This is a genomic window from Streptomyces mobaraensis NBRC 13819 = DSM 40847 (assembly GCF_017916255.1).
GTDB lineage: Bacteria > Actinomycetota > Actinomycetes > Streptomycetales > Streptomycetaceae > Streptomyces > Streptomyces mobaraensis.
On record NZ_CP072827.1, the window covers coordinates 3,254,008 to 3,364,276 of the forward strand.

Consider the following 110,269-nt stretch of genomic DNA (forward strand, 5'->3'; position numbering starts at 1 on the left):
GGCGATGTCGGACTTGGAGTCGATCGGGCGGGAGGTCGCGAGCAGCTCGTCGGAGACGGCCTTGACCGCGGCGTCGATGCCCTTCTTCAGGGCGGCCGGGGAGGCGCCGGCGGCGACGTTGCGCAGACCCTCGCGGACCAGCGCCTGGGCCAGCACGGTCGCGGTGGTGGTGCCGTCACCCGCGATGTCGTTGGTCTTGGTCGCCACCTCCTTGACGAGCTGGGCGCCCAGGTTCTCGTACGCGTCCTCCAGCTCGACCTCGCGCGCGATGGTGACGCCGTCGTTGGTGATGGTGGGGGCGCCGAACTTCTTGTCGATGACGACGTTGCGGCCCTTGGGGCCGATCGTCACCTTGACCGTGTCGGCAAGCTTGTTGACGCCGCGCTCGAGGGCGCGACGGGCGTCCTCGTCGAACTTCAGGGTCTTCGCCATGGGTTACGTATCCTTCGCCGTGTCTCTCAAACGAACTGCGCCCCCGGCGCCCGGTTGTTGGACGCGGGTACCAGGGGCACAGAACAAAAGCCTCGAGAATTCGAAAGCTTCGGGGTGAACTACTTCTCGATGATCGCGAGGACGTCGCGGGCCGAGAGGACGAGGTACTCGTCGCCGTTGTACTTCACCTCGGTGCCGCCGTACTTGCTGTAGAGCACGACGTCGCCGACCTTGACGTCGAGCGGCAGGCGCTCGCCGTTCTCGAATCGGCCCGGGCCCACGGCGAGGACGGCGCCCTCCTGGGGCTTCTCCTTCGCGGTGTCCGGGATGACCAGGCCAGAGGCCGTGGTCTGCTCGGCGTCCAGCGGCTGGACCACGATGCGGTCCTCGAGCGGCTTGATGGCAACCTTGGAGCTGGCGGTCGTCACGATCCGACCTCCCCCTTCGGAGATCTCACGGGGTCAATTGTCTGAGGTGGCGACCAGGTGGATCCGTCGTCGCGGGTGCCGGACCTGCCCGTCGCTGTGTTTGGCACTCACCGGTGGAGAGTGCCAACGGAGCCGAGACTATGACGCGCTTAGCACTCGGTCAAGCGGAGTGCCAATTTGCGGTCGCGCGCCGGGGGCGTCCGGGCGCGTCGCACGCCCCTTCGCCCGGTGCCGCGCCGGCCGCCGGAGCACCGTGCCGCACCGGCCGTCAGGGCCCGTGCCGCCCCCGGCCGTCAGACGTAGTCCTCCAGCCGCGCCACGGTGAACCCCTGCCGCTGCACGCTGCGCACCATGTTGGCGACCATCTGCGTCATCGTCGTGCCCTTGAGCTCCGCGGGACCGCGGAAGTGCGCGAGCACGATGTCGCCGGGACGAAGCTTCCCCGCTTCGGCGTACCTCATGTCATTGATCTGCATGGTGGCCTCCCACAGCACGACGGCCTTCACTCCGCAGGAGCCGGCCGCCGCCAGGGTGGCGTCGTTGTAATTGCCGTACGGCGGACGGAACAGCTCCGGCCGCTTCCCGAACCGCTTCTTCAGCGTCTCCTGCTGCCCGCAGATCTCCCGCTTCTGCGCCTCGGCGGAGAGGGTGCGCAGGTTGGGGTGGGTGAGCGTGTGGTTGTGCACGCCGTTGCCGAGGGCGCGCAGCTCGTCGAAGTAGCCGTAGCCGCGCCCGGCGCGCGCGGCGCTGTCCGTCAGGAACATGCTGAACGGCAGCTTGAGGTCCTTGGCCATGCGCAGGAACGCCGGGTCCTTCTCGGCGCCGTCGTCGAAGGTCAGGAAGACGACCTTGTCCTTGGTCGGCACCCGCCGGACGATCTGCGGCGTTCCGCCCTTGTGGTGCTCGGTGAGCCGGGTGGCGGGCGGGGCCGGGGGCGGGGCAAGCGGCTTGTCGAGCCCCCAGCGGCGGTAGGCGGCGGGGTCGGGGGTGGCGGCGCTCCGCTTCTCCTTGGGCTGCTCGGCGGCCTTCGCGGTGCCGGTGGCCGTCCCGCCGCTCCCGTCCTTCTTGCCGTCCGACCCTGAGGAGCACCCGGAGAGCAGCAGGGCGGCGGCGCAGAGCGGGACGAGGGCGAGAGGGGCGGAGCCGCGTATTCGGCTGCGGGCTCGGGTTCGGCTTCGGCCGGTTCCAGACGGAGTCACAAGAACGATTCTTGTTCATTCATTCGAGTGATCGCACAGCGGATGAGGCGCGCGGGCGCGGTGCACGAGAATGGTGCCGTGCCCGCCCCGAACGCCGATACCGGCGCCCCCACCGCCGTCGACACCTTCGCCGCCCTCCTCACCGACGAGGGCCGCCGGCTCCTGGAGGAGCTGCGCGACCACGACCCGGCCCGGGAGCTGGCCGTCGCGACCCGGCTGCGCCGCGACCACCCCGCCGAGCTGGTCTCCGCCGCCCTCGGGCAGGCGCGGCTGCGGCAGCGGGCGGTGGCGAAGTTCGGTACCGAGGACGCGTACCGCATGTACTTCACACCCAACGGCGTCGAGCAGGCCACCCGCGCCTCCGTCGCCGCCTACCGGGCCCGCCGCTTCGCGGGCCTCGGCGTCCGCCGCCTGGCCGACCTGTGCTGCGGCATCGGCGGCGACGCCATCGCCCTGGCCCGGGCCGGGGTGTCCGTCCTCGCCGTGGACCGCGACCCGCTCACCTGCGCGGTGGCCCGGGCCAACGCGGCGGCACTGGACCTGTCGGACCTGATCGAGGTGCGCTGCGCGGACGTGACGGAGGTCGGGGTCTCCGGGTACGACGCGGTCTTCGTCGACCCGGCGCGGCGCGGTGGCCGCGGCCGGATCTTCGACCCGGAGGCGTACTCCCCGCCCCTCTCCTGGGCGGTCGAGGCGGCCAGGACGGCCCCGCACGCCGCCCTGAAGATCGCTCCGGGCGTTCCGCACGAGGCGATCCCCGAGGACGCCGAGGCGGAGTGGATCTCGGACGGCGGCGATGTGAAGGAAGCCGTCCTGTGGTTCGGCACCACCCCGGGCACCCGCCGCGCGACCCTTCTCCCGGCCGGCACCACCCTGACCGGCACCGGCCTCCCCGACCCCGCCGTCCGCCCGGTCGGCCGCTACCTGTACGAGCCCGACGGCGCGGTGATCCGCGCCCACCTCGTCGCGGACGTCGCGGCCGAGGTCTCGGGCGGCCTGATCGACGAGACGATCGCGTACGTCACCTCCGACGAACTCCACCCCACCCCGTACGCCTCGGCGTACGAGATCACCGACGTCCTCCCCTTCAACCTCAAGAAGCTCAAGGCCCTCGTCCGCGAGCGCGGCATCGGCGTGGCCGTCATCAAGAAGCGGGGCTCGGCGGTGGAGCCGGAGGAACTCCGCAAGAAGCTGAAGCTCGAAGGGGTGAACTCCTGTGTGATCGTCCTTACCCGGGTGGCGGGCGCCCCGACGATGCTGCTGGGGCAGCCGGTCCAGGCGTAGCCTGGCATGAGCGACAAGGGAGGACAGCGATGACCGCCGATCCCGTCACCGAGCCGGTGAACACGCCGCGCGAGCAGGACCCCATCGATCTGCTGATCGCGTTCGAGGAGGCGTCGGAGGCGCCGATCCGGGCCGAATACTTCGAGGGGATGCCGGTCGTGGCGCCGCAGCCTGACTTCGACCACGGTCATATGACCGGGGACCTCTACCACCAGTTGCGCTCCGCGGGCGTCGGGCTGGCCGGCTTCGGGATGGGCTTCCGCACGGGTCTGAGAAAGGGCGGCAGGGACGAGACCATCGCCTTGGCCATCCCCGACTTCTACGTCCTGCGGCGAAAGCCGACCGAACTGGACGAGGCGTACCGCAAGGCGCACAAGGGCTGGTACCCGATCGACCTGCTCGCCCTGGCCGGTGAGGTCACCTCCAGCAACCACGAGACGGACACCGGCCCCAAGTACCGCAGTTACGCCGCCGCGAAGGTTCCGGTCTACGTGCTCGTCAACCGGGAGGACGGCCGCGTGTACGTCCACTCCGAGCCCGCCGAGGACTCCCGGCACCCGGGCCGGAGCCACTACCGGACCACCACGAGCACCGAGCTCGGCGAAAAGGTCGCGCTTCCCGCCCCTTACCCGATGCTGGACACCTCCGTCCTGCTTCCCTGACGCCGCCGGGGCCAATCGTGCGCACGACCGACCACGAGCTCGTCGAGGCCGCCGCCCGCGTCGTCCGGGAGCACGCGTCCGGTGAGGAGCACACCGTGGCGGCCGCGGCGCGCACGGACGACGGCCGCGTCGTCACCGCCCTGAACGTCTACCACTTCACCGGCGGCCCCTGCGCCGAACTCGTCGTCATCGGCGCCGCGGCGGCCCAGGGCGCCCGTTCCCTGACGGCGATCGTCGCCGTGGGCGGCGACCGCCGGGGCATCCTTCCGCCGTGCGGCCGGTGCCGGCAGGTGCTGCTCGACTACTACCCGGCCATCGAGGTGATCGTCGACGGCGGGGAACCGCGGTCCGTCCCGGTCGCCGACCTCCTCCCCGGGGCGTACGTCACCGCCGAACGTCAGTAGCCGCTGGTCAGGCGTTCCGCGACCGCCATTCCGCCGCCTTCGCCCGGGCGTCCCGGAGCGAGAGGCCGGCGACCTGCGCCAGCGGGACGTCCTTCAGCGGGCAGTCGGCGTAGTGGGCGTCCCTTTCGCTCGGGGCGGCGTCGCAGGCGGGACACTGGCGCGGGGGCATGGCGCTCCTTGTCGCTGTGTCGGTCGGGTCGTGCTGTCGTGCGATCAGCCGGTCCGTCGGTTCCGCAGTGCGTCGCGCAGCGAGCGCACCGTCCAGGTGAGGAGAACGGCCACGACCGGAGCGGCCGTGGTCGCCGCGGCGCACCAGCGCCACGCGGGCGCCGCCGCGTGGGCCGGCGGGGCCAGGGCCAGGCTGCTGCCCACCGCCAGGCACAGGAGCCCGGACGAGTAGCAGAAGTCCGCTCGTCCGGCCAGCCTGGCCCAGGTGGAGTAGTGCTCCCGCTGGTCCTGGATCAGCTCCGCGTGGCGGTTGTCGGGCATCTCGGAGAGCGGGCCCCACCACGCTTCGACGTCGCCGCGCGAGTAGAGGTACTGGCGGGAGCGGACGCCCCAGACCACCGCCATGACCATGAAGAGCGCGGTCAGGGCGAGGGCCAGCAGCGTGGGGTCCGGCCAGCGGAACGTGTCGCGGTCCGTGATGACGAGGCCGAGCAGCGTGATGCCCGCGCCGCCCAGGAGGGGCGCCGCGGTCGTGTACTGCCCCTCGCGCGCGGCCGACCAGCCCAGTGGCGCGGGCTTGCGCCAGGAAGGATTCACGCTGCCCCCTCGACACCCGGAAAAGGTACAGCGCGGCGGCTTCGGGCGGAATGCCGCGAACAGGCCACCGGGGGCGGGCCGTTGGGGCGGCGGGCGCGCGAGTCCGGGGCGCGCCCGCCGCGGGCGGGCTAGGCGTCGTACAGGTTCTGCTTGCTCAACTCGTGTACGTGGTCGTGGGAGTGGCCGTGCCCGTGGGAATGCCCGTGGGAGTGCGCGTGGTCGTGCGCGCCCGGGACGTGCGGCTCCGTCACCGGCAGGGACGAGTCCGCCGGGAGGTCCCAGGACGAGGCGGCGCGGCCGCGGGCCACCATCTCGGCGCCGAGGGCCGCGACCATGGCGCCGTTGTCGGTGCAGAGCTTGGGGCGGGGGACGCGCAGGGTGATGCCGGCGTCCTCGCAGCGGCGTTCGGCCATGGCGCGGAGGCGGGTGTTGGCGGCGACGCCGCCGCCGATCATGAGGTGGTCGACGCCGTGGTCCTTGCAGGCGCGGACGGCCTTGCGGGTGAGGACGTCCACCACGGCCTCCTGGAAGGAGGCGGCGACGTCCGCCACCGGCACCGTCTCGCCCGCCGCGCGCTTCGCCTCGATCCAGCGGGCGACGGCGGTCTTGAGACCGGAGAAGGAGAAGTCGTAGAGGGGGTCCCGGGGGCCGGTGAGGCCCCGGGGGAAGCGGATGGCCTCCGGGTCGCCCTCGCGGGCGTAGCGGTCGATGACCGGGCCGCCCGGGAAGCCCAGGTTGAGCACGCGGGCCACCTTGTCGAACGCCTCGCCCGCCGCGTCGTCGATGGTCGAGCCGAGGGGCCGGACGTCGGAGGTGATGTCCGGGGCGAGGAGGAGGGACGAGTGCCCGCCGCTGACCAGGAGGGCCATCGTCGGCTCGGGCAGGGCTCCGTGCTCCAGCTGGTCGACGCAGATGTGCGACGCGAGGTGGTTGACGCCGTAGAGCGGCTTGCCGAGGGCGTAGGCGTACGCCTTCGCCGCCGAGACGCCGACGAGGAGGGCGCCCGCGAGGCCGGGGCCCGCCGTGACGGCGATGCCGTCGAGGTCCTTGGCGGAGACGCCGGCCTCCTTCAGTGCCCGCTGGATGGTGGGGACCATCGCCTCCAGGTGGGCCCGGGAGGCGACCTCGGGGACGACACCGCCGAAGCGCGCGTGCTCGTCCACGCTGGAGGCGACCGCGTCGGCGAGCAGGGTGTGACCGCGGACGATGCCGACGCCCGTCTCGTCGCACGAGGTCTCGATGCCGAGGACGAGCGGTTCGTCAGTCAGTGGAGCCATGGGTCATTCCCTCTTGCACAGCGTTGACGTCCGCGGCGGGGCCGCCGTCGGATTCCGTGGGCAGGCGCATCACCAGCGCGTCGACGTTGCCCGGCTGGTAGTAGCCGCGCCGGATGCCGACGGGCTCGAAGCCGAAGCGCTCGTAGAGGCGCTGGGCGCGGGTGTTGTCCACCCGGACCTCCAGCAGCACCTCGCGGCACTCGAAGGCGGTGGCGGCGGTGAGCAGTTCGCGGAGCAGCCGGGAGCCGAGGCCGGTGCTCCAGTGGTCGGTGGCGACGGCGATGGTCTGCACGTCGCCCGTGCCGTCGACGGCCGCGAGGCCCGCGTAGCCGACGACGCGCCCGGCCGTGTCCTGGGCGACGAGGTAGCGCCGGTTGGCGTTCGCGCCGCGCGCGTGCGCCAGCTCGGACCAGAACAGCCCCTTGGACCAGGCGTCCTGGGGGAACAGCGCGCGTTCCAGCTCCAGCACGGCCGGGATGTCCCACCAGCGCATCTCACGGACGCGCACGGTCTCGGCCCCGGGGTCCGAGGGGCCCGCCGACGGGCTCGCTGAAGGGCTCACTTCGGTGTGACCACCTTGTAGTTGGCCGGCACCTGGGCGTCCGGGCGGCGCAGGTACAGCGGCTGGACGGACAGGAACCCGGCGTCCGGACCCTCCGTGCGCAGCTTCTCCGCGGCGAGCGCGGCCAGCGCCGCCGCCGACTGGTGCTGCGGCAGGTCGGCCCGGACGTCCGTGAAGGCGTCGGCGTACAGGACGGCGCCGGCGCCGACGGCCGTCAGCCCGGCCAGCGGCTCGGTGAGCTCGGCGGGCCGGTCGACGGCGGGCTCGGTGACGCGGGTCCGGGCGTCGGCGTAGCGCGCCCAGTAGACCTCCTTGCGGCGGGCGTCCGTGGCCACCACGAACTCGCCGGTCAGCCCGGCGGCGCCGGCCGCGTAGGCGATGCCGTCCAGCGTGCACAGCCCGTGCACCGGCACGTCGAGCGCCGCGCCGAAGGTCAGGGCCGTGACGATGCCGACGCGCAGGCCGGTGTACGGGCCGGGGCCGACGCCGACGACGACGCCGGTGAGCTCGTCCAGCGTGCGGCCGGCCTCGGCGAGCACCCGGTCCACGGCCGGCAGCAGGAGCTCCCCGTGGCGGCGGGCGTCCACCTGGTGGGACTCGGCGACGGCGGAGTCCCCGTCGTGGAGGGCTACGGTGACGGCGGGCGTGGCGGTATCAAGAGCGAGCAGCAGCACAGTGACAAGCCTACGGCGCGCTGTGGGGCCGCCGGTGCCCGCGTGGGCAGGGTTCAGGGGTATCCCAGGGGCGCCCCGGAAGCGTCTCGGGGGCGCGGCGGTGGTGCGCCCGGGTGCTACGGTCGGGGCGGATGACCGTACGCCGCATGGCCGTATGGGGGACGAAAGGGTGCGCAGGGTGGCACGCAGCAGCTCCGGGGTGTTCGTGACCGGGCTCACCGCGGCGGCACTGGCCGTGGTGGGATACCTCGCCTACGAGGCGTCGGCCGCGCCCCACCGCGTCCACCGTTCGTCCGCCGCCGCCTCCGCGACGCCCGGCGATGCCAAGGGGTCGGGCAAGGACGACAAGGGCAAGGGCGGCGACGCGCGGAAGGACGCCCCGCCGGCCGTGCCGAGCGGCTCGGGCACGGGCAAGCGGGTGGTCTACTCGGTGGGCCAGAAGCGGGTGTGGCTGGTGAGCGGCGACACCAAGGGCGACGCCAAGGGCGTCCGGTCCTTCGAGGTCACGCCCAGCACGGTGAACCCGCAGCCGGGCACGTACGCGGTCACGTCCCGCGACCTCAACGGCCCCGGGTCGGACGGCGTGCGCCTGGAGCACATCGTGCGCTTCCTGCGCGACGCGAACGGGGTCGTCTTCGGCTTCAGCGCCGCCGTGGACGGCTCTCCGCCGCAGCCGGACCCGTCGAAGAAGACGGGCGGCGTCCGCGAGAAGCCGGCCGACGGGCTGGCCATGTGGGAGTTCGCGCCCAAGGGCACGAAGGTGGTCGTCGTCCCGTAGCGGCGCGTGCGATCGCGCCCGTAGCCGACGCGCGCGATCACGTCCCGTAGCGGCACGTGCGATCAGGGCCCCAGCGGCGCGCCCGGTCGCGTCCGTACGGCGCCCGCGGCGCGTGCGGCCGTCGCCCGGTAGCCGGCAGGTGCCGCTACGCGTCAGGGCGTCAGGCCGCGGCCCGGCGGTGCGGGCCGTCCGGCTCCCCCTCGTCGTCCGCGTCCGGCGCGGGACCGGGCGCCGGAGCGCGCGGCGGCGTGGAGACCGCGTCGGCGGCGGCGCAGGCGGCCAGGAGGTCGCGCACCGAGGGCGTCCGCTCGTCGGAACCGCTGTCCTCACGGCACGCACCGGCCGTCCGCGCGCGATCGTCCATGGCTGCTGGGGGCCGGGGCTCGTGGGCCGACATGAACGCCTCCTCGGGCAGCCGGTCAAGGTCAGGCATGCCTAACCATGTCTCTGCCTCCATGTCACCACGCGCGGCGGCAACATCGCAACATCTTCCCGACACCTTGTCGGTTACTTCTCGCGCGACGGCTTTGACGCGTGCGCGCGCCGCGGGACCGGCGACGAGATCTGCGACGGGAGGACCGGCGGCGGTCCCGACTCGGCCCGGTGGGCGCTCGGGCTGATACCCCTGACCCGCTTGAAGGCCGCGCTGAAGCCGAACGGATCGGCGTAGCCGACGCGCCGGGCGACGGCGGCCACCGTCATCCCGGGCTCGGTGAGCAGGTCGGCGGCCAGGGCCATGCGCCATTCCGTCAGGTACGTCAGCGGCGGCTCGCCCAGCAGCGCCTGGAAGCGCTTGGCGAACGTGGAGCGCGACACCCCGGCGACCGCGGCCAGCGACGGCAGCGTCCAGGCCCGCTCCGGCGCGTCGTGCATGGCCCGCAGGGCGGGCCCCGCCACGTCGTCCCCCAACGCCAGGTACCAGGCGGGCGGTTCGGCCCCGGGCCGGTCGAACCACTGGCGCAGCGTGCACACCAGCAGCCAGTCGAGCAGCCGGTCCACCACGATCTGCCGGCCGGGCAGACCGGTGGTGAGCTGGGCCTCCAGATAGCCGCGCATGGCGGCGCAGTCGTGCTCGTCGGGGACGACGGCGACCGGCGGGAGGGCGCACAGCAGCCTGCGGGGCACTTCGCCGGGCACGCGGTAGGCACCGGCCAGGAGCAGGGCGGGACCGTCACCGCCCCCCGCGCCCGGACCCGTCCCGGGATCGTCCGTGAACGCGAACGGCTCCGGCCCGCGCACGATCGCGGCCTCGCCCGTGCGCAGCGGCCGCGGCTCCCCGCCGCCGTCCCGGACGATCCAGCCCGCGCCGAGCAGGGGGACGCACAGGGTGAGGTAGGCGTCCTCGGTGAAGCGCAGCGTCCACGGCGGGGTCAGCACCGAACCGGCGAAGGCGGCGCCGTTGGCGCGCACGCCGCGCAGCAGGTCGTCGAAGGGGTCCATGATCCGCACGATATGCGGAGCCGCGCGGTCGGCGCGGACGACCGGACATGGAGCGCGGATGGCCGCCTATGTCCCGGGCGGCGGGCGCGGGATTGACTCGTCGGCATGACCGACAGCCTTACGCCTTCCCCTGATTCCCCTGACCCGCGTCCCGTCCTCGTCCTCGGAGCGACCGGCAAGACCGGCCGCCGCGTGGTGCGCGAGCTGCGCGCCGCGGGCGTGCCCGTCCGGGCCGCGTCCCGCTCCGGCGAGGTCCGCTTCGACTGGACCGATCCCGCCGGCTGGTCCGGCGCCCTGGACGGCGCCTCGGCCGTCTACCTGGTCGCCCCCGACGAGGGCTACGAGGCGGTGCCGGAGTTCACCGCGCGGGCCGTACGGGCGGGTGTCGGCCGGTTCGTGGCCCTGTCGGGCCGGGGCATCGAGCACGTCGGCCCGGACTTCGGGCAGGGCATGGCCACGGCCGAGGAGGCGGTGCGCGCCTCCGGCGTCGAGTGGGCCGTCCTGCGGGCGAACAACTTCAACCAGAACTTCGACGAGGACCTGTGGCGGGGCCCGCTGCTCGACGGCCGCCTGGCCCTGCCGATCGGGGACGTCCCGGAGCCGTTCGTCGACGCGGACGACGTCGCCGCGGTGGCCGCGGCACTGCTCACGCGCACCGCGCACACGGACGGCGTGACCGAGGTCTCCGGACCGCGCCCCCTGACCTTCGACGAGGCCGTGAAGGTGATGGGCCGGGCGGCCGGCCGGGAGATGGCGTACGTGGAGCTGACCCCGGCGGAGTACCGCGCCGAACTGTCGGCCGCCGGCCTCCCGGAGCCGGCGGTCAGGGCCCTGGACGCCCTGTTCGCCCTCCACCGGGAAGGGCACACGGCCACCGTGACCGACGGCGTGCGCCAGGTGCTGGGCCGTGAGCCGCTGGACTTCGAGACGTACGCGAAGCGGGCCGCGGCGGCGGGGGCGTGGAGGTAGGGGGACGGCCCCTAAAGGAGAGCCAGGGGGGACAGGTCGGCCCCGGCCCACCGCTCGCCCACGCCGCTCACCGTGACCGTGCGGACGTCGTCGGCCTCGGCGTCGTCGCCGTCCGGCGTGGGCGCCTCGGTGCCCACCGCGCGTTCGATGACGACGCGGAGGCGGTCCTCGGACAGGTCCTCGACCTTGCCGTCGCCCCACTCCACGACCGTCACCGACTCCGGCAGCGAGACGTCGAGGTCCAGGTCCTCCATCTCGTCGAGACCGCCGGACAGCCGGTAGGCGTCGACGTGGACGAGGGCGGGGCCGCCGGTCAGCGAGGGGTGGACGCGGGCGATCACGAACGTCGGGGACGTGACGGCCCCCCGGACCCCCAGCCCCTCGCCGAGGCCGCGCGTCAGCGTCGTCTTGCCCGCCCCCAGCTCGCCCGAGAGCAGCACCAAGTCACCGGCGCGCAGCAGCCCGGCGAGTCTGCGGCCCAGTTCCCGCATGTCCTCGGACGTCCGGACGGTGAGCTGCGCGACGGCCGTGCTGGTCGCGCCGGAGGAGTCGAGCGGGGCGTTCATACCGCCCGATGGTACGGGGTGCGGGGGCGCGCTTCGGGCGGGACCGCCTCACCCCTCGCCGCGCGCCCCCGCCTCGTCCCGGCGCCCCGCGCCGCCCGGTTCCGCCGCCGTGAGCAGGTCCGCGAGGCGGGCGTCGACCGTGGCGGGCTGTTCGAGCATCACCAGGTGGCCGGCCCCCGGTACGAGGACGAGCTCGGCCTCGGGGAGGGCGGCGGCCATGGCCTCGCTGTGGGACGCGGGGGTGATCAGGTCCTTCTCCCCGGCGAGCACGAGCACCGGCACCCCCCGGAAGACGTCGAGGGCCGCCGTCTTGTCGTGCTCCGCGAACGCCGGGTAGAACTCCGCGACGACGTCGACCGGCGTGCTCTCCAGCAGCCGCTCGGCGAACCGGGCGACCCCGGGATCGACGTCCCGGGAGCCGAACGAGTAGCGCCGGTAGACCCCGGCGAGCAGGTCGGCGCTGAGCCGGCGCCCCTTCTCGACCAGCTCCGTCTGGGCGGTCATCAGCCGGAAGGCACCCGGCAGTACGCGCCGCACCACGTTGATGCCCAGGGCGGGCAGCCCGAAGGTGACCTCGGCGAGCCGGCCGGAGGACGTACCGACGAACGCCGCGGCGGCCACCCGCTCCTCGATCAGCCCGGGGTACTGCGAGGCCAGGGCCATCTGCGTCATCCCGCCCATCGAGTGCCCCACCAGCACCAGCGGCCCCTCGGGCGCCGCCGCCTCGATGACGGCCTTGAGGTCCCGGCCCAGCAGGTCGATGGAGACCGTCCCGGTGCCGTCGCGCTGCCCGCGCCCCCGCTCGGAGCGGCCGTGACTGCGCTGGTCCCAGTAGACGGCGCGGACGGCACCGCGCAGGGCGGCGCGCTGGAAGTGCCAGGAGTCCTGGTTGAGGCAGTAGCCGTGGCTGAAGACGACGGTCAGGGGCGGACGGCCGGTCTCCCGGGCGTCCGGAGCCGCCTCCTCGACCTCGTAGTACAGCTCGGTCCCGTCGTCGGCGACCGCCGTCCCCGGCGTGCCGCGCAGCGTCCCGTAGGGGCCCGTCGAGTCCAGGGCCAGCCGCGCCTTGCGGCGCATGCCGCGGCCCACGGTCAGCCGTTCCACGGCGACGCCCGCCGCCGCGCCGGCCGCGAGCACCCCCACGGCCGCGCCGGCGACCCCCGCGCCGCGCAGCCAGCCGGAGGCGCCGGTCCGGCCGGGACGGGCGGCCGCGGCGGCGACGGCGCCGAGGGCGGCCGGGTCCGGAACGCCGCCCGCCTCGCTCATCCGGCGGCTCCCGGCTCGGCGGGCGCGGCGTTCTCGTCGTTCTCGTCCTCCACCCCCACGTACACCCGCGGCACCCGCCGCGTGATCCGCGTGATGACCTCGTACCCGATGGTCCCGGTCGCCCGCCCCCAGTCCTCCGCGGTGGGCTCGCCCCGGTCGCCGGGGCCGAAGAGGACGGCCTCGTCGCCGGGCTCGGCGGTGTCGTCGCCGAGGTCGACCACGAACTGGTCCATCGCCACGCGCCCCGCGATCCGCCGCCGCCTGCCGCCGATCAGCACCTCGCCGGTGCCGGAGGCGGCGCGCGGGATGCCGTCCGCGTAGCCGAGGGGGACGAGGGCGAGCGTCGTCTCCCCGGGGGTCGTGTACTGGTGGCCGTACGACACGCCCAGCCCGCCGGGCACCCGCTTCACGGACGCCAGGGAGGCGGTCAGGGTCATCACGGGGCGCAGCCCGAAGTCGGCCGGGGTGCCGATCTCGGGGCTCGGGGATATGCCGTAGACGGCCACCCCGGTGCGGACCAGGTCGAAGTGGGTCTCGGGGAGGGTCAGGGTCGCCGGCGAGTTGGCGATGTGCCGCACCTCGGGGTCGAGGCCCTGGGCCTCCGCGTACGCGACCGCGTCCCGGAAGACGTCGAGCTGGGCCCGGATGGACGGGTGCCCGGGCTCGTCCGCGCAGGCGAAGTGCGACCAGACGCCGGTGACGCGGAGCGCGCCGCCGAGCTCCGCCTCGCGGGCGGCGGCGACCAGCTTCTCCCAGTCGCCGGGCGTGCAGCCGTTGCGGCCGAGACCCGTGTCGATCTTCAGCTGGACCCTGGCCGGGCGGCCGGCGGCGCGGACCGCCGCCAGCACCTCCTCCAGGGCCCACAGCCCGCTCACCGAGATGTCGACGTCCGCCTCGACGGCCTCCCGGAACGGCCCGCCCGGCGTCCACAGCCAGCACAGCAGCCGGCCTCTGTCGCCCGCCGCGCGCAGGGCCAGCGCCTCCGTCGGCAGCGCCGTGCCGATCCAGGCCGCCCCCGCCCGGCGGGCCGCCCGCGCACAGGGCACCATGCCGTGCCCGTACGCGTTCGCCTTGACCACTGCCATCAGCTGCGCCTTGGGGGCAAGGGCCCGCAGAACGCGCACATTGGCCCGCAACGCGGCCAGATCGACCACGGCACGGGCGCGCATCGGTGTCTCGTTCATCCCCGCCAGTGTCTCAGGCCACGGCCCCGGCGGGCGCGGTCCGGGGGCCGGGGGTACGGGACCCGGGTGGCGGACACCGCTGCGGCCCGGGCCGCGGCGGCGCCCGGACGGCCGCCGTAAGGGACACCGATCGCCCCCACCCGCGTGCCGCCCCACCGCGCCGCCGGGGACACTGGACGGCATGAGAACCGGCTACCGCGTGGACACCGTACGGGCCGCCGAGCGAGCGCTCATGGCCGAACTCCCCGAGGGCGCCCTCATGCAGCGCGCCGCCGCCGGCCTCGCCGCCGCGTGCGCGGGGCTGCTGGAACGGGTGTCAGGGGCACGGATCGCACTGCTGGTGGGGAGCGGGGACAACGGGGGCGACGCCCTCTACGCCGGCGCCCGGCTCGCACGGCGCGGCGCCGGGGTGACCGCCGTGCTCCTCACGCCGGAGCGGGCGCACCCGGGCGGCGTACGGGCACTGCTGGCCGCCGGGGGGCGTACGCGGGACGCCGGGCCGGCGGGCCTCCGGGCGATAGAACGGGCCGACCTCGTCCTGGACGGCATCGTCGGCATCGGCGGCAAGGGCGGCCTCCGCCCGGACGCGCTGCCGGTGGTCCGCGCGGCGGAGGGCGCCCTCGTCGTCGCCGTCGACCTGCCCAGCGGGGTGGACGCGGACACCGGCGAGGTGCGCGGCGACGCGGTCCGGGCCGACGCGACGGTCACCTTCGGCACGTACAAGCCCGGCCTCCTCGTCGATCCGGCCCGCGAGCACGCGGGGGCGCTGCGCCTGGTGGACATCGGTCTCGGGCCGCACCTGCCCGCCGTCCCGGACGTCGAGGCGCTCCAGCACGCGGACGTCGCCGGGCTGCTGCCGCGTCCCGCCGCGGAGAGCGACAAGTACCGGCGGGGCGTCGTCGGCGTGGTCGCCGGTTCGGCCCGCTACCCGGGCGCGGCGGTCATGTGCGTCGCGGGCGCGCTGCACGGCGGCGCGGGGGCGGTCCGCTACGCCGGTCCCGCCGCCGACGCGGTGATCGCCCGCTTCCCCGAGACGCTGGTCTCCTCCGGCCGTCCGGCCGACGCCGGGCGGGTGCAGGCGTGGGTCGTCGGCCCGGGCCTGGGCGACGGTACGGAGGCCCGCCGGGCCCTCGACGACGTGCTCGCCTCCGACGTCCCGGTGCTGGTGGACGCGGACGGGCTGCGGCTGCTCTCCCCCGACGCGGTCCGCGCCCGCCGCGCCCCGACCGTCCTCACCCCGCACGCGGGGGAGGCGGCGGCGCTGCTGGGCACGGCCCGCGAGGAGGTCGAGGGCGCCCGCCTCGCCGCCGTCCGCGCCCTGGCCGAGCGGTTCGGGGCGACGGCGCTCCTCAAGGGCTCGACCACCGTCGTGGCCGCCCCGGACGGCGGCCCGGTCAGGGTCAACCCCACCGGCACCCCCTGGCTGGCCACCGCCGGCAGCGGCGACGTCCTCAGCGGCCTCACCGGCTCCCTCCTCGCCGCCGGCCTCCCCGGCCGCGACGCGGCGGCGGTGGGCGCGTACCTCCACGGCCTCGCGGCGCGCGCCCTGGGCGAGGCGCCGATCACCGCGATGGGGGTGGCGGAGGAGCTGCGGGGGGTGTGGGAGGACGTGGCGGCGGGGTGAGGCGGGGATGCGGTCCGGTGCGCGCACGGCCGTGGACGGGCACTCGAACCCCCGTTCCGCACCGGCGCCTTGGCCTCATGGGCCTGGAGCGGCGCGGATACACTGAGACCGTGAGCCTTGATGAGATCTACCGGCACCTGCGCGAGTACCGGGACGAGCTCGTGCCGCCCCCGGGGTTCGCCCCGCCGGAAATCAGCGGCGGACAGATCATCATGATGATGAGCCCGTCCCGGGCCCACGACCTCAACGCCCTGCGCATCCGGCGCCAACTCGACTCGCAGCTCACCGGCGATCTCGTCGCCGTGAACCTGGGGGACGTCGAGGACGTGTCCCTGGGCAAGCTCCGGCGCCCGGACGTGCTCGTCGTCCCGGAGTCCGCCTTCGAGGCGGACAGCAGCGCGGAGGACGCGCGCGGCATCGACCCCCATGCCGCACGGCTCGTCGTGGAGATCGTCTCCCCCGCCAACCCTGAGAACGACTACGAGGGCAAGCTGCGCGACTACCCCGCCATGGGCGTGCCGCACTACCTGATCGTCGACCCCCGCCGGGGCGTGTGCGTCCATCACTGGCACATCGGTTCCCGTGACGGCAGGCCCGTCTACGAGGGCACGGCCCCTTACGCCTTCGGCGACAAGATCACCATCGGCGAGTGGACTCTCGACACGAGCGAACTGCGCCGGTACCGGCCGGAGACCGCCTAGCGACCGGCTCGACTTCCAGGGGAAACTCATGCCCGACGTCCATGTTCCGATCCCCGCCGAAACGCGCGACCGCCTCACGGCGGCCGCTGCTGCGGAGGGCCTGTCGCTACGGGCCCACCTCATGCGACTGGCCGGCGATTCGGCCCGCCCAGCGCGGGACGGCACCCGGGCCGACCGGGTCCGGCAGGCGCTGCACGCCTGGAACGGCTACGACCCGGACCCGGAAGAGGAGGCACGGCTGGACGCGGAGCTGGACCGCCGTATCGCCGAGGCAGCCGCCACCGGATGACGCGCCGACGGCACCCCCTCACTCCCCCCGATACGTGAGGAACCGCCCCCGCATCGTCTCCTGATAACCCGTCAGCAACTCCGCGTTGGCCACCGGCCCCGAGTGCTTGATGTACACCTCCACCCCCCGCAGCTCCCGCAGGAACGACAGGTCCATCACCTCGCCCGTGCCCTCGGGGGTGTGCAGGGTGAGCACCTTGAGGCAGGGGTAGGCGGACGGCAGGTGGGAGAGGCCGGTGAGGGAGTCCAGGCCGAGGGAGAGGTGGCGGACGCGGGGCAGGGGTTCGGCGTGTTCCAGGAAGCGCGGGTCCTCGCCCATGATGCTCAGGGTGTGCAGGCCGCGCAGCGTGGCGAGGGCGGCGCGGGCGTCCGCCGGGAAGAGGGAGTACTCGAAGGAGAGCCGGCGCAGGCAGGGGTGGCCCTCCAGACGGACGGCCTCCGGCTCCCAGGCGGAGGCCCAGCGCCCGAGGACCAGCTCCTCCAGGCCGGGCGGCAGCCGCAGGGCCGGCGGTTCGCCCTCCGGCTGGAGCCAGTCGAGGTGAAGGGAGCGCAGCCGGGCCATGCCGGGCAGCCGCTCCAGCCCGTCCGGGCGTTCCCGCAGGGACAGCCGGAGGCGTTCGAGGGCGCCGCTGGGGACGGCCCCGAGATGGGTGACGCGCCGGGTGTCGGCGATCCGCAGGGACCGCAGCGGCGGGGCGTCCCGGAGGAAGCGGAGGTCGGTGTCCTCCGGGCCCTCCCGCAGGGACAGGTCCCGCAGGACGGGCGTCACCGCCTCCCGCAGCTCCTCCGGCCGCCACACCCCCCGGCACCACACCTCGGGCCGCCCGCCCAGCCGGGCCAGCTCCCGCAGGTGGGCGACGCTCTTGGCGACGAAGGCGAGTCCGTCGTCGTGGGAGAGTTCGCCGATGACGGCGTCGGCGTAGTGCCGGGTGTCGAAGTTGTCCCAGGACCAGGCGAGTTGGGCACGCACCTGGCGGAACGGGTGCCGGGCGTAGCGGGCCAGCAGCGGGATCGCCCGGTCGTCGGCGACCGCCGTCGCGGTGACGACGACGGCGTGCGCGACCTCGTCGCCCAGCCCCTCGCCGTACGGCCCGCCCAGACCCTCCGGCCCCGGCAGCAGGTCGAGGACGACCTGGCCCGCCTCCGCCAGCGCCTTCGCCGACTCCGTGTCGCGCGGCGGCACCAGCTCGGCCGCGGCCCGCTCGACGCGGTCCCGTACGTCCGGGGCGATCTCCGTCGCGTGCTCCAGGCAGGCGGCGGCGAGCAGCCGCAGCCGGTGCCGGTGGTGCGCCTCGCGCTCGCCGCGGTCCAGCAGCATCCGCAGCAGCTCGCCCCGGGCCCGGGGCGGCGCGTGGCCGACGGCCATCCGCAGGACGTCCTCCCACTGGTCGTCGTGGGCGTTGTTGACGAGCAGGTCGAAGTCCCAGTCGTCGACGGCGGCCTGGGCGCCCAGGAAGTCCTGGAAGGTGCGGTGGATGAAGTCCAGCGTCTCGGTCGTCGGCTGCCGCAGCAGACCGCTGCGCAGCACCAGGTGGCGCAGGATCTCCTCGGCGCTGCCGCGCGCGGCGACGGCGGGCATGGCGGGCAGCGCCCGGTCCAGGATCTCCACGGCCTTGTGCCACTCGATCTGCGAACGCCCGTTGCGGATGAGCCAGTACGCGATCTTCTGGAGCAGCGCCGGCTGCGCCTGCTCCAGCTCGGGGCCCTCCAGCCCCACCGCGATGTCCCGCTCGCGGTCGCGCCGGATCAGCAGCAGGTCCAGGGCCGCGCGGTACAACTCCATCCGCCCGTGCGGGAGGTAGCCGCGCCGGGACCGGTTGAGGGCGCAGATCAGGGCGCACATCAGCGGGTTGGTGGCCAGCCGGCCGAGGTCGCGCTTGGTGACGACGGCGGCGGCCAGCGCGTCCCGGAAGCCGCGCAGCCGCTCGTCCCGTGACTGCCCGGCGGCGGTGTGCCAGCGGTCGATGAAGGCGAGGACGTCGGCGCGGCCCATCGGGAGCAGTTCCAGCTCGACGAACCCGGCGTCGGCCAGCCAGCCCTCGCGGACCGCCGACGGCCGGGTGGTGATCATGTAGCGGGCCTCGGGGTACGCGGCGAGCAGGTCCTTCACCCAGGCCAGAGTGCGTCTGCGGTCCGCCTCGGGGACCTCGTCCACCCCGTCGATCAGCAGCAGCACCGTGCCCTCGGTGAGCCGGCGGGTCACCCAGCCCTGCGCGGCCGGCAGCCCGGCCAGCGGGCGGGCCGCGGCGGCCAGGAACTCCTCCGGCTGCGGCGGCTCCCCGCCGCGCACGAGGTTCCGCAACGGCAGCAGCAGCGGTAAACAGCCGCTCAAGTGCCCCAGCCCCGGCGGCAGATCACCGCGCGCGGTGACGGTCGCGAGCCACTGGAGCAGCGTCGTCTTGCCCGAACCGGCCGCGCCGCGCAGCAGCACCCGCCGGTGCCCGGCCAGCGCCTCCTCCGCCCGGCGGGGCGTCGGCTCGGCGCGGTCGGGCGGTTCGACGGCCGTCCGCAGCCCGAACCCGTCGCGGCGCGCGTCCCGCTGCCGGCCGACGAGCTCCAGGCTGAGGTACGCGGTGTCGAGCGGCCACGTCTCGGCCTCGCCGTCGGAGAGGGTCAGCCCGATGATCGTCAGCTCGCCGGACTTCTCGATCACGTAGTCGCGGAACCGCCGCTCGAACTCCTCGGTCTCCAGCTGCCGGGGCGAGGCCAGCGACCGCGACTCCGGCTTGTGCCCGGCCAGCAGGCACGCGCTCAGGAACCGGAAGTCCGCCCACAGCGTGGCCGACGGCGTCACCGTCAGCCGCCCGTGCCGCCAGCCCGCCGGATCCGCGCACACCACGCCCGCGAGCAGCCCCTCCACGAACACGCCCGCCCCGGACATGCCGGCCCACGGCGAACCGCCGCCACCGGGCGCCTCCGGCGCGCCGTGCGCGCAGTCGAGGACGTGCCGGCCACTGAGCAGGTTGCTGCCCGGCTTGAGCGTGCCGAGCAGCTGCTCGGTGTCCAGCTCCCCGTGCCCGTCCCGCTGCGCCTGCGGGAACCCGATCGCCTGCGCGCCGGCCCAGGTCCGCAGGTCGTACGCCCGCCCCCAGACCAGCGGCTCGAAGCCGGCCGCCACGTCCTCCGGCACGACGTCCCGCTCGGCGACGAGCAGCGCGGCGTCGCACCGCCGGCTGTCGTCCCGCGCCCACACCACCCGGCAGCCCACCTGCCCGACGCCACCGGGCACGATCACCCGCGGCGCGGCGCAGCCGCCGACGACGTGGGCGGCGGTGAGGACGACCCGGGGGGTGAGCAGGTAGCCACTGCCCTGGGTGTCCCCGAACACCGCGGCGATGCGTTCTTTTGCGGGGTGCACTTCCGTCCCTTTCCGCGCTGTCCGCTCATGGGCGTCAACGCCGACCATACGCGCGGGAGATGGGCGCGGAGCCACGAACGCGCGGATCGGTGGGGGTGCCCCGGACCCGCCCTTTCACCGTTTCTCGCGGGGGCAAGCCCCCGCACCCCCGGAGCGCCCTTCGGGCGCTGTCCTCAAACTCCCCCAGAGGGGGCACCTCCCAGCGGTAGCCGGGGGAGAAAGGGCGGGACCGGGGCATCACCCCCCGACCACGGCCAACGCCTCCACCTCCACCAGCAACTCCGGCCGGAACAAGGCCACAACCTGCACAGCCGAACTCGCCGGCAAGCACCCCGCGTCCACGAACTCGTCCCGCACCTCCCGGATCACCGGCAGATCCGCCACATCCGTCAGGAAGTACGTCAACTTCACGACGTCGCCGAACGAGGCCCCCGCCCCCGCCAGACACCGCCGCAGGTTCTCGAACACCTGCCGCGCCTGGGCGCGGATGTCGCCTTCCCCGACGACCCGTCCGTCCTCGTCGAAGGCGACCTGCCCGGATACGGCGACCAGCCGCCCGGTCCCGATGACGACGTGGCTGTAGCCGCGGGCGGGAGCGACCCCGTCGGGGGCCGGGATGTGCGTGAGGTGCGTGGCATCCGTCATGATCCGCATCCTGCACCGCACCCCACCGGCCCCGCCAGCCCCGAGATCACACCACGAGGGCTCACGCCTCCGCGATCACCACCGCCGAAGCCACCCCCGCGTCATGGCTGAGGGACACGTGCCACGACCGCACCCCCAGCGCCTCCGCCCGCGCCGCGACCGTCCCGGCCACGGTGAGCCCGGGCCGCCCGTGCTCGCCTGTGGTCACCTCCGCGTCCGTCCAGAGCAGCCCGGGCGGTGCGCCCAACGCCTTGGCCAGGGCTTCCTTGGCGGCGAACCGGGCGGCCAGGGACGCGATCCCGCGCCGCTCGCCGCTCGGCAGGTACAGCTCGCGCTCGACGAACAGCCGCTCGGCCATCCCGGGCGTCCGCCGCAGCGCCGCGTCGAAGCGTTCGATCTCGGCGACGTCGATGCCCACGCCCACGATCATTCGACGGTCACCGACTTCGCCAGGTTGCGCGGCTGGTCGACCTCGTTGCCGCGCGCGGTGGCCAGTTCGCAGGCGAAGACCTGCAACGGGACGGTGGCGACGAGCGGCTGGAGGAGCACCGGCGTGGCCGGGATCTCGACGAGGTGGTCGGCGTACGGGCGGACCGCCTCGTCGCCGCGCTCGGCGATGACGATCGTCCGGGCGCCCCGGGCCCGGATCTCCTGGATATTGGAGACGATCTTGTCGTGCAGCACGGACCGGCCGCGCGGCGACGGGACGACGACGACCACCGGCAGATCGTCCTCGATCAGCGCGATCGGCCCGTGTTTGAGCTCACCGGCCGCGAAGCCCTCGGCGTGCATGTAGGCCAGCTCCTTGAGCTTGAGCGCGCCCTCCAGGGCCACCGGGTAGCCGACGTGCCGGCCGAGGAAGAGGACGGTGTTCTTGCCGGCCAGCGAGCGCGCCAGCTCGCGCACCGGCTCCATGGTCTCCAGGACCTCCTCGACCTGCGTCCCGATGCCGTCCAGCTCCCGGATCACGGACTGGATCTCGTCGCCCCACTTCGTCCCGCGCACCTGCCCCAGGTACAGCGCGACCAGGTAGCAGGCCACCAGCTGCGTCAGGAACGCCTTCGTCGACGCGACGGCGACCTCGGGACCGGCGTGCGTGTACAGCACGGCGTCCGACTCCCGCGGGATCGTCGAGCCGTTGGTGTTGCAGATGGCGAGCACCTTCGCGCCCTGCTCGCGCGCGTGCCGCAGCGCCATCAGGGTGTCCATCGTCTCGCCGGACTGCGAGATGGCGATCACCAGCGTGCGCTGGTCGAGGATCGGGTCGCGGTAGCGGAACTCGCTGGCCAGCTCGGTCTCGCAGGGGATGCGGGTCCAGTGCTCGATCGCGTACTTGGCGATCATCCCGGCGTGGAACGCCGTCCCGCACGCGACGATGACGACCTTGTCGACCTCGCGCAGCACCGACGCCGGGATGCGCACTTCGTCCAGCGTCAGCGACCCCGACGCGTCGATGCGCCCCAGCAGCGTGTCGGCGACGGCCTTCGGCTGCTCGGCGATCTCCTTGAGCATGAAGTAGTCGTAGCCGCCCTTCTCGGCGGCGGACGCGTCCCAGTCCACGTGGTACGCCCGGACGTCCGCCGGCGCGCCCTCGAAGTCCGTCACGGTGACGGCGTCCCGGCGCAGCTCGACGACCTGGTCCTGGCCGAGCTCGACGGCCTCCCGGGTGTGCGCGATGAACGCGGCGACGTCGGAGGCGAGGAACGCCTCGCCGTCGCCGACGCCCACCACCAGCGGCGAGTTGCGGCGGGCGCCCACGACCACGTCGGGGTCGTCGGCGTGCACCGCGACGAGTGTGAACGCGCCCTCCAGGCGGCGGCAGACCTGCCGCATGGCCTCGGCGAGGTCGCCGCATGAGGAGAACGACTCGGACAGCAGGTGCGAGACGACCTCGGTGTCCGTCTCGGAGGCCAGCGCGTGCCCGCGCTCGGCGAGCTCGGCGCGGAGGGCGGCGAAGTTCTCGATGATGCCGTTGTGGACGACGGCGACCCGCCCGGGGTTGTCGAGGTGCGGGTGGGCGTTGGCGTCGGTGGGGCCGCCGTGGGTGGCCCAGCGGGTGTGGCCGATGCCGGTGGTGCCGGAGGGCAGCGGCCGGTCGGCGAGTTCCTTCTCCAGGTTGGCGAGCTTGCCCGCCTTCTTGGCCGCGGCGAGCCCGCCGTCGGCGAGCACGGCGACCCCGGCCGAGTCGTAGCCGCGGTACTCCAGCCGGCGCAGCCCGGCCAAGACGACGTCGAGGGCGGACCGCCCTCCCACATAACCCACGATTCCGCACATGGAGTGCAGCGTACGGCCCCGGCCTCACCGCCCGCCGGTCAACGTCCGCGCTCGATGCGGTCGATGGCCTCCTGGACGAGCTCCAGGTACTCGACCTCCTCGCAGCGCGGCTTGCTGCCGAAGTGGTACTGGTCGAGGCAGTCCCCGAGATCCTGGCCGAGGTCCTCGTCGGGCAGGTCGTCGCAGAGCTCGGCCCGCACCCGGTCGGCGAAGGCGTCGCCCGCGTCATGCGTCCCGGCGTGCGCCCCGGCGCGATCACCGGGAGCGTCGGCGCGGAGGCGCGTGACACGGTGGAGGGTCTTGCGGATGAGCCGGAGAACGAGCCGGAGAACGAACACGGGGGGTTCCTCGCAGGATGCCGGGGCGGCCGGAGGGTGGGACCGTATTCCTGACCCACGAGTAGGTACAGGGCCCGCGCCGGATCTTCACTCCCCCGCGCCGCCGGGTCCCCTACGGGTACCCCGCGAGTCCCAGAAGATCCCAAAGATTCCGCTCGGTACCCCGAACCCCACACCCCGCAGTGATCGCCCCGCGCCTCCCACGCACAATGGGCCCCGTGCCGACCACCCCAGAGCAGCCGCAGCAACGACGCCGCACGGCTCACTCGCCCACGCACCAGTCGTCGCTCTTCGTCGACCTGACGCGGGCCGAGTGGAGCGCGCTGCGCGAGAACACGCCCCTCCCGCTCACCGCGGAGGAGGTCGAGCGCCTGCGCGGGCTGGGCGACGTCGTCGACCTGGACGAGGTCCGCGACGTCTACCTGCCGCTCTCCCGGCTGCTCAACCTCTACGTGGGCGCCAGCGGCAGCCTGCGCGGCGCCCTGAACACCTTCCTCGGCGAGAAGGGCGCCCAGCGCGGTACGCCGTTCGTCATCGGCGTCGCCGGCAGCGTCGCGGTCGGCAAGTCGACCACGGCCCGGCTGCTGCGCGCCCTGCTGGCCCGCTGGCCCGAGCACCCGCGCGTCGAGCTGGTGACCACGGACGGCTTCCTGCTGCCCAACGCGGAACTCCAGCGACGCGGCCTGATGTCGAGGAAGGGCTTCCCCGAGTCGTACGACCGCCGGGCCCTGACCCGCTTCGTGGCGGATGTGAAGGCCGGGAAGGACGAGGTCTCCGCGCCCGTCTACTCCCACCTGATCTACGACATCGTCCCCGGCGAGCGCCTCACCGTGCACCGCCCGGACATCCTGATCATCGAGGGCCTCAACGTCCTCCAGCCCGCCCTGCCCGGCCGCGACGGCCGGACCCGGGTCGGGCTGGCGGACTTCTTCGACTTCAGCATCTACGTGGACGCGCGGGCCGAGGACATCGAGCGCTGGTACTACTCACGGTTCAAGAAGCTCCGCGAGACGGCGTTCCAGGACCCCGACTCGTTCTTCCGCCGCTACACGCAGGTCTCGGAGGAGGAGGCCCTGGACTTCGCCCGCCGCAACTGGCGCACCATCAACAAGCCCAACCTCCTGGAAAACGTGGCCCCCACCCGAGGCCGCTCGAGCCTCATCCTCCGCAAGGGCCCGGACCACAAGGTGCAGAGGCTGTCGCTCCGGAAGCTGTGATCAGCCCGTCCGGCGTTTGAGGACGCGCAGCGCAGGTGCGCTCGGGGGCGCGGGGGCGGAGCCCCCGCAGGAAACGGAGAAAGGGCGGGACAGGGGCAACCCCCATCCCGCCCACCCACCGGCACCCGGCGAACTACCCGAGCGCCGACTTCACCACATCGGCGAGCCGCTGAGCGACAGCCCGAGCCTGCTCGATGTCAGCGGCCTCCACCATCACCCGCACCAGCGGCTCGGTCCCGGAAGACCGCAGCAGCACCCGCCCGGTGGCCCCGAGCTCCCGCTCGGCATCCGCGACAGCCTCGGCGAGCTCCTGCGACGACCCGACCCGCGTCTTGTCGACGTCCCGGACGTTGATGAGCACCTGCGGCAGCCGCTCCATGACCCCGGCCAGCTCCCGCAGCGGACGTCCCGTCGCCGCGACGCGAGCGGCCAGCATCAGCCCGGTCAGCGTGCCGTCACCCGTCGTCGCGTGGTCGAGCACGATGACGTGCCCGGACTGCTCGCCGCCGAGGGCGAAGCCGTTGGCCTTCATCTCCTCCAGGACGTAGCGGTCGCCGACCGCGGTCTGGACGAGCTGGACGCCCTCCCGCTCCATGGCGAGCTTGAAGCCCAGGTTGGACATGACGGTGGCGACGACGGTGTTCTTCCGCAGCGAGCCCGCCTCGCGCATCGCGAGCGCGAGGACGGCGAGGATCTGGTCGCCGTCGACCTCGGCCCCGGTGGCGTCCACGGCGAGGCACCGGTCGGCGTCACCGTCGTGGGCGACGCCGAGGTCCGCGCCGTGCTCGACGACCGCGGCCCGCAGCTTGTCCAGGTGCGTGGAGCCGCACTCGTGGTTGATGTTGAGCCCGTCGGGGTCGGTGCCGATGGTGACGACCTCGGCGCCGGCCCGCGAGAACGCCTCGGGCGAGACCCGGGACGCCGCGCCGTGCGCGCCGTCGATGACGACCTTGAGGCCGTCGAGGCGGTTGGGCAGCACGCCGATCAGGTGGGCGACGTAGTTGTCGAAGCCCTGGTCGTAGTCGCGGACGCGGCCGACGCCGGCGCCGGTGGGCCGGTCCCAGGGCTCGCCGGTGGCGTGCGCCCGGTACGTCCGCTCGATGCGGTCCTCCAGCTCGTCGGCGAGCTTGTGGCCGCCGCGGGCGAAGAACTTGATCCCGTTGTCGGGCATCGCGTTGTGGCTGGCGGAGAGCATGACGCCCAGATCGGCGCCGAGCGCGCCGGTGAGGTACGCGACGGCGGGCGTCGGCAGCACGCCGACCCGCAGCACGTCCACGCCCGCGCTGGCCAGCCCGGCCACCACGGCGGCTTCCAGGAACTCCCCGGACGCCCGCGGGTCGCGGCCCACCACCGCCACCGGGCGATGGCCCTCGAACGTCCCCGCCTCGGCGAGCACGTGCGCCGCGGCGACCGACAGGCCGAGCGCGAGCTCGGCCGTCAGATCGGCGTTGGCGACGCCGCGCACACCGTCCGTACCGAAGAGTCGTCCCACTGGTGTCCTCCGAAAAAACGCGGGAGTGCGGGGCCCCGGAGGGAGCCCCTTGTACTTGAGCCTCGTACGTGAGGTGACGGGCCCTGGGCCAAAGCGTTGCCGCCAGGTGACCGAAGTCTCCCAGGTATACGGGGTACCCGCCCCAAGTGGCCCGTACGAGTGGCCCGCCACCCGAACGGGTGACGCGAAACCACGGGTGGTACATAGCCGAACGCCCCGGCAGCACGGATCGTGCCGCCGGGGCGTTCGAGCAGAAGCAGCGAACCGCCGGATTAGCGCTTGCTGTACTGCGGGGCCTTGCGGGCCTTCTTGAGACCGGCCTTCTTGCGCTCGACCGCACGGTCGTCGCGCTTGAGGAAGCCGGCCTTCTTCAGCGGGCCGCGGTTGTTGTCGACGTCGGCCTCGTTGAGGGCACGGGCCACGCCGAGGCGCAGGGCACCGGCCTGGCCGGAGACGCCGCCACCCGAGATGCGGGCGATGACGTCGTAGCGGTCGTCGAGCTCGAGCACCTTGAAGGGCTCGTTGACTTCCTGCTGGTGCACCTTGTTGGGGAAGTAGTCCTCAAGGGTGCGACCGTTGATCTTCCACTTGCCGGAGCCCGGAACGATCCGGACACGGGCGATGGCGTTCTTGCGACGGCCCAGGCCGGCGGCCGGCTGCGGGTCGCCGAAGCGGGACGCGAGGGACTCGGAGGTGTACTCCGACTCCACGACCTCGGTCTCGGTGGTGTACTCCTCGACGCCCTCGACCGGCATCTCGGCGGTGGTCTCAGCCACGATTCTCCTCAGACTTTCTGGTTCGGCGGTGGCCGGGACTTAGCCCTGCTTGACCTGGGTGATCTCGAACGGCTGCGGCTGCTGGGCGGCGTGCGGGTGCTGGTCGCCCGAGTAGACCTTCAGCTTCGAGAGCATCTGACGGCCGAGGGAGTTCTTGGGCAGCATGCCCTTGATCGCCTTCTCGACGGCCTTCTCGGGGTTCTTGTCGAGCAGCTCGTCGTAACGGACGGAGCGCAGACCACCCGGGAAGCCAGAGTGGCGGTACGCCATCTTCTGGGTCTTCTTGTTGCCGGACAGGTGGACCTTGTCGGCGTTGATGATGACGACGAAGTCACCCATGTCCATGTGCGGGGCGTACACGGGCTTGTGCTTGCCGCGCAGCAGGGAGGCGGCCTGAGAGGCCAGACGGCCCAGGACGACGTCCTGCGCGTCGATGATGTGCCACTGGCGCTGGACATCGCCGGGCTTGGGGCTGAACGTACGCACGGTCGTAGCCTTCGCTTCTTCAGTGAGTGTGGGTCCTGACACGGTCCGCATGGGACGATCGCGCGAGCCTGGCCGCACAACGGGGACGCAACCCGTGTGCCGACCGCCGGCGATCGGCCTGACGGACAAGCGTAAGGGCCCCTCGCGTGAGAACGACCAAGCCAATACGCATAACGAACTCGTAGAGTACCGGGCGCCCACCCACGGGGTCAAAACACATGGTCGCACCGGGCCGGGCCACGGCACCCCCGGCCCGACCGCTCACCGCGCCCGCGCCACCCGCGTCTCGTCCCAGACCGGCTCCGACGCCTCCCGCACCCGCCCGTCGCTCCCGAAGACCAGGAAGCGATCGAACGCACGCGCGAACCAGCGGTCGTGGGTGACGGCGAGCACCGTCCCCTCGTACGCCTCGAGACCCTGCTGCAACGCCTCCGCGCTCTCCAGGTCCAGGTTGTCCGTCGGCTCGTCCAGCAGCAGCGCCGTGGTGCCCGCCAGCTCCAGCAGCAGGATCTGGAAGCGGGCCTGCTGCCCGCCGGAGAGCCGGTCGAAGAGCTGGTCGCCCTGCCGGTCCAGCTCGTAGCGGCGCAGCGCGGACATCGCGCCGCCCCGGTCCCTGGCGTGCTCGGTCCACAGGATGTCGACGAGCGTGCGGCCCATCAGCTCGGGGTGCGCGTGGGTCTGCGCGAAGTGGCCGGGGACGACGCGGGCGCCCAGCTTCCACTGCCCGGTGTGGGCGACGTCCTCCCCCGCCAGCAGCCGCAGGAAGTGCGACTTCCCCGACCCGTTCGACCCCAGGACGGCGACCCGCTCCCCGTAGAAGACCTCCAGGTCGAACGGCTTCATCAGGCCGGTGAGCTCCAGCCCCGCGCAGGTCACGGCCCGTACGCCGGTCCGGCCGCCGCGCAGCCGCATCCGGATGTCCTGCTCGCGCGGCGGCTCGGGCGGCGGGCCCGCCTCCTCGAACTTGCGCAGCCGGGTCTGGGCGGCGGCGTAGCGGGAGGCCAGCTCGTGGCTGACGGTGGCGGCCTGCCGCAGCGAGATCACCAGCTTCTTCAGCTGGGCGTGCTTCTCGTCCCACCGCCGGCGCAGCTCCTCGAAGCGGGCGAAGCGCTCCTTGCGGGCCTCGTGGTACGTGGCGAAGCCGCCGCCGTGCACCCAGACGTCGCTGCCCGCCGGGCCCGGCTCGACGCTGATGATCTTCTCGGCGGAGCGGGCGAGCAGTTCGCGGTCGTGGGAGACGAAGAGGACCGTCTTCTTCGTCTCGCGCAGCCGCTCCTCCAGCCAGCGCTTGCCGGGGACGTCGAGGTAGTTGTCCGGCTCGTCCAGCAGCAGCACCTCGTCGGTGCCGCGCAGCAGCGACTCCAGCACCAGGCGTTTCTGCTCGCCGCCGGAGAGGGTGCGCACCTGCCGCCACTGGGCCCGCTCGTACGGCACGCCGAGCGCGGCCATGGTGCACATGTCCCACGTGGTCTCGGCCTCGTAGCCGCGCGCCTCGGCCCAGTCGGACAGGGCCTGGGCGTACGCCATCTGCGCGGCCTCGTCGTCGACGGTCATGATGGCGTGCTCGGCCGCGTCGACGGCCGCGGCGGCCTCCCGGATCCGCGGCGGCGCCACGGAGACGAGCAGGTCGCGCACGGTCCGCTCGTCCCGTACGGACCCCACGAACTGCGGCATCACCCCGAGCCCGCCCCCGACGGAGACCGTCCCGCCGTGCGGCTGGAGGTCTCCGGCGATCAGCCGGAGCAGCGTCGTCTTCCCGGCGCCGTTGGCGCCGACCAGCGCGACGGCGGCCCCTTCGCCGACCCGGAAGGACACGTCCCCCAGCAGCGGCCGGCCGTCCGGCAGGTAGTACTCGACGTGCGCGACCTCGACATGCCCCATAGCGCGCATTGTGTCGGCTTTCCCGGACGCCACCAACCGGTTTACCCGCCCGGCGCCCGGTCTACGATGCGCCCCATGAGCTTTGGGCAGGGGGGACCGGGCGGGGGAACGCCGGACTGGGCGGCGCTCGCCGCGGACACGGAGGCGCGCGACCGCCGCCGGAAGCTGCTGATGATCGGCGGCGGGGTGCTGGCCGCGGGCGGGGTGGCGGCGATCGTGGCCACCGCGATCGTGCGGTCGGACGGCGACGGGGGCGGGGGCGGGAAGGGCGGCAAGAACGCCGCCGGAGCCTCCGCGGCGCCCAGCACCCCCGGAACCCCCGAACCCACCTTCGCCCCGGTCGCCCCGCCCCCGCCGCAGGACCCGCGGGCCTTCATCTCCAGCGCGGAGAAGGACAAGGCCCCGCTGACCACCGGCACGCTCTTCCCCGACGCCAAGCCCGCCCTGTCGGGCCGGACGTACCAGCGGACGGCCACCGCTGCCACCACGGACTGCGCCTCCGTCACCCAGGGCGCCCTGGGCTCCGTCCTGTCCTCCAACGGCTGCCGCCAGGTGCTGCGCGCCACGTACGTACGCGACGGGGTGGCCGTGACGGTCGGCGTCGCCGTCTTCGACACCAAGGCCGCGGCCGACAAGGCCAAGGCCCAGTCGGCGGGCAACATCGCCGCTCTGTCCGGCGACGGCGCCGCCGCCTTCTGCCACGCCACCGCGTGCCGCCTGACGGCCAACGCGGAGGGGCGGTACGCCTACTTCACGGTCGCGGGCAACGCCGACAACAAGCCGGTGTCCGCCGACGACACCACGGCACTCAACGCGGGCCGGGACATCTCGACGTACGCCTTCGGCCGCATCCTGGCCCGGGGACGGGCGGCGGCGGCTGCCGCGGCGGCGTCTTCGGTCACGCACTGACGGGGGCACCGTCGGGTAGGGATGCCCCGGTCCCGCCCTTTCACCGTTTCTTGCAGGGGCTTCGCCCCCGCACCCCCGAAACCGCGCTCCGCGCGGTTGTCCTCAAGCGCCGGACGGGCTGAATATCAGCCCGTCCGGCGCTTGAGGACGAGCGGCGAAGCCGCGAAAAGGGGGGTCTGGGGGCGCAGCCCCCAGGGAAACGGCGAAAGGGAGGGACCGGGGCACCAGCCCGCCGCAGGCGCTACCCCTCGTCCCCCTGCGGCAGGACCCCCGGCGAACCCCCCTTGTCGTCCCCACCCTTCGGGCGAAGCCCACCCGCCTCGACCTTCCGCACCTGCGCCGCCACCAGCCGCGGCGGAATCTCCGCCCGCCCAGGATCCCCGAGACTCGTGGCGAAGAACATGGACAGCACCTCCCCCGACCGCACCACGGTGATCAGCGTCGGCGCCTCCTCCACCGCGTTGGCGAGCCGGTAGGCCGCCGCCTCGTCCCCCAACCGGGGCGCCGTCACGCGCTCGACCGCGTCGAACGCCTGCCGCTCGCCCTCGCCCGTCCGCATCGTGAACCCGCCCGCGCAGTCCGCCGCCGCGTCCCGGAGCCCGCGGAGGGTGGCCGCGGCCCCGCCGGGCCGGTACTCGGCGACCCGGACCGTCCCCAGCAGGCCCTCGTCGGGCCCGTCCTGCTCGCCCGCGAACGTGCTCGCCACCGACTCCAGCGGCTCCGGCCGCGGCTGCGAGCCGAGCGCCGTGGCCAGGGGCCCGCACGCGGCCCGGTCGGCGGTGGGCGTGCCGCGCCCGGCGGAGCCCGGCGGCGCCTGCTCGATCACCAGCCCGGGCACCTCGTCCTTGAGCAGCTCGACGCCGCCGAGCCGTCCCGCCCGCCGGCCGTCGCCGAGCTCCTCCGACTCGCCGGGCCCCGACCCCGGCCCCCGGTCCCGGGCGTCCGCGGCCCCCACCGAGCGCTTCCCGTCGTTCCCGTGCCCGTCCCCGCGCCCGGCTCCGTCCCCGCCCCCCGCGCAGCCGGCCACCGGCACCAGCATTCCCACCGTCACGGCCGCACACAGCACGGCCGCCGTTCTCGCCTTCACGTCCCCCACCCTTCCAGTCGCCGAGGGCCGGGGCGCGTCACGCCACACCGGCGTCACACCGGCGTCCCCCCGGAGCCCCGCGTCCCCCACCCCGGCCACCGGCGGTCCTTCCGGCTTCGGGGTCCCCCGGGGGACGTCTCGATCTTTTCGAGCTTTCAGGATGAGCGGGCGGCGCCACGATTGACGCACGGGGACGTCACGACGCGAACACGAAATACGAACGCACACGCGAATCCCAATCGCCCGGCGGTCCACCCCGCACACCCGCGGTTCACCCCCGGCGCGGTCCCGTCCGGTCACCGCCCGATGGGTGACAGAGGCCACAATGTAGGCTGCCCAGGCAACCGAACCCCCCGTCGGCGGTCTCATCCGGTACAGACCGGTCGTCCACGACCGGCCGGCAGGGGACGGACCCCGAGTACCCAGGCCAGGGGGAAGGACGGACGCGGCGCCGGCAGAGGCGTGCCGCGCACACACCGCCATGAAGATCTCTTTCCTGTTGCAGAACGCGTACGGCATCGGCGGCACCATCCGCTCCACGTTCAACGTCGCCAGTGCGCTCGCCGCCCGGCACGACGTGGAGATCGTGTCGATCCTGCGGACCGGCAAGGTCCCCCGGCTGCCGCTCCACCCCAAGGTCAAGCTGGTCAACCTGATCGACACCCGCGAGGACCACGGGGCCGACCGCGACGACCCGCTTCTGTCGCAGGACAGCGCCTACATCCCGCCCAAGGAGGCGAAGGGCGCCCACTTCAGCGCCCTCACCGACCGCCGGGTCGCCGACCACCTCGCCGAGACGGACGCCGACGTCGTCGTCGCCACCCGCCCCGGCCTGGTGATGTACCTGGCCGGCTTCGGCCAGGACCGCTACCTGAAGATCGGCCAGGAGCACCGGATCTACGGCACCCACGAGCCGAACATCCGCGCCGCCCAGGACCGCGCCATCCCGCACCTGGACGCCCACACCACCGTCTCCGAGGCGGACGCCCGCACCCACCGCGAGCAGTTCCCCGACGTCAAGACGAAGATCATCTGCATCCCCAACGGCTGCCCGCCCTCCGAGGTCGAGCCCGCCGACCCGACCACCAAGCTCGTCGTCGCCGCCGGCCGCCTCATCCCGGTCAAGCGCTACGACCTGCTGGTCGCCGCCTGGGCCACCGTGCACGCCAAGCGCCCCGACTGGAACCTGCGGATCTACGGCCGCGGCCCCGAACTCGCCAAGCTCCGCGCCCAGATCGAGCGCCTGGAGCTCACCGAGACGATCACCCTCATGGGCGCCCACTCGCCCATCGAGACCGAGTGGGCCAAGGGCTCCATCGCCGCCGTCACCTCCCGCGAGGAGTCGTTCGGCATGACGATCGTGGAGGCCATGAACTGCGGCGTCCCCGTCGTCGCCACCGACTGCCCGCACGGCCCCGGCGAGATCATCAGCGACGGCAAGGACGGCCTCCTCGTCCCCGTCGGCGACAGCGAGGGCATCGCCAAGGGCCTCCTCAAGCTGATCGAGGACGACGAGCTGCGCCGCACCATGGGCGCCGCCGCCAAGGTCTCCGCCCAGCGCTACTCCCCCGAGCGGATCGCCGACGCCTACGAGGACCTGATCCGCAGCCTCGGCGTCGACACCGCACCGAAGCCGGCCGCCGCGGCCGCCGCCGACAAGGCCCCGCTGAGCACGTCCCTGCGGCGCACCGTCGGAAAGATCATCCGCCCGCTGCGCGGCCGCCCGGTCGCCCAGCCGGCCCGCAAGCCGGTCTCCGAGGCGCTGAAGGAGATAGTCCGCCGACCGCTGAAGGCCACCGCCTCCACCCGCGTCGACGCCGACGGCAACATCGTCGTCTCCGTCGACGGCAAGGGCCTGGCCGGCGACGACCTCTCGCTGACCGTCACCCGCCGCAAGGAGGGCAAGCCGATCAGCGTCCCGCTGGCCACCCCCGCCACCCCGGGCGCGCCCTACACGGCCGTCCTGGACCGCGCCAAGCTGCGGCTGGGCGAGGGCCGTTGGGACCTGCACGTCGTCCGCGACGAGGACAAGGCGCGCCGCCGCGTCGTCTCCCACCTCGCCGAGGGCAAGAACCTGCTCGGCCTGGAGCCGCTGCCCGGCTCCCCGTTCACCTGGATGATCGCCTACCCGACGGTCGACGGGTACCTGGCGCTGCGCGCCTGGCACCGCCCCGCGCACGCCGAGGCGCTGTCGATCCGTCAGACGGAGACCTCGCTCACGGTCCAGGGCCGGCTCTACGGCACCTCGTTCACCGAGGACACCAAGCCGTTCGTCATCGGCACCCCGCGCGCGGAGTCCGCGGCCGACATCTCGGCCGAGGTCACCGTCCTGGACTCGACGAGCTTCCGCTTCACCCTGCGCACCTCCCAGCTCAAGGCGGCCCGCGGCGACGAGGGCGCGATCTGGGACCTGGCGCTGCGGCTGGCCGGCGACGCCGAGCCGGTGCGGATCGGCCGGATCGTCGGCGACATCGTCGACCGCAACAAGACCGACATCTACCCGACGGTCGGCGGCGTCCGCCCGTACCTCACCGTCAACAGCGACCTGGCCGTCAACTGCCCGGCCGCTGAAGCCAAGTGACGGACTAGCAGCAACCGCCGGACCGACCGGGGAGCGTGCGCTTGTTGCGCGCTTCCCGGTTGCGGGCGGCGAGCTCGGAGTCGGCCGGGTAGCCGACCTCCTCCAGGGTCAGCCCGTGCGGCCGCACCACGTGCACCGCCGAGTCCCGCACCCCGGCCGCCAGCACCTTCCCCGGCCAGTCCACCGGCCGGTGCCCGTCGCCGACGAACAGCAGCGCGCCGACCAGCGACCGCACCATGTTGTGGCAGAACGCGTCGGCCTTCACGGTCGCCGTGATCACCCCGTCCGCGTCCCGCTCCCAGTCGAGCCGCTGGAGCGTACGGATGGTGGTGGCACCCTCGCGCTTCTTGCAGTACGCCGCGAAGTCGTGCTCACCGACGAGGCGTTCGGCCGCCGCGTTCATCGCGTCGACGTCCAGCGGCCAGTCGTGCCACAGCACGTGCCCGCGCAGCAGCGGATCCACGCCCGCCGGGTGGTCCACCACCCGGTACGCGTACCGCCGCCAGATCGCGGAGAACCGCGCGTTGAACCCGGCGGGCGCCTCCGCGACCCGCCACACCCGCACATCGTGCGGCAGCCGGCCGGCCAGCCGGCGCAGCAGCTTGTCCTCGTGCTCGGCCCACACCTCGACGGGCAGATCGACGTGCGCGACCTGGCCGCGGGCGTGCACCCCGGCGTCCGTCCGGCCGGCGACCGTCAGCTCGTACGTCACCTTGGACCGCGTCACGGTCCGGATCGCGTCCTCCAGCTCGCCCTGCACCGTCCGCTGGCCCTCGCGCTGCTTGGCCCAGCCGGAGAAGTCCCTGCCGTCGTACGACAGGTCCAGCCGCACCCGGACGTACCCGGGCGCCACCTCGTCACTCACCGCGTGTTTCCTCTCAGAATGCGGGACGGGCCCGCCCCCGGAAAGGGGCGGGCCCGGCACTGACACGTCAGACGCGTCAGGCGTCCTTCGACTCCTCGGCCGCCTCGGCGGCCTTGGCCTCGTCGGCCTCCTTGACCGCACGCTTGGTGGCGGCCTCGGCCTCGGCGACGGTCGCCTTCTTGGCGATCTCGCCCTCGACCAGCTCGATCACGGCCATGGGCGCGTTGTCGCCACGGCGGTTACCGATCTTGGTGATACGGGTGTAGCCACCCGGACGCTCGGCGTAGCGCGGAGCGATCTCGGTGAAGAGGGTGTGGACGATGCCCTTGTCGGTGATCGTCTGCAGCACCTGGCGACGGTTGTGGATGTCGCCCTTCTTCGCCTTGGTGATCAGGCGCTCCGCCACCGGACGCAGGCGACGGGCCTTGGCCTCGGTGGTGGTGATGCGGCCGTGCTCGAAGAGGGAGCGGGCGAGGTTCGCCAGCATCAGCTTCTCGTGCGCGGCACCGCCGCCCAGACGGGCACCCTTGGTGGGACGCGGCATGGTGTTTCTCCTAGGTGTCTGCCCCGGCCGTATCAGGTACCGGAGTCAGTATCCGAGCGGGCGGTCGCCCGTCGGAGATCCGAGCCTCTTTCGGGGCCCGGAAGGGCCCGCGCCCCGAGGGGCGCGGGGAACTGCGCGACCAGCCACAGCGGGCCCGCAGTCAGCATCGGACCGTCGGTCCCGAGCTCTTAGTACTGCTCGGTCTCGACGAAACCCGCGTCCGCGTCGTCGTCGGCGCCAAAGGCGTCCGCCGCGGCGGTCGGGTCGAAGCCGGGAGGCGAGTCCTTCAGCGCCAGGCCCATGCCCGCGAGCTTCGCCTTGACCTCGTCGATCGACTTCGCACCGAAGTTGCGGATGTCGAGCAGGTCGGCCTCGGAACGGGCGACGAGCTCACCCACGGAGTGGATGCCCTCGCGCTTGAGGCAGTTGTAGGACCGAACGGTGAGCTCCAGCTCCTCGATCGGCAGCGCCAGGTCGGCGGCCAGGGCGGCGTCCGTCGGGGACGGGCCCATGTCGATGCCCTCGGCGTCGATGTTCAGCTCGCGGGCGAGACCGAACAGCTCGACCAGGGTCTTGCCGGCGGACGCCATGGCGTCGCGCGGGCGCATGGCCTGCTTGGTCTCGACGTCGACGATCAGCTTGTCGAAGTCGGTGCGCTGCTCGACTCGGGTCGCCTCGACCTTGTAGGTGACCTTGAGGACCGGCGAGTAGATGGAGTCGACCGGGATACGGCCGATCTCCTGGCCCACCTGCTTGTTCTGGACGGCGGAGACGTAGCCGCGACCGCGCTCGACGGTCAGCTCCATCTCCAGCTTGCCCTTGGCGTTCAGCGTCGCCAGGACCAGGTCGGGGTTGTGCACCTCGACGCCGGCCGGCGGGGCGATGTCCGCGGCGGTGACCAGGCCGGGGCCCTGCTTGCGCAGGTACATCACGACCGGCTCGTCGTGCTCCGAGGAGACGACCAGCTGCTTGATGTTGAGGATGAGGTCGGTGACGTCCTCCTTGACGCCCGGCACGGTGGTGAACTCGTGCAGGACACCGTCGATGCGGATGGACGTGACCGCCGCACCCGGGATCGAGGAGAGGAGCGTACGACGCAGGGAGTTGCCGAGGGTGTAGCCGAAGCCCGGCTCCAGCGGCTCGATCACGAACCGCGAGCGGAACTCGTCGACGACCTCTTCGGTCAGCGAGGGACGCTGAGCGATCAGCATGCGATGAATCCTTCAGTCATGGGCGCCCGCTATTTGACGCCCGTTGTGTACTGCAAGGGTACGGGCGGCACGGCTCCCGCGAGGGGATCCGTACCGCCCGGACACTCGAAGCTACTGCGCGAAGCAGCCTGCGTCAGACGCGGCGGCGCTTCGGGGGGCGGCAGCCGTTGTGCGGGGTCGGGGTGACGTCCTGGATGGAGCCCACCTCGAGACCGGTCGCCTGGAGCGAACGGATGGCGGTCTCACGGCCGGAGCCCGGACCCTTGACGAAGACGTCGACCTTGCGCATGCCGTGCTCCTGCGCGCGGCGAGCGGCCGACTCGGCGGCCATCTGCGCGGCGAACGGGGTGGACTTGCGCGAGCCCTTGAAGCCGACGTGGCCGGCGGAGGCCCAGGAGATCACGTTGCCGGTCGGGTCCGTGATGGACACGATCGTGTTGTTGAACGTGCTCTTGATGTGCGCGTGGCCGTGAGCGACGTTCTTCTTTTCCTTGCGGCGCACCTTCTTGGCAGCGCCCTGACGACCCTTGGGGGGCATCTCTTACTCCTACAGGGAGGTGGTCGGTCCTACAGCGAAGACCGCGTGGTCAAGCGTCCGCTGAGGACTACTTCTTGCCCGGCTTCTTCTTGCCGGCGATGGCGCGACGCGGGCCCTTGCGGGTACGAGCGTTCGTGCTGGTGCGCTGACCGTGGACCGGCAGGCCACGACGGTGACGCAGACCCTGGTAGCAGCCGATCTCGACCTTGCGGCGGATGTCGGCCTGGATCTCGCGACGGAGGTCACCCTCGGTCTTGAGGTTGGCGTCCACGTACTCGCGGATCTTGACCAGGTCCTCTTCGGCCAGGTCACGAACGCGGGTGTTCGGGTTCACACCGGTGGCGGCGAGGGTCGCCTTCGACTGGGTGCGGCCGATACCGAAGACGTAGGTGAGTGCGACCTCCACGCGCTTGTCGCGCGGGATGTCAACACCGGAAACGCGTGCCATTGAATGGCTCCAGATGTTCGTCGGAGGTCTTCCACAGGACCGCTCCCAGCCGCCGTCCCCTTCGCCTTCGCGAAGGGTTGGTACGGACTGGGTCCCCGGCCTCCGAAACCGGGGGTGTCGCCCTCCATGCAGAGAGGGACGGGTCCTGCGTATGTACGTGTTGCTCGCGTCGCGCGAAGAACTGCGGAGTGCGGTTCGGTGTGCGTCAGCCCTGGCGCTGCTTGTGGCGCAGGTTGTCGCAGATGACCATGACCCGGCCGTGGCGGCGGATCACCTTGCACTTGTCGCAGATCTTCTTGACGCTCGGCTTGACCTTCATGGGTGTGAGGTTCTCCGGGTCAGTGCCACCACCCCGCCGAGACGGGATGCCGACAAGATCTACTTGTAGCGGTAGACGATCCGTCCGCGCGTCAGGTCGTACGGAGAGAGCTCCACTACGACCCGGTCGTCGGGAAGGATACGGATGTAGTGCATCCGCATCTTGCCGCTGATGTGCGCGAGGACCTTGTGACCGTTCTGGAGCTCCACCTTGAACATGGCGTTCGGCAGAGACTCGATCACGGTGCCCTCAATCTCGATGGCACCTTGCTTCTTGGCCACGCTTCGCCTTTCGAATCGGCTACCTTGATCGACTCAGGGATTCGTACCCCCGCGCGAACGCGGGCATGCGGATACACGAGAGCCGACGCATCAGTCTACGTCAGGGCAACCGGAAAGACTAATCCAGGGGTGCTTGCCCAGCCGCAGTGATCCTTAAGCGACGGCTCGACAGCGGGCGCGAACGCCCGCCGGGCCTCGGCCCAGCGGGCAGGCTCCTCCCAACGCCGGCCTCCGACCGGCGGACGGGCCGGAGGCCGCCGTCAGGGCCCCCGCTCAGCCCAGCGGGTCCGGCGCCGCCGTCACACCCAGCTCGGCCAGCTTCGCCTTGCCCCCGAAAGGCTCCTCCCGACGCCGCACTCGCGGGATCGGCGCCGGGGCGCCTCACAAGCTTCGAGCGGCTGCGCCGGCCTCCGACCGGCGGACGGGCCGGAGGCCGCCGTCAGGGCCCCCGCTCAGCCCAGCGGGTCCGGCGCCGCCGTCACACCCAGCTCGGCCAGCTTCGCCTTGCCCCCGTCCACCGCGGTGAGGACCAGCGGGCCGTCCTCCGTCAGGGCGACCGAGTGCTCCCAGTGCGACGACCAGGTCAGATCGTCGGTGAGGACCGTCCACTCGTCCTCCAGGACGTGCGTCCGCGGCGTGCCCAGCGAGACCATCGGCTCGATCGCGATGCAGAAGCCGGGGACCAGCTTCGGGCCGCGGCCCCGCTTGCGGGAGACGTAGTTCAGCAGGTGCGGGTCCATGTGCATCTCGGAGCCGATGCCGTGCCCGCCGTAGTCCTCGATGATCCCGTACTTGCCGGTGGCCGGGCGCGGCTGGCGGCGGATGTACGTCTCGATGGCCCGGGAGACGTCCACCAGCCGGTTGCCGTTCTTCACGGCCGCGATGCCGGCCCACATGGACTCCTCGGTCACCCGGGAGAGCTCCACCAGCTCCGGGGCGTGCCCGCCGCCCACGAAGGCCGTGAAGGCCGCGTCGCCGTGCCAGCCGTCCACGATGGCGCCGGCGTCGATGGAGATGATGTCGCCGTCCTTCAGGACGGTCTCCGCGCTCGGGATGCCGTGGACCACGACCTCGTTCACCGAGGTGCAGATCGTCGCGGGGAAGCCGCCGTAGCCGAGGAAGTTCGACTTGGCACCGTGCTCGGCCAGCACCTTGCGGGCGACGTCGTCGAGGTCCTTGGTGGTCGCGCCGGGGACCGCCGCCTCCCGGGTGGCGGCGTGGATGGCGGCGACGACCAGCCCCGCCTCGCGCATCTTCGCGATCTGGTCCGGGGTCTTGATCTCTACCGCCATGGGGGCCTTCCTCGGCTCGACGACATCTTTCGAAAACTTCGCAGTAAAACTGGTTCAAACAACACTACGGCCGCGATCCCCCGAAGGGCATCGCGGCCGTACACCACCGGTGGCTCAGGCGCCGTCCCGCGCGGGGAGCGCCTCCATGGCCCGCTGGGTCACCTCGGCGACCTTGCCGAGCGCGGAGATCGTCACCACCAGGCCCTGGGCCTTGTAGTAGTCGATGATCGGCTCGGTCTCGCTGTGGTAGACCTCCAGCCGCTTGCGGACCGTGTCCTCACGGTCGTCGTCGCGCTGGTAGAGCTCGCCGCCGCAGACGTCGCAGACGCCCTCGGTCTGCGAGCGGTTGTAGATCACGTGGAAGACGTGGCTGCTGTCCGCGCGGCAGATCCGGCGGCCGGCGATCCGCTTCACGACCTCGTCCTCGGGGACCTCCAGGTCCAGGACGGCGTCCAGCTTCAGGCCCTTGCCCTTCAGGTACGCGTCCAGCGCCTCGGCCTGGCCGATGTTGCGCGGGAAGCCGTCCAGCAGGAAGCCGCCGGCGGCGTCCTCCTGATCCATCCGGTCCTCGGCCATGCCGATGGTCACCGAGTCCGGGACCAGCTGGCCGGCGCGCATGTACTCCTGGGCCTGGACGCCCAGCGGGGTGCCCTGGCTGATGTTCGCCCGGAAGAGGTCGCCCGTCGAGATGTGCGGGATCGCGAGATTCTTGGCGAGGTACGCGGCCTGCGTACCCTTGCCGGCGCCGGGCGGCCCGACGAGGACGATTCGCATCAGCGGAGGAACCCTTCGTAGTTGCGCTGCTGAAGCTGGCTCTCGATCTGCTTCACCGTCTCCAGACCGACACCCACGATGATCAGGATGCTGGTTCCCCCGAATGGGAAGTTCTGGTTCGCGTTGAGTGTGACCAGCGCCACGGTGGGCACCAGGGCGATCACGCCCAGGTAGAGAGAGCCCGGCCACGTGATGCGGTTCAGCACGTAGCTCAGGTACTCCGCGGTGGGACGTCCCGCCCGGATGCCCGGGATGAACCCACCATACTTCTTCATGTTGTCTGCAACTTCTTCGGGGTTGAAGGAGATGGCGACATAGAAGAAGGCGAAGAAAACGATCAGCAGGAAGTAAGTGACCATGTAGATCGGGTGGTCGCCCTTGACCAGGTTGGCCTGGATCCACTGCGCCCAGCCCGCGTCCTTGGAGTCGGTGAACTGCACCAACAGCGCCGGGATGTAGAGCAGGGACGAGGCGAAAATCACGGGGATGACACCCGCCTGGTTCACCTTGAGCGGGATGTAGGTCGACGTACCGCCGTAGGAACGGCGGCCGATCATGCGCTTCGCGTACTGCACGGGCACGCGCCGCTGCGCCTGCTCGACGAAGACCACCAGGCCGACCATGGCCAGGCCGCAGAGGATGACGAGGCCGAACTCCAGCCAGCCGCCCATCAGCTTGCCCTGGAGCTTGATCGCCCACAGCGCGCTCGGGAACTGCGCGGCGATCGAGGTGAACATCAGGATCGACATGCCGTTGCCGATGCCGCGGTCGGTGACGAGCTCACCGAGCCACATGATCAGCGCGGTGCCGGCGGTCATGGTGATGACCATCGTGATGGTCGTGAAGATCGAGTGGTTGGGCACGATGTCGGACGCGACCGGGCAGTTGCCGAAGAGCGCGCCGTTGCGCGCGACGGCGACCAGGCCGGTGCCCTGGAGCACGGCGAGCGCGATGGTCAGATAACGCGTGTACTGCGTGATCTTGGCCTGGCCGGACTGCCCTTCCTTCTTCAGGGCTTCCAGCCGGGGGATCACGACCGTGAGCAGCTGCAGGATGATGCTCGCCGTGATGTACGGCATGACCCCCAGCGCGAAGATCGTGATCTGCAGCAGCGCGCCACCACTGAACATGTTCACGAGGCCGAACAGGCCCTGACCACTCTTGGCCTGGTCGACGCACGTCTGGACGTTCTGGTAGTTGACCCCCGGGATCGGGACCTGCGACCCGAGCCGGTAGAGCACCATGATGCCCAGCGTGAACAGCAGCTTCTTGCGCAGGTCGGGCGTCTTGAACGCCCGGGCGAACGCGGTGAGCACGGTGCCTCCTGCGCCTCTCACGCACCCACGTGAGAGGTAACGGTCTTGAGGATCGACGAATACATATCAGTCATGGCCGGACGGGCACAGTCCGCACGGCCCGGGGGTGATTCCCCCCGTGGGTACAGCAACAGTCCACGCCACCTTACCGGCGACCGTGCCCGGCTAGGAACGACCAACCGGGGATGCCCCTATGGGACATCCCCGGTTGTCGGATCAACGAACTCAGACGAGTTCGGTGACGCTGCCGCCGGCGGCGGCGATCTTCTCCTTGGCGGAGCCGGAGACGGCGTCGACCGTCACCTGCAGCGCCACGGAGATCTCGCCCTGGCCCAGGACCTTGACGAGCTCGTTCTTGCGCACCGCGCCCTTGGCGACCAGGTCGGCCACCGTGACCTCGCCACCCTGCGGGTAGAGCGCGGCCAGCTTGTCCAGGTTCACGACCTGGAACTGCTTGTGGGCGGGGTTCTTGAAGCCCTTCAGCTTCGGGAGGCGCATGTGGAGGGGCATCTGCCCACCCTCGAAGCGCTCCGGAACCTGGTAACGGGCCTTGGTGCCCTTGGTACCACGACCGGCCGTCTTACCCTTCGACGCCTCACCACGACCGACACGGGTCTTGGCGGTCTTGGCGCCGGGAGCCGGACGGAGGTTGTGGACCTTCAGCGGGTTCTGCTCCGCCATGTCAGTCGACCTCCTCGACCGTGACGAGGTGGCGGACGGTGTGCACCATGCCGCGGATCTCGGGACGGTCTTCCTTGACAACCACGTCGTTGATCTTCTTCAGACCGAGCGAACGCAGGGTGTCGCGGTGGTTCTGCTTGCTGCCGATGTAGGACTTGGTCTGCGTGACCTTGAGACGAGCCATTACGCACCCGCCCCCGCACGCGCACGCAGCAGGGCGGCGGGCGCGACGTCCTCGAGCGGCAGACCACGACGGGCGGCGATCTCCTCGGGACGCTGCAGTCCCTTGAGGGCCTCCACCGTGGCGTGCACGATGTTGATCGGGTTCGACGAACCGAGCGACTTCGACAGGATGTCGTGGATGCCGGCGCACTCGAGCACCGCGCGCACCGGGCCACCGGCGATAACACCGGTACCGGGGGACGCGGGCTTGAGCATGACGACGCCGGCCGCCTTCTCACCCTGGATCGGGTGCGGGACGGTGCCCTGGATCCGGGGGACCTTGAAGAAGTTCTTCTTGGCCTCTTCCACGCCCTTGGCGATGGCAGCCGGAACTTCCTTGGCCTTGCCGTAACCGACACCGACCGTGCCGTCACCGTCGCCCACCACGACCAGCGCGGTGAAGCTGAAGCGGCGACCACCCTTGACAACCTTGGCGACGCGGTTGATCGCGACTACGCGCTCAACGTACGCGGTCTTCTCGGCGGCAGCGCCACCGTCGCGACCCTTCCGGTCCCGCCGCTCGCCGCCACCGGCACCGCTTCCGCGGCGCTGGGGTCCAGCCATTGGAATTACCTCTCTCTGTTACGTCCGCTAGCTCCGGAACCGGGGCTTAGAACTTCAGCCCGGCTTCGCGGGCGGCGTCCGCCAGAGCGGCAATGCGCCCGGCGTACTGGTTGCCACCGCGGTCGAACACGACGGCCTCGACACCGGCGGCCTTGGCACGCTCGGCGACCAGGGCGCCAACCTTCTTGGCCTGGGCGCTCTTGTCACCCTCGCCACCGCGGATCGACGCGTCCAGGGTCGACGCCGACGCCAGGGTGTGACCCTTGATGTCGTCGATGACCTGGGCGGTGATGCCACGGTTGGAGCGCGTGACGACCAGGCGGGGGCGCTCGGCCGTACCGGAGATCCGCTTGCGGATGCGGATGTGGCGGCGCTTCGCGGCGGCGCGCTTGTAGGCGTCGCCCTTCGCGATCTTCACACCGTATGCCATGGCTTACTTACCCGCCTTTCCGACCTTGCGGCGGATGACTTCGCCCTCGTACTTGACGCCCTTGGCCTTGTACGGGTCGGGCTTCCGCAGCTTGCGGATGTTCGCGGCGACCTCGCCGACCTTCTGCTTGTCGATGCCCTCGACCGTCAGCTTGGTCGGGGACTCCACCTTGAAGGTGATGCCCTCGGGAGCCTCGACCAGGATCGGGTGGCTGTAGCCCAGGGCGAACTCCAGGTTGGAGCCCTTCGCCTGGACGCGGTAACCGACACCGCTGATCTCGAGCTTCTTGCTGTAGCCCTGGGTCACGCCGGTGATCATGTTCGCCACCAGCGTGCGCGACAGACCGTGCAGGGCCTTGTTCTGACGCTCGTCGTTCGGGCGGATGACGTTGAGCACGCCGTCCTCGCCCTTAGCGATAACGATGGGCGCCGACAGGGTCAGGTTCAGGGTGCCCTTGGGACCCTTCACCTGCACGTCACGGCCATCGATGGTGACGTCCACACCAGCGGGAACCTGGATGGGCAGCTTGCCAATACGCGACATTAGCTATTCCTCCGTTCCCGGGTTACCAGACGTAGGCGAGGACTTCCCCACCCACGCCCTTCTTGCTGGCCTGCTGGCCGGTCAGGAGACCGTGGGACGTGGAGATGATCGCCACGCCCAGGCCGCCGAGGACCTTCGGCAGGTTGGTGGACTTTGCGTAGACCCGCAGGCCCGGCTTCGAGATCCGCTTGATGCCCGCGATGGAGCGCTCACGGTTCGGGCCGAACTTCAGCTCGAGGATCAGGGACTTGCCGACCTCGGCGTCCTCGACCTTCCAGCCGGTGATGTAGCCCTCCTGCTGCAGGATCTCGGCGATGTGCGCCTTGATCTTGCTGTGGGGCATGGCCACGGTGTCGTGGTAAGCCGAGTTCGCGTTCCGCAGACGGGTCAGCATGTCTGCGATCGGATCGGTCATGGTCATGTTTGGCCTTCGGCCTCTCTCGCCGGGGTTTCCTATCTGCGCCATCCCTCTCCCCGAGCTTCGTCGGAGCGGGTGCGGTGCGGGGACCTACGGCGTAGTAAGCGACGTTATGCGGCCCGCACAGAGGTGCGGGACACGTGCGGTCATGGGCGGCGGGCGCCCAACCCCTCAACTCTACGGGAGAGCCGGGGGCGGGGACCCGCCGTCCATAGGCTTACCGAGAGCCCTGGTTACCCAAGTGGGTAATTACCAGGAGCTCTTGGTCACGCCCGGCAGCTCGCCACGGTGAGCCATCTCACGAAGGCACACGCGGCAGAGGCCGAACTTGCGGTAAACGGAGTGCGGCCGGCCGCAGCGGTTGCAGCGGGTGTACGCGCGGACCGAGAACTTCGGCTTGCGCGCGGCCTTCGCGATCAGAGACTTCTTCGCCATCTCGGTCACGCCTCCTTGAAGGGGAAGCCGAGGTGACGAAGGAGGGCGCGGCCCTCGTCGTCGTTGGTCGCCGTGGTGACCACGGTGATGTCCATACCCCGGACGCGGTCGATCTTGTCCTGGTCGATCTCGTGGAACATGACCTGCTCCGTGAGACCGAAGGTGTAGTTGCCCCGGCCGTCGAACTGCTTCGGGGACAGACCACGGAAGTCGCGGATGCGCGGGAGCGCCAGCGACAGGGTGCGGTCCAGGAACTCCCACATGCGGTCGCCGCGGAGGGTGACGTGGGCACCGATCGGCTGGCCCTCACGCAGCTTGAACTGCGCGATGGACTTGCGGGCCTTGGTCACGGCGGGCTTCTGGCCGGTGATCGTGGTGAGGTCGCGGATGGCGCCCTCGATCAGCTTGGAGTCGCGGGCGGCGTCGCCCACACCCATGTTGACCACGATCTTGGTCAGGCCGGGAACCTGCATGATGTTCTCGTAGGAGAACTCCTCACGCAGCTTGCCGATGATCTCTTCGCGGTAGCGCTGCTTGAGGCGCGGTGCGTTGGTGGTGGCAGTCATCAGATGTCCTCACCGGTCCGCTTGGCAACGCGGATCTTGTTGCCGTCCTCGTCGAAGCGGTAGCCGACGCGGGTGACGACCTTCTTGCCGTCCTTCTCCACGACGAGCTGAACGTTGCTCACGTGGATGGGGGCCTCGGTCGTGACGATGCCGCCGGTCTTCGAACCACGGGCGGTCTGGCCGGCCTTGGTGTGCTTCTTGACCCGGTTGACACCCTCGACCAGGACGCGGTCCTCGGCGGGCATGGCCTGGATGACCTTGCCCGTCTTGCCCTTGTCCTTGCCGGTGATGACCTGTACCAGGTCGCCCTTCTTGATCTTCATGCTTACAGCACCTCCGGCGCGAGCGAGACGATCTTCATGAACTTCTTCTCGCGCAGCTCTCGGCCGACGGGGCCGAAGATACGGGTGCCGCGGGGGTCACCGTCGTTCTTGAGGATGACGGCCGCGTTCTCGTCGAAGCGGATGTACGAGCCGTCCGGACGGCGGCGCTCCTTGACGGTGCGAACGACGACGGCCTTGACGACGTCGCCCTTCTTCACGTTGCCACCGGGGATCGCGTCCTTGACGGTGGCGACGATGACGTCACCGATGCCCGCGTAGCGGCGACCCGAGCCACCGAGAACACGGATGCAAAGGATCTCCTTGGCACCAGTGTTGTCGGCGACGCGAAGTCGCGACTCCTGCTGGATCACGTCTATCTCCTGATCGTCTGCCGGTTCCCGGCGGGGGCCTCACGGATGAGGCCCCACGCCGAGCCTGGCGGAACTTACCTGGGGGCTAATGCCCTCAGGTGATTACTTGGCCTTCTCGAGGATCTCGACGACGCGCCAGCGCTTCGTCGCGGACAGCGGCCGGGTCTCCATCAGGAGGACGCGGTCGCCGACACCCGCGGCGTTCTGCTCGTCGTGCGCCTTGAGCTTGTTGGTACGGCGGATGACCTTGCCGTACAGCGCGTGCTTGACGCGGTCCTCGACAGCGACGACGACGGTCTTGTCCATCTTGTCGCTGACGACGAGGCCCTCACGGGTCTTGCGGAAGCCGCGCTCGTTCGTCTCAGTCATGTTCTTCTCGCTCATCAGGCGCTCTCCACCGTCTCGATGCCGAGCTCGCGCTCCCGCATCAGGGTGTAGATCCGGGCGATGTCCTTGCGGACGGCCTTCAGCCGGCCGTGGTTCTCAAGCTGTCCGGTCGCCGCCTGGAAGCGGAGGTTGAACAGCTCTTCCTTGGCCTCACGGAGCTTGGCAACGAGGTCCTCGTTGTTCAGCTCACGCAGCTCGGTCGCCTTGGTACCGGCAGCCATCACGACTCACCTGCCTCGCGCCGAACAATGCGGCACTTCATCGGAAGCTTGTGGGCGGCGCGGGTCAGCGCCTCACGAGCAACCTTTTCGTTCGGGAAGGACAGCTCGAACATCACCCGACCGGGCTTGACGTTCGCGACCCACCACTCCGGGGAACCCTTACCGGAACCCATGCGGGTCTCGGCGGGCTTCTTCGTGAGCGGACGGTCCGGGTAGATGTTGATCCACACCTTGCCGCCACGCTTGATGTGACGGGTCATGGCGATACGAGCGGACTCGATCTGCCGGTTCGTCACGTAGGCCGGGGTCAGGGCCTGGATGCCGTACTCACCGAACGCCAGCTCGGTGCCACCCTTGGCCATGCCGTTCCGCTTGGGGTGGTGCTGCTTGCGGTGCTTGACCCTGCGAGGGATCAGCATGTCGGTCAGGCCTCCGTTCCGGTGGACTCAGCCGGAGCAGCGGTGGCCTCGGCCTTGGGGGCCTCGGCAGCCTGCTGCGGCTTGCGGCCGCGGCCGCCACGCTCGCCGCCGCGGCCACCACGGGCCGGACGGTCGCCGGCGCCACGGGACGGGCGGTTGCCCGCACGGGCGGCGGCGTTCTCGGCGCGGACCTCGGCGATGTTCTTGACGTCGCCCTTGTAGATCCAGACCTTCACGCCGATGCGGCCGAAGGTGGTCTTGGCCTCGAAGAAGCCGTAGTCGACGTTGGCGCGGAGCGTGTGCAGGGGCACACGGCCCTCGCGGTAGAACTCCGAGCGGGACATCTCGGCGCCGCCGAGACGGCCACCGCACTGGATCTTGATGCCCTTGGCGCCGGCCTTCATCGTCGACTGCATGCTCTTGCGCATGGCGCGACGGAAGGAGACGCGGGAGGACAGCTGCTCGGCGACGGCCTGCGCGACCAGCTGAGCGTCGACCTCGGGGTTCTTGACCTCGAGGATGTTCAGCTGGACCTGCTTGCCGGTGAGCTTCTCCAGCTCGCCGCGGATGCGGTCGGCCTCGGCGCCGCGGCGGCCGATGACGATGCCCGGACGAGCGGTGTGGATGTCGACGCGGACGCGGTCGCGGGTGCGCTCGATCTCCACCTTGGAGATACCGGCGCGCTCCATGCCCTTCGTCATCATGCGACGAATGGCGACGTCTTCCTTGACGTAGTCCTTGTACAGCTTGTCGGCGTACCAGCGGGACTTGAAGTCCGTGGTCACACCGAGCCGGAACCCGTGCGGGTTAACCTTCTGGCCCATTACCGGGTTCCTTCCTTGCTGCTGACGACCACGGTGATGTGGCTGGTCCGCTTGCGGATCCGGTAGGCGCGGCCCTGGGCGCGCGGACGGAACCGCTTCAGGGTCGGGCCCTCGTCGACGTAGGCCTCGGAGATGTAGAGGCTGTCGACGTCAGAGTGGTCGTAGTTGTGCGCGGCGTTGGCAATGGCGCTGTCCAGCACCTTGCCGACCGGCACGCTCGCGGCCTGCGGGGCGAAACGCAGGACCGCCTGAGCCTCCGTGGCGTCCATGCCACGGATGAGGTCCACCACGCGGCGGGCCTTCATGGGCGTGACGCGGATGTACCGCGCCTGGGCCCTGGCTTCCATGGTTGTCCCTTCGGTGTCAGTCATAGTCGTTCACACCCCGCGATTAGCGGCGCTTCGACTTCCGGTCGTCCTTGACGTGGCCGCGGAAGGTGCGGGTCGGCGAGAACTCGCCGAGCTTGTGGCCGACCATCGACTCGGTGACGAACACCGGGACGTGGGTCTTGCCGTTGTGCACCGCCAGCGTGTGGCCGAGCATGGCCGGCACGATCATGGAGCGGCGGGACCAGGTCTTGATGACGTTCTTGGTACCGGCTTCGTTCTGGGCGTCCACCTTCTTGATGAGGTGGCCGTCGACGAAGGGTCCCTTCTTGAGACTACGCGGCATCTAAACCCGCTCCTAGCGCTTCTTGTTCGTCTTGCGGCGGCGGACGATGTACTTGTTGCTCGCCTTCTTGGGAGAACGAGTACGACCCTCCTTCTGACCCCACGGGGAGACCGGGTGGCGACCACCGGAGGTCTTGCCCTCACCACCACCGTGCGGGTGGTCGACCGGGTTCATCGCGACACCGCGGACGGTCGGGCGGACGCCCTTCCAGCGCATGCGGCCGGCCTTGCCCCAGTTGATGTTCGACTGCTCGGCGTTGCCGACCTCGCCGACGGTGGCGCGGCAGCGGACGTCGACCAGGCGGATCTCACCGGACGGCATACGAAGGTGGGCCATGGTGCCCTCCTTCGCCAGCAGCTGCACGGAGGAACCGGCGGAGCGGGCGATCTTCGCACCGCCACCGGGACGCAGCTCGATGGCGTGGATCGTCGTACCGACCGGGATGTTGCGCAGCGGCAGGTTGTTGCCCGGCTTGATGTCGGCCCCGGGGCCGTTCTCAATACGGTCGCCCTGGCCGAGGCCGCGCGGCGCGATGATGTAGCGCTTCTCGCCGTCCACGTAGTGGAGCAGCGCGATGCGCGCGGTGCGGTTGGGGTCGTACTCGATGTGAGCGACCTTGGCCGGCACGCCGTCCTTGTCGTGACGACGGAAGTCGATCACACGGTAGGCGCGCTTGTGGCCACCGCCCTGGTGGCGGACGGTCACACGACCGGCGTTGTTACGGCCGCCCTTGCTGTGCAGCGGGCGGACCAGCGACTTCTCCGGCGTGGACCGCGTGATCTCGACAAAGTCGGCGACGCTGGAGCCACGACGGCCCGGAGTCGTCGGCTTGTACTTGCGGATACCCATTTTTCAGTCCTCGTCCGATATCGGACGACTCGGAACTCCGTTAGGAGACCGGGCCGCCGAAGATGTCGATACGGTCGCCCTCGGCGAGGGTCACGATGGCGCGCTTGGTGTTGGCGCGCTTGCCGAAACCGGTGCGGGTGCGCTTGCGCTTGCCCTGGCGGTTGATCGTGTTGACCCCGGTGACCTTGACCGAGAAGACCGCCTCGACGGCCTGCTTGATCTGGGTCTTGTTGGCGCGCGGGTCGACGATGAACGTGTACTTGTTCTCGTCCAGCAGCGCGTAGCTCTTCTCGGAGACGACCGGCTTGACCAGGAGGTCACGCGGGTCCGAGAACGTCTTGCTGGTGACGACGGCCTCAGTCATCAGGCTTCGCTCCCTTCAGCGGCCTTGGGGCCAGACACGAAGGACTCGAAAGCGGCCTGGGTGAAGACCACGTCGTCGGAGACGAGCACGTCGTACGTGTTCAGCTGGCCCGGCTCCAGGATGTGCACCTGGGGCAGGTTGCGGGCGGACAGCCACGCGGCCTCGTCGGACCGGTCGGCGACCAGGAGCACGTTCTTGCGCTCGGAGATCTTGCCGAACAGGTTCTTGGCGGCCTTGGTGGACACCGCGCCGTCGACCACGCCGGAGACGACGTGGATGCGGCTGTGGCGGGCCCGGTCGGTGAGGGCACCGCGCAGGGCGGCGGCCTTCATCTTCTTCGGGGTCCGCTGCGAGTAGTCACGCGGCACGGGACCGTGCACGACGCCACCACCGGCGAACTGCGGCGCGCGGGTCGAACCCTGACGGGCGCGACCGGTGCCCTTCTGGCGGTACGGCTTCTTGCCACCGCCGCGGACCTCGCCACGGGTCTTGGTCTTGTGCGTGCCCTGACGGGCAGCGGCCAGCTGCGCGACGACGACCTGGTGGATCAGCGGAACGCTGACCTTCGCGTCGAAGATCTCCGCGGGGAGCTCGACGGTCCCGGCCTTGTCGCCTGCCGGCGAAAGGATGTCAATGGTGCTCATCGGTTACCTCAGGCCCCCTTGGCCGCGGTACGGACCAGGACGAGGCCGCCGTTCGGACCAGGAACCGCGCCCTTGATGAGGAGCAGGCCCTTCTCCGCGTCAACGGCGTGGACGGTCAGGTTCTGGGTGGTGACCCGCTCGTTGCCCATGCGGCCCGCCATGCGGAGGCCCTTGAACACACGGCCCGGGGTGGCGCAGCCACCGATCGAACCGGGGGAGCGGTGCTTGCGCTGGGTGCCGTGCCCGGCGCCGAGGCCACGGAAGTTGTGGCGCTTCATGACACCGGCGAAGCCCTTGCCCTTGCTCTTGCCCGTGACGTCGACCTTGACGCCGGCCTCGAACACGTCCGCGGTGATCTCCTGGCCGAGGGTGTACTCGGCGGCGTCGGAGGTGCGGATCTCCACCAGGTGGCGGCGGGGGGTCACGTCGGCCTTGGCGAAGTGGCCCTTGAGGGGCTTGTTCACCTTGCGCGGGTCGATCTCGCCGAAGGCGATCTGGACCGACTCGTAGCCGTCGGCGTCGTTGGTGCGGACCTGCGTGACAACGCAGGGGCCGGCCTTGACAACGGTGACCGGGACGACACGGTTGTTCTCGTCCCAGACCTGCGTCATGCCGAGCTTCTCGCCCAGGACGCCCTTGATCTGCTTAGCCATCTCGCGCGTCACCTCAGAGCTTGATCTCGATGTCGACGCCCGCCGGCAGGTCGAGGCGCATGAGCGAGTCAACCGTCTTCGGCGTGGGGTCGAGGATGTCGATGAGGCGCTTGTGCGTGCGCATCTCGAAGTGCTCGCGCGAGTCCTTGTACTTGTGCGGCGACTTGATGACGCAGTACACGTTCTTCTCAGTGGGCAGCGGCACCGGGCCCGCGACCGACGCACCAGTGCGGGTCACCGTCTCGACGATCTTCTTCGCCGAGGAGTCGATGACCTCGTGGTCGTAGGCCTTGAGCCGGATGCGGATCTTCTGTCCCGCCATGGCTACTTCGTAGTCCTGTCTCTCGTAACGCTCTGGGACTCGGCCGGGCTGCGCGCTCCTCGCGGAACATCGCGGTCCGTCCCACTCACGCTCCGACCCACGCGGTCGGGCGTGTCGCGCCCCTTCCAGCAGATCTCCCATAAGGGAGATCCCTGCTCAAGGGGTTCGTGGGGGAAGGACACCCACCGAGTGCCTGGCTGGCACCCCGCTGACACTTCCCGGAAGATTCCCGTACTTCCACCTCTGAGAAGAGGTGACGAGTACTGCGGGACTCGCTTCCAGTCCTCCCGGCGGGAGGCGCGCAGCATCGGCACTCAACCGAGCAACCTGAACAGTGTGCCATACGGGACGGAAGCCGCGCCAATCGCAGCCGATGAACGTACCCCGACCGGCGCAGATGTCAAACCGCCCTGCCGAGTTTATGCGGACATTCGGTGCGGAACGGTCAATGTTCACCATGGCGCGGTGGCGCGAAGGTGTCATGCGCGCCACAGTGACCGAAAACCGCCAGGTCTCGCGAAGGGGAAATCAGGCTTTGTAGCAAGTTGGGCAACCCGCCGGGCCTCTTCCCCGTCCCTTTTCACACTGGGGGGCGCTGGACAATGAAGCGGAGTCAGGTAGTTGAACATCTCACAGCGCAGAACCGTTCCGTTCCAGAACGCGCGTCCGGTCGGACGTCGGTCTGTGCTCGCCGGGATCGCGGCCGTCACGGCCGCCGTGGCGACGGGATGCAGCGACAGCGGTTCCGAGAAGTCCGCCCCCTCCGCCTCCCCCGTCCGCGCGGTGGACCCGCACACCACCCAGTCCTTCGGTGACGCGCGCGGGCCGCTGCTGCTCCAGGTGCTGGCCCACCCGGACGACGACCTGTTCTTCATGAACCCGGACGCGCTGCACATGGTCCGCGCCGGCGTCCCGGTCGTCTCCGTCTACGTCACGGCCGGCGAGGCCATAGGACAGAACTGGGTGGAGGGCATGCCGCGCAAGGAGCGGCAGCACCACGACAAGGCCGCCTACTCCTCCGCCCGCCACCAGGGCCTGCGCCAGGCGTACGCGCGGATGCTGGGCAAGCACCCGTTCACCCCCTGGCAGAAGTCCGTGCTGAGCCTGCCGGGCGGGGTGAAGGCCGAGACCAACGAGCTCGTCGCCGGGGACCGCCGGGCCCGGCTGGTCTTCCTCAACGTCGCCATGCTCTCCGAGCACAGCGTCCGGCTGCCGCAGCTCTGGGACCAGCCGGGGGCGGAGGCGAAGTCCCTGGTCGCCAAGGGGTCGCCGTGCACCGAGGTGAGCACCTACCGGCACAGCACGCTGGTGGACGCCCTGGCAACGATCATGGATCGTTTCCGGCCGACCGTGGTCCACACCATGGACCCCGACCCCGACTACCAGGTCCACGACGCCACGCACCCCAAGGACAACGACTACGGCGCGTGCTCGGACCACCGCGACCACACCCCGACCGCCCTCTTCACCTGGAAGGCGCTCTCCCAGTGGTCGGCGGACACGACCCGCCGCGAGAAGCACCCGCCACGCTTCGTGACGACCTCCTACCGCGGGTACTACAACCAGCGCTGGCCGCACAACCTCCCGCACGAGATCGTCGCGCAGAAGCACGAGCTGGTGGAGGCGTACGGCGGCGCTCCCGACTGGCACTGCGGCAACGACGGCGGCTGCGGCGACTACGGCCAGGGCGGCGACCGCCCGCTGAAGAACCGCAAGGGCTGGATCCGCTCCACCCACTACCGCCACCCCGGCGCCACGCCGACCGTGGACAGCGACCGCTCCGGCCGCCTGGAGGCGTACGGGGTGCTCGGCCTGCACGCCGTGCGCTGGCGCGAGACCTCGGCGGGCAGCGGCCGCTGGGGCGCCCCGGAGAACCTCGGCGGCGGCCCCCTGGCCCCCGCGCTGACCACGGTCAAGGACGCCGACGGCCGCCGCCTGGTCTTCGCGCTGCGCTTCTCCGCCCTGGAGGGCGAGGGCCGCGCCGACACCCGCGAGATCGTCGTCCTGGCCCAGCGGACCCCGGACGGCCCGTTCACCGGCTGGACCGGCCTCGGCAACCCCGAGCACAGCGCCGACCGGGGCCGCCGGGTGGGTGTCCCCGTGGCGGTCACCGACCCCGACGGGCGCGTCCACCTGTTCGTCCGCAACGCGGGCAAGGGCGTCTCCACCCGGGTCCGCGAGCGCGACGGCAAGTGGGGCAAGTGGCGCAACCTCGGCGGCCAGGACGTGCAGGAGGGCCTGACCGTCGCGCTGGACGGGGACCGCCGGATCCACGTCCTGGGCGTCGGCCGCGACACCGTGCACCACTGGAGCCAGGACGGCCCCGGCAAGCCGATGCGCTTCCTCCCCCTGGACGGCCTCCCGAAGCCGGCGGGCGACCCGGTGGCGGCCCACCCGGGCGACGACGGAAAGCTCGTGGTCGTCTACCGCCAGCCGGCCCAGTCGCGTCCGCAGGCGTTCCGCCTCACCGGCGACGCGGGGACGGAGGAGCTCAAGGACTCCGCCGTCCGCGACCTCGTCGGCTACGGCCCGCTCACGGCCCGCGCCCTGCCGCAACGCGGCCACCGCGACGCGCTGATGGTCCTGGGCAAGGACCTGGAGGGCCGCGCCCAGGTCCTCGACGCCGCCTCCGACGACGCCCACCCGACGGTCGCCGACCGCCAACCGGTCCCGGTGGCCACCCCGGCCCTCCACACGGACGGCGCCCACCGCCTCTGCGTGGTGGGCCTCGCCCCGGACGCGACCCCCTGGATCTGGCGCCCGGACCTCGGCTGACCACCACTCACCGCGCCCCCGCTCAGCCCGTCCGGCGTTTGAGGACAACCGCGCGCAGCGCGGTTGCGGGGGGCGCGGGGGCCGACCCCCGCAAGAAACGGTGAAAGGGCGGGACCGGGGCAACAAACCGCGCGCAGCACGGAAGCGGGGGCCCGCGGGGGCGCGGCCCAAGCAGGAAACGGCGAAAGGGCGGGACCGGGGCACACCCCCACCCGCCTTGCTATCGTGCTGCCCCCGCCGTACCGGAGGCCGCCTCACCCGGGGGAAGGGCGCACCCAATGCTCGTCGACCGCGAAGCCGAACTGGCCACCCTCTCCGCGGCCCTGGCGGAAAGCGCCCGCGGCACCGGCGCCTTCGCGGTCGTCCACGGCGCGACGGCCCTGGGCAAGACGGAACTGCTGCACGCCCTCCGGACCCGTGCCACGGAACACGGCTTCACGGTCCGCACCGCCCTCGGCAGCCCCACCGAACAGCCCTTCCCCTACGCCCTGGTGGACCAGTTGGTCCCCGAACTGGCCCTCCTGGCAACGGAGTCGGACCAGGACGAAGCCCAACACACCGTGCCCCCGCACGTCCTTCGCCGCATCTACCACGCAACCCTCGCCCTCGCCGCGGACCGCCCCCTCCTCCTCTGCGTGGACGACCTGCACTACGCGGACCACGCCTCCCAGCAGTGCCTCCTCTACCTCGTCCGCAGACTGCGCACGACCCGGGCCGCCCTGGTCGTCACCGAGGCCCCGCACGGCACGGCCCACCGCACTCTGCTGGCCGAACTCCAGTACCAGCCCCGAACGCGGCACCTGTTCCTCAGCCCTCTCACCCCCCGCGGGATCACCCGCCTCCTCGCCCACCACCTCGGCGAGCCCGCCGCGGCCCGCCCGACCGCGGAATTCCACCGCCTGACCGGCGGCAACCCGCTCCTCCTGCGCGCCCTGCTGGACGACGCCGCCGCCACGGCGGGGACCGTCCCCCGGCCCGGCGCGGCGTACCGGAGCGCGGTGCTGGCCTGCGCCCACCGCAGCGGCGCCGAGGCCCTGGCCGTGGCCCGCGCAACGGCCGTCCTCGGCACCACCGACACCGCGAGCGCCCCGCACCCCGACGCCCCGCGCGCCACCGGGACCGTGCCTCCCACGAGCCCCGACAGTCCGGACACCGCCCTCCTCGCGGCCACCGCGGCCCTCGCCCCCCGCGTCGTCCCCCAAGCCCTGGCCGCCCTCACCGCCTCGGCCCTGCACGACGACCACCACCGCCCCCGGCACCCCGCCGTGGCCGAGGCCCTGCTCGCCGACCCCGACCTCTCCTCCGCCGCCCACACGGCCCTGCGCGCCCGCGCGGCCCGCGCGCTGCACGCCCAGGGCGCACCCGCCGTCGCGGTCGCCGCGCAACTGATGGCGGGCGCCCCGCTGGGCGAGAGCTGGGAGGCGCCGGCGCTCCGCGCGGCGGCCGAGGAGCACCTGGCGGCCGGCGACACCACCCTCGCCGCCCGCTACCTGCGCTGCGCGGTGTTCCGCGCGGACGACTCGCCCCAGGGGCTGGCGGACCGGCTGGCCACCGTGGCCGTCGCCTGGCGGCTCGACCCGCCGGGCGTCATCACCCAGCTCAGGGCGCTCGCCGGGCACGCCCGTACCGGCCTGCTGCCGCCCCGCGCGATCCTGCACCTCGTCCAGGCCCTGCTGTGGCACGGCCGCGAGGAGGACGCGATCACGGCCGCCGGGACGCTGCCGGACGAGGACGCGGACCCCCGGTACGCCACCGAGCTGGCCGTCACCCGGCTCCGCCTGACCCACACCTATCCCGGCACCCTCCCCTGGATGCCGGCCGTCCTCCGCCGGCCCTCCCCCGCACCCGAGCCCACCGACCCGCCGGAACCCGTGGAGGTCGCGGCGGCGCGTACCCTCCACACCGCGCTGACCGGCGGTGACCCCGACGCCGTCGCCACGGCCGCGGAACGCGTGCTGCGCACCCCCGGCATCGTCGATCACCGCCCGGACGCCGTGGTCGTCGCCATACAGGCGCTGGTGTACATCGACCGCCTCGACGCCGCGGACGCCTGGTCGGACCGGTTCCTCGCCCCCCGCCCGGGGTTCCCGACGCCCACCCCCGTCCGGGAGGCCCTACTGCACCAGACCAGGTCGTTCGTCCTCCTGCGCCGGGGCGAGCCGGCCGCGGCGTGCGAGCACGGCGCCCATGCCCTGGACCTGATGCCCGAGGCGGGCTGGGGCACGGCCCTCGCCTTCCCCCTGGCCGTCCTCGCGGAGGCGCACACCGCCCTGGGCGAGCACGACAGGGCCGCCGAACTGCTGGACCGGCCGCTCCCCGAGGCGACCCACCGGACGATCTTCACCGTCCCCCACCAGCACGCCCGCGGCCTCCACCACCTCGCCCTGGACCGCCCGCGCGACGCGCTCGCCTGCTTCGTCTCCTGCGGCGAGACGCTGCGTTCCTGGGGCCTCGACACCCCGGCGCTGGCGCCCTGGCGGACCGGTGCCGCCGAGGCGTGGCTGGCCCTGGGCCGGCCGGAGCGGGCCGTCCGGCTGCTGGACGACCGGCAGGCCGCCCCCGTCCACCGCCGTCCCCGCGCCCGCGCCGGCGCGCTGCGCGTCCTGGCCGCCACCGAGCCGCCCGAGCGCCGCGCGGCGACGCTCACCCGCGCCCTGGAGCTCTACCGCGCCTGCGGCGACCGGTACGGGATCAGCCGCACCCTCGCCGACCTCGACACCGCGGCGGAGCGGCACCGCACGCCCGCCCCGGCGCCCGGCGTCGTCCTCACGACCGCCGAGCGCCGGGTGGCCGTCCTGGCGGCACAGGGCCTGTCCAACCGCGAGGTGGCGGCCGAGCTGTCGATCGCGGTGAGCACGGTCGAGCAGCACCTCACCCGCGTCTACCGCAAGTACCGCATCAGGCACCGGCGCGAGCTGCGCACCCGGCTGGCCGCCGGCACCTGAGGTCCCCCGGACACAAAAGCGAGCGGGCCCGCACATCCGAAGATGTGCGGGCCCGCTCGGACCTGCAAGGTTCAGACCCGCAAGTAAGAGGACTTACTTGGTGATCTTGGTGACCTGGCCGGCGCCGACGGTACGGCCGCCCTCACGGATGGTGAAGCGCAGGCCCTCCTCCATGGCGACGGGCTGGATCAGCTGGACGGACATCTCGGCGTTGTCGCCGGGCATGACCATCTCCGTGCCCTCCTTGAGGGTCACGACACCGGTCACGTCAGTCGTACGGAAGTAGAACTGCGGACGGTAGTTGTTGAAGAACGGGGTGTGACGGCCACCCTCGTCCTTCGACAGGATGTAGGCCGTGGCCTCGAACTCGGTGTGCGGGGTGACCGAACCCGGCTTGATGATGCACTGGCCGCGCTCGACGTCCTCGCGCTTGATGCCACGGAGGAGCAGACCGACGTTCTCACCGGCCTGGCCCTCGTCGAGCAGCTTGCGGAACATCTCGATACCGGTGACCGTGGTGGTGGTCTTCTCGGTCTTGATGCCGATGATGTCGACGGTCTCGTTGACCTTCAGGACACCGCGCTCGATACGGCCGGTGACGACGGTGCCACGACCGGTGATCGTGAAGACGTCCTCGATCGGCATCAGGAACGGCTTGTCGACGTCACGCTCGGGCTGCGGGATGTTCTCGTCGACGGCGTTCATGAGGTTCATGACCGACTGGCCCCACTCGGCGTCGCCCTCGAGCGCCTTCAGCGCCGAGACCTTGACGACCGGAGCGTCGTCGCCCGGGAACTCGTACTCGTTGAGGAGCTCACGGACCTCGAGCTCGACGAGCTCCAGGATCTCCTCGTCGTCCACCATGTCGGCCTTGTTCAGGGCGACGACGATGTACGGAACGCCGGACTGGCGGGCCAGGAGCACGTGCTCCTTGGTCTGCGGCATCGGACCGTCGGTCGCGGCGACCACGAGGATCGCGCCGTCCATCTGGGCGGCACCGGTGATCATGTTCTTGATGTAGTCCGCGTGACCCGGGCAGTCGACGTGGGCGTAGTGACGCGACTCGGTCTGGTACTCGACGTGCGCGATGGAGATGGTGATACCGCGCTGCCGCTCCTCAGGCGCCTTGTCGATCTGGTCGAACGGCGTGAAGGGGTTCAGCTCCGGGTGCGCGTCGTGCAGCACCTTGGTGATCGCCGCGGTAAGGGTCGTCTTACCGTGGTCGACGTGACCGATGGTGCCGATGTTGACGTGCGGCTTAGTCCGCTCGAACTTCGCCTTCGCCACTGGGGTCCTCCTGGGAGTGGTTCTGTACGCCTGCTACACGGCGCCAGGGATCTTTGCTGGGGTGCCGTCCGGCGGGGCACCCGCCGCGTGCCGGGAGGTGGCCGGTAGGACCGGGTTCCTCACGATTCGCGGCGGTATGCCCCGACGGTCGGTGTCAAGCCTAAGGCGTCAGCCCCGTCTGTGGAGACGGGAGCCGGTTACTCGCCCTTGGCCTTCGCGATGATCTCCTCGGCGACGTTCCGGGGAACCTCGGCGTAGGAGTCGAACTGCATCGAGTAGCTTGCGCGACCCGACGTCTTGCTGCGGAGGTCTCCGACGTAGCCGAACATCTCCGACAGCGGAACCAGGCCCTTGACGAGCTTGGCGCCGTGACGGTCCTCCATGGCCTGGATCTGGCCACGGCGGGAGTTGATGTCGCCGATCACATCGCCCATGTAGTCCTCGGGGGTGGTGACCTCGACGGACATCATCGGCTCGAGCAGAGCCGGCGACGCCTTGCGGGCACCCTCCTTGAACGCCATGGAACCGGCGATCTTGAAGGCGAGCTCGGACGAGTCGACGTCGTGGTAGGCACCGTCGAGCAGCGTCACCTTGACGCCGGTCAGCGGGTAGCCGGCCAGCACGCCGAACTCCATGGCCTCCTGGCAACCCGCGTCCACGGACGGGATGTACTCCCGCGGGATGCGGCCACCGGTGACCTTGTTCTCGAACTCGTAGCCGTCGCCCTCAAGAGGCTCGATCGCGATCTGGACCTTCGCGAACTGACCGGAACCACCGGTCTGCTTCTTGTGGGTGTAGTCGATGCGCTCGACGGCCTTGCGGATCGTCTCGCGGTACGCGACCTGCGGCTTGCCGACGTTGGCCTCGACCTTGAACTCACGCTTCATACGGTCGACCAGCACGTCGAGGTGCAGCTCGCCCATACCCGCGATGATGGTCTGGCCCGTCTCCTCGTCCGTGTGGACCTGGAAGGAGGGGTCCTCCTCGGCCAGGCGCTGGATGGCGACACCCAGCTTCTCCTGGTCGCCCTTGGACTTGGGCTCGATCGCGACCTGGATGACCGGCGCCGGGAAGTCCATGGACTCCAGGATCACCGGGTTCGCGGCGTCGCAGAGGGTCTCACCGGTGGTGGTCTGCTTCAGACCCATGACGGCGACGATGTCACCGGCACCCACCGACTCGATCTCCTCACGCTTGTTCGCGTGCATCCGGTAGATCTTGCCGATGCGCTCCTTCTTGCCCTTGACGGAGTTCTGCACCTGGGTGCCCGCCGTCATACGGCCCGAGTAGACCCGGACGAAGGTGAGCTTGCCGAGGTGCGGGTCGCTCATGATCTTGAAGGCAAGACCGGAGAACGGCTCGTCGTCGGAGGGCTTGCGCTTGACGACCTCGTCGGGGTCGCTGACCGAGTGGCCCTCGATGGCCTCGATGTCGAGCGGCGACGGCAGGTAGCGGACGACGGCGTCGAGCAGGGGCTGAACGCCCTTGTTCTTGAACGCGGTACCGCAGAACACCGGGGTGACGGTGGTGCTGCCACCCTTGCCGGAGTTGATGGTGATGCGGCGGATGGCCGCGTACAGCTGCTCCTCGGTGGGCTCGGTGCCCTCCAGGAACAGCTCCATCATCTCCTCGTCGTTCTCGGCCACGGCCTCGAGGAGCTTGCCGCGCCACTCGTCGGCGGCCTCCACGTGGGTGTCCGGGATGTCGACGACGTCGTACATCTCGCCCTTGGCGGCTTCGGCGGACCAGACCAGGGCCTTCATGCGGACCAGGTCGATGACGCCCTTGAAGTCGGCCTCGGCACCGATCGGGAGCTGCATGACGATCGGGGTCGCGCCGAGGCGGTCCACGATCATGTCGACGCAGCGGTGGAACTCGGCACCGGTCCGGTCGAGCTTGTTGACGAAGCAGATGCGCGGCACGCCGTAACGGTCGGCCTGACGCCACACCGTCTCGGACTGCGGCTCGACACCGGCCACACCGTCGAACACCGTCACGGCACCGTCGAGCACGCGCAGCGAGCGCTCCACCTCGACGGTGAAGTCGACGTGGCCCGGGGTGTCGATGATGTTGATCGTGTGATCGACGTTCTCGAGCGGCCAGTGGCAGGTCGTCGCGGCGGACGTGATGGTGATGCCGCGCTCCTGCTCCTGCTCCATCCAGTCCATCGTGGCAGCGCCGTCGTGGACCTCACCGATCTTGTACGAGACACCGGTGTAGAACAGGATCCGCTCGGTGGTGGTCGTCTTGCCCGCGTCGATGTGGGCCATGATCCCGATGTTGCGGACCTTGGCCAGGTCAAGCGAAGTGGTGGCCATATGGCTCAGTCTTCTCTCGGTTCTCGATGGGGGTAGCGACTACCAGCGGTAGTGCGCGAAGGCCTTGTTGGACTCGGCCATCTTGTGCGTGTCCTCACGCTTCTTGACCGAGGCGCCGAGACCGTTCGAAGCGTCCAGCAGCTCGTTCATGAGGCGCTCGGTCATGGTCTTCTCGCGACGGGCGCGGGAGTAACCGACCAGCCAGCGCAGCGCCAGGGTGGAGGCGCGGCCCGGACGGACCTCGACCGGCACCTGGTAGGTCGCGCCACCGACACGGCGGGACTTGACCTCGAGGGCGGGCTTGACGTTCTCAAGCGCGCGCTTCAGCGTGATGACCGGGTCGTTGCCGGTCTTCTCGCGGAGACCCTCCATGGCGCCGTACACGATGCGCTCGGCGGTGGAGCGCTTGCCGTGCAGCAGGATCTTGTTGATCAGGGACGTGACCAGAGGAGAGCCGTAGACCGGGTCGATGATGACCGGGCGCTTCGGGGCGGGGCCCTTACGAGGCATTCTTACTTCTCCTTCTTGGCGCCGTAGCGGCTGCGAGCCTGCTTGCGGTTCTTGACGCCCTGGGTGTCGAGCGAGCCACGGATGATCTTGTAGCGAACGCCCGGCAGGTCCTTCACACGGCCGCCGCGCACGAGCACGATGGAGTGCTCCTGCAGGTTGTGGCCCTCACCCGGAATGTAAGCGGTGACCTCGATGCCGCTGGTCAGACGCACACGCGCGACCTTACGCAGGGCCGAGTTCGGCTTCTTCGGGGTGGTCGTGAAAACACGCGTGCAGACGCCACGACGCTGGGGCGAACCCTCGAGTGCGGGCGTCTTGTTCTTCTCGACCTTGTCCTGCCGGCCCTTTCGGACCAGCTGCTGGATCGTAGGCACCGTTTCTCCGGTTTCTGTGTGCCGATCACGATAAAACTAACCTGGGACTACCCCCCGACCCACGCGGTCGGGTGTGTCGAAGGCTGCATACCCCCGCCGACGGCGGTTCGGCGCAGATTTCGGTGTCTTTGAACCGTTCGGGACCACGGAGGACCGTCAGGACCCGGCCTCTTGCGCGGTTTGAAGGCACGCACAAGAGCCCAGGGACACCCCAGGCACAAGGTCAGAGCGTACCTACCGCATGGGCTGCGGTCAAAACAAATGCACACGCGGAGGACGTACCGATGTGCGGCGTATGTCCAGTATGAACGAGCGTTCGGCACCGCCGAGGGCCGGAGGCCGGGGGGAACCGAGCAGAGGGACCGGCTCCGCCCGGACGCCCTCGCGCCACGCCGACCACGCCCGCCCATCGCCGCCACGCGAGCGCAGGCCCCGTCCACACCTCCGCTCGCTCCCACAGCTGCCGCGGCGGAACGCCAAACGTATGTGTGATTGCCCATAACCTGACCCGAGACGACGGCGCCCTCGCGGACGGCCCGTCGCGGGGAGCGTCCGGACGGCGGAGGGGCCCATCGAGGTGGGGGGAGCCTGACATGTGGGGACGGAAGCGACGGCCGGCGGACGCGGAGCGGCGCCTCGCCGCCGCGATGGAGGCGGCGGCGGAGGCCCACCGACGTCTGGAGGCACCGGCCGACCGCGTCGACGGCCTCTACCGCGCGATCCAGGGGGCCTGCGGCCACGGGGACGGCATGCCCAGGAGTTCCACGCGGGAGGCGCTCGCGGACGTTCCGGAGACGCTGGAGAGCTGTCGGCACCTGCTCGCCTCGTACGCGGAGATCCGCGGCGAGTGGACGCACGCGGAGGTCCCCGACCCGGACGCCATCGACCGCGCCGCCCACCTCTTCGCCTCCTGGGCCGAACAGACCGACGAAGCCGCGGCCCACTTGGAGGAGCTGCTCGCCGCCCTGACAGAGGTCCGGGCGAACCTGGACGAACTCCGGATCGCCCTCCCGCCCGTCCGCGCCCGCGCCCACGCGGCCGTGACGGCGGCCCGCGACGACCTCCTCTGGGCGAGGAGCCCGGTCCCCGGACGGTTCGCCCTGGAGGCCCGACTCAACGCCCTCGGCGACCGGTTGCGGGAGTTGGACGCGGGCCGCGTCGAACTTGTCGAGGACGGGGACGACGTCACCGAGTGGTACCGCGAGGTGGAGACGGGCGCGGCGGAGGTGCGTGACGCGTTGTCGCGACCGCTCAGCTTCGGAGATCGGTGAGGAAGGCGGCCCAGGCGGGGGCGGGTATGAGGAGGGTGGGGCCGTGGGGGCGTTTGGAGTCGCGGACGGGGACAACAAGACCGTTGTTGCCAACGGCGACTTCGAGGCAGTTGTTGCCGCCACTGTTGTCGCCCGACCCGCTGTGACTGCTCTTCCGCCAAGCCACGGAGCTTAGATCCAGTGCTCTACTCATGTCCGTACTCCTCTGCAACCGACGTGATCAGCGACAAGGACTCGGCTGGGGACAACGCGACGGCCGTAGCGAAATCGTAGGAGCGTTCGCACTCCTCCACTACGGACGGATCGTCCAGGAGGTTTCCGCTCAGGTGCCCTTCGCTGTACGCCACCGGTGGTACGTCCTCGAACGCCATGAGCGTGAGCGCGCCGTCCAGCAAGGGAGCACCCGCGTCAAACGGCAATACCTGCAACCCGATGTGGCGCCGACGCACCAATGCGGCAATGTGCGAAAGCTGCTCATGCATCGCGGCAGCACCCCCTACCTTGCGACGGATGACGCTCTCATCGAGGAGAGCCCACAACAAGGGCTTTGTTGGATCACGGAGGATGCGAGCCCGCGCCAAACGGTTCGTGACCCGAGACTCGATGTCCTCTTCGCTCGCGAAAGGGTGGCCCCCAAGGAAGACGGCGCGCGCATAGGCGGCCGTCTGCAACAGGCCAGGCACGAAGATCGGGGCGTACTCTCTGATGCTGGTAGCCAGCCCTTGGAGGTAGGCCACCTCCCTGAAGCAGTCGGCGTACGACGGGTTGTCGATGAGCTCTTCACACATCCGCGCAAACAGCCCGTCGGTCCCCAACACCGCGTCGAGCCGCACAGCGATCTCCAGTTGAGGCTTGCGAAGCGCCTTCTCGAACTGACCGATGTACGAGCCCGAGCAAATGACCCTTCTGCCCAGTTCGTCCTGCGACAGCTTCGCGGCCTCGCGCCGACGCTTCAGTTCCCTGCCGAAGAAGCGCCAGCCGAACTTCGGCTGGCAGTACCGCGACTCACCGTCGGCCTTGGCCATAGCTTAACTCCGTTTCCGTACAGCGCAGTTGTGTGGACGCAACCCCTTTCCGAGGCTATCGACGGGCCCCCAAGCTGGGCGCCACATCGGTTCGGCACAACTCGAAGGGAACCCTCCATGACGTACCGCGAAGGCGCCTACGTGGTGGACACGCGGAGCGCGAAGCTCGCACAGGTCATGGCGCGGGCGGGCGACAGCGTCTACGTCAGACCGCCCGGCGGCGGCCGGGAGTGGGAGGCGCCGGCGGAGGCGCTGCGCCTGGCGACGCGGGACGAGCAGGCCGCGGCGGGGCTGGCGAGGAGGACGCGATGAGCGCGGGAAGCGCGAGGGGCGTCCGGACGACGACGGGCCGGCTCGTACGGAACTGCGCGCACCGCGAGGGCTGGTCCGCGGCCCCGGACGGAGTCCGCCGCTGCGTCTCGTGCGGCGTGGAGCGGTACGGCGCGTACGGCCCCCTGCGGCTGCCGAAGGAGCGGAACCCGCTGACCGCGAAGACGGGCACCGAGCGCGCGGCCGCGGCGGCGACGGCGATCGCGGCGCTGGGAACCCGCTTCCTGGAGGAGCGCGCCCGCCTCCTCCGGCACCGCCGAGTGGCGGTGGCCGCATGAGCGTCGTCACGAGCTCCGTCTCGTACGCGGACGTGTCGGCCGTCCGTCCCGGCGCGACACTCGTCGCGCCCTGGCGGACGCCGTTCAGCGAACAGCACGCGCTCGTCACCCTGACCGTCGCGCCGGACGGCAAGAGCGCGGAGGGCCGCTTCTCCCTCCCGGGGCGAGGCCCGGAACCACTCCGGGCGGAACCCCCGCCGACCGTGGACGTCACCACGCTCGGGGACATCTCCTCGACCCGTCTCACGGAGGCGGAGTTCTCCACAGCGACGTTCGCCCTGGGCATCAAGCTGCGGGGCGTGCGCCAACAGGCGGACGCCAGACGCCGCTACGGCAGAGCGATCTGGCTCCGGGGACTCGACGGCGACCCGTCCTGGGCCTGCGCCCTCTTCCGGGCCGAGCCGGACCTGACGACGCTCGTCTGGCAGGGCGGCCCGCGCCGCCTCTGGGACGAGGCGGAGGCGGCATACGGCTGGTGGGTGGCGCAGGGCGCACCCTCCCCCGCCCGCTTCGGACTGACGGTGGACGACGCGGGCGGCCGGCTCTGGCTGGACGAGCCGGGGAACGTCATCAGGGAGCTGTAGCGCGCGGCGCCGTCGGGCTGTGCCCGTAGTTCAGCCTGTCCGGCGTTTGAGGACAGCGCGCGCAGCGCGCTTCGGGGGTGCGGGGGCGGAGCCCCACGCAAGAAACGGTGAAAGGGAGGGACCGGGGCACCCCCAAACGCCGCGAGGCGGCCACCCCGAAACCGGGGTGACCGCCTCGCGAACCACAGACCGCTTACTGGTTGTACGGCCCGTAGTCGTAGTCCTCCAGCGGAACCGCCTGACCCGACCCCGTCCCGAAGGGCGAGTAGTCGATGTCGTCGTACCCGACGGCCGAGTACATGGCGGCCTTCGCCTCTTCGGTCGGCTCGACCCGGATGTTCCGGTAACGGGACAGACCCGTACCGGCCGGGATGAGCTTACCGATGATCACGTTCTCCTTGAGGCCGATGAGCGAGTCGGACTTGGCGTTGATCGCCGCGTCCGTCAGCACTCGGGTCGTCTCCTGGAAGGAGGCGGCCGACAGCCAGGACTCCGTGGCCAGCGAGGCCTTGGTGATACCCATCAGCTGCGGACGGCCGGAGGCCGGGTGGCCGCCTTCCTGGACCACGCGACGGTTCTCCGCCTCGAAGCGCGAGCGCTCCACGAGCTCGCCCGGCAGCAGCTCCGCGTCGCCGGACTCGATGATCGTCACGCGGCGCAGCATCTGCCGGATGATGATCTCGATGTGCTTGTCGTGGATCGACACACCCTGCGAGTTGTAGACCTTCTGGACCTCGCCGACCAGGTGGACCTGGACCGCGCGCTGACCGAGGATCCGCAGCACGTCGTGCGGGTTGGTGGCACCCACGGTGAGCTTCTGGCCCACCTCGACGTGGTCGCCCTCGGACACCAGCAGACGGGCACGCTTCGAGATCGCGTAGGCGGTCTCGTCGGAGCCGTCGTCCGGGGTGACGACGATCTTCTTGGTCTTCTCGGTCTCCTCGATGCGGACGCGGCCGGCCGCCTCCGAGATCGGGGCGACACCCTTGGGCGTACGGGCCTCGAAGAGCTCGACGACACGGGGCAGACCCTGGGTGATGTCGTCACCGGCCACACCACCGGTGTGGAAGGTACGCATCGTCAGCTGGGTACCGGGCTCACCGATCGACTGGGCGGCGATGATGCCAGCCGCCTCGCCGATGTCCACCAGCTTGCCGGTCGCCAGCGAGCGGCCGTAGCAGTAGGCACAGGTGCCGACCGCGGACTCGCAGGTGAGGACCGAGCGGGTCTTGACCGTCTCGACGCCGTGGGCGACGAGCTGGTCGATGAGCACGTCACCGAGGTCGACGTTGGCCGGCGCGATGACCTTGCCGTCGACGACGACGTCCTCGGCCAGCATGCGGGCGTACACCGACGTCTCGACGTCGTCGGCCTTGCGCAGCACGCCGTTGGCGTCCTTGGTCGCGATCGTCAGCTTGAGGCCGCGGTCGGTGCCACAGTCCTCCTCGCGGATGATCACGTCCTGGGAGACGTCCACGAGACGACGGGTCAGGTAACCCGAGTCGGCGGTACGGAGGGCGGTGTCCGCGAGACCCTTACGGGCACCGTGGGTGGAGATGAAGTACTCCAGCACGGAGAGACCCTCACGGAACGACGCCTTGATGGGCCGCGGAATGGTCTCGTTCTTCGCGTTCGACACCAGACCACGCATACCGGCGATCTGCCGCATCTGCATCATGTTTCCTCGGGCACCCGAGTCAACCATCATGAAGATGGGGTTCGTCTTGGGGAAGTTCGCGTTCATCGCCTCGGCGACCTCGTTGGTCGCCTTGGTCCAGATCGCGATGAGCTCCTGCGTGCGCTCGTCCTTGGTGATCAGACCGCGCTCGTACTGCTTCTGGACCTTCTCGTCCTGGGCCTCGTAGCCCTTGACGATCTCCTTCTTGGCCTCCGGCACCACGATGTCGGAGACGGCGACGGTCACGCCGGAACGGGTGGCCCAGTGGAAGCCGGCCGCCTTCAGGTTGTCGAGCGTCGCCGCCACGATGACCTTGGGGTAGCGCTCGGCCAGGTCGTTGACGATCTCGGAGAGCTGCTTCTTGCCCACCGAGTAGTCGACGAACGGGTAGTCCTCGGGCAGCAGCTCGTTGAAGAGCGCGCGGCCCAGGGTGGTGCGCAGACGGAACGAGTCCCCCTGCTGCCACTCCGGCTCGCCCTCCTCCGCCACCGGCGGGGTCCAGCCGCGCGGCGGGACGGTGCCGATCGGGAAGCGGATGTCGACCTTCGCCTGGAGCGAGAGCTCCCGGGCGTCGAACGCCATGATCGCCTCGGCGACGGACGCGAACGAGCGGCCCTCGCCCTTGACCTCGCGCTCCTCCTCGTCGGTGGTGAGGAAGAAGAGGCCCAGCACCATGTCCTGGGTCGGCATGGTGACCGGACGGCCGTCGGCCGGCTTGAGGATGTTGTTCGAGGACAGCATCAGGATGCGGGCCTCGGCCTGCGCCTCCGCGGAGAGCGGCAGGTGGACGGCCATCTGGTCACCGTCGAAGTCCGCGTTGAACGCGGTGCAGACGAGCGGGTGGATCTGGATGGCCTTGCCCTCGACCAGCTGCGGCTCGAAGGCCTGGATGCCGAGGCGGTGCAGGGTGGGCGCACGGTTCAGCAGAACCGGGTGCTCCGCGATGACCTCTTCCAGCACGTCGTACACGACCGTACGGCCGCGCTCGACCATGCGCTTGGCGCTCTTGATGTTCTGCGCGTGGTTCAGGTCGACCAGGCGCTTCATCACGAACGGCTTGAAGAGCTCCAGCGCCATGGCCTTGGGCAGACCACACTGGTGCAGCTTCAGCTGCGGGCCGACGACGATGACGGAACGCGCCGAGTAGTCGACTCGCTTGCCGAGCAGGTTCTGACGGAAGCGACCCTGCTTGCCCTTGAGCATGTCGGACAGCGACTTCAGCGGACGGTTGCCGGGGCCCGTGACCGGGCGACCACGACGGCCGTTGTCGAAGAGCGCGTCGACGGCCTCCTGAAGCATGCGCTTCTCGTTGTTCACGATGATCTCGGGGGCACCGAGGTCAAGGAGTCGCTTGAGGCGGTTGTTGCGGTTGATGACGCGGCGGTACAGGTCGTTCAGGTCGGAGGTCGCGAAGCGGCCACCGTCCAGCTGCACCATCGGACGCAGGTCCGGCGGGATCACCGGGATGCAGTCCAGCACCATGCCGCTGGGGCTGTTGCGGGTCTGCAGGAAGGCGGAGACGACCTTGAGGCGCTTGAGCGCACGGGTCTTCTTCTGGCCCTTGCCGGTACGGATGATCTCGCGGAGGCGCTCGGCCTCCTCGTCCAGGTCGAAGGACTCCAGGCGCTTCTGCAGCGCGGCGGCGCCCATCGCACCCATGAAGTAGGTGCCGAAGCGGTCGCGCAGCTCGCGGTAGAGCAGCTCGTCGCCCTCGAGGTCCTGGACCTTGAGGTTCTTGAAGCGGTTCCAGACCTCGTCGAGGCGGTCGATCTCGCGCTGCGCGCGGTCGCGCAGCTGCTTCATCTCACGCTCGGCGCCCTCGCGCACCTTGCGGCGCACGTCGGCCTTGGCGCCCTCGGCCTCCAGCTCGGCCAGGTCGGACTCGAGCTTCTTGGCGCGGGCCTCCAGGTCGGCGTCGCGGCGCTGCTCGATCTGCTGGCGCTCGACGGAGACGTGGGCCTCCAGCGACGGCAGGTCGCGCGTACGGCGCTCCTCGTCCACCCACGTGATCATGTAGGCGGCGAAGTAGATGACCTTCTCGAGGTCCTTCGGGGCGAGGTCGAGCAGGTAGCCCAGCCGCGACGGAACGCCCTTGAAGTACCAGATGTGGGTGACGGGGGCGGCGAGCTCGATGTGGCCCATCCGCTCACGGCGCACCTTGGCGCGGGTGACCTCGACGCCACAGCGCTCACAGATGATGCCCTTGAAGCGGACACGCTTGTACTTGCCGCAGTAGCACTCCCAGTCCCGGGTGGGGCCGAAGATCTTCTCGCAGAAGAGCCCGTCCTTTTCCGGCTTCAGGGTGCGGTAGTTGATGGTCTCCGGCTTCTTGACCTCGCCGTGGGACCAGGTTCGGATGTCGTCCGCGGTCGCCAGGCCGATCCGCAGCTCGTCGAAGAAGTTGACGTCGAGCACTTTGTCGTCAATCCCTCTTTCAGGGTTCGTGCCCTCTCGCGTCAGCGAGGTACGGGCTCTACATCAGTGGTCTGGGGGTCCGGGGACGACCGGGGGATCCGAGTGGATCCCCCGGTCAGACCCGTCAGACCTCTTCGACGCTGCTCGGCTCGCGCCGGGACAGGTCGATACCGAGCTCCTCCGCCGCGCGGAAGACGTCCTCGTCGGTGTCCCGCATCTCGATGGACATGCCGTCCGAGGACAGCACCTCCACGTTGAGGCAGAGGGACTGCATCTCCTTGATGAGCACCTTGAAGGACTCGGGGATGCCGGGCTCGGGGATGTTCTCGCCCTTGACGATCGCCTCGTAGACCTTCACTCGGCCGGTGACGTCGTCGGACTTGATGGTCAGCAGCTCCTGGAGGGCGTACGCGGCGCCGTAAGCCTCCAGCGCCCACACCTCCATCTCACCGAAGCGCTGGCCACCGAACTGAGCCTTACCACCCAGCGGCTGCTGGGTGATCATGGAGTACGGACCGGTCGAACGGGCGTGCAGCTTGTCGTCGACCAGGTGGTGGAGCTTGAGGATGTACATGTACCCGACCGAGATCGGGTCCGGGAACGGCTCGCCGGAGCGGCCGTCGAACAGCCGGGCCTTGCCGGACGGGAGCACCATGCGCTCGCCGTCGCGGTTCGGCACGGTGTGCTCGAACAGACCGGCCAGCTCGTCCTCGCGGGCACCGTCGAAGACCGGGGTCGCGACGTTGGTGCCCGGAGCGACCTCGGCGGCGCCGATGGCCTTGAGCCGCTCCATCCACTCCTCGCTGCCCTCGACGTTCCAGCCCTGGCTGGCGAGCCAGCCGAGGTGGATCTCGAGGACCTGTCCCGGGTTCATTCGGGACGGGACACCCAGCGGGTTGAGGATGATGTCGACCGGGGTGCCGTCCTCCAGGAACGGCATGTCCTCGACCGGCAGGATCTTGGAGATGACGCCCTTGTTGCCGTGACGGCCGGCGAGCTTGTCACCGTCGGTGATCTTGCGCTTCTGGGCGACGTAGACGCGGACCAGCTGGTTCACGCCCGGCGGAAGCTCGTCGCCCTCCTCGCGGTCGAACACGCGGACGCCGATGACCTTGCCGATCTCGCCGTGCGGGACCTTCAGCGAGGTGTCACGGACCTCACGCGCCTTCTCACCGAAGATCGCGCGGAGCAGGCGCTCCTCGGGGGTCAGCTCGGTCTCACCCTTCGGGGTGACCTTGCCGACGAGGATGTCGCCGCCGATGACCTCGGCACCGATGCGGATGATGCCGCGCTCGTCGAGGTCGGAGAGGACCTCCTCGGAGACGTTCGGGATGTCCCGGGTGATCTCCTCCGGGCCGAGCTTGGTGTCACGGGCGTCGACCTCGTGCTCCTCGATGTGGATCGAGGAGAGGACGTCGTCCTGCACGAGGCGCTGCGACAGGATGATCGCGTCCTCGTAGTTGTGGCCCTCCCACGGCATGAACGCCACGAGCAGGTTCTTGCCGAGCGCCATCTCACCGTTCTCGGTGGACGGGCCGTCGGCGAGCACCTGGCCGGCCACGACGCGGGCGCCCTCGTCGACGACGACCTTCTGGTTGAAGGACGTGCCCTGGTTGGAGCGCGAGAACTTCGCGACCCGGTACGTGTTGTACGTGCCGTCGTCGTTGGCGACGGTGACGTAGTCCGCGGAGATCTCCTGGACCACGCCGTCCTTCTCGGCCTTGATGACGTCACCGGCGTCGACCGCGCAGCGGTACTCCATGCCGGTGCCGACCAGCGGGGCCTCCGCCTTGATCAGCGGAACGGCCTGGCGCATCATGTTCGATCCCATGAGCGCGCGGTTGGCGTCGTCGTGCTCGAGGAACGGGATCATGGCGGTCGCGACCGACACCATCTGGCGCGGCGAGACGTCCATGTAGTCGACCTCGGCCGGCGCGATGTAGTCGATCTCGCCGCCACGGCGGCGGACCAGCACGCGGGCCTCGGCGAACCGCAGCTCGTCGGTGAGCGGGGCGTTCGCCTGGGCGATGACGAAGCGGTCCTCCTCGTCGGCGGTCAGGTAGTGCACCTCGTCGGTGACCTGGCCGTCGACGACCTTGCGGTACGGGGTCTCGACGAAACCGAACGCGTTGACGCGGCCGTAGGACGCGAGCGAGCCGATCAGACCGATGTTCGGGCCTTCGGGGGTCTCGATCGGGCACATGCGGCCGTAGTGCGACGGGTGGACGTCTCGGACCTCGAAGCCGGCCCGCTCACGGGAGAGACCGCCCGGACCCAGCGCCGACAGACGGCGCTTGTGGGTCAGACCCGACAGCGGGTTGGTCTGGTCCATGAACTGGGACAGCTGGCTGGTGCCGAAGAACTCCTTGATGGAGGCGACGACCGGCCGGATGTTGATCAGGGTCTGCGGCGTGATCGCCTCGACGTCCTGGGTGGTCATCCGCTCGCGGACGACGCGCTCCATACGAGCCAGACCGGTACGGACCTGGTTCTGGATGAGCTCGCCGACGTTGCGCAGACGACGGTTGCCGAAGTGGTCGATGTCGTCGGTCTCGACGACGATCGAGGTGCCGTTCTCGCCGACCGTCTCGGTCTCACCGGCGTGCAGCTTCACCAGGTACTTGATCGTCGCGATGATGTCGTCGACGGTCAGCACACCGGCGTCGAGCGGGGCGTCGGCGCCCAGCTTCTTGTTGACCTTGTAGCGGCCGACCTTCGCCAGGTCGTAGCGCTTCGGGTTGAAGTACAGGTTCTCCAGCAGCGTCTGCGCGGCCTCACGCGTGGGCGGCTCGCCCGGACGCAGCTTGCGGTAGATGTCGAGCAGCGCGTCGTCCTGGCCCTGGGTGTGGTCCTTCTCCAGGGTGGCGCGCATGGACTCGTACTCGCCGAACTCCTCGAGGATCTGCTCGGTCGTCCAGCCGAGAGCCTTGAGCAGCACGGTGACGGACTGCTTGCGCTTGCGGTCGATGCGGACGCCGACCATGTCGCGCTTGTCGACCTCCATCTCCAGCCAGGCACCCCGGGACGGGATGATCTTGGCCGTGAAGATGTCCTTGTCGGACGTCTTGTCGATGGCGGAGTCGAAGTAGACACCGGGCGAACGGACCAGCTGCGATACGACGACACGCTCGGTGCCGTTGATGCAGAAGGTTCCCTTGGGCGTCATGAGCGGGAAGTCGCCCATGAAGACCGTCTGGGACTTGATCTCACCGGTCTCGTTGTTGGTGAACTCGGCCGTGACGAAGAGCGGGGCCGCGTACGTGAAGTCGCGCTCCTTGCACTCGTCGATCGAGTTCTTCGGGGGCTCGAAACGGTGGTCACGGAACGTCAGCGACATCGACCCGGAGAAGTCCTCGATCGGGGAGATCTCCTCGAAGATCTCCTCCAGACCGGACTTGGTGGGGACGTCCTGACCAGACTCCAGCGCAGCCTCGACGCGAGCCTTCCAGGCGGCGTTGCCGAGCAGCCAGTCGAAGCTCTCGGTCTGCAGCGCAAGGAGGTTCGGAACCTCGAGAGGCTCCTTGATCTTCGCAAATGAGATGCGCAGCGGGGCAGTGCTGGCGCCGTTGTTCGTATTGGCGGTCGAGGCGTTGCGCGAGGCGGCCAAGAGGGGGTCCTTCCGAGGGCTCGGACTCACTACGCGCGTACCGGTCCCACCCCGTGCTTCGACAGAGAACCCCAGGTCAGAGGGGATTCATCGAGGATGCTCGGCAGTGGGCATGCCCCTGGTGACGGGCAGGGAGCAGCTAACAGGCAGCGCAAAGGGTCAGTGTAGCCACTTGGCCCACTGATGTCCAGAGCGGATGTCGCGAGACCGGTGCGATACCAATCTCTCCCTCCGGGATCCTGTTGTCCTTGCCTGTCGAGCCTGTCCGAGCCCGTCCGACGCGCCCGGTGCGCCAGGGGCTCCGCCCGCCGGCCGCGCCCGGAAGCGCAGGACGATACTTCCCTCTCCGCCGGCGTTCCATGCCTCGGGCGGCGCCTCGAATGGAACTTCGGTCCGAACCGGCCCCAAGGCGGCCCCGGACCGGCGGAGTTCCGAAAGTCACCGCGTCCCGAGAATTGCGCGCGGCGTCCCGTTCGTCAAGGCCCTCCGGCTGCCGAGCGGCCCTGGCCGGGCCCGGACCGGCCCGGAACGACCCTGGCCGGGCCGCTGCCGCGGGGCAACAAAGATCACCATACTCGTCTCCGGCACGCGGCGCTGCAGCCCTCCCGGGTACGCCGAAGGGCGACCACCCGCATGGGTGATCGCCCTTGGCGTCGAGAGGTACGTCAGACGTACGTCAGAGCGGAGCCCAGAGGACTCCGTGAGGTCACTTGACCTCGACGGAGGCGCCGGCGCCCTTGAGGGACTCGGCGGCCTTCTCGGCGGTCTCCTTGTTGACCTTCTCCAGGACCGGCTTCGGGGTGCCGTCGACCAGGTCCTTGGCCTCCTTCAGGCCGAGGGAGGTCAGCTCGCGGACGACCTTGATGACCTGGATCTTCTTGTCGCCGGCGCCGGTGAGGATGACGTCGAACTCGTCCTTCTCCTCGGCGGCCTCGGCGGCGGCGCCACCAGCGGCACCACCGGCGACGACGACCGGCGCGGCAGCGGCGGCGGTGACGTCGAACTTCTCCTCGAAGGCGGAGACGAACTCGGCCAGCTCGATGAGGGTCATCTCCTCGAACTGCGCGAGCAGCTCGTCCTTGGTGAGCTTCGCCATGATGGCGGGTCCTTCCACTAAATCGGCAGGTGCCGGATGTACATGTCGGCGGGCGTACGGCCCGCTACGACCGGTGCCGGGTGGCGCCGGTCAATGCGCGAGCCGAATTACTCGGCACCGCCCTGCTCGTCCTGCTTGGCGCGCAGCGCGTCCACGGTGCGGACGAGCTTCGTCGGCAGCGCCTGGAAGAGCGACGCAGCCTGCGACTGCTTGCCCTTCATGGCACCGGCCAGCTTGGAGAGCAGAACCTCGCGGGACTCGAGGTCCGCAAGCTTCTTGATCTCATCGGCGGACAGCGCCTTGCCGTCAAGGACACCGCCCTTGATGATGAGATTCGGGTTGTCCTTGGCGAAGTCACGCAGACCCTTCGCCGACTCCACCGGGTCACCGGTGATGAAGGCGACGGCCGTCGGGCCAGCGAAGAGCTGGTCCTCCAGCGTGATCCCGGCCTCACCGGCCGCGATCTTGGTCAGCGTGTTCTTCACCACGGCGTACTGCGCGTTCTCACCGAGCGATCGGCGCAGCGTCTTGAGCTGCGCCACGGTGAGACCGCGGTACTCGGTCAGCACGGCGGCGTTGGAGCTGCGGAACTTGTCCGTCAGCTCGGCAACCGCGGCGGACTTGTCGGGCCTCGCCATGAGCCTCGGCCTCCTTCCGGGTGAATAGGACCGCATAGGCGCGAGAAGGGACCTGGGCAAAACGAAACGCCCCGGCGCGGGCGCTCGGGGCGTGACTCGACCATATGGACAAGGAGTCCACACGGGAGTTCAACCACAGTCACCTGCGCAGGTCGCCCGCAGCTAGCGGATCCTTCGGCCACCACACCTCCGGATGGAGGCGCAGCAACGACCAGCGGTCTTTGGCTTCTGGGTGAGACTACGTGACCGGGCCGCCGTCAAGCAAATCGCGTCGACGGCGACCCCGGAGCCGGCCGCGGGGTCCGGGCTCAGGAGTCCTTCTTGGCCTCCGCCATCGGGTCCACGACGTCACCGGCCGGCGGCGCCTTGATCTCGACCGGCTTGTTGTAGTCGAGGAACTTGATGGTCAGGTCCAGCGGACCCTTCTGAGTGGCGGACCGCATGCGGAACTGCTTGGTGTGGTCCTGGCCGTCGATCCACATGTCCATCGCGAACTTGTCGACGCCGAGCTTCTCGAAGCCCTTCAGCTTGGCCTCCTGGCGCTCCCGGGTGGCGGGGTCCTTCTTCGCCAGGGACTCGCGCATCTGGGCGACGGTGACGGTGCCCTTGTAGTGGGTCGTCTTCACGCCGTCGACGGTCTCCTCGCCGACCTTCTCCAGGTCCTTCGAGGCGCTCAGGGAGGCGGAGTCGTCCATGGGGTTCTGCTCGGCCTGGGTGCGCGTGCCGAAGGGGTTGTCCGCGCCGCCGGGACCCTTTCCGGCGCCCATGTTGGGCATCTTGATCCAGCCCTTGCCGCCGTCGAGCTTCTTCCCCTTGGCGTTGAGGTAAAGGGCGTCGTCGACGAGGCGGATCTCCATTTCCCCGCTCTCGTCCGCGGAGGAGCCCTTGACCTTCATCTTCATCTGCATGGCCAGGGGCTTCATGTTCATCGACGCCGCGGTCTCGACGTGCCCGCTCTCGGGCATCTCACCGCTCATGGTGTACCGCAGCGAAGTGATCTTCTCGTTCTTCTTCGCGGCCCGTTCCACGGCCGCCGCGAAGGAGGCGTCCACCGGCTTCCGCGTGGACTTGCCGGCCGCCTTGGAGTCGTTCTTCTTGTCGGCGTCCGAGGAATCGGAGGAGCAGGCGGCCGTACCGCACAGCAGGGCGCCCGCGAGCAGGGCCCCGGCGGCCTTGCGGTGCATGTTCTTCATGATCTCTTCCCGGTGGGCATGACGATTTCTTTCGCAAAACTTTGCGAACTCCGGCGACAATACCCTCCGGTAGCCCGGGGGCGGTACACGATTAACGGCCCCCGGCCCCCGGACGGGGAACGGGGGCCGTTATTACGCCCTTGGAGAGAATCAACCGGTTTTACGCACCGGTGCCCGAACCGGCCGCGGAGCCGTCCTTCAGGCCCTTCATCATCTCCATGAGGTCGAGGGTCTCACCGGCGGGCGGCGCCTGGACGTCGGCCTTGGCGCCGTAGTCCTTGTAGTCGGCGGTGATCTTCATCTTGCCCTGCTCGCTGTCCATGCCCATGAGCATCCGGACCGGCAGGTCCTGGTCGTTGAGCCAGAACTCCAGGTCGTACCCCTTGACGCCGGCCTTCTTGATGCTGTCGAGCATCTGCTGGCGGTCCTTGGGCTCCAGGAGCTTGGTGGACTCGTTGCCCTTCATCATCTCCTCGACGGTCAGCGTGCCCTTGTAGTGCTGGGCGTCGACGCCGTTGACCTTCTCCGAGCCGAGGTGCTTGAGGTTGGGCGAGTCGAGCAGGACGGCCATCTGCTTGGCCGGGTCCTGGTTCATGTTGTCCATGTTCCCCGTGAGCTGCTTCTGCAGGGCGGGGTTGCCCGACTCCTTGGCGGCCGCGGCGATGTCGATCTTCATCCACTTCTTGCCGCGCATTTCGGCGGGAGCGGATTCCATGGACTTGGCCGGCATCTGCATGTACATCACATTGTTCAGCATGACCATGCGGGTGGCGCCCGGGCCGTCCTTGCCCTCCATCGCCGCACCGCTCACGGTCATATCGGCGACCGTGGGGTTCCAGCCGGTGACGCCGTCGATCACCATCGGCCCGGAAGGCGCGTCCTTCATCGCGGCCGTCGGCATTTCCATGGTCATGTGCACCTTGGCCGACTTCGCCGCGCTGGTCTTCTTGAACGCCGCCTGGAGGGCCTGGACGGGGCTCCGGCCGTCGTTCTTCGGCTCGCTCTTCGACTGGCTCTGCGGCGCGCTCTTGTCGTCCTTCTTGTCGTCGGAGTCACACGCGACGGCGCCGACGAGAATGGCTGCGGCGGAAAGCGCGATTCCGGCGCGACGGACCATGGACTTGGACATATCCCCCACCTTTTTGGAGACCTCTTGCACGTTCGTTCGCTCGACGATAACGCAGCGGTCCGACAAGAGGACAACAAGAAAGAGGCCGGCCCCCGCATCCGGAAGGGATGCGGGGGCCGGCCCCTGAACACACGCGGTCACACGCGGTGCGAGAACGTCTCTCAGACGGTCTCGTCCTCGACGAGGAGGTTGCGGGTGCGGTTCGGGTCCACCGGGATGCCGGGGCCCATGGTGGTGCTCAGGGTCGCCTTCTTGACGTAGCGGCCCTTGGCGGCGGACGGCTTCAGACGGAGGATCTCCTCCAGCGCCGCACTGTAGTTCTCGATCAGCGCCTTCTCGTCGAACGAGGTCTTGCCGATGATGAAGTGCAGGTTCGCGTGCTTGTCGACACGGAACTCGATCTTGCCGCCCTTGATCTCGGTCACGGCCTTGGCCGTGTCCGGGGTGACCGTGCCGGTCTTCGGGTTCGGCATCAGACCACGGGGACCGAGCACGCGGCCGAGGCGGCCGACCTTGCCCATGAGGTCCGGGGTGGCGACGACGGCGTCGAAGTCCAGACGGCCCTTGGCGACCTCGTCGATGAGCTCGTCGGCACCGACGATGTCGGCGCCCGCGGCACGCGCGGCCTCGGCACGGTCGCCGGTCGCGAAGACCAGGACCCGGGCGGTCTTACCGGTGCCGTGCGGAAGGTTCACGGTGCCACGGACCATCTGGTCCGCCTTGCGCGGGTCGACGCCCAGGCGCAGGGCGACCTCGACGGTGCCGTCGAACTTGGTGCCGGAGGTGTCCTTCGCCAGACGGACGGCCTCGAGCGGGGCGTACAGGCGCTCCCGGTCGATCTTCGCGTCCGCGTTGCGAAGAGTCTTGCTGCGCTTCACTGAAACTCCTCAGTGGTGAATGGAGTCGTGGTGCGGGCCAGCGCTGGCCCTTCCACGGGGTGCCTTGAGGGGCGGGGACGTTCAGCCCTCGACCGTGATGCCCATGGAACGGGCGGTGCCGGCGATGATCTTCTCGGCGGCGTCCAGGTCGTTGGCGTTCAGGTCGGGCATCTTGGTGGTGGCGATGTCACGGACCTGGTCACGCGTGATCTTGGCGACCTTGGTCTTGTGCGGCTCGCCGGAGCCCTTGTCCACGCCCGCGGCCTTGAGGATCAGCTTCGCGGCCGGCGGAGTCTTGGTGACGAAGGTGAAGGAACGGTCCTCGTAGACCGTGATCTCCACCGGCACGACCATGCCACGCTGCGACTCGGTCGCGGCGTTGTAGGCCTTGCAGAACTCCATGATGTTGACGCCGTGCTGACCCAGCGCGGGGCCGACCGGCGGAGCCGGGTTGGCGGCACCGGCCTGGATCTGGAGCTTGATAAGCCCCGTGACCTTCTTCTTCTTGGGAGGCATTGCTCTCTCCGGGTCCTAGTGAGAGTTTTCTGCCCACGACACACTGCGCGCAGGCATACCGCACCACGATAACGGGTAACGTGGCCGGCCCAAAAACCGAGAGGTCAGGCCGCCCCTCGCGGGGCGACCCGACCTGTTCGGAAGCGTACGGCCAGAAGATCAGTTCTTCTGGATCTGGTCGAAGCTCAGCTCGACCGGGGTCTCGCGGCCGAAGATCTCGACGAGGCCCTTGACCTTCTTCGAGTCGGCGTTGATCTCGTTGATCGTCGCCTGGAGCGTCGCGAACGGGCCGTCGGTGACGGTGACCGAGTCGCCGACCTCGAAGTCCAGCACCTGGACCTCGACCTTGCGGCTGGGGGCCGGACGGCCCTCGGCCTCGGCGGCCTCCTTGGCGGCCTTCTCCTCGGCCTCCGGGGCGAGCATCTTGACGATCTCGTCCAGGGTCAGCGGGTACGGGTCGTAGGCGTTGCCCACGAAGCCGGTGACGCCCGGGGTGTTGCGGACGACGCCCCACGACTCGTTCGTCAGGTCCATGCGCACCAGGACGTAGCCGGGGAGCTTGTTCTGGCGGACGGTGCGGCGGTCGCCGTTCTTGATCTGGACGACCTCTTCCTGCGGCACCTCGGCCTGGAAGATGTAGTCCTCGACGTTCAGCGAGACGGCGCGCTGCTCGAGGTTGGTCTTCACGCGGTTCTCGTAACCGGCGTAGGTGTGGATGACGTACCACTCGCCGGGCAGCCCCCGCAGCTCCTCGCGGAGCGCGGCGACGGGGTCCACCGGGGCGGCTTCCTCGGCCGGCTCGGCCTCCTCGGCCTCTTCCGCGTCGGCGGCCTCCGGCTCCTCGGCCGCGGCGGCCTCCTCGGTGCCCTCGGCGTCGGCGGCGGGCTCGCGCCCGGCGTCGTCAGCGGTCGCAGCGTCGCCCTCGACCTCGGCCGAGACAGCCGCGTCCACGTCGGCCTCTGCCGCCTCGACGGGCTCGACGGCGTCGTTCAGGTTCGGGTCAGACACGTGGCTGCTTCTTCCTGGCTTCAAGGGGTGGAACGTGCGAAAAGGCGGCTCTCCGGAACCCTCCCGGAGGCGACCGCCTTGGCGCGCGGGCGGGCTCAGCCGAAGACGTACTTGACGGCGTTGCTGAACCCATAGTCAATCACGGTCACGAGACCAATGACGATGACGACGAAGACGATCACCACGGAGGTGTACGTCGAGAGCTGGCCGCGCGTGGGCCAGACGACCTTGCGGAGCTCCGCGACGACCTGGCGGTAGAACAGCGCCATCCGCCCGAGCGGGCCCTTCTTGCCGCGCTTGCCGCCGCGGCGCTTCTTGACGGCGACCTCGTCCTCGGGACGACCGCTCTCAGGCGTCGCGGTGGAGCCAAGGGCTTCCGTCACTACGTCCTCACCTGAATCCGGGTCGTGGCCGTGCCGCGCCCGGTGGAGCCGCACGGCGGTGCATCAGTGCGTACGCACGCACCTCGGTGACGATGCGTGTAGCAGGGCCGAAGGGACTTGAACCCCCAACCGCTGGTTTTGGAGACCAGTGCTCTACCAATTGAGCTACGACCCTTTGTGGTTCCCCCAACGTACCGCATCCGCTCGACCGCACGATGTGTCCGGTACGGATTCGCCTGTGAGGGGCCAACGACGCATGAGTGTACGTGGTTCGGGGGCCGTCGTCGAACAGATACCGCCGCCGTCGTGGGAAAAGCTCCGGAATCCGGGATTCCATACGGCTCCCGGGCAGGCGCTCGGCCGTCCCGTGGACCGTGCGTTCCGTTCCCTGGAACCACCGCCCCCCGCGTCCGCCGGTTCTGCGACGATGCCTGTATGACCGATGCCACCGCTCCCTTCCCCGCCGCTCAGGCACCCACCGACCGCCGGGTCTCCACCCGCATCGGGTCGATCTCCGAGTCCGCGACGCTCGCCGTGGACGCCAAGGCCAAGGCCCTCAAGGCGGCCGGGCGCCCGGTGATCGGCTTCGGCGCGGGCGAGCCGGACTTCCCCACCCCGGACTACATCGTCGAGGCCGCCGTCGAGGCGTGCCGCGACCCGAAGAACCACCGCTACACCCCGGCCGGCGGCCTCCCCGAGCTGAAGGCCGCCATCGCCGCCAAGACGCTGCGCGACTCGGGCTACGAGGTCGAGGCGTCCCAGGTGCTCGTCACCAACGGCGGCAAGCAGGCCATCTACGAGGCGTTCGCGGCGATCCTCGACCCGGGCGACGAGGTGATCGTCCCGGCGCCGTACTGGACCACGTACCCCGAGTCCATCCGCCTCGCGGGCGGTGTCCCGGTGGACGTCGTGGCCGACGAGACGACCGGCTACCGGGTCTCCGTCGAGCAGCTGGAGGCGGCCCGCACCGAGCGCACCAAGGTGCTGCTCTTCGTCTCCCCGTCCAACCCGACCGGCGCGGTCTACTCGCGCGCCCAGGTCGAGGAGATCGGCCGCTGGGCGGCGGAGCACGGCCTGTGGGTCCTGACGGACGAGATCTACGAGCACCTCGTCTACGGCGACGCCGAGTTCTCGTCCCTGCCGGTGGTGGTGCCCGAGCTTCGCGACAAGTGCATCGTCGTCAACGGCGTCGCCAAGACGTACGCCATGACGGGCTGGCGCGTGGGGTGGATCATCGGCCCGCAGGACGTGGTGAAGGCCGCCACCAACCTCCAGTCGCACGCCACCTCCAACGTGAGCAACGTCGCGCAGCGCGCCGCGCTGGCCGCCATCGCCGGCGACCTGGCGGCCGTCGAGGAGATGAAGGTCGCCTTCGACCGCCGCCGCCGCACGATCGTGCGCATGCTCAACGAGATCGACGGCGTCGTCTGCCCGGAGCCGGAGGGCGCGTTCTACGCCTACCCGTCGGTCAAGGCGCTGCTCGGCAAGGAGATCCGCGGCAAGCGGCCGGCCACCTCGGTGGAGCTGGCGGCGCTGATCCTGGAGGAGGCCGAGGTCGCGGTCGTCCCGGGCGAGGCGTTCGGCACCCCGGGCTACCTGCGCCTGTCCTACGCGCTGGGCGACGAGGACCTGGCGGAGGGCGTCTCGCGGATCCAGAAGCTGCTGGCCGAGGCGCGCGACTGACGCGAACGGGGGCCGCGCCGTGACGTTCCGGCACGGCCCCCGCCTCGTTCTCCCTTTCGGGCCCTTCCCCGATCAGGGACGATCGGGGAAACGCCTTCCGGTCGCCGGGGTCGATGCGGCAGGATCCACAGATGGAGAACGTTCGTGACGTCCGTCTGCTGCCGAAGGCCCATCTGCACCTGCACTTCACCGGCTCGATGCGTCCCGGGACGCTGCTGGAGCTGGCCGACAAGTACGGCGTGCACCTGCCGGAGGCGCTGAGCGGCGGCGAGCCCCCGAGACTGCGGGCGACGGACGAACGCGGCTGGTTCCGCTTCCAGCGGCTGTACGACATCGCGCGCTCCTGCCTGCGCTCCCCCGACGACATCCGGCGGCTGGTGCGCGAGGCCGCCGAGGAGGACGTCCGGGACGGCTCCGGGTGGCTGGAGATCCAGGTCGACCCCACCTCGTACGCGCCCCGGCTGGGCGGGCTGATCCCCGCGCTGGAGATCATCCTGGACGCGGTGGAGACGGCGTCCCGCGACACCGGCCTGGGGATACGGGTCCTGGTGGCCGCGAACCGGATGAAGCACCCCCTGGACGCCCGCACCCTGGCCCGGCTGGCGGTGCGCTACGCGGACAAGGGCGTGGTCGGCTTCGGCCTCTCCAACGACGAGCGGCGCGGCTTCGCCCGGGACTTCGACCGGGCCTTCGAGATCGCCCGGGAGGGCGGCCTGCTGGCCGCGCCGCACGGCGGTGAGCTGTCGGGCCCGGCGAGCGTCCGCGACTGCCTGGACGACCTGCGCGCGGGCCGGGTGGGCCACGGCGTCCGGGCGGCCGAGGACCCGCGGCTGCTGCGCAAGCTGGCGGAGCGGGGTGTGACGTGCGAGGTCTGCCCGTCCTCGAACGTGGCCCTCGGCGTCTACGAGAAGCCCGCGGACGTCCCACTGCGCACCCTCTTCGAGGCCGGCGTCCCGATGGCCCTCGGCGCCGACGACCCCCTCCTCTTCGGCTCCCGCCTGGCCGCCCAGTACCAGCTCGCCCGCGAACACCACGGCTTCACGGACGAGGAACTGGCGGAACTGGCCCGCCAGTCGATCCGCGGCTCGGTGGCGCCGGGGGATGTGAAGGGGCGGCTGCTGGCGGGCGTGGAGGCGTGGCTGAACAACCCGCCCGGCGCTTGAGGACTGGGGGGCACCCCCACTAGCCCGTCCGGCGTTTGAGGACAGCGCGCGCAGCGTGCTGCGGGGGTGCGGGGGCGCAGCCCCTGCGAGAAACGGGAAGTGGGGGTGCCCCCTCTGGGGGAGGGACAGGGGCAACCCCCCCTCCCGCCCCAGCCCCCACGGGGCTAAAGGCTGACGCCGACCGTCACCGGCTCGTTCACCAGGGTCACCCCGAACGCCTCCCGCACCCCGTCCCGGACCTCCCGGGCAAGCGCCAGCAGGTCCTCCGTGGTGGCCGACCCCCGGTTCGTCAGGGCCAGCGTGTGCTTCGTGGAGATCCGCGCGGGCCCGGACCCGTACCCCTTCCCGAACCCCGCCTTGTCGATCAGCCAGGCGGCGGACGTCTTCACCCGCCCGTCCCCCGCCGGGTAGGCGGGCGGGACGACGTCCGGCCCGAGCCGCTCCGCCGCCCGGTCCAGGAAGGCCGCGTGCTGCTCGGCCGTGAGCACGGGGTTGGTGAAGAACGACCCCGCGGACCAGGTGTCGTGGTCCTCGGGGTCGAGCACCATGCCCTTGCCGGCGCGCAGCCGCAGGACGGTCGCGCGGGCGTCGGCGGCGGGCACGCGGTCCCCGGCCTCGACGCCGAGGGCGCGGGCCGTCTCGGGGTACTTGATGGGCGCGGAGAGCCCGCCCGCGTCCTCCAGGGCGAAGCGGACGCGCAGGACGACGTAGCGGGAGGGGTCCTCCTTGAAGCGGCTGTGCCGGTAGGAGAAGCCGCACTCGGCGTTCGGCAGGACGACGGTCTCGCCGGCCCGGCGGTCGTAGGCGACGACCTCGGTGATGACGGAGGAGACCTCCTGGCCGTAGGCGCCCACGTTCTGGATCGGGGTGGCGCCGGCCGAGCCGGGGATGCCGGCCATGCACTCGATGCCGGCGAGCCCGGCCTCGACGGTGCGGGCGACGGCGTCGGACCAGTTCTCCCCGGCGGCGAGCTCCAGGTCGGTGCCCCGGAGCGAATATCCGGCCGTGGCGATGCGCAGGGCGACGCCGTCGAAGCCCTTGTCGGAGATCACGAGGTTGCTTCCGCCGCCGATGACCAGCAGCGGCGTCCCGGAGGCGTCCGCCTCGCGCACGGTCGCGATCACTTCCTCGTCGGTGACGGCCGTGACCAGACGGCTCGCGGGGCCACCGAGACGGAAGGTGGTCAGGGGGGCGAGGGGGGTGTCGTGGAGTTCCTGCACGGCGACAAGGGTACGGGGGCGTGGCACGGCGGCCGGGTGCGGCCTCGCTCGGCCGGGGCGGACCGGCGGCGGCGCCCTCCCATGGAGCCGGTCCTGAACGCGCCCTGAGGGGGTCAGGAAGTCGGCGTCCGCGCAGGGGGCTCGACCGGCGTCCGCACAGCGGGACGGCTCGGCCGACGGGCGGCGCCGGTCGGGGGCGAAGTCTGCGCCCGCCCAGCGCGGCGACTCGACCGACAGCCGGCACCGGCCAGGGGCAGGGCCGGCGCCCGCAAGGGCGGTGCTCGGCCGGTGGGTGACGCCGTCGGGGATGCCCCCGCGAGCGTCAGGGAGGCGCCGGTGCCCGTCGGCGAGGGTGCGGTGTCGGTTTCCGCGCCGGTGGGCGCCCCGGTGCACGGGCGGGTCGGCCGTCGGCGGTGTCCGCCGCGACGCGCGAGCGCCCGGGCCGCCCGGAACGGCGGCCGGGCGCTCGCGGCCCGAGGAGGCGCTACCGGCCGGCCGGCGCCGCCGCGCGTCCGTCCACCGTTTCCGTCGCCCGCGCCGTGGCCGGTCCCACCGCCACGGGACGCCGGCGCCGCGGGATGAGGGCGGCCGCCACCGCCGCGAGGGCGACGCCCGTGGCGCCGATCCACAGCGCGGGTGTGGTGCCGTCCACGATCGCCTGGGGTGAGCCGAAGCCGCCGCGGGCGGAGAAGACCGACCCGAGGACGGCGACCCCGAACGCCCCGCCGACCTCGCGCAGCGCGCTGTTCGTCCCGGAGACGATGCCCTGTTCGGCGGGGCCGACCGAGGACATGGCGAGCGCCGAGGAGGGGGCGAAGAAGAGGGCCATGCCGACGCCGTTGAGCATCAGGGCGGGGAGCTGGGCCACGTAGGAGAGGTCGGCGGTGAGGACCAGGGCGTAGTAGGCGAGCCCGGCCGCCTGGAGGGCGAGGCCCGAGACGACCACGACGCGCCCGCCGACGCGGTCGGCGAGCCGGCCCGCGAGCGGGGCGACGATCAGCGACATCCCGGTCCAGGGCAGCATGCGCAGGCCCGCCTCCGTGGGCGAGTAGCCGCCGACGCCCTGCAGGAACTGGCTGAGCAGGAAGATCGAGCCGAACATGCCGAAGAACATCAGCAGCCCGGCCGCGTTCACGCCGGCGAAGGCCCGGTTGCGGAAGAGGCGCATGGGCAGCATGGGCTTGTGGTGGGTGATGCCGTGCCGGACGAAGGCGGCGAGCAGCACGGCTCCCGCGATGAGCCCGGTGAGCACCCGGCCGCCCGTCCAGCCGTGGGTGTTGACGTTGACGACGGCGAAGACGACGCCGAAGAGGCCGCCGCTGACGAGGACCGTGCCGAGCACGTCGAGCCGGGCGTCCGGGGTCCGGGACTCGGCGACGCGGTAGCGGACGACCGGGAGGAGGAGCAGCCCGATCGGGACGTTGAGCCAGAAGATCCAGTGCCAGGAGATGTGCTCGGTGAGTCCGCCGCCGATGAGCGGGCCGGTGGCGACGGCGAGACCGTTGATCGCGCCCCAGATGCCGAACGCCGTGCCGCGCCGTTCGGGCGGGGTGGCGGCGGTCAGCAGGGTGAGGCTCAGCGGCGTCATGATCGCGGCGCCGACGCCCTGGACGGCCCGGAAGGCGATCAGCGCGTCGATGCCGGACGACAGCGCGGCGGCCGCCGAGGCGGCGGTGAACAGGGCGATGCCGATGCCGAAGAACCGGCGGCGGCCGAACCGGTCGCCGAGCGCGGCGCCGAACATCAGCAGGACGGCGTAGGTGAGCGTGTAGGCGCTGACCGTCCATTCGAGGTCCTCGAGCGAGCCGCCGAGGTCCCGGCGGAGGGTCGGCAGCGCGGTGGTGACGACGAGGTTGTCGAGCGCGGCCATGAAGCCGGCCGCGCCCGAGGCGACGAGGGCCCAGGCGGCGCGTCGTGAGGCTTGCTGTTCCACTTCTCCCCCTGATTATTTATCAGTCACTAACTTTCGGTGGCGAAAGAAAACCGGCCCGGAGGGCCGGCGGAGCCGGTGGCGCCGATGGTCAGCCGCGCCTGGAGGGCGGCAGCCCGTCCCACACCCGGTGCTCGGGCGGGAAGCCCAGCGAGACCAGCGAGTTGATGAGCGTTCCGTGGGCCATAAACCGGGCCGTCTGCTCCGGGTCGCCGCCCAGCGCCAGGCGGACCCGGTCGGTGAGCCGCTCCCAGCCGGCCCGGATCGGGCGGCCGAACTCGGTGTCGCCCGCCGCCTCGGCGGAGGCCACCGCGACGCACATCTGCATCAGCATCAGCAGCGTCTCCTTGTCGCGGGCGATGAGGCGTTCATAGGCCAGGCCCATCGCCTTCACGACGCCCTCCGGCGACACCCCGTCGGCGGCCTCCTCGAAGGTGCGCATGATCTTCTCCTGGCACGCGTCGACCGCGGCGAGGAAGATCGCCTGCTTGCCCGGGAAGAGACGGAAGAGGTACGGCTGCGACACGCCCACCCGGCGCGCGATCGCCTCCGTCGAGGTGCCGTGGTAGCCACCCCGGGCGAACTCGGCGACCGCCGCCCGGACGACGCTCTCGCGCCGCTCCTCCGCGCTCATCCTGACCATGGACGGCAGATTAGTGGTCACTAACTAACTTTGCAAGCCCCGCGACCGGGCGGCCCCCAGGGCGGCGGACGCCGGCCCCGGAGCCGCCCCGGCGGCCTCAGGCCAGCCGCACCACGGCCCGCGGCATGCCCAGCACCCGCTGCCCCGCGCTGCGCACCAGCAGGTCGACGCGCACGGTCCGCGCCTCGTCGTCCAGCTTGGCCGCGACCTTGCCGCTGACCTCGATGACCGCGCCCTCGTCGTCGTCCGGGACGACGACCGGCTTGGTGAAGCGCACCCCGTACTCGGCCACCGCGCCCGGGTCGCCGGCCCAGTCGGTGATCACGCGGACCGCCTCGGCCATGGTGAACATGCCGTGCGCGATCACGTCCGGGAGCCCGACCTCCTTGGCGAACCGCTCGTTCCAGTGGATCGGGTTGAAGTCGCCCGAGGCGCCCGCGTAGCGCACCAGCGTGGCGCGGTTCACAGGGAACTCGCGCGTCGGCAGCTCGGTGCCGACCTCGACGTCGTCGTACGAAACCTTGGCCGTCATCACGCGTCCCCTCCCTTGGTGTCCTCGGCCGCCTCGGGGCCCCGGGCCACCAGCATCGTGTGGGCGGTCACCACGTGCTCGCCGTGCTCGTCGTGGACGTCGCCCCGGATGGTCAGCAGGTCGTTGCCCGCCATCGACTTGATCGCCTCGATGGTCGAGGTGACCGTCAGCCGGTCACCGGCGCGGACCGGGCGGGTGTAGGTGAACTTCTGGTCGCCGTGGACGACGCGGCTGTAGTCCAGCCCCAGCTGCGGGTCCTCGATCACCTGTCCGGCTGCCCGGTAAGTGATGGCGAACACAAAAGTCGGCGGGGCGATCACATCCGGGTGGCCGAGCGCCTTGGCGGCCTCGGCGTCGGTGTACGCCGGGTTCTCGTCGCCGATGGCCTCGGCGAATTCACGGATCTTCTCGCGGCCGACCTCATAAGGGGCGGTGGCCGGATAGGTCCGTCCGACGAAGGACTGGTCGAGCGCCATCGGCTCGGCACCTCCTGGGTGTGGATACGCCATGAGGCCGCCCCCAGCAATCGGGGACGGCCTCATGAACGACTGTGCGTTATCGCGTTTCGCGGTGCGCGGTGTGCGCGTTGCAACGCGGGCAGTGCTTCTTCATCTCAAGACGGTCCGGGTCGTTGCGCCGGTTCTTCTTGGTGATGTAGTTCCGCTCCTTGCACTCCACGCAGGCCAGCGTGATCTTCGGGCGGACGTCGGTGGCAGCCACGTGAGTGCTCCTTGACGGATGGACGGATTAACGCAGACAAGAGTAGCCGATCGGAGGACCGACCCCGCAATCGGCTACTGTGTGTAGCGGCGACCGGACTTGAACCGGTGACACAGCGATTATGAGCCGCTTGCTCTACCGACTGAGCTACGCCGCTTTGATGCGGGGGGCGCCTCCCCGTCCGAAGACGGGGAGACCCCTCACACCAGAGCCCCAAAACGGAATCGAACCGTTGACCTTCTCCTTACCATGGAGACGCTCTGCCGACTGAGCTATTGGGGCGAGCGAGGAAGACATTACACGCTCTGCGGCCGAAGGTGAAATCCGTACCGGAGCACCCCCGAGCGGAGGCCCCGGGCGGTGTCCTGCGAAGGGCCCGCGGCCCGCGTCGGCGCCGCGTACCGGCCGCTCGCGGGCCGCGCACAGCCCGGCAGCGGGCCGCGTACGACCCCGTACCCGGCCGCGTACGACCGCGCCGCGCCACGGACGACCGCGACGGACGACCGCGTCGGGACGCCGCCGCCGGTACGACTATTCGCAGCGCGCCGCAGCCTGCTCGAACCCGCTCCCCCCGCGGCCTAGGCTCGGGTTCACGCTGCGCGAATGCCCCGGACCGTAGGGAGCGCGATGCCCGACAACCAGCAGCCGCAGCCCGCGAGGAACCCCGACGGCGACGCGAGCTCCCCGCCCGGCTCCCCGGGCGGCGGCGGTCCCGGCGAGAAGCCGCTGGTGCTCTGCGGCGCCCACCTCGCCGACGGCCGCGTGGTGGACGTACGGGTGAGCGGCGGACGCGTCGAGGCCGTCGGCACGGCGGGCAGCCTCGCCCCCGGCGTCCGCTGCGACCTCGACGGCTACCTGCTGCTGCCGGCCCCCGCCGAACCGCACGCGCACGGCGACACCGCGCTCACCGCCGACCTGGCGGGCCCGGTCCCGGACGGCGTCGAGGACGTCCAGCGGCGCGCCACCGAGGCGGCGCTGCTCCAGCTCGGCCACGGCGCCACCGCCGTCCGCTCGCACGTGCGCGTCGGCGACGTGCACGGGCTGCGGGCGCTGGAGGGGGTCCTGGCGGCCCGCCGCGTCCTGCGCGACCTCACCGACCTCACGGCCGTCGCCGTCCCCAGGCTGCTCACCGGACTCGCCGGGGCCGACGGCCTCGCCATGCTCCGGGACGCGGTCAAGATGGGCGCCACCGCCGTCGGCGGCTGCCCCGACCTGGACCCGGACCCCACCGGCTACGTGGAGGCCGTCCTCCAGATCGCCGCCGAGCACGGCTGCGCCGTGGACCTGCACACCGACGCCGACGACCCGCCCCGGCTGGCCCGGATCGCCGCCATGGCCGGCGGGCTGCGCCCGGCCGTCGCCCTCGGTCCGTGCGGCGGTCTGGCCCGGCTCCCCCGGGAGACCGCCGTCCGGGCCGCCGAGCAGCTCGCCGCCGCCGGTGTGACGGTGGTCTGCCTGCCGCAGGGCGACTGCGGCACCACCGCCCGCAGCCGCTACCGCGTCTCGCACGCCGCCCCCGTACGGCTGCTGCGCGCCGCCGGCGTACGGGTCGCGGCCGGGAGCGGGGCGGTCCGGGACGCCGCCAACCCGGTCGGCCGCGGCGACCCGCTGGAGGCCGCGTTCCTGCTGGCCTCGCGCGGCGAGCTGTCCCCGGACCAGGCGTACGACGCGGTGAGCGGGCGGGCGCGGGAGGCGATGGGGCTGCCGGAGGTCCGGGTCGAGGCCGGGTTCCCGGCCGAACTGCTGGCGATCCGCGGGGACGGCGTGGCCGGGGTGTTGTCACTGGGCTACAGCCGGCTGGTGGTGCACCGGGGACGGGTGGTGTCGCGGACGAGCGCCGTCCGCGAGTACCGGCACTCGGCGGGGGCGCCCGCCCTGGAGCTGCCCCGGCAGGCGCCGCGCGGGGGCGAACCCTCCTCCTGAGGCGCGTGGCCACCGGGGCGTACGGTCGGATCATGCGCATTGTCATCGCTGGTGGACATGGACAGATCGCGCTGCGGCTGGAGCGGCTGCTCGCCCGGCGCGGAGACGAGGTGGCCGGCGTGATCCGCCGGCCGGAACAGGCGGGCGACCTGCTCGCCGCCGGGGCCGAACCGGTGGTCTGCGACCTGGAGTCGGCGTCCGTCGCGGACATCTCCCGGCACCTGGAGGGTGCCGACGCCGCGGTCTTCGCGGCCGGCGCGGGCCCGGGCAGCGGCATCGAGCGCAAGGACACCGTGGACCGCGGCGCGGCCACCCTCTTCGCCGACGCGGCGGAGGCGGCCGGGGTACGGCGCTTCGTCGTCGTCTCCAGCATGGGCGCCGACGGGGAACCTCCCGAGGGCACCGACCCGGTCTTCGCCGCGTACCTGCGCGCCAAGGGCGCCGCCGACGCGGACGTCCGCTCCCGCGCGGGCCTGGACTGGACGATCCTCCGCCCCGGCCGGCTCACGGACGACCCGGGCACCGGCCTCGTCACGCTGGACGACTCGACGGGCCGCGGCGAGGTCACCCGGGACGATGTGGCGGCCGTCCTGGTGGGGCTGCTGGACGAGCCGGGCACGGCGGGCCGGACGCTGGAGCTGATCGGCGGGCGGACGCCGGTGGAGGAGGCGGTACGGGCCGTGGCGGGGTGAGGGGCCGCGGGCGCCGTGGCGGGGTGAGGGGCCGCGGGCGCCGTGGCGGGGTGAGGGGCCGCGGGCGCCGTGGCGGAGTGAGCGGCTGCGGGCGCCGTGGCGGGGTGAGCGGGTCACCGGCGTGGGTGGGCGCCGGGGCCCGCACGAAAAACCCGCGCGCAGTTGAACGCACCGAGGTCCCACCTGAACGCACCCGGTCCCGGCCGAACGCGCGCGAGCCCGCCCGCCCGGCGTCGAGCGGCCCGGAGCGGGCCCCGAACGCACCCTGGACACACCAAAGAGGCCCCCGCTCTCGGAAGAGCAGGGGCCTCACTCGGTGGCGGCGCCAGGATTCGAACCTGGGTAGGCTAAGCCGACGGATTTACAGTCCGCTCCCATTGGCCACTCGGGCACACCGCCATGGGCGCCGCCTCGGACTCCCTTTCGAGATCTCCTCGGCAACGACGTAAACCATACCCGATGACCGGGGGTGCTCCGCCACTCGGTCAGGAGCCAGCCGAACGCCGCCCGGATGACTAGGCTTGCGGGGCGGCCGTCCTCCGGGCCCGTCCGGCCCCCGCCGGGCGCCCGCCACCGAGGACGCCCCCACGCCGCGCCCCTGACGGAATCTACGCACGAGGAGCCAACTCAATATGGCCGACTCCAGTTTCGACATCGTCTCGAAGGTCGAGCGGCAGGAGGTCGACAACGCCCTCAACCAGACTGCCAAGGAGATCTCCCAGCGCTACGACTTCAAGAACGTCGGCGCCTCGATCGCCTGGTCCGGCGAGAAGATCGAGATGCGGGCCAACTCCGAGGAGCGGGTGAAGGCGATTCTCGACGTCTTCCAGTCGAAGCTCATCAAGCGCGGCATCTCCCTGAAGGCTCTGGACGCGAGCGAGCCGCAGCTCTCGGGCAAGGAGTACCGGATCTCCGCGTCGCTCGAGGAGGGCATCTCCCAGGAGAACGCGAAGAAGGTCGCCAAGATCATCCGCGACGAGGGCCCCAAGGGCGTCAAGGCCCAGGTCCAGGGCGACGAGCTGCGCGTCTCCTCCAAGAGCCGCGACGACCTCCAGGCCGTGATCGCCCTGCTGAAGGGCAAGGAGCTGGACTTCGCCCTCCAGTTCGTCAACTACCGGTGACGCGACGGGCGTACCGGTGAGGTGACCGGCGCCCCGAGCGGCCCGAGCCCGAAGAGACCGGCGTCCGGACGAGGGCGCGCCGGGGAAGGTCCACGACCTTGCGCGGCGCGCCCTCGCTCCGTTTCCGCGGGCGGTCAGAAGTCCACGTTCGCGGCCTCGTCCGCGCGCATCACCGATTCCTGGTGGAACTGCTTCTTGTACGCGGCGCGGATCTCCTGGATGCCCGCGTCCTTCGCGCGGGCCTCGGACTTCGGGTAGTAGAGGGTCAGTTCATAGGACCGCTCCCGGATGACGACGCCCTTGGCGTCGCGCCACTGCCCGCGCGCGTCCTCGATGGACAGGCCGGCGGGGAACTTCGGGGTGACGCGCCGGGTCACGAAGTCGCGGAACTGACGGTCCGTCACATCCGGGTGTCCGTCGGAGCGGGCGGTGCCGAAGTAGAGGTGCGTGCCGACGTACGGGGTGCCGCGTACGGCCGTCGAACGGTCGGCGGGTGCCGGTTCGCCGCCGGCGTCCAGGGCGGCGTACGCCGTGGGGGCGCCCACCGCCAGGACGGTCGCGGCGGCCAGGGCGGCGGTGCGCAGACGGGAGGTGCGCTGGGGCACGGGCGGGGTCCTTTCGGCCGGGGCCGGCCCGGCGGACGGGCGGGCCGGTACGGTGCTGCGCCCGGTGCGCTGCCGCGCGTCGAGACGCGCGACCACTCTCCCGGCCGGGCCGGGCACGCGCGGCCGATACGCGCGTCCTGACCGAAAAGTGGCGCAGGAGGGACGGGATGTGCTCACCCGTGTCGTAGGGGTGTCAGCGGAAGTACGACTCGAGCGTGCCGCGGCGCCGGACGTCCCCCGAGCGCAGGATGTCGGGCAGGCGGTCGTCGTCGACGTGCCGCGGCTTCGGCGCGCGGGCGGCGGGGAGGTCCCGGCCCGCGAGGTGGCCTCGCCCGGGCGGTGGTCGCTTCGCCGTGGGGCGTCCGCACTCGGCTGCCGTACGGACGCCTCGTCGCGCGTGGACTTCTTCCGTGCGCCTACCGGGTGGCGAACGGGCGGTCGGTCGGGACGATTTCGCGGCCGAGCGGCATCAGGGAGACCGGGATCAGCTTGAAGTTCGCGATGCCCAGCGGGATGCCGATGATCGTGCAGCACAGCGCGATGCCGGTGAAGATGTGGCCCAGCGCGAGCCACCAGCCCGCGAAGACGATCCAGATGATGTTGCCGAGCAGCGAGCCCGCGCCCGCGTCCCGGCGTTCGACGGTCGTCCGGCCGAACGGCCAGAGGGCGTAGGAGGCGATGCGGAAAGAGGCGATGCCGAACGGGATCGTCACGATGAGCACGCAGCAGATGATGCCCGCGAGCACATAGCCGAGCGCCATCCAGAGCCCGCAGAGGACCAGCCAGACGATATTCAGGATGAACCTCATGTACATAGCCTTTCACGCGACTGGTTCCCTGGCCACTCACTGTGACGCCGGGAAGCGACGGCGCGGTTGCCCTCCGCGGGCGGCGGGGGCGGGCGGCCGTCACGAGGGGTCGGCGGCCGGTTCCGTCGCGTAGCGGCTCATCGTCTCGCGGTGTGCGCGGGGGCTCGGGGTGCGTCCGTCGGCCGTCATGTCCCGGAGGTCGCGGAAGTACTGCACGTACAGGTCCGGCGTGAAGATGCTGAGCATGACGGCCGGTTGGCCGGTCGTGTTGGCGAACGTGTGCGGGGTTCCGGGCGGGACGAGCACGAAGGTGCCCGCGGTCGCGTCGTGGTCCCGGTCCCCGACCGTGAACCGCACCGTGCCGGAGAGGACGTAGAAGCCCTCGTCGTGCCGGGCGTGGCGGTGCTGCGGCGGTCCGGGTGTGTGCGGCGCGAGAACGGACTCGGTGACCCCGAGGCGGTGGCCGGTGTTGCCGCCGTCCTCGAGGACGCGCATATGGGTGGGGCCCAGGAGGATCGTCTCCCCCTCGCCCGGGGCGACCACCGAGGCGGTGGGCGGGGTGGTCATCCGGCCGGTGCCGGTTTTCGGTTCGTCGGTCATGTCCCCATCTCACGGCCGGGGTACGACGGTTGTCCAAGACCTGTCCCGGGCGGCCGATACCGGACGGGTATCGTCCCCGCATGGAGCTGCGCACCCTGCGGTATTTCGTGGCGGTCGCCGAGGAACTCCACTTCGGCCGGGCCGCCGCACGGCTGCACATGAGCCAGCCGCCGCTGAGCCGGGCGGTCAGACGGCTGGAGGCCGACGTCGGTGCCGCGCTGTTCGACCGGTCGCCCGCCGGTGTCGCGCTCACCCCGGCGGGGGCCGTCCTGCTCGACGAGGCGCGCGCCCTGCTGGACCGGGCCGACCGGGCACGCGACCGCGTGGCCGCGGCGGCCGGGGCCGCCGGCCTGACCGTCGGCATCCTGGGCGACGGCGGCGGCCCGGACGCGGCGCGGCTGGCCCGCGCCTTCCGCCGGCGGCACCCGCACGCCGAGGTCCGCGTCCGCGACACGGACCTGACCGATCCGACCTGTGGTCTGCACGCCGGAACGGTGGACGTCGCCCTGACCCGCGGGCCGTTCGACGACACCGGGCTGACCGTGCGCGAGCTGCGGGCCGAGCCGGTGGGCGCCCTGCTGCGCGCCGACGATCCACTGGCCCGCCGCGACCGGCTGCGGCCGGCCGACCTGGCGGACCGCCGCTGGTTCCGCTTCCCGGCGGGCACCGACCCGCTCTGGCAGGCGTACTGGAACGCCGGGGAACCCCGCGAGGGCCCGGTGGTCCGCGCGGTCCGGGAGTGCCGGCAGGCCGTGCTCTGGAACGGCACGGTCGGCATGACGGTCCTGGGGCACGAGCCGGGCGAGGGGCTCGCCGTGGTGCCGCTGGACGGTGTGCCGCCGAGCCGGGTGGTGGTGGCGTGGCGGGCGGGTGAGGCGAGCCCGCTGGTCCGGTCGTTCGTGCGGATCGCCGTCGGGGTCTACGGCGATTGAGCGTGGTCTCGCCGGGCGTGCGAGACGGCCGGACATGTTTCGGAGACGGAAGGCCATTCAGACGCTCGTCCGGGGTTCGTACGGTGAGGGAAGTCAACCGGACGAAGACGAACGAGCAGGGAGTGTCCCCATGCGTGCTGTGGTGCAGAAGACCTTCGGCGGGCCCGAGGTGCTGGAGCTGGTGGAGAAGGAGCGGCCGGTCCCGCTCTCGGCCGAGGTGCTGATCCGGGTGCGGGCGAGCGCGGTGAACCCGGTGGACGTCGCCGTCCGGTCCGGGGCCTTCCCGCTGCTCGGCGAGCCGCCGTTCGGGGTCGGCTGGGACGTCTCGGGGGTCGTCGAGGAGGTCGGCGCCGGTTCCCGGTTCAAGGTCGGGGACGAGGTGTACGGGATGCCGTTCTTCCCGCGCGCCGCCAACGCCTACGCCGAGTACGTGGCCGCGCCCTCGCGCCAGGTCGCCCGGAAGCCCGCCTCGCTCGACCATGTGCACGCCGCCGCGCTGCCGCTCGCGGCGCTCACCGCCTGGCAGGGGCTGGTGGACGCGGCCGGCGTGGCGGAGGGCGACCGGGTGCTGATCCACCGGGCGGCCGGCGGGGTCGGGCACCTGGCGGTGCAGATCGCCAAGGTCCGGGGCGCCGAGGTGATCGCGCTGGCGAGCGCGGGCAAGCACGAGTTCGTCCGCGGGCTGGGCGCCGACGAGGTGATCGACTACCAGTCGGTCGACTTCACGGAGGCGGTGAAGGACGTCGACGTCGTCTTCGACTCCACGGCCCAGGGCGCCCGTTCGACGCGGGTCCTCCGTCCCGGCGGAACGCTCGTCAGCATCCTGGAGCACGGTAACCGGGAGCTCGCGGCGGCGGTGGAAGCCGACGGCTTCCGCTTCGCCGGGGTGTCGGTGGAGCCGGACTACGCGGCTCTGGAGCGGATCGCCGCCCTCGTGGACGCGGGCCGGATCCGGCCGCACGTCGGCGCCACGTTCCCGCTCGCCGAGGCGGGCAAGGCGCATGAGCTGGTGGGGGCGGGTCGGGCGCTGGGGAAGGTCGTGCTGACCCTTAACTAAGGGGGGCTGAGGGGTGGATGCGGGTGCTGGTTCAGATGAGTCCGGTGAGTCCGCGAGACTGGTCACGTCGGACGGAGGAGATCACGTGGACATCCTGACCGAGGCGCTGGCCTCGATGCGGACCGGGAGTCCGGCCTCCGTGCGCACCGACGGGCGGGCGCCCTGGGGGCTGCGGCTGCCGCCCGTCGCGGGGGCCGGCTTCCACGTGGTGCTGCACGGCGCGTGCTGGGCGCTGCCGCTGGAGGACGGGGCCGTGGACACGTACCAGGACCCGATCCGGCTGGAGGAAGGCGACGTGATCTTCCTGCGGGACGGGCGCGGGCACATCCTCGCCGACCACCCGGACACCCCGGCCCAGCCCGAGGAGACGGCGGAGTTCTGTCCGGGCACCCCGATCGGGACGGTCTCGGTGGGCGGCGACGGCGCCCGTACCAGCCTGCTGTGCGGCAACTACCACCTGGACCAGGGCCGCCCCCACCCGCTCGTCGGCCGGCTGCCCGCCGTGATCCACCTGCCGACGCGGGACGGCCGCCACCCCGAACTGAGCGCCGCCGTGCGCCTGCTGGGCGCCGAGGTGGAGAACCCCAGGCCCGGCTCGGCCGGCATCGTGCCCTCACTGATCGACTCTTTGCTCCTGTATATCCTCCGGGCCTGGCTGGCGGAGCGGCCGGCCGGGGACGGCGACGGCGCGGGGTGGGCCGCCGCCCTGGCCGATCCCGTGGTCGCGCCCGCGCTCGCCGCGATCCACGAGGAGCCCTCGGCGCAGTGGACGGTCGAGTCGCTGGCCGGGCGTTCCGGGCTGTCCCGGGCGGCGTTCGCCCGGCGCTTCACGACGCTCGTCGGCGAGCCGCCCGTCGCGTACCTGACCCGCTGGCGGATGACGACGGCGGCGCGGCTGCTGCGCGAGTCCGACGCGCCGCTGACGGCGGTGGCGGCGCGGGCCGGCTACGGGTCGGAGTTCGCGTTCGCGAAGGCGTTCAAGCGGGAGTTCGGGCAGGCGCCCGGTGGGTACCGGCGGGCGGCGCGGGAGGGCCGGGCTGTGGCGTGAGCGGCGGTTCCGGGGGATGCGTGGGGTCCTCGCGCGGTCGCCCTGAACACCGGACCGGCGAAATCCCTCCAACGGCTCAACGCAGCGCGCCGCCCGGCCCTTTCCGTGGCCATGGTGGGCGTGCCGCCATCCGGCGGACGCAACGTCCGGGAGGAACCATGCGCAGAGCGATCCTGTCGGCGGCCCTGGCCGCCGTGAGCGTGCTGGGCGCCACCACCGCCCAGGCCGAGCCCGCGGCCCCGGCCGACATCGACGTCTTCACCTGCCTCGACGGGGGCGGCGTCCCCGACTACGGCGACGCGGACCCGGGCGTCCTCACCGTCGACATCAAGGCCACCTGCAAGGGCGGCACCCACAACGGCGAGACGATCTCCTGAGGCTCCCCTCCCTCAGGCCCGCTCAGCCGTGGCCGCCGCCCGCCATCCGCTCCAGGCGGCTGATCCGTTCGGTCATCGGCGGGTGGGTGGAGAAGAGCTTGGACATCCCCTCACCCGGCCGGAACGGGTTGGCGATCATCATGTGGCTCGCCGTCTCCAGGCGCGGCTCCGGCGGGAGCGGGAGCCGCGCGGTGCCCGCCTCCAGTTTGCGGAGGGCCGAGGCCAGGGCCAGCGGGTCGCCGGTGAGGCGGGCGCCGGACGCGTCGGCCTCGTACTCCCGGGAGCGGCTGACGGCGAGCTGGATCAGGGACGCCGCGATGGGCCCCAGCAGCATGATCATGATCATGCCGATGATCCCGGGGCCCTCGTCGTCGTCGGACCGGCCGATGGGGACCAGCCAGGCGAAGTTCACCAGGAACATCACCACCGAGGCGAGCGCGCCCGCGACCGACGAGATGAGGATGTCGCGGTTGTAGACGTGGCTGAGCTCGTGGCCGATCACGCCGCGCAGCTCGCGCTCGTCGAGGAGGCGCAGGATGCCGTCGGTGCAGCAGACCGCGGCGTTGCGCGGATTGCGGCCGGTGGCGAAGGCGTTGGGGGCCTCGGTGGGCGAGATGTACAGCCGGGGCATGGGCTGGCGGGCGGCGGTGGAGAGCTCGCGCACCATGCGGTAGAGCTGTGGCGCCTCGAACTCGCTGACCGGGCGGGCGCGCATCGCCCGCAGGGCGAGCTTGTCGCTGTTCCAGTACGCGTAGGCGTTGGTGCCCAGCGCCACCAGGACGGCGACGATCAGCCCCGTCCTGCCGAAGGCGCTGCCGATGACGATGATCAGCGCGGACAGTCCGCCGAGGAGTACGGCGGTCCTGAGCCCGTTGTGCCGGCGGTGCACGGTACGCCCTCCAGGTGGTGCGGCAGGGGAACCCTTGAACCAGTGGAACCTTTCGTACTGGTCAACGCGAGGCGGAGGCCGCTAGTTCCCTTGTGCACGGGGTGGGGGTGTACTCCGGTCGGGTGAGGCGGGCGCCGCCGCGGCGCGGCGCCCCTCCCCTACAGCAGCGCCGCCGACGCGTACCGCAGCACCAGCTGCGGCGCGCCCGACAGGACGATGCCGGCCGCCGCGGCCAGGCCGATCGCCGCCGCGAGGGAGCGGGGCACGCTCGCCTTCGCCACCGCCGTCTCCGCGGGCTCAGCCGTCTCCCCCGCCGGCCGGAAGAGGAAGGCCGTCCACTGGAGGTAGTAGTACAGCGCGATGACGACGTTGACGGCCATGACCGCCGCCAGCCAGCCCAGCCCCGCGTCGACCGCCGCCGAGAAGACGGTGACCTTGGCGAACAGCCCGATGACGCCCGGCGGCAGACCGGCCAGGCAGAGCAGGAAGAACGCGAGGGTGAGCGCCGCGAACGGGCTCCGCGCGTACAGCCCGCGGTAGTCGTCGACGCGGTGGCGGGGCGCGGTGCGGCCGACGAGGACGGCGACGGCGAACGCGCCGAGGTTCACCGCCGCGTACATCAGCGCGTACGCGACGGTGGAGCCGACCGCGCGCCCCGGCTCGTTCCCGTACCCGGCGGCGGCCAGCGGCACCAGCAGGTAGCCCGCCTGGCCGACCGAGGACCAGGCGAGCAGCCGGACGGCGCTGAGCCGCCGGTCCGGGCGCTGGCGCAGCGCGGCGACGTTGCCGACCGTCATGGTGAGGGCGGCGAGGACGGCCAGGGCCGGTCCCCAGACGTCGGAGTACGACGGGAACGCGACGACCGTCACGAGGGCGATGCCCGTGAAGCCGACGGCCTTGCCGACGACGGAGAGGTAGCCGGCGACGGGCAGCGGCGCGCCCGCGTACGCGTCCGGCACCCAGAAGTGGAAGGGGACGGCGGCCGTCTTGAAGGCGAAGCCGACGAGGGTCAGCACCACGCCGGTGCGGGCGAGGACGGCGAGCCGCGGGTCGACGGCGGCGAGGCTGTGGGCGACGTCGGTGAGGTGCAGGGTGCCGGTGGCCGCGTAGACGAAGCTGACGCCGAGGAGGGTGACGGCGGTGGCGGTGACCGAGGAGAGGAAGAACTTCAGCGCCGCCTCGGAGGAGCGCCGGTCGCCGCGGCGCAGGCCGACGAGGGCGAACGCGGGCAGCGAGGCGACCTCCAGGGCGACGACGAGGGTGGCGAGGTCGCGGGAGGCGGGCAGCAGGGCGGCGCCGGCGGCGGAGGAGAGCAGCAGGAACCAGTACTCGCCGGCGGGGAGTTCCTGTTCCCGCACGGTGGTGGCGGACAGCAGCGCGGTCAGCAGCGCCCCGCCGAGCACCAGGAACTGGAGGATCAGCGTGAAGTGGTCGGCCTCGTAACTGCAGGTGTGGCTGCCGCCGGTGAGGCAGAAGGTGCTGCGGGTGCCGGAGCGCAGCGGGAGCAGCGCCAGCCCGGCCAGCACCAGGCCGCCGACGGTGATGCCGCCGAGGACGTTCTTCCGCTCGGCCGGCAGGAAGAGGTCGGCGACGAGGACGGCGAGCGCGGCCACGGCGGCGATCAGGGGCGGTGCGACGGCGATCCAGTCGACGGACTGGACCAGGGAGACGGCCGCGGAGTCGGCGAGGAGAACCATCACTTGCCTCCTCCGAGGAGCTGCTGGACGGCCGGGTCGGTGAGGCCCAGGAGGGCCGCGGGCCAGAGCCCGGCGAGGACGGTGAGGACGACGAGCGGCGTCCAGGCGGCGAACTCGTACGGGCGGACGTCCGCGAGGGCGGGGACGGCTTCCTTGATCGCTGTGTGCTGTTCGCCGTTGCCGCCCATGCAGACGCGGCGGACGACGACCAGCAGGTAGGCGGCGGTCAGCAGGGTGCCGAGGCCGGCCAGGGCCATGAAGGTGAGGTACGCGGGGCGGCTGAGGCCGTCGGCGGGCCGGAAGGAGGCGAACATCGCGAGCATCTCGCCCCAGAATCCGGCCAGTCCGGGGAGGCCGAGGGAGGCGACGGCGCCGAAGGCGAGCAGGCCGCCGAGGCGTGGCGCGCGGCCGTAGAGCGCGGCGCCGGTGGGGCCGGAGAGCCGGTCGAGGTCGGTGGTGCCGTAGCGGTCCTTGATGCCGCCGACCAGGAAGAAGAGGAGGCCGGTGATGAGGCCGTGGGCGATGTTGGCGAAGAGGGCCGCGTTCACGCCGGTGGGCGTGAGGGTGGAAACGCCCAGGAGGACGAAGCCCATGTGGCCGACGGAGCTGTAGGCGATCAGCCGCTTGAGGTCGCCGCCGGAGCCCCGGCGGGCCAGCGCGAGGCAGACCAGCGAGCCGTAGACGATGCCGACGGCGGCGAACGCGGCGAGGTACGGCGCGAGGGTGTGGGCGCCGTCGGGGGCCATGGGGAGGACGATGCGGACGAGGCCGTAGGTGCCCATCTTCAGCAGCACGCCCGCGAGGAGCACCGAGCCGGCGGTCGGCGCAGCCGTGTGCGCGTCGGGCAGCCAGCTGTGCAGCGGGAACATCGGCGCCTTGACGGCGAGCCCCGCGCCGATCGCCAACACCGCGATGACCTGCGTGGAATGGCTCAGACCCGACCCGTTGTCAGTGGCGAGTGCCACCATGTCGAAGGTGCCGCCCTTGATGCCGACGAGGAGGAGGCCGAGCAGCATGACCACGGACCCGAGCAGGGTGTAGAGGACGAAGCGCCAGGCGCCGCGCTCGCGTCCCTCGCCACCCCAGCGGGCGATGAGGAAGTACATCGGGACGAGCACCGTCTCGAACGCGAGGAAGAACAGCACGAGGTCGAGGACGGCGAACGAGGCGAGGGTGCCGGCCTCCAGGAGCAGCAGCAGCGCCACGAAGCCCTTCGGTGACGGGCCGTCGGGCACGCGGTGGTAGCTGTACAGCGCGCAGAGGAAGGTGAGGAGCGAGGTCAGGACGAGGAGGGGGAGCGAGACGCCGTCCACGCCGAGGTGGAACCGGATGCCGAGGGCCGGGATCCAGCCCACGTCGGTGGTGGCCTGCATCCGGGCCGGCCGGTCGTGGTCGAAGCCGGCGGCCAGGGCGACGGTGAGCGCGAGCACGGCGCCTGTGACGGTGACGCCGTGCCGCAGCACCGCCTGGTCGGGGCTCCGGCCCTTGAGCCCGGGCGGCGCCGGGAGGAGGGCGGCGACGGCTCCGACGAGGGGCAGGCCGACGATCGCGAGGAGGAGGATCTGGAGGACGGTATGGCTCACGATCAGGCTCCGGAGGCGACGAGGACGGCGGCGACGGCCAGGACGACGGAGCCCGCGAACAGGACGCTCAGGTAGGTCTGGGTGTTGCCGGTCTGGGCCCGGCGGACGGCCGCGCCCAGCAGGCCGGGGGCGGACGCCGCACCGCGCACATAGGTCTCGACGACCTCGCGGTCGAGGAAGCGGGCGAGGCGGGCGGCACCGCGCGCCGGGCGGACGGCGACGGCGTGCGCGACGGCGTCCAGGTGGAAGCCGGCGGCGGCGTGCCGGTGCAGCGGGCCGAGCAGGAGCCGGCCGGGGTCGGCGGGGTCCTGGGCACCGGAGGGGCTGCCGTACGCGGCCTCGTGGGTGGCGATGGCCTCCTCTTCGGAGACGGCCGGGGCCTCGTCCGGGTCCGCGGCCACCGCGCCGAGCGGGGCGCGGGCGGCGAGGGCCGCGGTGCGCCGCCACGCGGCGACGACGACGAGCACGCCGGCGAGCGCGCAGCCGGTCGACAGGAGGGAGGTGGTGAGCGTGGGGGCCAGGGAGCCGCCGTCGAACCAGTCGGGGAGCTTCCAGGCGGCGAGCCCGAAGGCGGCGGTGGGGATGAGCAGCACCCACAGGACGGCCGTCATGGCGGCGGGCTGCCGGCCGTGATCGGCGGCCTCGGGGCCGCTGCCGCGGAAGGCGAGCAGCCACAGGCGGGTGGCGTAGGCGGCGGTCAGGACGGCGGTGAGCAGGCCGGCGACCAGCACCGTCCAGCCGACCGCGCCCGGGATGCCGTCCGCCTCGCCGCGGGCGGCGTGCTCGGCGGCGCCCAGCACGGCCTCCTTGGAGAAGAAGCCGCTGAAGGGCGGGATCGCGGCGAGCGCGACGAGGGCGACGGTCATCGTCCAGAACGCGTCGGGGACGCGCCGGGCGAGGCCGCCCATGCGGGCCGTGGCGGCCAGCGAGTTGGTGCCGGCGGCGTGGATGACCACGCCCGCCCCGAGGAAGAGGAGGGCCTTGAACGCGCCGTGCGAGACGAGGTGGAAGACGGCGGCGCCGCGGTCGCCGACGGCCAGGGCACCGGTCATGTAGCCGAGCTGGCCGACGGTCGAGTAGGCGAGGACGCGCTTGATGTCGTCCTGCGCGAGCGCGGCGACGGCCGAGCCGACCATGGTGACCGCCGCCATCACGGCGAGCACCGCGAGGGCCGCGGTGGAGGCGGCGAAGACGGGGAGGAGCCGGGCGACGAGGTAGACGCCGGCCGCGACCATCGTCGCGGCGTGGATCAGCGCGGACACCGGCGTGGGGCCGGCCATCGCGTCGGGCAGCCACGTGTGCAGCGGGAACTGGGCGGACTTGCCCGCCACCCCGGCGAGCAGCAGCAGCGCCGTGAGGGTGGGGTGGGCGAGGTCGCCGGACGCGGCCGTGCGCACGATGCCGTCGATGCGGAACGTCCCGGCGTCGTCGGCGAGCGCGAACACGCCGATCAGGAAGGGGACGTCGCCGAGCTTGGTGACCAGGAACGCCTTGAGGGAGGCGGCGCGGGCGGCCTCGGTCTCCCAGTAGTGGCCGACGAGGAAGTACGAGCAGATGCCCATGACCTCCCAGCCGACCAGCAGCACCATCAGGTCGCCCGAGTAGACGACGAGGAGCATCGCGGAGGTGAAGAGGGAGACCAGCGCGGCGTAGGACGGGTAGCGCGGGTCGTCGCGCAGGTAGGCCGTCGAGTACAGCTGGACGCAGGTGGCGACCACGCCGACGAGCACGGCGACGAGGACGGCGAAGCCGTCCAGGTGCAGGGCCAGGTCGATGGGGACGGAACCGGTCGGGGTGAGCCGGGTCGCCGCGTCGAGGGCCCGGCCGCCGCCCTGCTGCCAGGCGACGACGACGGCGAGCACGGCGGCGACGGCGGTCGGCAGGAGGGCGAGCGGGCGGACGAGTCCGGGCGCGCGGCGGCCCGCCAGGATGCCGCCGACGGCGCCCAGGAAGGGCAGCAGCGGGACGAGGGCGGCGGTGGTCGTGGTCGTCACGAGGCGGCCTCGGCCTTCTGCTCGCGGTCGGTGGTGCCGTCTTCGCGTGCGGTTCCGTCCGCGTCGTCCTCGCGGAGGTCGCGGAGCCGGTCGAGGTCGGCGGTGCCGCGGTTGCGGTGGACGAGCAGGACGATGGCCAGGCCGATGCCGATCTCGGCGGCGGCGATGGCGATGGTGAACAGGGTGAGCGCCTGCCCGGCGTGCAGCTCGTCGCGCAGCCAGACGTCGAAGGCGACGAGGTTGAGGTTGACGGCGTTGAGCATCAGCTCGACGGACATCAGCACCAGGATGGCGTTGCGCCGGGCGAGGACGCCGTAGAGGCCGGTGCAGAAGAGGAGGGCGGCGAGGACGGCGGGGTAGATCAGGTGCATCAGCGGACCTCGTCCTTCCGCCGCTCTTCCGCGGGCTCGTTCTCCTTGCCGCGCCGGGACAGCACGATCGCGCCGACGAGCGCGGCGAGCAGGAGGACGGAGAGCGCTTCGAAGGGCAGCACCCAATAGCGGAAGAGCATCTCGCCGGACACCTTGGTCGAGCCCTGGACCGGTCCGCGGACGTCGATCCAGGTCCGGCGGAAGGCGTCCGCGACCACCCAGACCAGCGCGACGGCGGCGGTACCGGCGACCGCGATCGCCACGGGCCGGTTGCCGGAGTCGGCGTCCGGCGAGCGGCCGATGGGCGCCTTGGTCAGCATCAGCCCGAACAGCAGGAGGACGACCACCGAGCCGACGTAGATCAGCACCTGCACCCAGGCCACGAACTCGGCCGTGAGCAGCAGGTACTCCACGGCCAGCCCGCCGAGCGTCACGACCAGCCACAGTGCGGCGTGCACCAGCTGCCGGGTGGTGACGGTCAGCACGGCGGCGCCGAGGGTGACGAGGCCGACGAGGAGGAAGGCGACCTCGACGCCGGTGGGCGAGAGGAAGCCGTGCGCGCCCGAGGCGAGTGCGACGCCGTGGGTGCTCATGCTCCGTCCTCCTTCGCTTCTTTCGTTTCCTGCTCTGCCTGTGCTTCCTGAGCCGCCTGCGCGGCTTGGGCCGCCTGTGCTGCTTGGGCCGCCGCCATCTTCTCGGCCGTCTTGCGGGCCGCCGCGACCTCCTTGGGCTCCTCCGCCGCCGGGTCGAGCGCGGACGGCTCGGGCACGGTCCACATCCACTCGCGGAGCCGGTCGCGTTCGTGGGTGAGGTCGAGGATGTCCGTCTCGGCGTACTCGAACTCCGGCGACCAGAAGAGGGCGTCGAACGGACACACCTCGATGCAGATGCCGCAGTACATGCACAGCGCGAAGTCGATCGCGAACCGGTCGAGGACGTTGCGGCTGCGCTCGCGCCCGCCCGGCGCGGCCGGGGGGACGGTCTCCTTGTGGGAGTCGATGTAGATGCACCAGTCGGGGCACTCGCGGGCGCACAGCATGCAGACCGTGCAGTTCTCCTCGAACAGGCCGATCACGCCGCGGGTGCGGGGCGCGAGTTCGGGCTGCGCGTCGGGGTACTGGACCGTCTGCGTGCGCCGGGTGAGCGTCCGCAGGGTGACGGCCAGGCCCTTGGCCAGGCCGCTGCCGGGGATGTTCATGAGATCGCCACCTTGACGACGCCGGTCAGCGCGATCTGCGCGAGGGCGAGCGGGATGAGCACGGTCCAGGCGAGCTTCTGCAGCTGGTCCTCGCGCAGCCGCGGGTAGCTCACCCGCAGCCAGATCACGACGAACGCGAGCACCGCCGTCTTGAGCAGCGTCCACACCCAGCCGAGCCCGTCGGCCCCGAACGGGCCGTGCCAGCCGCCGAGGAACAGCACGGTCGTCAGCCCGCAGAGGACGACGATGCCCGCGTACTCGGACAGCAGGAACATCGCGAACCGCAGGCCTGTGTACTCGGTGTACGCGCCGAAGATGATCTCGGAGTCGGCCACCGGCATGTCGAACGGCGGCCGTTGCAGCTCGGCCAGGCCGGCGGTGAAGAACACCAGCCCGCCGACGATCTGCCAGGGCACCCACCACCAGTGGAACGCGTCCAGGATCCCGGGCAGCGAGACCGTGCCCGCGGCCATCGCCACGGAGGCGGCGGCGAGCAGCATCGGCAGCTCGTACGCCATCAGCTGCGCGGCCGTCCGCAGGCCGCCGAGGAGGGAGAACTTGTTCGCCGACGCCCAGCCGGCCATGAGCGAGCCGAGCACGCCCACGCCCATCACCGCGAGGACGAAGAACACGCCCGCGTCGATGTACCAGCCGACCGCCCTGCCGGGGCCGATCGGGATCGCGACGAGGACGAGGAGGTAGGGCAGCAGCGCGACGGCCGGCGCGAGCTGGAAGACCCGCCGGTCGGCCTCGGCCGGGACGATGTCCTCCTTCTGCGCGAACTTCACGCCGTCCGCGACGAGCTGAGCCCACCCGTGGAACCCGCCCGCGTACATCGGCCCGAGCCGGCCCTGCATATGGGCCATCACCTTGTGCTCCATCTGCCCCACGAGCAGCGGGAACACCAGGAAGACCCCGAACAGGGCCACGAGGCGCAGCACCACGTCGAGGGCGTCGCTGCTGCTCATGCGGGGTCGCCTCCGGCGGGGTCAGGGTCGTTCTCGGGGGCGCCGCCGTCGGGGGCGGCGGGTCGCTTCCCGCGGGGGGCGGGGGGCGTGGCGGCGGAGCCGCCGGGGGCGGCGGGCTTGTCGCCGTCCGGCGCGGGGAGCTTGTCGCCGGGCGCGGCAGGCTTCTCGTCGGGCGCGGGGCGCTTCTCGCCTGACGCTCCGAGCTTGTCGCCGGACGCGGCAGGCTCCTCGCCCGACGCTGCGAGCTTGTCGCCGGGCGCGGCGGGCTTCTCGTCGTCGGGTGCGACGGGCTTCTCGCCGGGCGCGGCAGGCTCCTCGCCGGGCGCGGGGCGCTTCTCGCCCGACGCTGCGAGCTTGTCGCCGGACGCGGCAGGCTCCTCGCCCGACGCTGCGAGCTTGTCGCCGGGCGCGGCGGGCTTCTCGTCGTCGGGTGCGACGGGCTTCTCGCCGGGCGCGGCAGGCTCCTCGCCGGGCGCGGGGCGCTTCTCGCCCGACGCTGCGAGCTTGTCGCCGGACGCGGCAGGCTCCTCGCCCGACGCTGCGAGCTTGTCGCCGGGCGCGGCGGGCTTCTCGTCGTCGGGTGCGACGGGCTTCTCGCCGGGCGCGGCAGGCTCCTCGCCGGGGGCGGGGCGCTTCTCGCCCGACGCTGCGAGCTTGTCGCCGGACGCGGCAGGCTCCTCGCCCGACGCTGCGAGCTTGTCGCCGGGCGCGGCAGGGCTCGCGGTCGGTGCGTTCTGGTGGGTGGGGGTGACCGTCCCGGGGGTGGCCGTTTTCGGTGTCTCGGCCGTTTCCGGCGTTGCGGGCTTCGCCGTGGGTGGGGTCGAGGGGGCGGTGGGGTGGTCCGCCGGAGGCGGCGTTCCGGTCGACGGCTCGTCGAAGGCCGGGCGGGCGTGGTGCCACGGGGCGTCGGACGAGCGCGGGGCCGGGCGGCGGGTGGCCGGGGTGGACTCCGGGGCGCCCGCCGGCGTGTTCGCGGAGGTCGGGCCCGTACCCGCATCCGTACCGGACTGGCTCACCGAGCCGTCGCTCGCGCTCCGCGTGCGCCGGGGCGTCGCGCCGGCGGCGCCCTGGCTCGCCGAGCCGTCGGCCGCGCTGCGCGTACGCCGGGGACCGGCGGCGCCGGTTCGGGTCTCGTCCTGGCTCGCCGAACCGTCCGCCGCGCTCCGGTCGCGCCGCGGAACGGCGGGGTCCGCCTGGGTCTGGCTCGCGGAGCCCTCCGATGCGCTGCGCGTCCGGCGCGGCGCCGGAGCGGCGGCCTCCGGGGCCGTCGGTACGGACTGGCTCGCCGAACCGTCGGCCGCGCTGCGCGACCGTCGGGGAGCGGCCGCGTCGGTCTGGGTCTGGCTCGCGGAGCCCTCCGATGCGCTGCGCGCGCGGCGCGGCGGGGCCGCCGCGTCCTGGCTCGCGGAGCCCTCGCCCGCGGTGCGGGTGCGCCGGACCGGGCGGTCGCCCGCCGCGGCCGGGCCCGCCGCTCGGGCGGCGCGCGCCGGACGGGCCGGGGCGGGCGGAAGCTGGCCCTTGAGCGGGCCCCACTCGTTGGGGTCGGGGACGCCGGGCGGGAGCATCTGCCGCCGCTTGGGCCCGCCATGGTCGGATTCGCCCGGCTCCTTCGCGCCCGGCCACGCCTTGACGACCCGCGCCGCCAGGACGAAGTCCTTGCGCAGCGGGTGGCCTTCGAAGCCTTCGGGGAGCAGCAGCGGCACCAGGTTCGGGTGGCCGGTGAAGTCGACGCCGAACATCTCGTGCGTCTCGCGCTCGTGCCAGCCCGCGCCGGCGTACACCCCGACCGCGGTCGGCAGCGCGGGCGCGTCGTGCGGCACGGTGGTGCGGACGACGAGACGGCGGACGGACGCGTCGGCGCCGGTCGGCAGGGCGACGAGGTGGGCGCAGACGAGGAAGCCCGTGCCGGGCTCGTCGACGGCGCTCAGCCAGTCGAAGAAGGTGCAGCCGAGCACGTCGCGGGCGGCGGTGAGGGCGGTGATCCAGGACGCGGCGGGGACGTCGACGGTGAGCAGGCCGTACGCCTCCTCGGCGGTGGCGTCCGCGCCGAAGAGGTCGGTGACGGGTGCGGGCAGCCAGCCGGTCATCGGCCGTCCTCCCCGGAGCCGTCCGCCGGGCCGTTCCCGGAGGCGTTCTCGGGACCGTTCGCCGAGCCGCCAGCCGGGCCGCTCCCGGAGCCGTTCGCCCGGCCGTTCCCGGAGGCGGCCTCAGGGCCGTTCCCGGAACGGGTCTCGGTTCCGGTCCCGATTCCGGTTCCGGTCCCGGTCCCGGTCCCGGTTCCGGTTCCGGTGTCGGCCCCAGGGCCGCTCCCCGGTCCCTCCCCAGCCCCCGCCACCGGCGGCGTCACCGGCGCGCTGCGCAGCTCCGCGACCGACGCGGCCGGCACCGCGGCGGCCGGCGCCGCACCCACCGGCGCCGTACCCCCCGGCGCCGACGCGCCGTACCGCTCCGCCGTCGATTCCGCCGCGATCTTCTCCTGCAGCTTGAGGATGCCCTGCAGCAGCGCCTCCGGCCGGGGCGGGCAGCCGGGGACGTAGACGTCCACCGGGATGATCTGGTCGACGCCCTTGGTCACGGAGTACGAGTCCCAGTAGGGGCCGCCGCAGTTGGAGCAGGCGCCGAACGAGATGACGTACTTCGGCTCGGGCATCTGCTCGTACAGCCGCTTCACGGCGGGCGCCATCTTGTCCGTCACCGTGCCGGAGACGATCATCAGGTCGGCCTGCCGGGGTCCGGGCGCGAACGGGATGACGCCCAGGCGGATGAAGTCGTGCCGGGCCATGGACGCGGCGATGAACTCGATCGCACAGCAGGCGAGGCCGAAGTTGAACACCCAGAGGCTGTAGCGGCGGCCCCAGTTCAGGACCACCTTCATGGGCTCGGGGGCCAGCCGGGCCAGCGCGCCCAGGCGGCGGGGCTCGGGCAGGCCGACCGGCTCGGCGCGTGTCACGTCCACTCCAGGACGCCCTTCTTCCATGCGTACAACAGGCCAACGGCGAGGAAGCCGAGGAAGACGAACATCTCGACCAGGGTGGCGGCCCCGTACCCGGGCGCGGCGAAGACCGTCGCCCAGGGGAACAGGAAGACCGAGTCCACCGCGAAGATCACGTACAGGAAGGCGTAGACGTAGTACCGCACCTGGGTGTGGGCCCAGCCCTCGCCGACGGGGTCCACGCCGCACTCGTACGTCAGCAGCTTCTCCGGCGTCGGGACGACGGGCCGCAGCAGCCGTCCGGCGCCGAACGCGACGGCGACGAACAGCACGCCGAGGACGCCGAGCAGGGCGACCAGGCCGTAGCCGTCGAAGTAGGCGGCGGATTCCGCCGCGAGCCGGGCGTCGGCCGTCGCGATGCGCGCGGTTGCCTCCGGCACGTCCGGCCCCTCACTCCCTGTGTGCGGCTGTTCGTCCGCATTCGACGATCTGTACGCACAGGAGTCTAGGCGCTACGGGCCGGGGACCGGGCAGCGCTGCCCGGCCGGGGGTGGGGTTCTCCCCACCGGGGCGTTCCCGGGGCCCCCATGGCGGGGAGCCAGGGGCTCCGGGCAGGCTTGGACCGTGACCGCTCGCACCCCCGCCCCGATCCACACCGGTCCCCGGCCCCGGGTCCCCGGCCCCCACGAGGCCGGGCCGGAGGACGAGCGGCTGCCGCCCGCCCGGTTCGCCTTCGACGCGTGGACCTGGAAGGAGGTCCTGTACCTGCTGAGCAACCTGCTGACGTCGCTGCTCGGGTTCGTCTACGTGGCGGTATGGCTGTTCGCGGGCGTGCTGCTGTCGGTCACCGTGGTGGGTCTGCCGCTGCTGGCGGCGGGCCTGATGGGCGTGCGGTTCGTGGGACGGATGGAGCGGGGCCGGGCGCGGGCGCTGCTGGGCGTCCGGGTCGACGAACCGAGCCCGCTGCCGCGCGGCGGGTCCCGCCGGGGGGCCGTCGGCTGGGTCTGGCGGACGCTCAAGGACACGGTGGCCTGGCGCACCACGCTGTACACGCTGGTCCGGCTGCCCTGGGGCGTGCTCACCTTCGGCGTGACCCTGGCCGCCCTCTTCGTCGCCTGGCCGGTGCTCGGGCACCTCGCGCGGGCCATGGCCTCGGTCGACCGGGCGATGGCGCGGGGGCTGCTGAGCCCGTCCGACGAGCTGGAGCGGCGCGTGGCGGAGCTGGAGCAGGACCGGGGGATCGTGGTCGACACGGCCGCCGCCGACCTGCGGCGCATCGAACGCGACCTGCACGACGGCGCCCAGGCCCGGCTCGTCGCCCTCGCCATGGGGCTGGGGCTGGCGAAGGAGAAGGTCCTGGAGGACCCGGAGGCCGCCGCGAAAATGGTCGACGAGGCGCACGGAGAGGTGAAACTCGCCCTCCAGGAGCTGCGCGACCTCGCCCGCGGCATCCACCCCGCCGTCCTCACCGACCGCGGCCTCGACGCCGCCCTCTCCTCCGTCGCCGGCCGCTGCACCGTCCCCGTCGCCGTCCACGTCGACCTCGACAGCCGCCCGGCCCCCGCCATCGAGGGCATCGCCTACTTCACCGTCTCGGAACTCCTCCAGAACGTCAGCAAGCACAGCCGGGCCCGGACCGCCGAGGTCGAGGTGTGGCGGAGGGACGACCGGCTGCTGCTCCAGGTGCGGGACGACGGGCAGGGCGGCGCGTCCACCACCGGCGGCAGCGGACTGGCCGGGCTCGCCGAGCGGCTCGGCTCGGTCGACGGCCTGTTCGAGGTGGACTCGCCCGTCGGTGGCCCGACGGTGGTCACGGCCGAACTGCCGTGGCGCTCCCGGGGCTGACGGCGGGGGACGTTCCTCCGTTCCCGGGCCCGTCCGTCCCGGTCCCGTCCGTCCCGGTCCCGGAAGACCCGCACGCCCCTGGGGCATCCGGAAGACCCGCACGACCGTGAGGGGTCCGGAAGACCCCAAGTCCCCTGAAGGGGTAGGGACAACCCCACCCCGAGGACACCCACCCACCGCATGGTCCGGCCCTCCCCCTACGGGAGAACCTGGAGTCATCCCGCACTTCCGGCGGACGCGACGGACGCAGAGGACAGAGGAACCCTGGAGATGGCCATCGACTACGGAGACCACGGTTACCCGACCGCCCCGGCGGAACGGCACCACCGGCTGCCGCTCGCGCTGCGGGCCCCCCTGTCGGGGCGCACCTGGCGCGCGTTCCTCTACCTCCAGCTGAGCCTGCCGATCTCGATCGCCGGGTTCACCTGGGCCGTCGCCACCGTCTCGATGGGCCTC

The 110,269-nt window shown here is 71.5% G+C and carries 117 protein-coding genes, 4 tRNA genes and 1 pseudogene (2 of these 122 running past the window's edge); 28 read left to right on the forward strand and 94 right to left on the reverse strand.

What is annotated here, in order from left to right:
* From groL to J7W19_RS13600, 3 genes are all read right to left on the reverse strand, one after another.
* On the reverse strand, positions 1-432 hold the beginning of the coding sequence (groL, locus tag J7W19_RS13590) for a chaperonin GroEL (protein ID WP_004955298.1). It extends 1,194 nt beyond the left edge of the window; the window shows 432 of its 1,626 coding nt (coding positions 1-432); its start codon is at positions 430-432; its stop codon lies off the left edge, out of view.
* A 119-nt stretch (positions 433-551) separates the two neighbouring features.
* The gene (groES, locus tag J7W19_RS13595; RefSeq protein ID WP_004955293.1) at positions 552-860 is read right to left on the reverse strand and encodes a co-chaperone GroES; all 309 of its coding nucleotides are present in this window, start codon (positions 858-860) and stop codon (positions 552-554) included.
* 293 nt (positions 861-1,153) lie between these two features.
* Positions 1,154-2,059, reverse strand: a complete 906-nt coding sequence (locus J7W19_RS13600) for a polysaccharide deacetylase family protein (RefSeq protein WP_004955289.1) — start codon at positions 2,057-2,059, stop codon at positions 1,154-1,156.
* Positions 2,060-2,119: 60 nt separating this feature from the next.
* Here J7W19_RS13600 and J7W19_RS13605 point away from each other — a divergent pair, with 60 nt between their 5' ends.
* From J7W19_RS13605 to J7W19_RS13615, 3 genes are read left to right on the forward strand one after another with little or no spacing between them, the layout of a single operon-like run.
* Positions 2,120-3,343, forward strand: coding sequence for an SAM-dependent methyltransferase (locus tag J7W19_RS13605; RefSeq protein WP_004955286.1), 1,224 nt, complete (start codon positions 2,120-2,122; stop codon positions 3,341-3,343).
* Between the two features lie 29 nt (positions 3,344-3,372).
* The gene (locus tag J7W19_RS13610; RefSeq protein ID WP_004955283.1) at positions 3,373-4,005 is read left to right on the forward strand and encodes a Uma2 family endonuclease; all 633 of its coding nucleotides are present in this window, start codon (positions 3,373-3,375) and stop codon (positions 4,003-4,005) included.
* Between the two features lie 17 nt (positions 4,006-4,022).
* Positions 4,023-4,409 (forward strand): cytidine deaminase family protein, encoded by a 387-nt coding sequence (locus J7W19_RS13615; protein ID WP_004955278.1) that lies wholly within the window; start codon positions 4,023-4,025, stop codon positions 4,407-4,409.
* A gap of 7 nt (positions 4,410-4,416) precedes the next feature.
* Here J7W19_RS13615 and J7W19_RS13620 read toward each other — a convergent pair whose 3' ends face one another.
* The 5 genes from J7W19_RS13620 to tsaB form a co-directional block, all read right to left on the reverse strand.
* Entirely contained in the window at positions 4,417-4,578 is a 162-nt protein-coding gene (locus tag J7W19_RS13620; protein WP_154080487.1) for a hypothetical protein, read from the reverse strand.
* Between the two features lie 44 nt (positions 4,579-4,622).
* Positions 4,623-5,174: a hypothetical protein gene (locus J7W19_RS13625; RefSeq protein ID WP_004955275.1), complete on the reverse strand. Its 552-nt coding sequence runs from the start codon at positions 5,172-5,174 to the stop codon at positions 4,623-4,625.
* Between the two features lie 128 nt (positions 5,175-5,302).
* Complete coding sequence (gene tsaD / locus J7W19_RS13630; RefSeq protein WP_201768256.1) at positions 5,303-6,451, reverse strand: tRNA (adenosine(37)-N6)-threonylcarbamoyltransferase complex transferase subunit TsaD; 1,149 nt, start codon at positions 6,449-6,451, stop codon at positions 5,303-5,305.
* Positions 6,435-7,013: a ribosomal protein S18-alanine N-acetyltransferase gene (rimI, locus tag J7W19_RS13635; RefSeq protein WP_004951368.1), complete on the reverse strand. Its 579-nt coding sequence runs from the start codon at positions 7,011-7,013 to the stop codon at positions 6,435-6,437. Before rimI ends, tsaD begins: the two co-directional genes overlap by 17 nt.
* Entirely contained in the window at positions 7,010-7,687 is a 678-nt protein-coding gene (gene tsaB, locus J7W19_RS13640) for a tRNA (adenosine(37)-N6)-threonylcarbamoyltransferase complex dimerization subunit type 1 TsaB (protein ID WP_004951366.1), read from the reverse strand. Before tsaB ends, rimI begins: the two co-directional genes overlap by 4 nt.
* Before the next feature lie 178 nt (positions 7,688-7,865).
* Here tsaB and J7W19_RS13645 point away from each other — a divergent pair, with 178 nt between their 5' ends.
* Positions 7,866-8,465: a hypothetical protein gene (locus J7W19_RS13645; protein ID WP_078588200.1), complete on the forward strand. Its 600-nt coding sequence runs from the start codon at positions 7,866-7,868 to the stop codon at positions 8,463-8,465.
* Between the two features lie 160 nt (positions 8,466-8,625).
* On the opposite strand, the gene J7W19_RS13650 is transcribed toward J7W19_RS13645, so the two are convergent.
* A complete protein-coding gene (locus J7W19_RS13650) occupies positions 8,626-8,898 on the reverse strand; it encodes a hypothetical protein (RefSeq protein ID WP_040891756.1) in 273 nt (90 codons plus the stop codon).
* Positions 8,899-8,972: 74 nt separating this feature from the next.
* Positions 8,973-9,905 carry an AraC family transcriptional regulator gene (locus J7W19_RS13655; protein ID WP_004951360.1) on the reverse strand — a complete coding sequence of 311 codons (933 nt, stop codon included), beginning with the start codon at positions 9,903-9,905 and terminating at the stop codon, positions 8,973-8,975.
* Positions 9,906-10,010: 105 nt separating this feature from the next.
* Here J7W19_RS13655 and J7W19_RS13660 point away from each other — a divergent pair, with 105 nt between their 5' ends.
* Positions 10,011-10,874, forward strand: coding sequence for an NmrA family NAD(P)-binding protein (locus tag J7W19_RS13660; RefSeq protein WP_040891753.1), 864 nt, complete (start codon positions 10,011-10,013; stop codon positions 10,872-10,874).
* Positions 10,875-10,885: 11 nt separating this feature from the next.
* Here J7W19_RS13660 and tsaE read toward each other — a convergent pair whose 3' ends face one another.
* Genes tsaE through alr form a run of 3 tightly spaced genes read right to left on the reverse strand, consistent with a single transcriptional unit; the run spans position 10,886 to position 13,890 of the window.
* The gene (gene tsaE, locus J7W19_RS13665) at positions 10,886-11,440 is read right to left on the reverse strand and encodes a tRNA (adenosine(37)-N6)-threonylcarbamoyltransferase complex ATPase subunit type 1 TsaE (RefSeq protein WP_004951356.1); all 555 of its coding nucleotides are present in this window, start codon (positions 11,438-11,440) and stop codon (positions 10,886-10,888) included.
* A gap of 48 nt (positions 11,441-11,488) precedes the next feature.
* Positions 11,489-12,706 carry an alpha/beta fold hydrolase gene (locus J7W19_RS13670; protein WP_004951353.1) on the reverse strand — a complete coding sequence of 406 codons (1,218 nt, stop codon included), beginning with the start codon at positions 12,704-12,706 and terminating at the stop codon, positions 11,489-11,491.
* Entirely contained in the window at positions 12,703-13,890 is a 1,188-nt protein-coding gene (gene alr / locus J7W19_RS13675; protein ID WP_051072715.1) for an alanine racemase, read from the reverse strand. Before alr ends, J7W19_RS13670 begins: the two co-directional genes overlap by 4 nt.
* 181 nt (positions 13,891-14,071) lie before the next feature.
* Between alr and J7W19_RS13680 the strand changes: the two genes are divergently transcribed.
* The 3 genes from J7W19_RS13680 (at position 14,072) to J7W19_RS13690 (ending at position 16,504) form a co-directional block, all read left to right on the forward strand.
* On the forward strand, positions 14,072-15,514 hold the full coding sequence (locus J7W19_RS13680) for a bifunctional ADP-dependent NAD(P)H-hydrate dehydratase/NAD(P)H-hydrate epimerase (protein WP_004951347.1): 1,443 nt from the start codon (positions 14,072-14,074) through the stop codon (positions 15,512-15,514).
* Positions 15,515-15,624: 110 nt separating this feature from the next.
* Positions 15,625-16,215: a Uma2 family endonuclease gene (locus J7W19_RS13685; protein WP_004951343.1), complete on the forward strand. Its 591-nt coding sequence runs from the start codon at positions 15,625-15,627 to the stop codon at positions 16,213-16,215.
* A 28-nt stretch (positions 16,216-16,243) separates the two neighbouring features.
* Positions 16,244-16,504: a hypothetical protein gene (locus J7W19_RS13690; protein WP_004951341.1), complete on the forward strand. Its 261-nt coding sequence runs from the start codon at positions 16,244-16,246 to the stop codon at positions 16,502-16,504.
* A gap of 18 nt (positions 16,505-16,522) precedes the next feature.
* Here J7W19_RS13690 and J7W19_RS13695 read toward each other — a convergent pair whose 3' ends face one another.
* The 5 genes from J7W19_RS13695 to J7W19_RS13715 form a co-directional block, all read right to left on the reverse strand.
* Positions 16,523-19,861: a serine protease gene (locus J7W19_RS13695; RefSeq protein WP_152264796.1), complete on the reverse strand. Its 3,339-nt coding sequence runs from the start codon at positions 19,859-19,861 to the stop codon at positions 16,523-16,525.
* 237 nt (positions 19,862-20,098) lie between these two features.
* Positions 20,099-20,515 carry a RidA family protein gene (locus tag J7W19_RS13700; RefSeq protein ID WP_004951334.1) on the reverse strand — a complete coding sequence of 139 codons (417 nt, stop codon included), beginning with the start codon at positions 20,513-20,515 and terminating at the stop codon, positions 20,099-20,101.
* Positions 20,516-20,567: 52 nt separating this feature from the next.
* On the reverse strand, positions 20,568-20,936 hold the full coding sequence (locus J7W19_RS13705) for a holo-ACP synthase (RefSeq protein WP_004951332.1): 369 nt from the start codon (positions 20,934-20,936) through the stop codon (positions 20,568-20,570).
* A complete protein-coding gene (glmS, locus tag J7W19_RS13710) occupies positions 20,933-22,780 on the reverse strand; it encodes a glutamine--fructose-6-phosphate transaminase (isomerizing) (protein ID WP_004951328.1) in 1,848 nt (615 codons plus the stop codon). Before glmS ends, J7W19_RS13705 begins: the two co-directional genes overlap by 4 nt.
* Before the next feature lie 38 nt (positions 22,781-22,818).
* Positions 22,819-23,118: a hypothetical protein gene (locus J7W19_RS13715; protein WP_004951324.1), complete on the reverse strand. Its 300-nt coding sequence runs from the start codon at positions 23,116-23,118 to the stop codon at positions 22,819-22,821.
* Positions 23,119-23,327: 209 nt separating this feature from the next.
* Between J7W19_RS13715 and coaA the strand changes: the two genes are divergently transcribed.
* A complete protein-coding gene (gene coaA, locus J7W19_RS13720) occupies positions 23,328-24,335 on the forward strand; it encodes a type I pantothenate kinase (protein WP_051072714.1) in 1,008 nt (335 codons plus the stop codon).
* Between the two features lie 133 nt (positions 24,336-24,468).
* On the opposite strand, the gene glmM is transcribed toward coaA, so the two are convergent.
* From glmM to J7W19_RS13740, 4 genes are all read right to left on the reverse strand, one after another.
* The gene (glmM, locus tag J7W19_RS13725; RefSeq protein ID WP_004951315.1) at positions 24,469-25,827 is read right to left on the reverse strand and encodes a phosphoglucosamine mutase; all 1,359 of its coding nucleotides are present in this window, start codon (positions 25,825-25,827) and stop codon (positions 24,469-24,471) included.
* 272 nt (positions 25,828-26,099) lie between these two features.
* Entirely contained in the window at positions 26,100-26,603 is a 504-nt protein-coding gene (gene rpsI, locus J7W19_RS13730; protein ID WP_004951313.1) for a 30S ribosomal protein S9, read from the reverse strand.
* A gap of 39 nt (positions 26,604-26,642) precedes the next feature.
* Positions 26,643-27,089: a 50S ribosomal protein L13 gene (gene rplM, locus J7W19_RS13735; RefSeq protein WP_004951311.1), complete on the reverse strand. Its 447-nt coding sequence runs from the start codon at positions 27,087-27,089 to the stop codon at positions 26,643-26,645.
* Between the two features lie 261 nt (positions 27,090-27,350).
* Positions 27,351-28,970, reverse strand: coding sequence for an ABC-F family ATP-binding cassette domain-containing protein (locus J7W19_RS13740; RefSeq protein ID WP_004951308.1), 1,620 nt, complete (start codon positions 28,968-28,970; stop codon positions 27,351-27,353).
* A gap of 75 nt (positions 28,971-29,045) precedes the next feature.
* On the opposite strand from J7W19_RS13740, the gene J7W19_RS13745 reads away from it, so the two are divergent.
* Positions 29,046-29,879 carry a hypothetical protein gene (locus J7W19_RS13745; RefSeq protein ID WP_004951305.1) on the forward strand — a complete coding sequence of 278 codons (834 nt, stop codon included), beginning with the start codon at positions 29,046-29,048 and terminating at the stop codon, positions 29,877-29,879.
* 241 nt (positions 29,880-30,120) lie between these two features.
* Here J7W19_RS13745 and J7W19_RS13750 read toward each other — a convergent pair whose 3' ends face one another.
* On the reverse strand, positions 30,121-30,966 hold the full coding sequence (locus J7W19_RS13750) for a hypothetical protein (protein WP_158688789.1): 846 nt from the start codon (positions 30,964-30,966) through the stop codon (positions 30,121-30,123).
* A gap of 481 nt (positions 30,967-31,447) precedes the next feature.
* On the opposite strand from J7W19_RS13750, the gene J7W19_RS13755 reads away from it, so the two are divergent.
* Positions 31,448-33,547, forward strand: coding sequence for a glycosyltransferase (locus J7W19_RS13755; RefSeq protein ID WP_004946623.1), 2,100 nt, complete (start codon positions 31,448-31,450; stop codon positions 33,545-33,547).
* Positions 33,548-33,551: 4 nt separating this feature from the next.
* Here the strand turns inward: J7W19_RS13755 and truA are convergent, their stop codons facing one another.
* The 31 genes from truA to rpsJ all read right to left on the reverse strand — a co-directional run bounded on the left by truA (position 33,552) and on the right by rpsJ (position 51,043).
* Positions 33,552-34,412, reverse strand: a complete 861-nt coding sequence (gene truA, locus J7W19_RS13760; RefSeq protein ID WP_004946626.1) for a tRNA pseudouridine(38-40) synthase TruA — start codon at positions 34,410-34,412, stop codon at positions 33,552-33,554.
* Positions 34,413-34,488: 76 nt separating this feature from the next.
* Positions 34,489-34,956 (reverse strand): 50S ribosomal protein L17, encoded by a 468-nt coding sequence (rplQ, locus tag J7W19_RS13765; RefSeq protein WP_004946630.1) that lies wholly within the window; start codon positions 34,954-34,956, stop codon positions 34,489-34,491.
* A 188-nt stretch (positions 34,957-35,144) separates the two neighbouring features.
* Positions 35,145-36,167, reverse strand: coding sequence for a DNA-directed RNA polymerase subunit alpha (locus J7W19_RS13770; RefSeq protein ID WP_004946635.1), 1,023 nt, complete (start codon positions 36,165-36,167; stop codon positions 35,145-35,147).
* A gap of 133 nt (positions 36,168-36,300) precedes the next feature.
* Entirely contained in the window at positions 36,301-36,705 is a 405-nt protein-coding gene (rpsK, locus tag J7W19_RS13775; RefSeq protein ID WP_003948617.1) for a 30S ribosomal protein S11, read from the reverse strand.
* A gap of 67 nt (positions 36,706-36,772) precedes the next feature.
* Positions 36,773-37,153 carry a 30S ribosomal protein S13 gene (gene rpsM / locus J7W19_RS13780; protein WP_004946638.1) on the reverse strand — a complete coding sequence of 127 codons (381 nt, stop codon included), beginning with the start codon at positions 37,151-37,153 and terminating at the stop codon, positions 36,773-36,775.
* A gap of 205 nt (positions 37,154-37,358) precedes the next feature.
* Positions 37,359-37,472, reverse strand: coding sequence for a 50S ribosomal protein L36 (gene rpmJ / locus J7W19_RS13785; RefSeq protein WP_003956441.1), 114 nt, complete (start codon positions 37,470-37,472; stop codon positions 37,359-37,361).
* Positions 37,473-37,531: 59 nt separating this feature from the next.
* Positions 37,532-37,753 (reverse strand): translation initiation factor IF-1, encoded by a 222-nt coding sequence (infA, locus tag J7W19_RS13790; RefSeq protein ID WP_003956442.1) that lies wholly within the window; start codon positions 37,751-37,753, stop codon positions 37,532-37,534.
* Positions 37,754-38,205: 452 nt separating this feature from the next.
* The gene (map, locus tag J7W19_RS13795) at positions 38,206-39,045 is read right to left on the reverse strand and encodes a type I methionyl aminopeptidase (protein WP_004946642.1); all 840 of its coding nucleotides are present in this window, start codon (positions 39,043-39,045) and stop codon (positions 38,206-38,208) included.
* A 114-nt stretch (positions 39,046-39,159) separates the two neighbouring features.
* Positions 39,160-39,819, reverse strand: a complete 660-nt coding sequence (locus J7W19_RS13800; RefSeq protein ID WP_004946644.1) for an adenylate kinase — start codon at positions 39,817-39,819, stop codon at positions 39,160-39,162.
* Positions 39,819-41,135, reverse strand: a complete 1,317-nt coding sequence (secY, locus tag J7W19_RS13805; protein ID WP_004946647.1) for a preprotein translocase subunit SecY — start codon at positions 41,133-41,135, stop codon at positions 39,819-39,821. The genes J7W19_RS13800 and secY overlap by 1 nt, the downstream gene beginning before the upstream one ends.
* Positions 41,136-41,360: 225 nt before the next feature.
* On the reverse strand, positions 41,361-41,816 hold the full coding sequence (gene rplO, locus J7W19_RS13810; protein ID WP_004946650.1) for a 50S ribosomal protein L15: 456 nt from the start codon (positions 41,814-41,816) through the stop codon (positions 41,361-41,363).
* Position 41,817: 1 nt separating this feature from the next.
* Positions 41,818-42,000, reverse strand: coding sequence for a 50S ribosomal protein L30 (gene rpmD / locus J7W19_RS13815; RefSeq protein WP_004946653.1), 183 nt, complete (start codon positions 41,998-42,000; stop codon positions 41,818-41,820).
* Complete coding sequence (rpsE, locus tag J7W19_RS13820) at positions 42,000-42,602, reverse strand: 30S ribosomal protein S5 (RefSeq protein ID WP_004946659.1); 603 nt, start codon at positions 42,600-42,602, stop codon at positions 42,000-42,002. The genes rpmD and rpsE overlap by 1 nt, the downstream gene beginning before the upstream one ends.
* A gap of 46 nt (positions 42,603-42,648) precedes the next feature.
* Positions 42,649-43,032, reverse strand: a complete 384-nt coding sequence (gene rplR, locus J7W19_RS13825; RefSeq protein WP_004946663.1) for a 50S ribosomal protein L18 — start codon at positions 43,030-43,032, stop codon at positions 42,649-42,651.
* A gap of 3 nt (positions 43,033-43,035) precedes the next feature.
* Positions 43,036-43,575 (reverse strand): 50S ribosomal protein L6, encoded by a 540-nt coding sequence (gene rplF / locus J7W19_RS13830; RefSeq protein ID WP_004946665.1) that lies wholly within the window; start codon positions 43,573-43,575, stop codon positions 43,036-43,038.
* Between the two features lie 22 nt (positions 43,576-43,597).
* Positions 43,598-43,996: a 30S ribosomal protein S8 gene (gene rpsH, locus J7W19_RS13835; RefSeq protein ID WP_004946667.1), complete on the reverse strand. Its 399-nt coding sequence runs from the start codon at positions 43,994-43,996 to the stop codon at positions 43,598-43,600.
* A gap of 246 nt (positions 43,997-44,242) precedes the next feature.
* On the reverse strand, positions 44,243-44,428 hold the full coding sequence (locus J7W19_RS13840) for a type Z 30S ribosomal protein S14 (RefSeq protein ID WP_004946670.1): 186 nt from the start codon (positions 44,426-44,428) through the stop codon (positions 44,243-44,245).
* 5 nt (positions 44,429-44,433) lie between these two features.
* Positions 44,434-44,994, reverse strand: coding sequence for a 50S ribosomal protein L5 (gene rplE / locus J7W19_RS13845; protein ID WP_004946672.1), 561 nt, complete (start codon positions 44,992-44,994; stop codon positions 44,434-44,436).
* On the reverse strand, positions 44,994-45,317 hold the full coding sequence (gene rplX / locus J7W19_RS13850; protein WP_004946679.1) for a 50S ribosomal protein L24: 324 nt from the start codon (positions 45,315-45,317) through the stop codon (positions 44,994-44,996). The genes rplE and rplX overlap by 1 nt, the downstream gene beginning before the upstream one ends.
* Before the next feature lie 2 nt (positions 45,318-45,319).
* On the reverse strand, positions 45,320-45,688 hold the full coding sequence (rplN, locus tag J7W19_RS13855) for a 50S ribosomal protein L14 (protein WP_004946682.1): 369 nt from the start codon (positions 45,686-45,688) through the stop codon (positions 45,320-45,322).
* Positions 45,689-45,790: 102 nt separating this feature from the next.
* Entirely contained in the window at positions 45,791-46,072 is a 282-nt protein-coding gene (gene rpsQ, locus J7W19_RS13860) for a 30S ribosomal protein S17 (protein WP_004950457.1), read from the reverse strand.
* Positions 46,072-46,296, reverse strand: a complete 225-nt coding sequence (gene rpmC / locus J7W19_RS13865) for a 50S ribosomal protein L29 (protein ID WP_004950453.1) — start codon at positions 46,294-46,296, stop codon at positions 46,072-46,074. Before rpmC ends, rpsQ begins: the two co-directional genes overlap by 1 nt.
* Positions 46,296-46,715 (reverse strand): 50S ribosomal protein L16, encoded by a 420-nt coding sequence (gene rplP / locus J7W19_RS13870; protein WP_004950450.1) that lies wholly within the window; start codon positions 46,713-46,715, stop codon positions 46,296-46,298. The genes rpmC and rplP overlap by 1 nt, the downstream gene beginning before the upstream one ends.
* Positions 46,716-46,720: 5 nt before the next feature.
* Positions 46,721-47,539: a 30S ribosomal protein S3 gene (rpsC, locus tag J7W19_RS13875; protein WP_004950446.1), complete on the reverse strand. Its 819-nt coding sequence runs from the start codon at positions 47,537-47,539 to the stop codon at positions 46,721-46,723.
* A complete protein-coding gene (gene rplV / locus J7W19_RS13880; protein WP_004950444.1) occupies positions 47,539-47,886 on the reverse strand; it encodes a 50S ribosomal protein L22 in 348 nt (115 codons plus the stop codon). Before rplV ends, rpsC begins: the two co-directional genes overlap by 1 nt.
* A gap of 43 nt (positions 47,887-47,929) precedes the next feature.
* Positions 47,930-48,211, reverse strand: a complete 282-nt coding sequence (gene rpsS, locus J7W19_RS13885) for a 30S ribosomal protein S19 (RefSeq protein ID WP_004950443.1) — start codon at positions 48,209-48,211, stop codon at positions 47,930-47,932.
* A 12-nt stretch (positions 48,212-48,223) separates the two neighbouring features.
* On the reverse strand, positions 48,224-49,060 hold the full coding sequence (gene rplB / locus J7W19_RS13890; RefSeq protein WP_004950440.1) for a 50S ribosomal protein L2: 837 nt from the start codon (positions 49,058-49,060) through the stop codon (positions 48,224-48,226).
* 40 nt (positions 49,061-49,100) lie between these two features.
* Positions 49,101-49,424: a 50S ribosomal protein L23 gene (rplW, locus tag J7W19_RS13895; protein ID WP_004950438.1), complete on the reverse strand. Its 324-nt coding sequence runs from the start codon at positions 49,422-49,424 to the stop codon at positions 49,101-49,103.
* Entirely contained in the window at positions 49,424-50,068 is a 645-nt protein-coding gene (rplD, locus tag J7W19_RS13900) for a 50S ribosomal protein L4 (protein WP_004950435.1), read from the reverse strand. Before rplD ends, rplW begins: the two co-directional genes overlap by 1 nt.
* Before the next feature lie 8 nt (positions 50,069-50,076).
* A complete protein-coding gene (rplC, locus tag J7W19_RS13905; RefSeq protein ID WP_004950432.1) occupies positions 50,077-50,721 on the reverse strand; it encodes a 50S ribosomal protein L3 in 645 nt (214 codons plus the stop codon).
* A 13-nt stretch (positions 50,722-50,734) separates the two neighbouring features.
* Positions 50,735-51,043 carry a 30S ribosomal protein S10 gene (gene rpsJ / locus J7W19_RS13910; RefSeq protein WP_003948644.1) on the reverse strand — a complete coding sequence of 103 codons (309 nt, stop codon included), beginning with the start codon at positions 51,041-51,043 and terminating at the stop codon, positions 50,735-50,737.
* A 684-nt stretch (positions 51,044-51,727) separates the two neighbouring features.
* Here rpsJ and J7W19_RS33485 point away from each other — a divergent pair.
* Together J7W19_RS33485 and J7W19_RS13920 are read left to right on the forward strand one after the other, a co-directional pair.
* On the forward strand, positions 51,728-53,818 hold the full coding sequence (locus J7W19_RS33485) for a PIG-L family deacetylase (RefSeq protein ID WP_004950429.1): 2,091 nt from the start codon (positions 51,728-51,730) through the stop codon (positions 53,816-53,818).
* A 278-nt stretch (positions 53,819-54,096) separates the two neighbouring features.
* Positions 54,097-56,763 (forward strand): AAA family ATPase, encoded by a 2,667-nt coding sequence (locus J7W19_RS13920; protein ID WP_004950426.1) that lies wholly within the window; start codon positions 54,097-54,099, stop codon positions 56,761-56,763.
* 93 nt (positions 56,764-56,856) lie between these two features.
* Here J7W19_RS13920 and tuf read toward each other — a convergent pair whose 3' ends face one another.
* From tuf to rpsL, 4 genes are all read right to left on the reverse strand, one after another.
* Positions 56,857-58,050 (reverse strand): elongation factor Tu, encoded by a 1,194-nt coding sequence (gene tuf / locus J7W19_RS13925; RefSeq protein WP_004950423.1) that lies wholly within the window; start codon positions 58,048-58,050, stop codon positions 56,857-56,859.
* A 197-nt stretch (positions 58,051-58,247) separates the two neighbouring features.
* The gene (fusA, locus tag J7W19_RS13930) at positions 58,248-60,368 is read right to left on the reverse strand and encodes an elongation factor G (RefSeq protein WP_004950420.1); all 2,121 of its coding nucleotides are present in this window, start codon (positions 60,366-60,368) and stop codon (positions 58,248-58,250) included.
* A gap of 39 nt (positions 60,369-60,407) precedes the next feature.
* Entirely contained in the window at positions 60,408-60,878 is a 471-nt protein-coding gene (gene rpsG, locus J7W19_RS13935) for a 30S ribosomal protein S7 (protein WP_004950419.1), read from the reverse strand.
* A gap of 2 nt (positions 60,879-60,880) precedes the next feature.
* Positions 60,881-61,252 (reverse strand): 30S ribosomal protein S12, encoded by a 372-nt coding sequence (rpsL, locus tag J7W19_RS13940; RefSeq protein ID WP_003948652.1) that lies wholly within the window; start codon positions 61,250-61,252, stop codon positions 60,881-60,883.
* Between the two features lie 593 nt (positions 61,253-61,845).
* Between rpsL and J7W19_RS13945 the strand changes: the two genes are divergently transcribed.
* Positions 61,846-62,523 (forward strand): hypothetical protein, encoded by a 678-nt coding sequence (locus J7W19_RS13945; protein WP_004950417.1) that lies wholly within the window; start codon positions 61,846-61,848, stop codon positions 62,521-62,523.
* Here J7W19_RS13945 and J7W19_RS13950 read toward each other — a convergent pair.
* Both J7W19_RS13950 and J7W19_RS13955 read right to left on the reverse strand, forming a co-directional pair.
* A complete protein-coding gene (locus J7W19_RS13950; protein WP_004950415.1) occupies positions 62,504-62,716 on the reverse strand; it encodes a DUF397 domain-containing protein in 213 nt (70 codons plus the stop codon). The two genes, J7W19_RS13945 and J7W19_RS13950, sit on opposite strands and share 20 nt — an antisense overlap.
* The gene (locus J7W19_RS13955) at positions 62,709-63,548 is read right to left on the reverse strand and encodes a helix-turn-helix domain-containing protein (RefSeq protein ID WP_004950412.1); all 840 of its coding nucleotides are present in this window, start codon (positions 63,546-63,548) and stop codon (positions 62,709-62,711) included. The genes J7W19_RS13950 and J7W19_RS13955 overlap by 8 nt, the downstream gene beginning before the upstream one ends.
* Before the next feature lie 117 nt (positions 63,549-63,665).
* Here J7W19_RS13955 and J7W19_RS13960 point away from each other — a divergent pair, with 117 nt between their 5' ends.
* The 3 genes from J7W19_RS13960 to J7W19_RS13970 are packed head-to-tail and all read left to right on the forward strand — an operon-like array spanning position 63,666 to position 64,740.
* Positions 63,666-63,860 carry a hypothetical protein gene (locus J7W19_RS13960; RefSeq protein ID WP_004950411.1) on the forward strand — a complete coding sequence of 65 codons (195 nt, stop codon included), beginning with the start codon at positions 63,666-63,668 and terminating at the stop codon, positions 63,858-63,860.
* Positions 63,857-64,156, forward strand: a complete 300-nt coding sequence (locus tag J7W19_RS13965; protein WP_004950410.1) for a DUF6255 family natural product biosynthesis protein — start codon at positions 63,857-63,859, stop codon at positions 64,154-64,156. Before J7W19_RS13960 ends, J7W19_RS13965 begins: the two co-directional genes overlap by 4 nt.
* A complete protein-coding gene (locus J7W19_RS13970; protein ID WP_004950408.1) occupies positions 64,153-64,740 on the forward strand; it encodes a methyltransferase domain-containing protein in 588 nt (195 codons plus the stop codon). Before J7W19_RS13965 ends, J7W19_RS13970 begins: the two co-directional genes overlap by 4 nt.
* A gap of 193 nt (positions 64,741-64,933) precedes the next feature.
* Here the strand turns inward: J7W19_RS13970 and J7W19_RS13975 are convergent, their stop codons facing one another.
* The 11 genes from J7W19_RS13975 to J7W19_RS14025 all read right to left on the reverse strand — a co-directional run bounded on the left by J7W19_RS13975 (position 64,934) and on the right by J7W19_RS14025 (position 79,456).
* The gene (locus J7W19_RS13975; RefSeq protein WP_004950406.1) at positions 64,934-68,833 is read right to left on the reverse strand and encodes a DNA-directed RNA polymerase subunit beta'; all 3,900 of its coding nucleotides are present in this window, start codon (positions 68,831-68,833) and stop codon (positions 64,934-64,936) included.
* A 124-nt stretch (positions 68,834-68,957) separates the two neighbouring features.
* The gene (rpoB, locus tag J7W19_RS13980; RefSeq protein ID WP_004950405.1) at positions 68,958-72,440 is read right to left on the reverse strand and encodes a DNA-directed RNA polymerase subunit beta; all 3,483 of its coding nucleotides are present in this window, start codon (positions 72,438-72,440) and stop codon (positions 68,958-68,960) included.
* Positions 72,441-73,146: 706 nt separating this feature from the next.
* Entirely contained in the window at positions 73,147-73,536 is a 390-nt protein-coding gene (rplL, locus tag J7W19_RS13985; RefSeq protein WP_004950402.1) for a 50S ribosomal protein L7/L12, read from the reverse strand.
* 107 nt (positions 73,537-73,643) lie between these two features.
* Complete coding sequence (rplJ, locus tag J7W19_RS13990) at positions 73,644-74,174, reverse strand: 50S ribosomal protein L10 (protein ID WP_004950401.1); 531 nt, start codon at positions 74,172-74,174, stop codon at positions 73,644-73,646.
* A gap of 308 nt (positions 74,175-74,482) precedes the next feature.
* Positions 74,483-75,367, reverse strand: a complete 885-nt coding sequence (locus J7W19_RS13995) for a LolA-like protein (RefSeq protein ID WP_004950399.1) — start codon at positions 75,365-75,367, stop codon at positions 74,483-74,485.
* A gap of 160 nt (positions 75,368-75,527) precedes the next feature.
* Positions 75,528-76,496 (reverse strand): hypothetical protein, encoded by a 969-nt coding sequence (locus J7W19_RS14000; protein WP_004950396.1) that lies wholly within the window; start codon positions 76,494-76,496, stop codon positions 75,528-75,530.
* 161 nt (positions 76,497-76,657) lie between these two features.
* The gene (gene rplA, locus J7W19_RS14005; RefSeq protein ID WP_004941593.1) at positions 76,658-77,374 is read right to left on the reverse strand and encodes a 50S ribosomal protein L1; all 717 of its coding nucleotides are present in this window, start codon (positions 77,372-77,374) and stop codon (positions 76,658-76,660) included.
* A gap of 81 nt (positions 77,375-77,455) precedes the next feature.
* Positions 77,456-77,890, reverse strand: coding sequence for a 50S ribosomal protein L11 (gene rplK / locus J7W19_RS14010; RefSeq protein WP_004941595.1), 435 nt, complete (start codon positions 77,888-77,890; stop codon positions 77,456-77,458).
* 159 nt (positions 77,891-78,049) lie between these two features.
* Complete coding sequence (gene nusG / locus J7W19_RS14015; protein WP_004941598.1) at positions 78,050-78,898, reverse strand: transcription termination/antitermination protein NusG; 849 nt, start codon at positions 78,896-78,898, stop codon at positions 78,050-78,052.
* Between the two features lie 95 nt (positions 78,899-78,993).
* On the reverse strand, positions 78,994-79,281 hold the full coding sequence (secE, locus tag J7W19_RS14020) for a preprotein translocase subunit SecE (protein WP_004941601.1): 288 nt from the start codon (positions 79,279-79,281) through the stop codon (positions 78,994-78,996).
* 102 nt (positions 79,282-79,383) lie between these two features.
* Positions 79,384-79,456 (reverse strand) — tRNA-Trp (locus J7W19_RS14025).
* A gap of 260 nt (positions 79,457-79,716) precedes the next feature.
* Between J7W19_RS14025 and J7W19_RS14030 the strand changes: the two genes are divergently transcribed.
* The gene (locus tag J7W19_RS14030; RefSeq protein ID WP_004941604.1) at positions 79,717-80,964 is read left to right on the forward strand and encodes a pyridoxal phosphate-dependent aminotransferase; all 1,248 of its coding nucleotides are present in this window, start codon (positions 79,717-79,719) and stop codon (positions 80,962-80,964) included.
* Between the two features lie 131 nt (positions 80,965-81,095).
* Positions 81,096-82,127: an adenosine deaminase gene (locus J7W19_RS14035; protein WP_004941607.1), complete on the forward strand. Its 1,032-nt coding sequence runs from the start codon at positions 81,096-81,098 to the stop codon at positions 82,125-82,127.
* A gap of 164 nt (positions 82,128-82,291) precedes the next feature.
* Here J7W19_RS14035 and J7W19_RS14040 read toward each other — a convergent pair whose 3' ends face one another.
* From J7W19_RS14040 to J7W19_RS14075, 8 genes are all read right to left on the reverse strand, one after another.
* Entirely contained in the window at positions 82,292-83,347 is a 1,056-nt protein-coding gene (locus tag J7W19_RS14040) for a UDP-N-acetylmuramate dehydrogenase (protein WP_004941610.1), read from the reverse strand.
* Positions 83,348-83,831: 484 nt separating this feature from the next.
* Positions 83,832-85,280, reverse strand: coding sequence for a DHA2 family efflux MFS transporter permease subunit (locus J7W19_RS14045; RefSeq protein WP_004941615.1), 1,449 nt, complete (start codon positions 85,278-85,280; stop codon positions 83,832-83,834).
* Positions 85,281-85,368: 88 nt separating this feature from the next.
* A complete protein-coding gene (locus tag J7W19_RS14050) occupies positions 85,369-85,920 on the reverse strand; it encodes a TetR/AcrR family transcriptional regulator (RefSeq protein WP_004941618.1) in 552 nt (183 codons plus the stop codon).
* 97 nt (positions 85,921-86,017) lie between these two features.
* On the reverse strand, positions 86,018-86,452 hold the full coding sequence (locus tag J7W19_RS14055; protein WP_004941622.1) for a MaoC family dehydratase: 435 nt from the start codon (positions 86,450-86,452) through the stop codon (positions 86,018-86,020).
* On the reverse strand, positions 86,452-86,928 hold the full coding sequence (locus J7W19_RS14060) for a MaoC family dehydratase N-terminal domain-containing protein (protein ID WP_004941625.1): 477 nt from the start codon (positions 86,926-86,928) through the stop codon (positions 86,452-86,454). The genes J7W19_RS14055 and J7W19_RS14060 overlap by 1 nt, the downstream gene beginning before the upstream one ends.
* Positions 86,929-87,007: 79 nt before the next feature.
* Positions 87,008-87,172 (reverse strand): 50S ribosomal protein L33, encoded by a 165-nt coding sequence (gene rpmG, locus J7W19_RS14065; protein ID WP_004571794.1) that lies wholly within the window; start codon positions 87,170-87,172, stop codon positions 87,008-87,010.
* A gap of 84 nt (positions 87,173-87,256) precedes the next feature.
* Positions 87,257-87,329: transfer RNA gene (locus tag J7W19_RS14070), tRNA-Met, on the reverse strand.
* A gap of 52 nt (positions 87,330-87,381) precedes the next feature.
* Positions 87,382-87,454 (reverse strand) — tRNA-Thr (locus J7W19_RS14075).
* Positions 87,455-87,799: 345 nt separating this feature from the next.
* On the opposite strand from J7W19_RS14075, the gene J7W19_RS14080 reads away from it, so the two are divergent.
* Both J7W19_RS14080 and J7W19_RS14085 read left to right on the forward strand, forming a co-directional pair.
* Entirely contained in the window at positions 87,800-89,095 is a 1,296-nt protein-coding gene (locus J7W19_RS14080; protein WP_004941630.1) for an amidohydrolase family protein, read from the forward strand.
* A gap of 32 nt (positions 89,096-89,127) precedes the next feature.
* On the forward strand, positions 89,128-89,787 hold the full coding sequence (locus J7W19_RS14085) for an NAD(P)H-binding protein (RefSeq protein ID WP_004941633.1): 660 nt from the start codon (positions 89,128-89,130) through the stop codon (positions 89,785-89,787).
* Positions 89,788-90,104: 317 nt separating this feature from the next.
* Here J7W19_RS14085 and J7W19_RS14090 read toward each other — a convergent pair.
* A tRNA-Tyr gene (locus tag J7W19_RS14090) sits at positions 90,105-90,186 on the reverse strand.
* A 233-nt stretch (positions 90,187-90,419) separates the two neighbouring features.
* On the opposite strand from J7W19_RS14090, the gene J7W19_RS14095 reads away from it, so the two are divergent.
* Entirely contained in the window at positions 90,420-90,908 is a 489-nt protein-coding gene (locus J7W19_RS14095; protein WP_004941636.1) for a YajQ family cyclic di-GMP-binding protein, read from the forward strand.
* Between the two features lie 134 nt (positions 90,909-91,042).
* Here J7W19_RS14095 and J7W19_RS14100 read toward each other — a convergent pair whose 3' ends face one another.
* The 3 genes from J7W19_RS14100 to J7W19_RS14110 form a co-directional block, all read right to left on the reverse strand.
* Positions 91,043-91,513: a DUF3574 domain-containing protein gene (locus J7W19_RS14100; RefSeq protein WP_040888724.1), complete on the reverse strand. Its 471-nt coding sequence runs from the start codon at positions 91,511-91,513 to the stop codon at positions 91,043-91,045.
* Between the two features lie 416 nt (positions 91,514-91,929).
* A complete protein-coding gene (locus J7W19_RS14105) occupies positions 91,930-92,322 on the reverse strand; it encodes a YccF domain-containing protein (protein ID WP_004941641.1) in 393 nt (130 codons plus the stop codon).
* A gap of 99 nt (positions 92,323-92,421) precedes the next feature.
* Positions 92,422-92,922, reverse strand: a complete 501-nt coding sequence (locus J7W19_RS14110) for a cupin domain-containing protein (RefSeq protein ID WP_004941643.1) — start codon at positions 92,920-92,922, stop codon at positions 92,422-92,424.
* Positions 92,923-93,002: 80 nt separating this feature from the next.
* On the opposite strand from J7W19_RS14110, the gene J7W19_RS14115 reads away from it, so the two are divergent.
* The 4 genes from J7W19_RS14115 to J7W19_RS14130 all read left to right on the forward strand — a co-directional run bounded on the left by J7W19_RS14115 (position 93,003) and on the right by J7W19_RS14130 (position 96,336).
* Entirely contained in the window at positions 93,003-93,854 is an 852-nt protein-coding gene (locus J7W19_RS14115; protein WP_004941646.1) for a LysR family transcriptional regulator, read from the forward strand.
* A 130-nt stretch (positions 93,855-93,984) separates the two neighbouring features.
* The gene (locus tag J7W19_RS14120; protein ID WP_040888714.1) at positions 93,985-94,911 is read left to right on the forward strand and encodes an NADP-dependent oxidoreductase; all 927 of its coding nucleotides are present in this window, start codon (positions 93,985-93,987) and stop codon (positions 94,909-94,911) included.
* A gap of 85 nt (positions 94,912-94,996) precedes the next feature.
* Complete coding sequence (locus J7W19_RS14125) at positions 94,997-95,959, forward strand: AraC family transcriptional regulator (RefSeq protein WP_004941651.1); 963 nt, start codon at positions 94,997-94,999, stop codon at positions 95,957-95,959.
* Between the two features lie 158 nt (positions 95,960-96,117).
* On the forward strand, positions 96,118-96,336 hold the full coding sequence (locus J7W19_RS14130) for a hypothetical protein (RefSeq protein WP_004941653.1): 219 nt from the start codon (positions 96,118-96,120) through the stop codon (positions 96,334-96,336).
* A gap of 22 nt (positions 96,337-96,358) precedes the next feature.
* Here J7W19_RS14130 and htpX read toward each other — a convergent pair whose 3' ends face one another.
* The 11 genes and pseudogenes from htpX to J7W19_RS14185 all read right to left on the reverse strand — a co-directional run bounded on the left by htpX (position 96,359) and on the right by J7W19_RS14185 (position 108,408).
* Positions 96,359-97,225 carry a zinc metalloprotease HtpX gene (htpX, locus tag J7W19_RS14135; protein WP_004941656.1) on the reverse strand — a complete coding sequence of 289 codons (867 nt, stop codon included), beginning with the start codon at positions 97,223-97,225 and terminating at the stop codon, positions 96,359-96,361.
* A gap of 158 nt (positions 97,226-97,383) precedes the next feature.
* On the reverse strand, positions 97,384-98,922 hold the full coding sequence (locus J7W19_RS14140) for an NADH-quinone oxidoreductase subunit N (protein WP_004941662.1): 1,539 nt from the start codon (positions 98,920-98,922) through the stop codon (positions 97,384-97,386).
* Positions 98,922-100,505 (reverse strand): complex I subunit 4 family protein, encoded by a 1,584-nt coding sequence (locus tag J7W19_RS14145; protein WP_004941665.1) that lies wholly within the window; start codon positions 100,503-100,505, stop codon positions 98,922-98,924. Before J7W19_RS14145 ends, J7W19_RS14140 begins: the two co-directional genes overlap by 1 nt.
* 2 nt (positions 100,506-100,507) lie before the next feature.
* A complete protein-coding gene (locus J7W19_RS14150) occupies positions 100,508-102,499 on the reverse strand; it encodes an NADH-quinone oxidoreductase subunit 5 family protein (RefSeq protein WP_004941668.1) in 1,992 nt (663 codons plus the stop codon).
* Positions 102,496-102,870: an NADH-quinone oxidoreductase subunit NuoK gene (nuoK, locus tag J7W19_RS14155; protein ID WP_004941670.1), complete on the reverse strand. Its 375-nt coding sequence runs from the start codon at positions 102,868-102,870 to the stop codon at positions 102,496-102,498. Before nuoK ends, J7W19_RS14150 begins: the two co-directional genes overlap by 4 nt.
* Positions 102,870-103,463 carry an NADH-quinone oxidoreductase subunit J family protein gene (locus tag J7W19_RS14160; protein ID WP_004941673.1) on the reverse strand — a complete coding sequence of 198 codons (594 nt, stop codon included), beginning with the start codon at positions 103,461-103,463 and terminating at the stop codon, positions 102,870-102,872. Before J7W19_RS14160 ends, nuoK begins: the two co-directional genes overlap by 1 nt.
* The gene (locus tag J7W19_RS14165; RefSeq protein WP_004941676.1) at positions 103,460-104,068 is read right to left on the reverse strand and encodes a NuoI/complex I 23 kDa subunit family protein; all 609 of its coding nucleotides are present in this window, start codon (positions 104,066-104,068) and stop codon (positions 103,460-103,462) included. Before J7W19_RS14165 ends, J7W19_RS14160 begins: the two co-directional genes overlap by 4 nt.
* The gene (locus J7W19_RS14170) at positions 104,065-105,036 is read right to left on the reverse strand and encodes a complex I subunit 1/NuoH family protein (protein WP_004941679.1); all 972 of its coding nucleotides are present in this window, start codon (positions 105,034-105,036) and stop codon (positions 104,065-104,067) included. Before J7W19_RS14170 ends, J7W19_RS14165 begins: the two co-directional genes overlap by 4 nt.
* Entirely contained in the window at positions 105,033-107,123 is a 2,091-nt protein-coding gene (locus J7W19_RS33665; protein WP_325176061.1) for an NADH-quinone oxidoreductase subunit C, read from the reverse strand. The genes J7W19_RS14170 and J7W19_RS33665 overlap by 4 nt, the downstream gene beginning before the upstream one ends.
* Positions 107,124-107,296: 173 nt before the next feature.
* Positions 107,297-108,013: pseudogene (locus tag J7W19_RS14180) on the reverse strand (NADH-quinone oxidoreductase subunit B); the annotation flags it as partial.
* Positions 107,983-108,408 carry an NADH-quinone oxidoreductase subunit A gene (locus J7W19_RS14185; protein ID WP_004941686.1) on the reverse strand — a complete coding sequence of 142 codons (426 nt, stop codon included), beginning with the start codon at positions 108,406-108,408 and terminating at the stop codon, positions 107,983-107,985. The gene J7W19_RS14185 and the pseudogene J7W19_RS14180, both read right to left, overlap by 31 nt.
* A 184-nt stretch (positions 108,409-108,592) precedes the next feature.
* On the opposite strand from J7W19_RS14185, the gene J7W19_RS14190 reads away from it, so the two are divergent.
* The gene (locus J7W19_RS14190) at positions 108,593-109,813 is read left to right on the forward strand and encodes a sensor histidine kinase (RefSeq protein ID WP_411848835.1); all 1,221 of its coding nucleotides are present in this window, start codon (positions 108,593-108,595) and stop codon (positions 109,811-109,813) included.
* Positions 109,814-110,083: 270 nt separating this feature from the next.
* Positions 110,084-110,269: the 5' portion of a sensor histidine kinase gene (locus tag J7W19_RS14195; RefSeq protein ID WP_004941695.1), read on the forward strand. It continues 1,155 nt past the right edge of the window; the window shows 186 of its 1,341 coding nt (coding positions 1-186); the start codon lies at positions 110,084-110,086; the stop codon falls past the right edge of the window.

Excerpts from the sequence above, each read along its gene's own strand:
- J7W19_RS13610 (WP_004955283.1), top strand. The coding sequence starts at position 3,373 with ATGACCGCCGATCCCGTCACCGAGCCGGTGAACACGCCGCGCGAGCAG.
- J7W19_RS13620 (WP_154080487.1), bottom strand. The coding sequence starts at position 4,578 with ATGCCCCCGCGCCAGTGTCCCGCCTGCGACGCCGCCCCGAGCGAAAGG.
- tsaD (WP_201768256.1), bottom strand. The coding sequence starts at position 6,451 with ATGGCTCCACTGACTGACGAACCGCTCGTCCTCGGCATCGAGACCTCG.
- J7W19_RS13650 (WP_040891756.1), bottom strand. The coding sequence starts at position 8,898 with ATGCCTGACCTTGACCGGCTGCCCGAGGAGGCGTTCATGTCGGCCCAC.
- J7W19_RS13655 (WP_004951360.1), bottom strand. The coding sequence starts at position 9,905 with ATGGACCCCTTCGACGACCTGCTGCGCGGCGTGCGCGCCAACGGCGCC.
- J7W19_RS13660 (WP_040891753.1), top strand. The coding sequence starts at position 10,011 with ATGACCGACAGCCTTACGCCTTCCCCTGATTCCCCTGACCCGCGTCCC.
- tsaE (WP_004951356.1), bottom strand. The coding sequence starts at position 11,440 with ATGAACGCCCCGCTCGACTCCTCCGGCGCGACCAGCACGGCCGTCGCG.
- J7W19_RS13670 (WP_004951353.1), bottom strand. The coding sequence starts at position 12,706 with ATGAGCGAGGCGGGCGGCGTTCCGGACCCGGCCGCCCTCGGCGCCGTC.
- alr (WP_051072715.1), bottom strand. The coding sequence starts at position 13,890 with ATGAACGAGACACCGATGCGCGCCCGTGCCGTGGTCGATCTGGCCGCG.
- J7W19_RS13680 (WP_004951347.1), top strand. The coding sequence starts at position 14,072 with ATGAGAACCGGCTACCGCGTGGACACCGTACGGGCCGCCGAGCGAGCG.
- J7W19_RS13690 (WP_004951341.1), top strand. The coding sequence starts at position 16,244 with ATGCCCGACGTCCATGTTCCGATCCCCGCCGAAACGCGCGACCGCCTC.
- J7W19_RS13700 (WP_004951334.1), bottom strand. The coding sequence starts at position 20,515 with ATGCGGATCATGACGGATGCCACGCACCTCACGCACATCCCGGCCCCC.
- J7W19_RS13705 (WP_004951332.1), bottom strand. The coding sequence starts at position 20,936 with ATGATCGTGGGCGTGGGCATCGACGTCGCCGAGATCGAACGCTTCGAC.
- glmS (WP_004951328.1), bottom strand. The coding sequence starts at position 22,780 with ATGTGCGGAATCGTGGGTTATGTGGGAGGGCGGTCCGCCCTCGACGTC.
- coaA (WP_051072714.1), top strand. The coding sequence starts at position 23,328 with ATGGGCCCCGTGCCGACCACCCCAGAGCAGCCGCAGCAACGACGCCGC.
- J7W19_RS13740 (WP_004951308.1), bottom strand. The coding sequence starts at position 28,970 with ATGGGGCATGTCGAGGTCGCGCACGTCGAGTACTACCTGCCGGACGGC.
- J7W19_RS13745 (WP_004951305.1), top strand. The coding sequence starts at position 29,046 with ATGAGCTTTGGGCAGGGGGGACCGGGCGGGGGAACGCCGGACTGGGCG.
- J7W19_RS13755 (WP_004946623.1), top strand. The coding sequence starts at position 31,448 with ATGAAGATCTCTTTCCTGTTGCAGAACGCGTACGGCATCGGCGGCACC.
- rplQ (WP_004946630.1), bottom strand. The coding sequence starts at position 34,956 with ATGCCGCGTCCCACCAAGGGTGCCCGTCTGGGCGGCGGTGCCGCGCAC.
- J7W19_RS13770 (WP_004946635.1), bottom strand. The coding sequence starts at position 36,167 with ATGCTGATCGCTCAGCGTCCCTCGCTGACCGAAGAGGTCGTCGACGAG.
- rpsK (WP_003948617.1), bottom strand. The coding sequence starts at position 36,705 with ATGCCCCCCAAGGGTCGTCAGGGCGCTGCCAAGAAGGTGCGCCGCAAG.
- rpsM (WP_004946638.1), bottom strand. The coding sequence starts at position 37,153 with ATGGCACGCGTTTCCGGTGTTGACATCCCGCGCGACAAGCGCGTGGAG.
- rpmJ (WP_003956441.1), bottom strand. The coding sequence starts at position 37,472 with ATGAAGGTCAAGCCGAGCGTCAAGAAGATCTGCGACAAGTGCAAGGTG.
- map (WP_004946642.1), bottom strand. The coding sequence starts at position 39,045 with ATGGCGGTAGAGATCAAGACCCCGGACCAGATCGCGAAGATGCGCGAG.
- J7W19_RS13800 (WP_004946644.1), bottom strand. The coding sequence starts at position 39,819 with ATGCGAATCGTCCTCGTCGGGCCGCCCGGCGCCGGCAAGGGTACGCAG.
- rplO (WP_004946650.1), bottom strand. The coding sequence starts at position 41,816 with ATGGCGGAGCAGAACCCGCTGAAGGTCCACAACCTCCGTCCGGCTCCC.
- rpmD (WP_004946653.1), bottom strand. The coding sequence starts at position 42,000 with ATGGCTCGTCTCAAGGTCACGCAGACCAAGTCCTACATCGGCAGCAAG.
- rpsE (WP_004946659.1), bottom strand. The coding sequence starts at position 42,602 with ATGGCTGGACCCCAGCGCCGCGGAAGCGGTGCCGGTGGCGGCGAGCGG.
- rplR (WP_004946663.1), bottom strand. The coding sequence starts at position 43,032 with ATGGCATACGGTGTGAAGATCGCGAAGGGCGACGCCTACAAGCGCGCC.
- rplF (WP_004946665.1), bottom strand. The coding sequence starts at position 43,575 with ATGTCGCGTATTGGCAAGCTGCCCATCCAGGTTCCCGCTGGTGTGGAC.
- rpsH (WP_004946667.1), bottom strand. The coding sequence starts at position 43,996 with ATGACCATGACCGATCCGATCGCAGACATGCTGACCCGTCTGCGGAAC.
- J7W19_RS13840 (WP_004946670.1), bottom strand. The coding sequence starts at position 44,428 with ATGGCGAAGAAGTCTCTGATCGCGAAGGCCGCGCGCAAGCCGAAGTTC.
- rplE (WP_004946672.1), bottom strand. The coding sequence starts at position 44,994 with ATGACTGCCACCACCAACGCACCGCGCCTCAAGCAGCGCTACCGCGAA.
- rplX (WP_004946679.1), bottom strand. The coding sequence starts at position 45,317 with ATGAAGATCAAGAAGGGCGACCTGGTACAGGTCATCACCGGCAAGGAC.
- rpsQ (WP_004950457.1), bottom strand. The coding sequence starts at position 46,072 with ATGAGCGAGAAGAACATGACTGAGACGAACGAGCGCGGCTTCCGCAAG.
- rpmC (WP_004950453.1), bottom strand. The coding sequence starts at position 46,296 with ATGGCTGCCGGTACCAAGGCGACCGAGCTGCGTGAGCTGAACAACGAG.
- rplP (WP_004950450.1), bottom strand. The coding sequence starts at position 46,715 with ATGCTGATCCCTCGCAGGGTCAAGCACCGCAAGCAGCACCACCCCAAG.
- rpsC (WP_004950446.1), bottom strand. The coding sequence starts at position 47,539 with ATGGGCCAGAAGGTTAACCCGCACGGGTTCCGGCTCGGTGTGACCACG.
- rplV (WP_004950444.1), bottom strand. The coding sequence starts at position 47,886 with ATGGAAGCCAGGGCCCAGGCGCGGTACATCCGCGTCACGCCCATGAAG.
- rpsS (WP_004950443.1), bottom strand. The coding sequence starts at position 48,211 with ATGCCGCGTAGTCTCAAGAAGGGACCCTTCGTCGACGGCCACCTCATC.
- rplB (WP_004950440.1), bottom strand. The coding sequence starts at position 49,060 with ATGGGTATCCGCAAGTACAAGCCGACGACTCCGGGCCGTCGTGGCTCC.
- rplW (WP_004950438.1), bottom strand. The coding sequence starts at position 49,424 with ATGACTGAGGCCGTCGTCACCAGCAAGACGTTCTCGGACCCGCGTGAC.
- rplD (WP_004950435.1), bottom strand. The coding sequence starts at position 50,068 with ATGAGCACCATTGACATCCTTTCGCCGGCAGGCGACAAGGCCGGGACC.
- rplC (WP_004950432.1), bottom strand. The coding sequence starts at position 50,721 with ATGGCTAAGCAGATCAAGGGCGTCCTGGGCGAGAAGCTCGGCATGACG.
- rpsJ (WP_003948644.1), bottom strand. The coding sequence starts at position 51,043 with ATGGCGGGACAGAAGATCCGCATCCGGCTCAAGGCCTACGACCACGAG.
- J7W19_RS13920 (WP_004950426.1), top strand. The coding sequence starts at position 54,097 with ATGCTCGTCGACCGCGAAGCCGAACTGGCCACCCTCTCCGCGGCCCTG.
- fusA (WP_004950420.1), bottom strand. The coding sequence starts at position 60,368 with ATGGCCACCACTTCGCTTGACCTGGCCAAGGTCCGCAACATCGGGATC.
- rpsG (WP_004950419.1), bottom strand. The coding sequence starts at position 60,878 with ATGCCTCGTAAGGGCCCCGCCCCGAAGCGCCCGGTCATCATCGACCCG.
- J7W19_RS13945 (WP_004950417.1), top strand. The coding sequence starts at position 61,846 with ATGTGGGGACGGAAGCGACGGCCGGCGGACGCGGAGCGGCGCCTCGCC.
- J7W19_RS13950 (WP_004950415.1), bottom strand. The coding sequence starts at position 62,716 with ATGAGTAGAGCACTGGATCTAAGCTCCGTGGCTTGGCGGAAGAGCAGT.
- J7W19_RS13955 (WP_004950412.1), bottom strand. The coding sequence starts at position 63,548 with ATGGCCAAGGCCGACGGTGAGTCGCGGTACTGCCAGCCGAAGTTCGGC.
- J7W19_RS13960 (WP_004950411.1), top strand. The coding sequence starts at position 63,666 with ATGACGTACCGCGAAGGCGCCTACGTGGTGGACACGCGGAGCGCGAAG.
- J7W19_RS13965 (WP_004950410.1), top strand. The coding sequence starts at position 63,857 with ATGAGCGCGGGAAGCGCGAGGGGCGTCCGGACGACGACGGGCCGGCTC.
- J7W19_RS13970 (WP_004950408.1), top strand. The coding sequence starts at position 64,153 with ATGAGCGTCGTCACGAGCTCCGTCTCGTACGCGGACGTGTCGGCCGTC.
- rplL (WP_004950402.1), bottom strand. The coding sequence starts at position 73,536 with ATGGCGAAGCTCACCAAGGACGAGCTGCTCGCGCAGTTCGAGGAGATG.
- rplJ (WP_004950401.1), bottom strand. The coding sequence starts at position 74,174 with ATGGCGAGGCCCGACAAGTCCGCCGCGGTTGCCGAGCTGACGGACAAG.
- J7W19_RS13995 (WP_004950399.1), bottom strand. The coding sequence starts at position 75,367 with ATGAAGAACATGCACCGCAAGGCCGCCGGGGCCCTGCTCGCGGGCGCC.
- J7W19_RS14000 (WP_004950396.1), bottom strand. The coding sequence starts at position 76,496 with ATGTCCAAGTCCATGGTCCGTCGCGCCGGAATCGCGCTTTCCGCCGCA.
- rplK (WP_004941595.1), bottom strand. The coding sequence starts at position 77,890 with ATGCCTCCCAAGAAGAAGAAGGTCACGGGGCTTATCAAGCTCCAGATC.
- J7W19_RS14030 (WP_004941604.1), top strand. The coding sequence starts at position 79,717 with ATGACCGATGCCACCGCTCCCTTCCCCGCCGCTCAGGCACCCACCGAC.
- J7W19_RS14035 (WP_004941607.1), top strand. The coding sequence starts at position 81,096 with ATGGAGAACGTTCGTGACGTCCGTCTGCTGCCGAAGGCCCATCTGCAC.
- J7W19_RS14050 (WP_004941618.1), bottom strand. The coding sequence starts at position 85,920 with ATGGTCAGGATGAGCGCGGAGGAGCGGCGCGAGAGCGTCGTCCGGGCG.
- J7W19_RS14055 (WP_004941622.1), bottom strand. The coding sequence starts at position 86,452 with ATGACGGCCAAGGTTTCGTACGACGACGTCGAGGTCGGCACCGAGCTG.
- J7W19_RS14060 (WP_004941625.1), bottom strand. The coding sequence starts at position 86,928 with ATGGCGCTCGACCAGTCCTTCGTCGGACGGACCTATCCGGCCACCGCC.
- J7W19_RS14080 (WP_004941630.1), top strand. The coding sequence starts at position 87,800 with ATGCCCGACAACCAGCAGCCGCAGCCCGCGAGGAACCCCGACGGCGAC.
- J7W19_RS14085 (WP_004941633.1), top strand. The coding sequence starts at position 89,128 with ATGCGCATTGTCATCGCTGGTGGACATGGACAGATCGCGCTGCGGCTG.
- J7W19_RS14095 (WP_004941636.1), top strand. The coding sequence starts at position 90,420 with ATGGCCGACTCCAGTTTCGACATCGTCTCGAAGGTCGAGCGGCAGGAG.
- J7W19_RS14105 (WP_004941641.1), bottom strand. The coding sequence starts at position 92,322 with ATGAGGTTCATCCTGAATATCGTCTGGCTGGTCCTCTGCGGGCTCTGG.
- J7W19_RS14110 (WP_004941643.1), bottom strand. The coding sequence starts at position 92,922 with ATGACCGACGAACCGAAAACCGGCACCGGCCGGATGACCACCCCGCCC.
- J7W19_RS14115 (WP_004941646.1), top strand. The coding sequence starts at position 93,003 with ATGGAGCTGCGCACCCTGCGGTATTTCGTGGCGGTCGCCGAGGAACTC.
- J7W19_RS14120 (WP_040888714.1), top strand. The coding sequence starts at position 93,985 with ATGCGTGCTGTGGTGCAGAAGACCTTCGGCGGGCCCGAGGTGCTGGAG.
- J7W19_RS14130 (WP_004941653.1), top strand. The coding sequence starts at position 96,118 with ATGCGCAGAGCGATCCTGTCGGCGGCCCTGGCCGCCGTGAGCGTGCTG.
- J7W19_RS14140 (WP_004941662.1), bottom strand. The coding sequence starts at position 98,922 with ATGGTTCTCCTCGCCGACTCCGCGGCCGTCTCCCTGGTCCAGTCCGTC.
- nuoK (WP_004941670.1), bottom strand. The coding sequence starts at position 102,870 with ATGCACCTGATCTACCCCGCCGTCCTCGCCGCCCTCCTCTTCTGCACC.
- J7W19_RS14160 (WP_004941673.1), bottom strand. The coding sequence starts at position 103,463 with ATGAGCACCCACGGCGTCGCACTCGCCTCGGGCGCGCACGGCTTCCTC.
- J7W19_RS14165 (WP_004941676.1), bottom strand. The coding sequence starts at position 104,068 with ATGAACATCCCCGGCAGCGGCCTGGCCAAGGGCCTGGCCGTCACCCTG.
- J7W19_RS14170 (WP_004941679.1), bottom strand. The coding sequence starts at position 105,036 with ATGAGCAGCAGCGACGCCCTCGACGTGGTGCTGCGCCTCGTGGCCCTG.
- J7W19_RS33665 (WP_325176061.1), bottom strand. The coding sequence starts at position 107,123 with ATGACCGGCTGGCTGCCCGCACCCGTCACCGACCTCTTCGGCGCGGAC.